The sequence below is a fragment of the Rhizobium sp. SRDI943 genome, from assembly GCF_057653695.1.
Window position 1 is genome coordinate 1,421,637 of sequence record NZ_JBYGKN010000002.1, and the last position, 87,398, is coordinate 1,509,034.

General features: G+C 60.9%; 71 protein-coding genes and 4 pseudogenes (1 of these 75 only partly in view). 40 read left to right on the top strand and 35 right to left on the bottom strand.

The window, feature by feature from the left end; all coding sequences use genetic code 11:
- Together treS and glgB are read left to right on the top strand one after the other, a co-directional pair.
- Window positions 1-1,591 carry the 3' end of a maltose alpha-D-glucosyltransferase gene (gene treS, locus AC245Y_RS30915; RefSeq protein ID WP_017996334.1) on the top strand. Its footprint begins 1,691 nt before the window's first position, so only the last 1,591 of its 3,282 coding nucleotides appear in the window; its start codon lies off the left edge, out of view; the stop codon is at window positions 1,589-1,591.
- Window positions 1,588-3,798, top strand: a complete 2,211-nt coding sequence (glgB, locus tag AC245Y_RS30920; RefSeq protein ID WP_017996333.1) for a 1,4-alpha-glucan branching protein GlgB — start codon at window positions 1,588-1,590, stop codon at window positions 3,796-3,798. Before treS ends, glgB begins: the two co-directional genes overlap by 4 nt.
- Before the next feature lie 42 nt (window positions 3,799-3,840).
- On the opposite strand, the gene AC245Y_RS30925 is transcribed toward glgB, so the two are convergent.
- From AC245Y_RS30925 to AC245Y_RS30955, 7 genes and pseudogenes are all read right to left on the bottom strand, one after another.
- Window positions 3,841-4,602, bottom strand: coding sequence for an ABC transporter ATP-binding protein (locus tag AC245Y_RS30925; RefSeq protein WP_017996332.1), 762 nt, complete (start codon window positions 4,600-4,602; stop codon window positions 3,841-3,843).
- Window positions 4,599-5,639, bottom strand: a complete 1,041-nt coding sequence (locus tag AC245Y_RS30930; RefSeq protein WP_017996331.1) for a FecCD family ABC transporter permease — start codon at window positions 5,637-5,639, stop codon at window positions 4,599-4,601. Before AC245Y_RS30930 ends, AC245Y_RS30925 begins: the two co-directional genes overlap by 4 nt.
- Window positions 5,636-6,661 (bottom strand): ABC transporter substrate-binding protein, encoded by a 1,026-nt coding sequence (locus AC245Y_RS30935; RefSeq protein ID WP_003562760.1) that lies wholly within the window; start codon window positions 6,659-6,661, stop codon window positions 5,636-5,638. Before AC245Y_RS30935 ends, AC245Y_RS30930 begins: the two co-directional genes overlap by 4 nt.
- 132 nt (window positions 6,662-6,793) lie before the next feature.
- A pseudogene (locus tag AC245Y_RS30940) lies at window positions 6,794-7,060 on the bottom strand (DNA-binding protein); the annotation flags it as partial.
- Between the two features lie 79 nt (window positions 7,061-7,139).
- On the bottom strand, window positions 7,140-8,003 hold the full coding sequence (locus AC245Y_RS30945) for an alpha/beta fold hydrolase (protein WP_017996329.1): 864 nt from the start codon (window positions 8,001-8,003) through the stop codon (window positions 7,140-7,142).
- 2 nt (window positions 8,004-8,005) lie between these two features.
- Window positions 8,006-8,287 (bottom strand): hypothetical protein, encoded by a 282-nt coding sequence (locus AC245Y_RS30950; RefSeq protein WP_003562757.1) that lies wholly within the window; start codon window positions 8,285-8,287, stop codon window positions 8,006-8,008.
- A 74-nt stretch (window positions 8,288-8,361) separates the two neighbouring features.
- Window positions 8,362-8,823: a hypothetical protein gene (locus AC245Y_RS30955; protein ID WP_017996328.1), complete on the bottom strand. Its 462-nt coding sequence runs from the start codon at window positions 8,821-8,823 to the stop codon at window positions 8,362-8,364.
- Window positions 8,824-9,032: 209 nt separating this feature from the next.
- Between AC245Y_RS30955 and AC245Y_RS30960 the strand changes: the two genes are divergently transcribed.
- A complete protein-coding gene (locus AC245Y_RS30960; RefSeq protein ID WP_003562755.1) occupies window positions 9,033-15,332 on the top strand; it encodes a HAMP domain-containing protein in 6,300 nt (2,099 codons plus the stop codon).
- 10 nt (window positions 15,333-15,342) lie between these two features.
- Window positions 15,343-17,019, top strand: coding sequence for a response regulator (locus AC245Y_RS30965; protein WP_003562753.1), 1,677 nt, complete (start codon window positions 15,343-15,345; stop codon window positions 17,017-17,019).
- Between the two features lie 2 nt (window positions 17,020-17,021).
- Here AC245Y_RS30965 and AC245Y_RS30970 read toward each other — a convergent pair.
- Window positions 17,022-17,207, bottom strand: a pseudogene (locus AC245Y_RS30970) (type II toxin-antitoxin system ParD family antitoxin); the annotation flags it as partial.
- Window positions 17,208-17,394: 187 nt separating this feature from the next.
- Here AC245Y_RS30970 and treZ point away from each other — a divergent pair.
- From treZ to AC245Y_RS30985, 3 genes are all read left to right on the top strand, one after another.
- On the top strand, window positions 17,395-19,155 hold the full coding sequence (gene treZ, locus AC245Y_RS30975) for a malto-oligosyltrehalose trehalohydrolase (RefSeq protein WP_409566627.1): 1,761 nt from the start codon (window positions 17,395-17,397) through the stop codon (window positions 19,153-19,155).
- A gap of 29 nt (window positions 19,156-19,184) precedes the next feature.
- The gene (gene malQ / locus AC245Y_RS30980) at window positions 19,185-21,050 is read left to right on the top strand and encodes a 4-alpha-glucanotransferase (RefSeq protein WP_003562749.1); all 1,866 of its coding nucleotides are present in this window, start codon (window positions 19,185-19,187) and stop codon (window positions 21,048-21,050) included.
- 182 nt (window positions 21,051-21,232) lie between these two features.
- On the top strand, window positions 21,233-21,394 hold the full coding sequence (locus AC245Y_RS30985) for a hypothetical protein (protein ID WP_017996325.1): 162 nt from the start codon (window positions 21,233-21,235) through the stop codon (window positions 21,392-21,394).
- A gap of 161 nt (window positions 21,395-21,555) precedes the next feature.
- Here the strand turns inward: AC245Y_RS30985 and AC245Y_RS30990 are convergent.
- Window positions 21,556-21,801, bottom strand: a pseudogene (locus tag AC245Y_RS30990) (hypothetical protein); the annotation flags it as partial.
- A 25-nt stretch (window positions 21,802-21,826) separates the two neighbouring features.
- Entirely contained in the window at window positions 21,827-22,207 is a 381-nt protein-coding gene (locus tag AC245Y_RS30995; protein ID WP_017996324.1) for a hypothetical protein, read from the bottom strand.
- A gap of 272 nt (window positions 22,208-22,479) precedes the next feature.
- On the opposite strand from AC245Y_RS30995, the gene AC245Y_RS31000 reads away from it, so the two are divergent.
- The 5 genes from AC245Y_RS31000 to AC245Y_RS31020 all read left to right on the top strand — a co-directional run bounded on the left by AC245Y_RS31000 (window position 22,480) and on the right by AC245Y_RS31020 (window position 24,397).
- The gene (locus AC245Y_RS31000; protein ID WP_012755474.1) at window positions 22,480-22,770 is read left to right on the top strand and encodes a hypothetical protein; all 291 of its coding nucleotides are present in this window, start codon (window positions 22,480-22,482) and stop codon (window positions 22,768-22,770) included.
- A gap of 97 nt (window positions 22,771-22,867) precedes the next feature.
- Window positions 22,868-23,275: a hypothetical protein gene (locus AC245Y_RS31005; RefSeq protein WP_026157594.1), complete on the top strand. Its 408-nt coding sequence runs from the start codon at window positions 22,868-22,870 to the stop codon at window positions 23,273-23,275.
- A 66-nt stretch (window positions 23,276-23,341) separates the two neighbouring features.
- Window positions 23,342-23,590, top strand: coding sequence for a hypothetical protein (locus AC245Y_RS31010; RefSeq protein WP_012755476.1), 249 nt, complete (start codon window positions 23,342-23,344; stop codon window positions 23,588-23,590).
- A 179-nt stretch (window positions 23,591-23,769) separates the two neighbouring features.
- Window positions 23,770-24,000, top strand: a complete 231-nt coding sequence (locus AC245Y_RS31015; protein WP_011649482.1) for a hypothetical protein — start codon at window positions 23,770-23,772, stop codon at window positions 23,998-24,000.
- Between the two features lie 133 nt (window positions 24,001-24,133).
- Window positions 24,134-24,397: a hypothetical protein gene (locus AC245Y_RS31020; protein ID WP_017996321.1), complete on the top strand. Its 264-nt coding sequence runs from the start codon at window positions 24,134-24,136 to the stop codon at window positions 24,395-24,397.
- A 145-nt stretch (window positions 24,398-24,542) separates the two neighbouring features.
- On the opposite strand, the gene AC245Y_RS31025 is transcribed toward AC245Y_RS31020, so the two are convergent.
- A complete protein-coding gene (locus AC245Y_RS31025) occupies window positions 24,543-25,646 on the bottom strand; it encodes a LuxR C-terminal-related transcriptional regulator (protein WP_017996320.1) in 1,104 nt (367 codons plus the stop codon).
- A 173-nt stretch (window positions 25,647-25,819) separates the two neighbouring features.
- Window positions 25,820-26,890, bottom strand: a complete 1,071-nt coding sequence (locus AC245Y_RS31030) for a LacI family DNA-binding transcriptional regulator (RefSeq protein ID WP_017996319.1) — start codon at window positions 26,888-26,890, stop codon at window positions 25,820-25,822.
- Window positions 26,891-27,067: 177 nt separating this feature from the next.
- Between AC245Y_RS31030 and AC245Y_RS31035 the strand changes: the two genes are divergently transcribed.
- From AC245Y_RS31035 to AC245Y_RS31050, 4 genes are all read left to right on the top strand, one after another.
- Window positions 27,068-27,895, top strand: a complete 828-nt coding sequence (locus AC245Y_RS31035; RefSeq protein WP_003562731.1) for an ABC transporter substrate-binding protein — start codon at window positions 27,068-27,070, stop codon at window positions 27,893-27,895.
- 90 nt (window positions 27,896-27,985) lie between these two features.
- Window positions 27,986-29,518, top strand: coding sequence for an amino acid ABC transporter permease/ATP-binding protein (locus AC245Y_RS31040; RefSeq protein WP_017996318.1), 1,533 nt, complete (start codon window positions 27,986-27,988; stop codon window positions 29,516-29,518).
- Between the two features lie 96 nt (window positions 29,519-29,614).
- Window positions 29,615-30,751 (top strand): NAD(P)/FAD-dependent oxidoreductase, encoded by a 1,137-nt coding sequence (locus tag AC245Y_RS31045; protein ID WP_012755481.1) that lies wholly within the window; start codon window positions 29,615-29,617, stop codon window positions 30,749-30,751.
- Between the two features lie 74 nt (window positions 30,752-30,825).
- On the top strand, window positions 30,826-31,332 hold the full coding sequence (locus AC245Y_RS31050; protein WP_017996317.1) for a hypothetical protein: 507 nt from the start codon (window positions 30,826-30,828) through the stop codon (window positions 31,330-31,332).
- Window positions 31,333-31,355: 23 nt separating this feature from the next.
- Here the strand turns inward: AC245Y_RS31050 and AC245Y_RS31055 are convergent, their stop codons facing one another.
- Complete coding sequence (locus tag AC245Y_RS31055) at window positions 31,356-32,084, bottom strand: endonuclease/exonuclease/phosphatase family protein (protein ID WP_003562723.1); 729 nt, start codon at window positions 32,082-32,084, stop codon at window positions 31,356-31,358.
- 163 nt (window positions 32,085-32,247) lie between these two features.
- Here AC245Y_RS31055 and AC245Y_RS31060 point away from each other — a divergent pair, with 163 nt between their 5' ends.
- Window positions 32,248-33,210, top strand: a complete 963-nt coding sequence (locus AC245Y_RS31060; RefSeq protein WP_017996316.1) for a lysylphosphatidylglycerol synthase domain-containing protein — start codon at window positions 32,248-32,250, stop codon at window positions 33,208-33,210.
- Here the strand turns inward: AC245Y_RS31060 and AC245Y_RS31065 are convergent.
- The gene (locus AC245Y_RS31065; protein WP_017996315.1) at window positions 33,157-34,668 is read right to left on the bottom strand and encodes a phospholipase D-like domain-containing protein; all 1,512 of its coding nucleotides are present in this window, start codon (window positions 34,666-34,668) and stop codon (window positions 33,157-33,159) included. The two genes, AC245Y_RS31060 and AC245Y_RS31065, sit on opposite strands and share 54 nt — an antisense overlap.
- Before the next feature lie 117 nt (window positions 34,669-34,785).
- On the opposite strand from AC245Y_RS31065, the gene AC245Y_RS31070 reads away from it, so the two are divergent.
- Window positions 34,786-36,030 (top strand): DUF763 domain-containing protein, encoded by a 1,245-nt coding sequence (locus AC245Y_RS31070; RefSeq protein ID WP_017996314.1) that lies wholly within the window; start codon window positions 34,786-34,788, stop codon window positions 36,028-36,030.
- Window positions 36,031-36,051: 21 nt separating this feature from the next.
- Here AC245Y_RS31070 and AC245Y_RS31075 read toward each other — a convergent pair whose 3' ends face one another.
- From AC245Y_RS31075 to AC245Y_RS31085, 3 genes are all read right to left on the bottom strand, one after another.
- Window positions 36,052-36,501 (bottom strand): pyridoxamine 5'-phosphate oxidase family protein, encoded by a 450-nt coding sequence (locus tag AC245Y_RS31075; RefSeq protein WP_017996313.1) that lies wholly within the window; start codon window positions 36,499-36,501, stop codon window positions 36,052-36,054.
- Window positions 36,502-36,691: 190 nt separating this feature from the next.
- Window positions 36,692-37,609, bottom strand: a complete 918-nt coding sequence (locus AC245Y_RS31080) for a DMT family transporter (protein WP_026157593.1) — start codon at window positions 37,607-37,609, stop codon at window positions 36,692-36,694.
- 120 nt (window positions 37,610-37,729) lie between these two features.
- Window positions 37,730-38,653 carry a LysR family transcriptional regulator gene (locus tag AC245Y_RS31085; RefSeq protein ID WP_017996311.1) on the bottom strand — a complete coding sequence of 308 codons (924 nt, stop codon included), beginning with the start codon at window positions 38,651-38,653 and terminating at the stop codon, window positions 37,730-37,732.
- 65 nt (window positions 38,654-38,718) lie between these two features.
- On the opposite strand from AC245Y_RS31085, the gene AC245Y_RS31090 reads away from it, so the two are divergent.
- The 10 genes from AC245Y_RS31090 (at window position 38,719) to AC245Y_RS31135 (ending at window position 51,703) form a co-directional block, all read left to right on the top strand.
- The gene (locus AC245Y_RS31090; RefSeq protein ID WP_017996310.1) at window positions 38,719-39,780 is read left to right on the top strand and encodes a YeiH family protein; all 1,062 of its coding nucleotides are present in this window, start codon (window positions 38,719-38,721) and stop codon (window positions 39,778-39,780) included.
- Between the two features lie 502 nt (window positions 39,781-40,282).
- Complete coding sequence (locus tag AC245Y_RS31095; protein ID WP_017996309.1) at window positions 40,283-41,311, top strand: substrate-binding domain-containing protein; 1,029 nt, start codon at window positions 40,283-40,285, stop codon at window positions 41,309-41,311.
- Between the two features lie 69 nt (window positions 41,312-41,380).
- Window positions 41,381-42,919: a sugar ABC transporter ATP-binding protein gene (locus AC245Y_RS31100; protein WP_020487087.1), complete on the top strand. Its 1,539-nt coding sequence runs from the start codon at window positions 41,381-41,383 to the stop codon at window positions 42,917-42,919.
- Between the two features lie 28 nt (window positions 42,920-42,947).
- Window positions 42,948-43,940: an ABC transporter permease gene (locus AC245Y_RS31105; protein WP_017996307.1), complete on the top strand. Its 993-nt coding sequence runs from the start codon at window positions 42,948-42,950 to the stop codon at window positions 43,938-43,940.
- 1 nt (window position 43,941) lies between these two features.
- Window positions 43,942-44,946 (top strand): sugar-binding transcriptional regulator, encoded by a 1,005-nt coding sequence (locus AC245Y_RS31110; RefSeq protein ID WP_003562674.1) that lies wholly within the window; start codon window positions 43,942-43,944, stop codon window positions 44,944-44,946.
- The gene (locus tag AC245Y_RS31115; RefSeq protein ID WP_017996306.1) at window positions 44,943-45,938 is read left to right on the top strand and encodes an aldo/keto reductase; all 996 of its coding nucleotides are present in this window, start codon (window positions 44,943-44,945) and stop codon (window positions 45,936-45,938) included. Before AC245Y_RS31110 ends, AC245Y_RS31115 begins: the two co-directional genes overlap by 4 nt.
- 12 nt (window positions 45,939-45,950) lie before the next feature.
- Window positions 45,951-47,705, top strand: coding sequence for a glycerol-3-phosphate dehydrogenase/oxidase (locus AC245Y_RS31120; protein ID WP_487762874.1), 1,755 nt, complete (start codon window positions 45,951-45,953; stop codon window positions 47,703-47,705).
- A complete protein-coding gene (locus AC245Y_RS31125) occupies window positions 47,678-48,520 on the top strand; it encodes a class I fructose-bisphosphate aldolase (protein WP_032996897.1) in 843 nt (280 codons plus the stop codon). The genes AC245Y_RS31120 and AC245Y_RS31125 overlap by 28 nt, the downstream gene beginning before the upstream one ends.
- A gap of 31 nt (window positions 48,521-48,551) precedes the next feature.
- Window positions 48,552-50,081, top strand: a complete 1,530-nt coding sequence (locus AC245Y_RS31130) for an FGGY-family carbohydrate kinase (RefSeq protein ID WP_003562666.1) — start codon at window positions 48,552-48,554, stop codon at window positions 50,079-50,081.
- Entirely contained in the window at window positions 50,078-51,703 is a 1,626-nt protein-coding gene (locus AC245Y_RS31135; RefSeq protein WP_003562665.1) for a GMC family oxidoreductase, read from the top strand. The genes AC245Y_RS31130 and AC245Y_RS31135 overlap by 4 nt, the downstream gene beginning before the upstream one ends.
- A gap of 358 nt (window positions 51,704-52,061) precedes the next feature.
- Here AC245Y_RS31135 and AC245Y_RS31140 read toward each other — a convergent pair whose 3' ends face one another.
- Both AC245Y_RS31140 and AC245Y_RS31145 read right to left on the bottom strand, forming a co-directional pair.
- A complete protein-coding gene (locus tag AC245Y_RS31140; protein ID WP_003550088.1) occupies window positions 52,062-52,265 on the bottom strand; it encodes a cold-shock protein in 204 nt (67 codons plus the stop codon).
- A 112-nt stretch (window positions 52,266-52,377) separates the two neighbouring features.
- On the bottom strand, window positions 52,378-52,998 hold the full coding sequence (locus tag AC245Y_RS31145) for a hypothetical protein (RefSeq protein ID WP_012755510.1): 621 nt from the start codon (window positions 52,996-52,998) through the stop codon (window positions 52,378-52,380).
- Between the two features lie 264 nt (window positions 52,999-53,262).
- On the opposite strand from AC245Y_RS31145, the gene AC245Y_RS31150 reads away from it, so the two are divergent.
- The 4 genes and pseudogenes from AC245Y_RS31150 to AC245Y_RS31165 all read left to right on the top strand — a co-directional run bounded on the left by AC245Y_RS31150 (window position 53,263) and on the right by AC245Y_RS31165 (window position 58,657).
- Window positions 53,263-54,375 carry a hypothetical protein gene (locus AC245Y_RS31150; protein WP_012755511.1) on the top strand — a complete coding sequence of 371 codons (1,113 nt, stop codon included), beginning with the start codon at window positions 53,263-53,265 and terminating at the stop codon, window positions 54,373-54,375.
- 410 nt (window positions 54,376-54,785) lie between these two features.
- Complete coding sequence (locus AC245Y_RS31155; RefSeq protein WP_017996304.1) at window positions 54,786-56,795, top strand: methyl-accepting chemotaxis protein; 2,010 nt, start codon at window positions 54,786-54,788, stop codon at window positions 56,793-56,795.
- Window positions 56,796-56,979: 184 nt separating this feature from the next.
- Window positions 56,980-57,369, top strand: coding sequence for a GFA family protein (locus tag AC245Y_RS31160; protein ID WP_012755513.1), 390 nt, complete (start codon window positions 56,980-56,982; stop codon window positions 57,367-57,369).
- 443 nt (window positions 57,370-57,812) lie between these two features.
- A pseudogene (locus AC245Y_RS31165) lies at window positions 57,813-58,657 on the top strand (alpha/beta fold hydrolase).
- 42 nt (window positions 58,658-58,699) lie between these two features.
- Here the strand turns inward: AC245Y_RS31165 and AC245Y_RS31170 are convergent.
- From AC245Y_RS31170 to AC245Y_RS31210, 9 genes are all read right to left on the bottom strand, one after another.
- A complete protein-coding gene (locus AC245Y_RS31170) occupies window positions 58,700-59,443 on the bottom strand; it encodes an ABC transporter ATP-binding protein (protein ID WP_003562653.1) in 744 nt (247 codons plus the stop codon).
- Complete coding sequence (locus AC245Y_RS31175) at window positions 59,440-60,297, bottom strand: ABC transporter ATP-binding protein (protein ID WP_012755515.1); 858 nt, start codon at window positions 60,295-60,297, stop codon at window positions 59,440-59,442. The genes AC245Y_RS31170 and AC245Y_RS31175 overlap by 4 nt, the downstream gene beginning before the upstream one ends.
- Window positions 60,294-61,229, bottom strand: a complete 936-nt coding sequence (locus tag AC245Y_RS31180; protein WP_003562648.1) for an ABC transporter permease — start codon at window positions 61,227-61,229, stop codon at window positions 60,294-60,296. The genes AC245Y_RS31175 and AC245Y_RS31180 overlap by 4 nt, the downstream gene beginning before the upstream one ends.
- A gap of 4 nt (window positions 61,230-61,233) precedes the next feature.
- Complete coding sequence (locus AC245Y_RS31185) at window positions 61,234-62,331, bottom strand: ABC transporter permease (RefSeq protein ID WP_017996303.1); 1,098 nt, start codon at window positions 62,329-62,331, stop codon at window positions 61,234-61,236.
- 6 nt (window positions 62,332-62,337) lie between these two features.
- Entirely contained in the window at window positions 62,338-63,924 is a 1,587-nt protein-coding gene (locus AC245Y_RS31190; RefSeq protein WP_017996302.1) for an ABC transporter substrate-binding protein, read from the bottom strand.
- 146 nt (window positions 63,925-64,070) lie between these two features.
- The gene (locus AC245Y_RS31195; RefSeq protein WP_017996301.1) at window positions 64,071-65,024 is read right to left on the bottom strand and encodes a dihydrodipicolinate synthase family protein; all 954 of its coding nucleotides are present in this window, start codon (window positions 65,022-65,024) and stop codon (window positions 64,071-64,073) included.
- Window positions 65,021-65,977 carry an SMP-30/gluconolactonase/LRE family protein gene (locus tag AC245Y_RS31200; RefSeq protein ID WP_017996300.1) on the bottom strand — a complete coding sequence of 319 codons (957 nt, stop codon included), beginning with the start codon at window positions 65,975-65,977 and terminating at the stop codon, window positions 65,021-65,023. The genes AC245Y_RS31195 and AC245Y_RS31200 overlap by 4 nt, the downstream gene beginning before the upstream one ends.
- Window positions 65,974-66,804, bottom strand: a complete 831-nt coding sequence (locus tag AC245Y_RS31205) for an NAD-dependent epimerase/dehydratase family protein (protein ID WP_003562638.1) — start codon at window positions 66,802-66,804, stop codon at window positions 65,974-65,976. The genes AC245Y_RS31200 and AC245Y_RS31205 overlap by 4 nt, the downstream gene beginning before the upstream one ends.
- A gap of 21 nt (window positions 66,805-66,825) precedes the next feature.
- Complete coding sequence (locus AC245Y_RS31210; RefSeq protein WP_026157590.1) at window positions 66,826-67,539, bottom strand: FadR/GntR family transcriptional regulator; 714 nt, start codon at window positions 67,537-67,539, stop codon at window positions 66,826-66,828.
- Between the two features lie 318 nt (window positions 67,540-67,857).
- Here AC245Y_RS31210 and AC245Y_RS31215 point away from each other — a divergent pair, with 318 nt between their 5' ends.
- The 6 genes from AC245Y_RS31215 (at window position 67,858) to AC245Y_RS31240 (ending at window position 76,173) form a co-directional block, all read left to right on the top strand.
- Complete coding sequence (locus AC245Y_RS31215; RefSeq protein WP_017996298.1) at window positions 67,858-69,795, top strand: ABC transporter substrate-binding protein; 1,938 nt, start codon at window positions 67,858-67,860, stop codon at window positions 69,793-69,795.
- 123 nt (window positions 69,796-69,918) lie between these two features.
- A complete protein-coding gene (locus AC245Y_RS31220; protein WP_003562632.1) occupies window positions 69,919-70,905 on the top strand; it encodes an ABC transporter permease in 987 nt (328 codons plus the stop codon).
- A 9-nt stretch (window positions 70,906-70,914) separates the two neighbouring features.
- A complete protein-coding gene (locus AC245Y_RS31225) occupies window positions 70,915-72,036 on the top strand; it encodes an ABC transporter permease (protein ID WP_017996297.1) in 1,122 nt (373 codons plus the stop codon).
- A 7-nt stretch (window positions 72,037-72,043) separates the two neighbouring features.
- Entirely contained in the window at window positions 72,044-73,765 is a 1,722-nt protein-coding gene (locus AC245Y_RS31230) for an ABC transporter ATP-binding protein (RefSeq protein ID WP_017996296.1), read from the top strand.
- A complete protein-coding gene (locus tag AC245Y_RS31235) occupies window positions 73,762-74,973 on the top strand; it encodes a mandelate racemase/muconate lactonizing enzyme family protein (protein ID WP_017996295.1) in 1,212 nt (403 codons plus the stop codon). The genes AC245Y_RS31230 and AC245Y_RS31235 overlap by 4 nt, the downstream gene beginning before the upstream one ends.
- 12 nt (window positions 74,974-74,985) lie before the next feature.
- Window positions 74,986-76,173 carry a galactarate dehydratase gene (locus AC245Y_RS31240; RefSeq protein WP_017996294.1) on the top strand — a complete coding sequence of 396 codons (1,188 nt, stop codon included), beginning with the start codon at window positions 74,986-74,988 and terminating at the stop codon, window positions 76,171-76,173.
- Between the two features lie 183 nt (window positions 76,174-76,356).
- Here the strand turns inward: AC245Y_RS31240 and AC245Y_RS31245 are convergent, their stop codons facing one another.
- The 7 genes from AC245Y_RS31245 to AC245Y_RS31275 all read right to left on the bottom strand — a co-directional run bounded on the left by AC245Y_RS31245 (window position 76,357) and on the right by AC245Y_RS31275 (window position 83,970).
- Window positions 76,357-76,929 carry an NADPH-dependent FMN reductase gene (locus AC245Y_RS31245; RefSeq protein ID WP_003562623.1) on the bottom strand — a complete coding sequence of 191 codons (573 nt, stop codon included), beginning with the start codon at window positions 76,927-76,929 and terminating at the stop codon, window positions 76,357-76,359.
- A gap of 84 nt (window positions 76,930-77,013) precedes the next feature.
- On the bottom strand, window positions 77,014-77,679 hold the full coding sequence (locus tag AC245Y_RS31250) for a nitroreductase (RefSeq protein WP_026157589.1): 666 nt from the start codon (window positions 77,677-77,679) through the stop codon (window positions 77,014-77,016).
- A gap of 390 nt (window positions 77,680-78,069) precedes the next feature.
- The gene (locus AC245Y_RS31255; protein ID WP_017996291.1) at window positions 78,070-78,423 is read right to left on the bottom strand and encodes an ArsR/SmtB family transcription factor; all 354 of its coding nucleotides are present in this window, start codon (window positions 78,421-78,423) and stop codon (window positions 78,070-78,072) included.
- A 199-nt stretch (window positions 78,424-78,622) separates the two neighbouring features.
- Window positions 78,623-79,315, bottom strand: coding sequence for a response regulator transcription factor (locus AC245Y_RS31260; protein ID WP_017996289.1), 693 nt, complete (start codon window positions 79,313-79,315; stop codon window positions 78,623-78,625).
- A gap of 1 nt (window position 79,316) precedes the next feature.
- On the bottom strand, window positions 79,317-79,694 hold the full coding sequence (locus AC245Y_RS31265; RefSeq protein WP_003550117.1) for a response regulator: 378 nt from the start codon (window positions 79,692-79,694) through the stop codon (window positions 79,317-79,319).
- A gap of 2 nt (window positions 79,695-79,696) precedes the next feature.
- Window positions 79,697-80,338: a response regulator transcription factor gene (locus AC245Y_RS31270; RefSeq protein ID WP_017996287.1), complete on the bottom strand. Its 642-nt coding sequence runs from the start codon at window positions 80,336-80,338 to the stop codon at window positions 79,697-79,699.
- Window positions 80,335-83,970 carry a PAS domain-containing protein gene (locus tag AC245Y_RS31275; RefSeq protein WP_017996286.1) on the bottom strand — a complete coding sequence of 1,212 codons (3,636 nt, stop codon included), beginning with the start codon at window positions 83,968-83,970 and terminating at the stop codon, window positions 80,335-80,337. Before AC245Y_RS31275 ends, AC245Y_RS31270 begins: the two co-directional genes overlap by 4 nt.
- A gap of 351 nt (window positions 83,971-84,321) precedes the next feature.
- On the opposite strand from AC245Y_RS31275, the gene AC245Y_RS31280 reads away from it, so the two are divergent.
- Both AC245Y_RS31280 and AC245Y_RS31285 read left to right on the top strand, forming a co-directional pair.
- Window positions 84,322-85,074 (top strand): SDR family oxidoreductase, encoded by a 753-nt coding sequence (locus AC245Y_RS31280; RefSeq protein ID WP_017996285.1) that lies wholly within the window; start codon window positions 84,322-84,324, stop codon window positions 85,072-85,074.
- Window positions 85,075-85,812: 738 nt separating this feature from the next.
- Window positions 85,813-87,126 (top strand): hypothetical protein, encoded by a 1,314-nt coding sequence (locus AC245Y_RS31285; protein ID WP_017996284.1) that lies wholly within the window; start codon window positions 85,813-85,815, stop codon window positions 87,124-87,126.
- Window positions 87,127-87,398: the final 272 nt, after the last annotated feature.

An 87,398-nucleotide genomic window follows, 5' to 3' on the forward strand; every position in this document is an offset into this window, starting at 1 on the left:
ACAGCTTCCTGATCTGTTGACGATGGTCATCCGGCGTAGCCTGCTCGACCTCGTGGACGAACCGGGCCATGCACGCATCCTGAGCGGCGAAATCTTGCCCGCCTATCTCTCCAGGCGGCGATGGTTCGGGGCAAAGGACCAGCCGCTTCAGGCCGCCCGACTGGTCTCCGCGACACCAATCCCATTCGCCGACGGCGTCGTCCTCGGCGAGCTGGAGGTCGTGCTGCCGAACCACAGCGAATCCTACCAACTGCCGCTCACGGTCGCCTGGGACGATGCCCACCCTTCCGCGCTTGCCCAGCAGCTTGCGCTTGGGAGGATTCGCCAAGGTAGACGCGTCGGTTTCCTCACAGATGGATTTGCCGTGGAGCCAATGGCGCGCGGCATTCTGCACGGACTTCGCGACCGCTCGCGCACCACCGGCCGGACCGGCACGCTCGAATTCCTTGGGACAGAACAGCTCGACAGTCTCGATATTTCGGACGAGCTGCCGGTGCATTGGCTATCGGCTGAACAATCCAACAGCTCGCTGCTCGTCGGCGACGTAGCGATGATCAAACTGATCAGGCACATCTTCCCGGGCATCCATCCGGAAGTGGAGATGACGCGCTATCTCACCCGCGCCGGCTATGACCACACAGCGCCCCTGCTCGGCGAGGTCGCGCATACCGATTCCAGAGGACGCCGTTCGACCTTGATCATCGTCCAGGGCGCGATCCGCAATCAGGGCGACGCCTGGAACTGGATGCTGAACAATCTGCGCCGCGGGGCCGACGAACTGGTGCTGAACGATCCGGCGGTCCAACCAGACGACGACGTTTTCCAGTCGCTGATCAGCTTCGTCGCGATGGTCGGCCTCAGGCTCGGTGAGCTGCATGTCGTGCTCGCTGCGAAGACCGGGGACGAGGCCTTCAGCCCGGTGGTATCAGGCGACAAAGAGGTCGAGGCGATGAAGAAGGCCGTTTCCGGCGAGGTAGCCTATGCCATGTCGAAGCTTGACGAACGCGAGCAGAATGCCGACCCTGCAATCGACCTGCTGGCGGCCCCGCTTCTCGAGCGCCGCTCCGAACTCGCAGAGCTCGCCGGGACGCTGGCGGAAAGCTGCCGCCATACGCTGATGACACGCACGCATGGCGACTTCCATCTTGGCCAGATCCTTGTCAGCGAGGGTGATGCCGTCATCATCGACTTCGAGGGCGAGCCTGCGAAAAATCTGACCGAGCGCCGCGCCAAGACAAACCCGCTGCGCGATGTCGCCGGGCTTTTGAGGTCGCTGAGCTACCTCGTGGCCACCGCGCAGCTCGATAATGACGCGGTCATCGAACACGACAACGAGGTCCGCCGCGAGGCGATCGCCCGCTTCGGGCGCAATGCCGAGGAGGCCTTTCTGGATGCCTACTGGCAGGCGGTCTCCGTATCGAAGGAGCTTGACATGCCACCCGATCAAAGACGCAGGGTTCTCGATGCTTTTCTTCTCGAAAAGGCCGCCTACGAGATCGCCTATGAGGCTCGCAACAGGCCGAAATGGCTGCCGATCCCGCTATCTGGCCTTACCGAAATCGTATCGCGTCTGGCGGGGGTCACGGCATGAATGTTGAGCGCTCGGAACTTCTGGCGGGCATCGGCCAGGATGCGCTATGGGCCTTGATCGACGGGCGCCATGGCGATCCTTTTTCGATCCTCGGTCCCCACCAAACCGGCGGCATGACGATCGTGCGGGCCTATCTGCCCGGAGCGGAAGCTGTCGATCTCATCGAGGCAGCGACCGGTCGGGTGGTGACGCCGTTCAGCATCGCCCATCCGTCCGGCCTGTTCGCGGCAGCAGCCGCGTCGAGGACGGGATACCGGCTGCGGATCACATGGCCGGATGCCGTGCAGATCACCGAGGATCCCTACAGTTTCGGCCTGCTGCTCGGAGAGCTCGACCTTCATCTGATATCGGAGGGCACCCATTATAGTCTGAGCCGGACGCTTGGCGCAGTTGATATGTCGATCGACGGGATATCGGGTGTTCGTTTCGCCGTCTGGGCACCGAATGCGCGCCGCGTCTCGGTGGTCGGCGACTTCAATGCCTGGGATGGGCGGCGAAATCCGATGCGGCTGAGACCGTCGGCGGGCGTCTGGGAGCTGTTTATTCCGCGCCTCGCCCCCGGCGAAAGATACAAGTTCGAGATCGTCGATGCACAAGGGACTTGCCTGCCGCAGAAGGCCGATCCGGTGGCCAGGGCGAGCGAGGCCGCCCCTTCGACCGCTTCCATTGTCGCATCGTCGACGCCGTTTCGATGGACCGATGACGGTTGGATGAAGGGACGGTCCCGGCAAGACAGACTGGAGGGCGCCTTCTCCGTCTATGAAGTGCACGTCGGCTCCTGGCTTCGCGACCAAAAGGATGGCAACAGGTCGCTCGACTGGGTGGAACTCAGCCAGCGGCTGGTTCCTTATGTCAGCGACATGGGCTTTACCCATATCGAGATGCTTCCGATCATGGAGCATCCGTTCGGCGGTTCCTGGGGATATCAGCCGCTTGGCCTGTTCGCTCCGACCGGCCGATATGGGACGCCTGAGGATTTCGCCTATTTCATCGACCGGTGCCATGGCGCCGGGCTCGGCGTCATCCTCGACTGGGTGCCGGCCCATTTTCCTACAGACGTCTGGGGGCTTGCCCGCTTTGACGGCAGCGCGCTCTACGAGCACGAAGACCCGCGCGAAGGCTTTCACCGCGACTGGAACACGCTGATCTACAATCTCGGCCGCAAAGAGGTGAAAGGATTCCTGATTGCCAGCGCGCTGGAATGGCTGGAGCGCTACCATATCGACGGTTTGCGGGTCGATGCCGTGGCTTCGATGCTTTACCGCGACTATAGCCGCAACGAGGGCGAATGGATCCCCAACCAATATGGTGGTCGCGAGAATCTGGAAGCGGTCGAATTCTTCAAACACCTGAACAGCATCATTCACGAGCGCTGCCCGCACGCGATGACGATCGCCGAGGAATCGACGGCCTGGCCCGGGGTGACAAAGCCGCCGGAGCAGGGGGGGCTGGGCTTCGACATCAAATGGAACATGGGCTGGATGCATGACAGCCTGAGCTACATCGAGAAGGATCCGATTTACCGCAGTTACGCCCATGGCACGATGACCTTCGGCATGATCTATGCCTATTCCGAACACTTCATTCTGCCGATTTCACATGACGAGGTCGTCTACGGAAAGGGCTCGCTGCTGGCGAAAATGCCGGGCGACGAATGGCAGAAGTTCGCCAATCTGCGCAGCTATCTCGCCTTCATGTGGGGTCATCCCGGCAAAAAGCTCTTGTTCATGGGGAGCGAAATCGCCCAGCCTGGCGAGTGGAACCATGATGGGTCGGTGACCTGGGATGTGCTGGACCGGCCTCAGCATGTCGGCATTCAGCGGCTGGTGAAGGATCTAAACGGCCTTTACGCGGACGAGCCGGCATTGCAGTTCGGTGACTTTCATCCCGAGGGTTTCGAATGGGCGGCAGCCGACGACGCCGTCAATTCCGTCCTCGGCATGCTGCGGTATGCGCCCGATCGCGCTTCACCGGTGCTGGTCATGTCGAATTTCACGCCGGTGCCACGTTACGGCTACAGGATCGGCGTGCCCAGCGACGGTGTCTGGATCGAGAAGATGACGACGGATGCGCGGGAATATGGCGGCTCGGGCCTGGTCAATGGCGCGGTGTCGACTGAGCCCGTACCCGCCCACGGCAGGCCCGTCTCCCTGTCGCTGACCCTGCCGCCGCTATCGACGATTTTTCTGCAGGGGCCGTCGCCTTGACGGCGCGGCCGCGGAACTGTCATTTCGGTGACGGTTTCACCGTCACCTGAGATAATGGATATGCGGGCGCGCATGATAGGGAGAGGCCTCGATGCGCGTCTCGACGGAGAAGACGTCACGCAGAAGGTCTTCGCTCAATACATCCTGCGGTGCGCCGGAGGCAACGATCCTGCCTTGTTGCATGATGATCAGTTGGTCGCAAAACATGGCGGCATGGTTGAGATCGTGAAGGGCGACGATGCTGGTGATCGGCAGGCCGGAGACGAGCCGCATCAGGCCAATCTGGTGCTGAATATCGAGATGGTTCGTCGGCTCGTCGAGGATCAGCTCCTCGGGCGATTGGGCGAGCGCCCTTGCGATATGGGCCCGCTGTTTTTCGCCGCCCGACAGGCTCTGCCAGCGATCGTCGCGCTTCTGCGCCATGCCGGCGCGCGCCAGCGCCTCTTCGACTGCTTCCTCGTCGGTCTTCGTCCAGCCCGAAAACATCGACCGGTGCGGGAACCGGCCGAGCTTGACGACGTCGACGACCTTCAGATTGGCATTTGTCGTGGCGTGCTGCTCGACGAAGGCGATGCGCCTGGCGATCGAGCGGCGGCTGATCGTGCCGATGTCGCTCCGGTCGAGCGTGACCCGGCCGGAATGCGGCCGCTTCAGGCCGGCCAGAAGCCGCAGCAATGAGGTCTTGCCCGAGCCGTTTGGCCCGAGCAGACCAAGCATCCGGCCGGGCTGCGCCTCCATGGAAACGCCATCGAGAATGGTCTTCTTGCCAATTTTCCAGATGAGGTTGTCGGCTTTGATGCTCATGATGCGCGCTGGAACCGGTAGAGGATGATAGAGAAGAAGGGGACGCCCATCAGGGCCGTGACGACGCCGATCGGCAAGATCTGATTGGGAATGAGGGCGCGCGCGGCAATGTCGGCGAGCACCATGAAGATCGCTCCTGCTATGGCGCAGGCTGGCAGCAGGCGCACATGCAGCGGCCCGACGACAAAGCGGGCGACATGCGGGACGACGAGGCCGACAAAGCCGATCGACCCCACCATGCTGACGATCGTCGCCGTCATCATCGCCGTGAGCGCGAAGAGCACCATGCGCGCGCGGCCGACATTGACGCCGAGCGAGGAAGCCGCCTCGTCGCCGAAGGTGAAGGTGTCAAGCACGCGGGCATAAAACAGGCAGCCGATGAGGCCGATGCCGACGACAATCGAGACCAGCGCGAATTCCGGCCAGCGCACACCGCCGAAGCTGCCGAGCAGCCAGAACATGACGTCGCGGGCCTGCTGCGCATTGGCCGAGGTGGTGACGATATAGGACGTGGTGGCGTTGAAAAGCTGCGAAGCGGCGACACCGGCAAGGATGGTGCGATCCGCGCCGCCGCGCGTGCCGTTCGAGAGCAGCGCCACGAAGAAGAAGGCCGCGAAGGCGCCTGCAAAGGCGCCGGCCGAAAGCGAGACCGCGCCGGCGCCGATCCCGAGAATGACAATTGCGACGGCGCCAGTCGAGGCGCCGGCGGAGATGCCGAGAACATAGGGCTCGGCAAGCGGGTTGCGCAGCAGCGACTGCATGATCGCGCCCGACAGCGCAAGGCCCGCGCCGCAGAAGGCGGAAACGAGCGCCCGGCTGAGACGATAATCCCAGATGACGGTCTCGTGGATGCGGTTCAGTTCGACCGCGGTCCATCCCAGCCGGTTGGTGACGGCCGAAAACGTGGTCGCAAGCGGGATCGGCAGGTCGCCGATCCCGACGCTGACGCCAATGGCGATAGCGATGAGGCAGAAAGAGGCGAGGAGCAGTGCGAGGACGGCTCCCAGCTGCCGGAAGATACGGCCCGCTTCCGTCACTTCAACAGACCGAGAGCCTTCAACTGGCCGGCCACCTGTTCAGCGCCGTAGACCGTGCGGACGGTCGGGTTCATCGCCTGGCCGTCCATGATCACGATCGCCTTGTTCTTGACGGCAGGGATCTGGCTGACGGCCGGATCGGTGTTCAGGAAATTGATCTTGGCCTCCGGCTTGTCGAGCTCCCAGCGGTTGCGGTCGAGACTGGCGACGACGATGATGTCGGGATCGGAGGCGATGATGCCTTCCCAGCCGAGTGTCGGCCATTCCGCTTCCGCTGATATCGCATTGTGTCCGCCGAGCAGGTCGGCGATGAAGCCGGACGCGCTGTTCTTGCCGCCGAGATAGGCATCGGCCGACGGGCTGGGGCTGGAGAACCAGAAGACGTAGGAAAGGTTCTTGCCGTCCTTCGAAACGCTGGAGCGAAGCTTGGCTTCGCGCGCCTTGAAGTCGGCGATCAGTGCCTGGCCGCGATCGGCGACGTCGAAGATCTGCGAGAGTTCATCGATTTCCTTATAGAGAAGATCCATGTTCCACAGCTCGGCGCGGCTGCCGTACTGGTCCTTGACGTCCTTGGTGCTGAGGCAGGTGCTGGGCGAGAGATAGGTCGCGACGCCCACCTTGTCGAAATCTTCGCGCTTGGCGATCTTGCTGTTCGGCCCGACCAGGCTCGGCAAGGCCACCGCCACGAAGTCGGGATTTTCGGCGAGCATCGATTCGAAGGTCGGCATCTCGACGGTCAGAAGCTTGACCTTGGCATTGGCTTCGGCGAGCTGCGGCAGGACCTTGCTCGGCCAGAAGGCCGTGCCGGCCATCTTGTCCTGAAGGCCGAGCAGCAGCAGGATTTCAGCGCTGTTCTGGCCAAGGCCGATCGCCCGTTCGGGTGCCTTCTGGAAAGTCACCTGCGCGCCGCAGTTTCCCAGGCTCAGCGGATAGGTCGTCGAACCGGCCAAAGACGGATTTGCGGCAAGGCCGATCATGGCGGAAAGGCCGCAGGCGGCCAGAAGCGATTTGAGGCTGGTCACGAAGTTTCCCCGGTGAGTGAGTACATCCGGCCGCCGTATAGCCTCAGAAACGGGCGGAAAACAAGACCACAAAAATCAACTTATCTCAAAATTGACAGCGCTTTTGCTGCCGGGCTACGTGCCATCACCCGCTAAACTGCAGCGATGCTCGTCATTGCGAGCCAGTGCCGGAACCAGCGGATCGAGATCGTTTATCGCCGCGCCCACCATGTCCGAGCGGCTGAGAAGCTGCGCCAACGATCCAGCGTCCGTCGTGGCTGAAAGCGCCTCGGCCAGCTCATTTGCCGGGACATTCGTAGAAATGCGCTCCAGCGCCGACGTCGCGCGTCGCAGAAACGCACTCCTGATGGAGTTCGGTTCTTCCTGCACAGTGAAGGGACCGGATACGTGATTGTCCACTGAGTGGCTCCTTGGTTGACAAGGTATTTTTGTGGCTCATGATCATATCAAGTCAACCATGTAACGAAGCCGGCGCTCATCAGTGAGCTCCAAAAAACTCCCTCATCGCCCGGGAGAGCGCATATGGATTTTCCTCGGCCACGTGGTGACCGCTCTCTATGCCGAAACCTCGCACATCATTCGCCCAGCTTCGCCAGATGGCGACAGGATCGCCATAGATCTTTTCCAGGTCGTCCCTGAGCGACCAAAGGCACAGCATGGGGCAGGTCACTTTCCTGCCGGCGTCGCGGTCCGCGCTGTCGTGCAGATGATCGATGCTGAGGCCGGCGCGATAATCCTCGATCATGCCATGGATCACAACGGGATCACGGATGACGTCGAGCAGGTCATCATAGGCCTCCGAACCCATCAGCCTGGGTGACAGCTTGTCGTACCAAGCTAGCGGATCGGCTGAAATTGCGCGTTCGGGTTTTTCCGGCTGGGCAAAGAAAAACCAGTGATACCAGTCTCTGGCAAAGGTCCAGTCGGCGCGCTCCAGATGCTCGATAACAGGAATGGCGTCCACGATGACGAGCTTGCGCACGCAGGCGGGATGATCCATCGCCATGCGGAACGCCGTTAAGCTTCCACGGTCGTGTCCCGCTACGAAGAAGCTTTCGTGTCCCAATCGTTTCATCAGCTCGACGAGGGCGTGAGCCTTGGCGCGCTTAGAGGAATTGCTGCTATCCGGAGCGTCGCCCGGCTGATAGGAGCGGCCGAAGCCAGGAAGATCGGGACAGACGACGTGGTAGCCCGATGACAAGAAATCTGCAGCTTTGCCCCAGGTCATATGGGTCCTTGGGTGGCCGTGGAGAAGAAGAACGGCTGGCCCCCATCCTCCGTGACGGACACGAAGCGAGCCTGCTGCGGTGTCGATCGCATCCAGGGTGAAGCCATCGAACATCTTCAGCTCAGCTTTCCCACGAGCTTGGCATAGTCCGAAAATGTCAGCCGTTCGCCTTTCCTGCCTGCCTCCTCGGCGAGCTGCAGCACACGGATGGGAAACAGGATCGCGGCGCGGTTGGCACCGGACAGTTCATGGTCGTCATCGTCTTCGATTGCCTTCTTGGCTTTCGAGAGCGCGGCATTGAGTTCTTGGCTGGTGAGCAATTCTTTCTCGACGATCGCATCACAAATCGACGCCATGGCCATGATCAGGCCCTTGAGCTGGAGGTTGGCCGTATTCATGAGAACTCCGAGGAAACGATGGATGGGACGATGGCGCTCCGGCTCATCGCCGATTGCGCCGCGGCATTGCTACGTCAGTCCGGTTGAACCGGCCGGATCGTATCGACGGCGACGGCGCCCTCGAGGATCCCGCGCGTAATATCGCGCCTGTTCCGGTCGATCTCGATCACGGTGTAAAGCTTGTCGTCCCGAAAGGCGCTGGCATTGACCGTGGTGACATCCTCGGCGGGAGCCGCATCCACTTCCATGAAGTCGAGCTCACGAGACGCGGCGACGATCCTGGCGTCACCGGGCGTTCTGGCGGCAACGACGACAGTGCCGTGTCCGGGGGAATTGTCCCATCTCGGATCGTCGGGTGCGGCGATCGGCTCCAACCGGTAGATGTTGAGCATCTCGCCGCCTATGTCGGACGACGCTTGCGCAGCATCCTCGATTTGCGCCTGGCTCTCGACCGACTTTCCGAAAGTGGTCGGGCTGGTCGCGTTATTGATTTCTTCCTTGCCTGTCCTTGAGACGTTCGACATGTCGCTCTCCATTGTCAGAACGGTAACGACAGCCGGCAGCAAAGTGTTCCGCGCACGAAAAACCACAAATTTGACTGGAGCGGTTTCGGGCGAGCATTTCCGATATTTGCAACTATCAGGCTCATTTTGGGTGGTGAATCATGTTAGGATGAACGCGGGACGGCCCATACCATTTTCTGAGTTGAGCACTAAATTACCAGTCGTCGAATAGGGGGATTTTCGTGAGCAACCAAACTAGCGAATTCGCGCGCGACAGCGTTGCGGTAGATAGCCTCAATGGGCATGACCACAAAACGATGGCGTTCGACGACGCCAGCGCGCTTCTGGAAGTCCTTGTCGCGGTTAGGCGCGGCGACTTTTCCGTACGGATGCGGTCCGACCTGACAGGTCTCACCGGCAAAGTCGCCGATGCCCTCAACGACATCATTGCCGCCAATCAGCGCATGGCCCAGCAGCTCGAGCATGTCGGGCAGGTGGTCGGTCGGGACGGGCGAACGAGCACGCGCGTACGCTTCGGCCTGTCGGACGGCTCCTGGTCTGAAATGGAGGGATCGATCAATGGTCTGATCGACGATCTCCTGTGGCCGACGACAGCTGTTACGCGCACGATTACGGCTGTCGCCAAGGGAGATCTCTTGCGGACCGTGCCGCTCGACGTCGACGGGCGGCCGCTCAAAGGTGAATTCCTGCGCTCGGCCGATATCGTCAATACGATGATCAAGCAGTTGAGCGTCTTCACCTCGGAAGTAACGCGCGTCGCGCGCGAGGTCGGCACGGACGGAAAACTCGGCGGCCAGGCGCAGGTGCCGGAGGTGACCGGCGTCTGGAAGGACCTCACCGAAAGCGTGAACTCGATGGCGTCGAACCTGACGGCGCAGGTGCGCAACATCGCCGAAGTGACGATCGCCGTTGCCAATGGCGATCTTTCCAAGAAGATTACCGTCGACGTGCGCGGCGAGATCCTGCAGCTGAAGGAGGCGATCAACACCATGGTCGACCAGCTCAGATCCTTCGCCTCGGAAGTGACGCGCGTCGCCCGCGAGGTCGGCACCGAAGGCAAGCTCGGCGGACAGGCGCTGGTGCCGGGTGTCGCCGGAACCTGGAAGGACCTGACCGACAGCGTCAATGCCATGTGCGGCAACCTGACGGCTCAGGTGCGCAACATTGCCCAGGTGACCACGGCCGTGGCGCGCGGCGACCTGTCGCGCAAGATCACCGTCGACGTCTCGGGCGAAATCCTGGAGCTGAAGGAAACCATCAACACGATGGTCGATCAGCTCAACGGCTTTGCCGGCGAGGTGACGCGTGTGGCGCGTGAAGTCGGCACAGAGGGCCGCCTCGGCGGTCAGGCGCAGGTGCCAGGCGTCGCCGGCACCTGGAAGGACTTGACCGATAACGTCAATTCCATGGCCTCGAACCTCACCGCGCAGGTGCGCAACATCGCCGAGGTCTCGACTGCGATCGCCAACGGCGACCTCTCGAAGAAGATCACCGTTACGGTGTCTGGGGAGATCCTCGAGCTGAAGGAAACGATCAACACGATGGTCGATCAGCTGAACGCCTTTGCGTCGGAAGTGACCCGCGTGGCCCGCGAAGTCGGCACCGAAGGCCGGCTCGGCGGCCAGGCCAACGTGCGCGGCGTCGCCGGCACCTGGAAGGATCTAACTGAGAACGTCAACTCGATGGGCGGCAACCTGACGGCGCAGGTGCGCAATATCGCGGAAGTCTCGACTGCCATCGCCAATGGCGATTTGTCGAAGAAGATCACCGTCGACGTGAAGGGGGAGATCCTCGAATTGAAGGAGACCATCAATACGATGGTCGATCAGCTGAACGCCTTTGCCTCGGAAGTGACCCGCGTCGCCCGCGAAGTGGGCACGGAGGGCCGGCTCGGCGGCCAGGCGAATGTGCGCGGCGTTGCCGGCACCTGGAAGGACCTGACAGACAGCGTCAATTCCATGGCTTCCAACTTGACCGGGCAGGTGCGCAACATCGCCGAAGTCGCGACCGCCGTCGCCCAGGGAGACCTGTCCAAGAAGATCACCGTGACGGTGTCGGGCGAAATCCTCGAACTGAAAGAGACCATCAACACGATGGTCGATCAGCTCAACGGCTTTGCCGGCGAGGTGACGCGTGTGGCGCGCGAGGTCGGCACGGAAGGGCGGCTCGGCGGCCAGGCGAACGTGCTCGGCGTCGCCGGCACCTGGAAGGACCTGACCGACAGCGTCAACTCAATGGCGGGCAATCTGACGGCGCAGGTGCGCAACATCGCCGAAGTCTCGACTGCGATTGCCAATGGCGACCTGTCGAAGAAGATCACGGTGTCGGTCTCGGGTGAAATCCTCGAGCTCAAGGAAACGCTGAACACCATGGTCGATCAGCTGAACCGCTTTGCTTCCGAAGTCACCCGCGTTGCCCGCGAGGTCGGCACCGAGGGCAAGCTCGGCGGCCAGGCGCAGGTGCCAGGTGTCGCCGGCACCTGGAAGGATCTTACCGAAAACGTCAACTCCATGGCCTCCAACCTGACCGGCCAGGTGCGAAACATCGCCGAAGTGACGACGGCGGTGGCCCGCGGCGACCTGTCGCGCAAGATCACCGTCGACGTGAAGGGGGAAATCCTCGAACTGAAAAACACCATCAACACGATGGTGGACCAGCTCAACGCCTTTGCCGGCGAAGTGACGCGCGTCGCCCGCGAAGTCGGCACCGAAGGCAAGCTCGGCGGCCAGGCGCAGGTCTCCGGTGTTGCCGGCACCTGGAAGGACCTGACCGACAGCGTCAACTCCATGGCCGGCAACTTGACGGCGCAGGTGCGCAACATCGCCGAGGTGGCTACCGCTATCGCCAACGGCGACCTGTCGCGCAAGATCACGGTCGACGTGCGCGGCGAAATCCTGCTCTTGAAGGATACGCTGAATACCATGGTCGATCAGCTTCGCTCCTTTGCCGGCGAAGTGACACGTGTTGCCCGCGAAGTCGGCACCGATGGCAGGCTCGGCGGTCAGGCCGTCGTTCCCGGCGTCGCCGGCACCTGGAAGGATCTAACCGATAACGTCAACCTGCTCGCCGCCAATCTGACGACCCAGGTCCGCAACATCGCCGAAGTGACGACGGCCGTGGCGCGCGGCGACTTGTCGCGCAAGATCACCGTCGACGTGAAGGGGGAAATCCTCGAACTGAAGAACACCATCAATACGATGGTGGACCAGCTCAACGCCTTCGCCGGAGAAGTGACGCGTGTTGCCCGCGAAGTCGGCACCGAAGGCAAGCTCGGCGGCCAGGCGCAGGTGCCGGGCGTTGCCGGAACCTGGAAAGACCTGACCGACACCGTCAACGTCATGGCCGCCAACCTGACCGAGCAGGTGCGCGGCATCGTCAAGGTGGTGACGGCGGTGGCGAACGGCGACCTCAAGCAAAATCTCACCGTCGCATCGAAGGGCGAGGTGGCAGCCCTTGCCGAGACCATCAACAACATGACCAACACGCTCGCGACCTTTGCCGATCAGGTGACCACGGTTGCGCGTGAGGTGGGCGTGGAAGGCCGCCTCGGCGGTCAGGCGAATGTTCCAGGTACTGCGGGAACCTGGAAGGACTTGACCGGTAACGTCAACCTGCTGGCAGCCAACCTGACGACGCAGGTGCGCGCCATCGCCGAGGTGGCGACCGCCGTCACCAAGGGTGACCTGACGCGCTCGATCAAGGTCGACGCGCGCGGCGAAGTGGCCGAGCTCAAGGACAACATCAACACGATGATCGATAACCTCAGGCTGACCACCGAGCGCAACACCGAGCAGGACTGGCTGAAGACCAACCTGGCGCGCTTCACCAACATGCTGCAGGGGCAGCGCGACCTGACGCTGGTCGGCAAGATGCTGCTGTCGGAGCTGGCGCCTCTGGTCGGTGCCCATCAGGGGGTCATCTACCAGGTGGATTCCGACGAGCGGCAGCCGATCTTGTCGCTGCTCTCTGTCTACGCGAAAGGGGGCGAGGCGGCGCACCCGGCGCGGCTCGAATTCGGCCAGGGACTTGTCGGCCAGTGCGCCAGCGACGCCCGCCGCATCCTGGTCACCGACCTTCCCGACAATGTCGTTCCGATAAGCTCCGGCGTGTTCACGACCTTGCCGAGGAGCGCCATCGTGCTGCCTGTGCATTTCGAGGGGCAGGTGAAAGCAGTGATTGAGCTGGCCTCCGTCGGCGAATTCACCGAGTTGCAGCTGTCCTTCCTCGATCAGCTGACGACATCGATCGGCATCGTCCTCAACTCGATCGAAGCGACGATGCAGACCGAAGGCCTGCTCAAGCAGTCCCAGCAGCTTGCCGCCGAGCTTCAGACGCAGCAGCGCGAGCTGCAGCAGACTAACGAGCAGCTCGGACAGAAGGCGCAGCAACTGGAGGAGCGCAACGTCGAAGTCGAGGCGAAGAACCAGGAAATCGAGCAGGCCCGGCGCGCGCTCGAGGAAAAGGCAACCGAGCTGGCGCTGACATCGAAGTACAAATCCGAATTCCTCGCCAACATGTCGCATGAGCTGCGCACGCCCTTGAATTCGATCCTCATCCTCGGCCAGCAGCTGGGAGAAAATCCGGATGGCAACCTCTCGGGCAAACAGGTCGAGTTCGCAAAGACGATTCACGGCGCGGGAACCGATTTGTTGAACCTGATCAGCGACATCCTCGACCTGTCGAAGATCGAGTCCGGAACAGTCTCGGTCGATGCCGAGGAGATTTTTGTCAGCAACCTGCTCGAGATGATGGCGCGGCCATTCCGGCACGAGGCCGAAAACCGGGACCTGTCGTTCTCGGTCGATGTCGGCGCCGATGTTGCAAAGAGCCTCATCACGGATTCGAAGCGACTGCAGCAGATCCTCAAAAACCTGCTGTCGAATGCCTTCAAGTTCACCGCGCAGGGCGGCGTGACACTTCGCGTCGCGTCGGCAACGAGCGGCTGGTCGTCCGATCATCCCTCCCTCAAGCACGCGCCTTCGGTCATTGCCTTCGAAGTCGTCGATACCGGCATCGGCATACCGCCTGAAAAACAGCGCATCATTTTCGAGGCGTTCCAGCAGGCGGACGCTTCGACGAGCCGCAAATACGGCGGCACCGGCCTCGGCTTGGCGATCAGTCGCGAACTGGCGAACCTGCTCGGCGGCGAAATCCAGCTGCGCAGCACCCCCGGTATCGGCAGCACCTTCGTCCTCTATCTGCCGCTCACCTATGTCGGCGCCGGCGCGGCTGCCCCCAAGACCGTTCCGTCGGCAAATGTCGTAGAATTCGCCGAGGCGGCAGCAAACCGCCGCGCCGAAAAGCCGATCGAACATGTTGAAGACGATCGCCATCAGATAGAGGCCGGCGACTCCGTGCTGCTCGTCGTCGAGGACGATGCGCATTACGCCCGCGTGCTGGTGGATCTCGCCCGCGACAATGGATTCAAGGTTCTGGTGGCGATGCGTGGCAGCGATGCGCTCGCACTCGCGCAGGACTACAGGCCGGCGGCGATCTCGCTCGACATCTTTCTGCCCGATATGCTCGGCTGGACGGTGCTGAGCCAGCTCAAGCAGAATCCGCAGACGCGGCATATTCCGGTCCAGATCATCAGCCTCGACGAGGATCGCCAACATGGGCTGACCCGCGGCGCCTTCGCCTTCATGAGCAAGCCGACGACACCAGAAGGCCTTGGCAAGGCACTGTCGCGATTGAAGGCCTATGCACAACCGCGCCGCAAGCATCTGCTGCTGGTGGAAGACAACGAGGCCGAGCGTCTGAGCGTCACCGCCCTTCTCGGACATGACGACATCGATATCACCAGCGTCGGCTCCGGATCGGAGGCTCTCGCAGCCCTTCGGCAGAATGCCGCCGACTGCGTGGTGCTCGACCTTTCCCTTCCCGACATGTCCGGCTTCGACGTGCTGGAGCAGATACGCGACGACGCCGAGATCGGCGAGGTGCCGGTGGTCGTCTTCACCGGCCGGGAGCTTTCCGCCGAGGAAGACGCGGCACTGCACAGCATGGCCCGCAGCGTCGTGGTCAAGGGGGTCGAGTCGCCCGAACGTCTCCTGGATGAGACGGCCTTGTTCCTGCACCGGGTGGTCGCCGACCTGCCGGCCGCAAAACAGGCGACGCTGCAGGAACTGCACAGCTCGGATGAGGATCTTGTCGGCGAGACCGTGCTGCTCGTCGACGACGATGCCCGCAACATCTTCGCGCTGAGCAGCGTCCTCGAACGCCGGGGAATGAAGGTCCTGACCGCGACGACCGGCAGCGAAGCCATCGATGTCATCAACAACGAACCCTCTGTCGCGATCGTGCTGATGGACATCATGATGCCTGGAATGGACGGCTACGAGACGATGCAGCTCATCCGTTCGGAGCCCCGGTTCCGGCGGCTGCCGATCGTGGCGCTGACGGCCAAGGCGATGAAGGGCGACCGCGAGAAATGCCTGGAAGCGGGCGCATCCGACTATCTGGCGAAGCCGGTCAATACCGAACAGCTTCTGTCGGCTCTTCGCATGTGGCTGCATCGCTGAGGACCTCGCCATGAACCCCGTCAACATCCTCCTCGTCGACGACCAACCGGCAAAGCTCCTGAGTTACGAGGTCATTCTCGAAGAGCTCGAGGAAAACCTCATCAAGGCGCAATCCGCTCGCGAAGCCTTCGAGCACCTGTTGCGCACTGAAATCGCGGTGATCCTCGTTGATGTCTGCATGCCCGAACAGGATGGGTTCGAGCTCGTCAGCATGATCCGGCAGCATCCGCGCTATCAGAACACGCCGATCATCTTTGTTTCCGCCGTGATGCTGGCGGAACCCGACCGGCTGCGCGGCTATGCTGTGGGCGCGGTCGACTACGTCTCTGTTCCGATCGTCCCCGAGGTGCTGAGAGCCAAGGTGCGGGTCTTTGCCGAGCTCTACAGGAAGACGAGGGAACTCGAACGCCTGAACGTCGAGCTGGAGGCCCGCGTTCACCAGCGCACCGCCGAGCTCGAGGCTTCTGCAGCGCAGTTGCGTGAGCTCAACGAGGAACTCGAGCACCGGATCGATCAACGGACGCGGGAGCGCGAAGAGGCGCTCGCACAGCTGTTCGAGGCGCAGAAGCTCGACACGATTGGCCACCTGACGGGTGGCGTGGCCCACGACTTCAATAACCTCCTGATGGCAGTTCTCGGCAGCCTGAATCTTCTCAAGAAGCGGCTTCCGGCCGATGAACGCAGTGAACGCCTGGTGACGAACGCGATCCAGGCGGCCGAACGCGGCACGGCGCTCACCCAGCGCCTGCTTGCTTTCGCACGCCGCCAGGAGCTTAAGCCGCAGGCGGTCGACTTCTTCAGGCTGTTCGAAAACGTCGAGGATCTTCTCGCCAAGGCGGTGGGGCCGCGCATCGAAATCCGCAAAAGCATCCCGGCGGATCTGGCACCCCTCCTGGTCGACAGCAACCAGTTGGAACTGGCGTTGCTCAACCTGTTCGTCAATGCGCGGGATGCGCTCGAAAGCGGCGGAGCCGTGACGGTTGCCGCGGCGGCAGCCGAAGAAGCCCGGCCGGCCAGCCTTGCAGGCGGAAATTACATCAGGATATCGGTGTCGGACGATGGCGAGGGGATGGACGAGGCAACGGTCTCGCGTGCCGCCGAACCGTTTTTCACCACCAAGGGGGTCGGCAAGGGCACCGGTCTCGGCCTGTCGATGGTGCATGGCCTGGCGGCGCAATCCGGTGGCTCGATCCAGATATCAAGCGTTAGGGGCAAAGGCACGACGGTTTCGCTGTGGCTGCCCGTTGCCGAAACCTTCGTCAAGGTGCAGCCGGCTGTCGAGCCTCCGGCCCCGGAGCCCTTGAAAATCGCGTCGCGGCCGCTTGCCATTCTCGTTGTCGACGACGACGCCCTTGTGAGGACGGGAACCGTGGCGATGCTGGAGGATCTCGGGCACCTGCCACAGGAAGCGTCTTCCGCTTCCCAGGCCTTGGAATTCTTTGCCCACGGGCAGGATTGCGATCTCGTCATCACCGATCATGCCATGCCGGGCATGACGGGCGCCGAGCTTGCGCGTCACCTTCGCTCCTCCTTTCCAGGCCTGCCCATCATCCTTGCCTCAGGCTATGCCGAAATTTCCGAGGACCATGGCCTCGGCCGGATGCTGCGGATGAAGAAGCCATTCACACAGGAACAGCTTCAGGCGGCGATGGATCAGGCGCTCTCGGGCAAAGTCGCGGCGGCCTGAGGGTCGAAGTGGGCCCTAATTTCTGTTCGCAGCCAATGATCGACGGCATTCTCGCGTTCCTGCAAAGCCCGCAGTCCCTCGCGTGTGACTTCGCTCTCCGAGGCGTAATCACCGTTGAACACCCGCTGTTTAACGCGCTTCGCCATTTCCACGGGCAACGTGATGCTCATTTGTTGCGTCGAACGCATCATCACACTCCTATTTTTTGCAGGTTTACAGAAATCGATAGGATGGAATCATACTCGTTGGGTCTCTTCCTGAGGGCACCTCGCGACGGAGGCCGCTTTGCGCTCTTCGTGCGTGCGAAACTTTTTGCCCTGACAAAAGTTACCCAGATCCCATCCCAATTTCATCGAAGGCTTTCCTTTGACCCAAATGACGTTCGGACCGGCATCCACTGAAGAGGGCATTCTATTCCGCCTCTGGGCTCCCTTGCATGAAAGCGTGTTGTTGAAGATCGAAGGCGCTGATCCGCGGCCAATGCAGGCGGCCGGGGACGGCTGGCACCACTCTACAGTCGCGGATGCCAGTGTCGGTACGAGCTACCGCTTCATCCTGCCGGACGGTCTCGAAATACCCGACCCCGCCTCGCGGTTTCAGCCGCAGGATGTGCACGGACCGAGCGAAGTGGTCGACTTTTCCTTCTATCGCTGGAAGACGAGCGACTGGACGGGACGGCCCTGGGAAGAGATGGTGATCTATGAGATGCATATCGGCTGCTTCACGCCGGAGGGTACTTTCAAGGCCGCGATCGAGCGGCTCGACCATCTGCGAGCTTTGGGCGTCACGGCGCTGCAGATCATGCCGCTGAGTGAATTTCCCGGCCGTTACAGCTGGGGTTATGACGGGGTGCTTCCCTATGCTCCGGACAGCAGCTACGGCCGGCCGGAAGATTTCATGGCGTTGGTGGACGCAGCGCACCAGCACGGCATCTCGGTTTTCCTGGACGTGGTCTACAATCACTTCGGGCCGGACGGCAATTACATCCCGGCCTATGCACCGCTCTTTACCGATCATCACAAGACGCCCTGGGGCAACGGTATCAATTACGACGGCGACGGGTCGGAGATGATCCGCGAATTCATCATCGAGAACGCCATCTATTGGATCACCGAGTTCAGGCTCGACGGTTTCCGCTTCGATGCCGTGCATGCCATCAAGGACGATAGCTCCGAGCATCTGCTTCACGCGCTTGCCCGCCGCGTCAGGGCCGCGGCCGGCGACCGGCATGTTCATCTGATCGTCGAAAACGAGGAGAACGACAGCGACCTATTGCAGCGTGACGAAAACGGGGAAGTGAAGCTGTTCACCGCCCAGTGGAACGACGACGTGCACCATGTGTTGCATATCACCGCCACCGGCGAAACCTTCGGCTATTATGCCGATTACGCTGGTGACGCCGGCAAGCTCGGTCGGGCGCTGGCGGAAGGTTTCGTGTTTCAGGGGGAACACATGCCTTATCGCGGCGGAAGCCGTGGCAAGCCGAGCGGCCATCTCCCGCCCACCGCTTTTATCTCCTTCATCCAGAACCATGACCAGATCGGCAACAGGGCGCTGGGGGATAGGGTTCTGGCTTCGAGCCCGGCTGATGTCGTCAAGGCGGTCGCCGCCATCTACCTGCTGGCGCCTGAGATCCCGATGCTGTTCATGGGGGAGGAATGGGGCGCCACAGAACCTTTCCCCTTCTTCTGCGATTTCGACGAGGATCTGAACGAGAAGGTCAGGAAAGGCCGTCGCGAGGAGCTTTCCCGTCTCCCGGGCTTCGACGCTGACGACCTTCTAGACCCGACGGCGCCATCGACCTTTGCCGCCGCCAAGCTGGACTGGTCGAAACTCGCCTCTTCCGAGTTAATCGGTTTTTACAGGATGCTTCTCGACCTCCGGCACCGCAGGATCGTGCCTTTGCTGAAAGGCGCTGGCGCCGGAACCGCGGTCTATCGCTCGGCGGAAAGCGCGCTCGCGGTGGATTGGACCCTGGCGCAGAACCGGCGTCTTCATCTGCAGGCCAACCTCAGCGCCGAGGCGGTGCCGCTCGTCTCGCCGCAGGACGACGGCGAGACGATCTTCGGTCTCGGCGGCAGCGACGGCGGCGATCTCGCACCCTGGACGGTGATTTGGAAAATCAGCGAGGCGTAACGGCGTGCTGACAGGAAGGCGATTAAAAGATGAAACCTGCTGAGCTCGACAAGCTCGCCCGCCGGCACGGCATCAGCCTGACCAGGCCCAGTCCGGACAATCGGGAGGTGGCGATATCAGCCAAGACCAAGCGCAAGATCCTCTCGGCACTGAAGATCGACGTGCCGGGAACGGCCGATCCCGAGACCGGCGCGCCGCGGCGGGAGCCCAAGCCGGCGGCTAAGAAGATCGCCAGGTCATTTCTGCCCGATTTCCTTTCCGGCACGCGTGTCTGGGGCGTGAGCCTGCAGCTTTACGAGCTCCGTTCGGCGCGCAACTGGGGCATAGGAGACTTCGAGGATCTGTCGGATATGGCGGATCTCGCAGGATCGTTGGGCGCCGATTTCATCGGCCTCACCCCGCTTCATGCGCCGTTTCTCGCCGATCCAGACCGTTGCAGTCCCTACGAGCCGTCGAGCCGCCAGCATCTCAACCCGCTCTATATCGCGGTCGACCGATTGCCGGGTTTTGCCTGCGGTCCCGAACTCGAACGGCATTTGGAAAGCCTTCGCCAAACCGATCTCGTCGACTACGTCGGCGTCGCACGGATCAAGCTGAGGGTCCTGCGCGATCTTTGGCCGGCCTGGCGACAGAGCAGCGTGATCGACGACGCCTATGATCCGGCCGATTTCGACGCCTTCATCACGCAAGGTGGTAACAGCCTGCGGCTGCATGCGCTTTTCGAATCCCTCTCGTTTTCCATGGTCGAGCGCGGGACAGGCGCCGGCTGGCAAAGTTGGCCGGCCGATTTCCAGCGCTTCGAAAGCGCCGCCGTTGCCGAATTCGAGCGCGAACACGCGGACGACGTCCTTTTCCACATGTGGCTGCAATGGCTCGCCCACCGGCAGCTGATGCAGGCGGCGGACCGGGCGCGGAAGGCAGGCCTGCGGATCGGGCTCTATCTCGATCTTGCCGTCGGGGAGGCGGTCGACGGTTCCGCGACGTGGAGCGAGCCGGATACCTATGTCTCGAAGGCCACCATCGGCAGCCCACCCGATCCATTCGCCGTGGACGGGCAGGACTGGCACCTTGCCGGATATCTGCCTTCCGCGATCGCGGCAGGAGAAATGTCGCCTTTCCGGCGCATGCTGAGCGCTGCCATGCGATATGCGGGCGCCATCCGCATCGACCACGCCGCAGCACTTCGCCGCCTCTTCCTCGTGCCATTGGGCAGCAGGCCGGACGGCGGAGCCTATGTCCGCTATCCCCAGGACCGGCTTCTGCAGATCCTCGCCGAAGTGTCCGCCGAGCATCGGTGCCTCGTTATCGGAGAAGACCTGGGCCTGATCCCCAAGGGATTGCAGGACGATCTGGCGGCGGCCCACATTCTCTCCTACCGCATCCTTTCCTATGAACAGGACGAGAAGGGCTTCAAGCCGGCGGACGTCTATCCCGCCATGGCTTTGGCCTGCATTTCGACGCACGACCACCAAACCCTTGCCGGCTGGTGGCGCGGCGCCGACATTCAGGCCCGGTGCGACCACGGCATCGTGCCGCCCGATCTCACCAAGAAGCACCTCGAAGACCGCAAGCGCGAGCGGAGGAACCTGAAAGCGGCGCTGAAGGCTGCCGGCCTCGAACTGCCGGCCAGGCTTTTCCAAGCGCGGGCAAGCGAGGAGACGCTAAGGGAATTGACCGTCAGCGCTTATCGCTTCATCGCCAGGACGCCCTCGCTTCTCGCCGCGGTCCGTCTCGCCGATCTCACCGACGAAAAAAGGCCAACCAACGTGCCAGGCACCAGCGACAGCTATCCGAACTGGAAGCCGAAGCTATCGGTTTTGCTCGCCGATCTGATGTCGAGCCCGCTGCTGAAGAGCGTGACGGCGGCAATGCGGGAGGAACGTCCGCGGGAGTGATCAAGGCCGGGCGAGCCGTTCGCTTCATCATTGTCGTTTGATAGGGCCTGGCGCGCATATGGAAATCGCTTCGCGCAGGGAACCAATAGGAAGCCGGTGAATTTCAACGGAATAAGGCATTGCCGAGACGAGGAGCCGTCCGCCGCGTCGAATGCGGCGACTATATTGATGGAAAAAAGACCATGACGAGCGCATTCATCCTTATCGCGTTGGCTCTGATCATCATCTACGTCGGTCCGATATTGCTGTTCATCTGCGTCGGATATGCCGATTATATGCTGGAGCGGCGAAGGCATATGGTGGCGTTGAAGCACGCCGTGAAGCGTCGCAGCGACGAATTTTAGAGCCTTTCGCGGTAAAACCGCTTCGCACTTCTCCTGGAATGGCTCGAGGTGGCGGACGCCTTTCGTCGGCTTGTTACTATGATTTCCCAGAAAAGGGATGCAGAGGCAGGTTTGCAAAACCCGCCTCCGGCAGAGGCGTTGTGAAACGCCTTTGCGAATAGCTAGTCGTTCGCCGTGACCTTGACGCCAAGCAGCGAAGAAATGGTGTTCGGTGCGCCCTTGGCCGCGCCGATGACCATCGGGACGGGAACCGGCTTTTCCGGCGGCGCTGATCGTCAGGCATTTCGGTCCGTCGAGATAAGTGTTGACGGCAGCCGCCACCTGGTTTTGCAACTCGTCATATTGAGCTGCGCCATCATCATCGGCGCGACACCTTTCAGCGATTGCGCCAGCAGGTCGCCCGTGACGGCAGCAATTCAAGGCGCGACAGCGTCATTTGCGCGTCAGAAAACACGCGCGGCACTGCAGGATTCTATTGCGCATTTCCGACACCTCTCCGCGAAACAAATAGGCGAGCGCAAAGATTACCAGGAAGGGGTAGACAAGCACGATCATCGGTAAGCCGGCAGCCAGCGCATCGTCCTGCACATAGATGTTGAGGATACCGGCTCCGAGCACAAAGGGATACAGCGGCGCAAATCTGTCGAACCACATCCTGAAAGGCCCCGCCAGGAGAAGAACGAGCGCTGGCAGAATGAAAGTGCCGAGATTTCTTGCGACATTCATGAGCTCGGGACCGAACGGTTCGGTGGAGGAATAAAGTCGGCCGATCTGGCAGGCCGCCCACAGAGCAGCGATCGCGGGCCCGGGCATACCCGGCTGGTCTTGCTAACATCGCCGTCATCATATCCGCGCATATTCTCGGATTTACCACTCGGTCTACGAAAAGTTCAACGCCAACGTGAGGGGATAGGCGACTGCATGGGCTTCGACAGAACGACGCGATGCCGCGGTCGTTCCGGTTTCGAGCGAATTCTCGCCTCCTCTGATGTATCCGGCCAAATTCTGGAACAATGTCTGTCGTCCCCTGTTACATTGACGATAAAAGCGCGTGCCGCGTGAAGACAAGGCAGCTGGAGGGATCGATGAAGCGGAGCATAGGATTTGGGCTGGTTTTTGCGGTTGTGCTGACAGGCTGTACGACCGGAGCAGGCAGTTATTCGTCGGCAGGACTGGCACCCATTCCCGGCAGCATCACGTATAATGGCCAGCCTCGTACCAAGTTGACGAAATCGCCGGTGGGCTCTTCCTTCCCCCACACCTTCACAGATCAATGGGGGCGCCAGGTCGAGGAGATCTACATCATCCGGCCCGACCGGAGCTTGCTGATCGCCGAGCGCCACTACCGGCCGGTCTTCTCGCTCGACGACGACTAGACGGGAGGATTTTAGGTCCCTTTGACCTGTATCTGAATCTTGTCTCCGAAAGCCGCTCACACTTTTCGGCATCATGTTCCAGGAAGGAGAAATGATCATGCCGCGCCGCAAGAGCACTGAGACGACGACCCTCGACACCAAGGGAGCCAAGATCGGCGAGCCCGTTCCGAAAGCCGTCATCGATACGAATACCGCATCGGTCGGCGTTCCCCGACAGTCTGATCATGACCTGGCCGAAGAGCTCGGCGCGTTGCGAAAGCAGATCGGCACGCTCCAGCAACAGGTCCTCGATGCCGCCCGATCGGTAAAGGGGAGTGCCGGGAAAGCAATGAGTCAGACGGAAGCGGCGGTGAAGCTCTACCCGGCCTCAACGCTGCTGATCGTCGCGGCGGTCGCCGGCGCACTTGCCTTGGCTGGGCGTCGCGCCGCCCTGCCGCGCCATCGGCCTCAACCCGCACTGCGGGAGTTGCGGGATCTCTACGACACGATCCGCGAGCGCATCTGACAAGATTTCAGGATTGTCAGCATCACGATTCTGGCCGACCCTTCATTATCGAAGCGAGGGGACGGCATGTTCGACATCATCATACGCAGCGCGCTGGATATCGTTGGGCGAACTGAGCGCCTTATCGAGGCAATGAGGCGAATGCTCCAGAATGACGACCTCGACGAAGTCGAGGTCTACGAGCTCGATCATGAGATCGAGCGGCTCGGGGACGTGGTTTTCAACGTGGACGAAGCCGTTCGATCGTTGGCACGCACGGTCGAATGCTGGCCGCAGGCCGCTCTCGCACACGGGATCCGACGGACATTGCATTGACGGTTGATGGCCGCTTTGGCAGCTGACGCGTCACCAATTCCGCTTTGAGTTAGCAGTGCCGATTCTGCGTGTCACGCCGATGTCACGCGACCGTCGCAGCAATATGTGCTTGATGGACACCGTTAGGCTCAGACCAGGCGCGGTGGGGCTAAAATTGCTTTTTTCGTTGGGGCATCGCAATGACCTTGAAAACCTCGGGGGAGAAATCTCAACCCCATGAATTCATCTTTCCGGTTCACACCCGGACGATCGCAGAGATCAGGTACAATAGTCTCAGCCGCATCATGACGGTGGTCTATCACGACGGCCATTCCTGCACGACTTCCGGCATACAAGGCCCCGCAATGCTGAGGATCCTCGCCCAGCGTCCGTTGGAGCGCTCTCCGTTTCTGTTGCAGACGGTCATCTGAGGGGAAAAGACGTGGCGGGCCTTTTCCGGTACGGCGCTGCTGGGCATCGGTTTGTTTAATCAGCACGGTCGTGCATCTATTTCCCCCGGGCTGCGTTCACTCCGAAGAGCCGGACCTATTGGAGAGAACGCCTATGACCTTTTCACGACCTAAAACCGAATCTCCCGCGGAGCGCTTCGAAGAGGCGACCGCAGCCGCGCGCGACGCTTTGGAAAGGCTGATTGCAGCCGCCAATGAAGCCGGATGGGGCACTGAGGAGATAACCGCAGCACTGCTTAAGGCCGCCCAGTCTTTAAGCGATGCCAACAAGAGAGATCCCGATCCGGCCGACGATCCCTCAATCAGCGACGCAGCCACCAGGCAGGACCAGATCGGCCACGGCGAACTCTATGATTAGTGGGCGTAGCACTGGTTTTTCCCCGCGATGGGACGAGGGTTGCCGGAATGTTCGAGTGTTGCATGTCTTTGCTCTCGGCACCCGTTCGCAATATGCGAAGGCTGGCTAGCCATGCGGGCGGTAGGGACGAGTTGCAAGATTATCGTCAGCGCATGAGCAGCGCGACCAAACCAACCCGGGAGTTTACCCCGAGCTTGGAATAGATGTTTCTGAGGTGGGTTCTGACCGTTTCGTAGCTGATGTGATCGGCTATGGCCACCTCTTTTGGAGAATGGCCCGAGGCTATGCTTGATGCGATCCGAATTTCCGTCGCAGTCAGTTTGTAGGCTTCCATTAGGAAGTCTCGCCGCTCATTGAGCGGCGTGGCCACCATCGGCTCGACAATGACGGCCACGGTCGGCCCCTCCAAGATCTCAGTGAATGCGTCGGACTGGAGCCGGAGGAGTGTGATGCGATAACTTGCCTTGTCCTTCCCGTTTGCAATCGCCGTATGCGGCCTTGTTTGCACACCTTTTCTGGAGGTCAGGAAATCGAGAACAGCGGTCGACCTCTCGCATTGAACTTCGAGCTTGCCGCCTGGGGCGACATGCATAGGAAAGCCAGTCGCCATTAAGGCTTCCGCGCTCTTATTCCATTGGCGTGCTCGCCCTTGCTCCGAAACGTAGATCAGTCCGACGCCGATGCTATCAAACAGGGTTTGCGTTGTCTGTCTTTCCGGGGCGAGTAAATCGCGCTTCCGGATGAAGTCGAAAGCTCTTTTCAAATGGGGAGCGAGTATCGTGTACCGCTCGGCTGCCTCCTTGTTGAAACCGGGATCCGCTGACGACGTGCAGGTCGATAGGACGAAGGTGCGGGTTTCCTCCCGAATGATGGAGACACCAATGCTCGTCTCGCATTGGGCCTGCCCCTTCAGCCAATCATTGTAGAATTCCGATTTGAGCAAGTCCTCGCGTGGAAAGATCTCGTCTCCGCAGACACCCTGACCGACGGGCACTGAGCTCAATCTCGGAATCCAGGGGTTCACTGCGGCAAAGTGGCTGCTGAACTGGTCGACCTCATTCCTCGAAAACCCCGATACGTAGGGAACATGGGCCACAGGCGAGGCCAGATCGTGGTAATGGAGGGCAGCCTTTCCATTCGGCGAGGTTTGCGCAACGCGATCTAGAAAATCCTGCCAGTTGCACTCACCGAATAGACTTCCATAGATCAAATCTATCAGCTCAGATGAAGCGTCTTTTGACTGGAGCATGATCTTTCTGAAAATCCCATAGCGAGTATTTTCGGTATTAAATAACGTTGGTCAGGTAAAGACAACAGCACCCCCATGTAATATCAAATCGGCGACCATGGACATCAGTTGCACATCGCAGTGCGGCACTGCTCGCTGCTTCAAGCGAGCGGGTATGGCCAAATCAATAGGTCTCACCGGCCGATCGTGGCGACGGAGCCGCGCAGGACGAGGCTCGTGCGGACGCGCAGACGTTCGACGGCAAGAGGGGTGCGTTCGATACGGGCGATGAGCCGCTCGCCGGCGAGCTTGCCCATCTCGTAGACGCGCTGGTCTACGATGGTGATCGGCGGAACGGTGACGCTGGTCCAGTCGGCGTCGAGAAACGAAATCATCGACACGTCCTTGGGGATCGACAGGCCGAGCGATTGTAGCGACTTGAAGATGCGCAAGCCGACGAGGCTGTCCGACGCCAGCAGCGCCGTCGGCGCGGCACTGTCGGCGAGCAGGCTTTTGATCACGCCGTCTGTCTGGCGCTGGTCCGTGGCTCCGAGCCTGACATAATGAAGAGGGTTCGGCAAACCCGCCTCGGTCAGGACGCTGACAAAACCTTCTACGCGTTCGCGCACGGCGGAATTCGAGATCCGCCCGATATCTGTAGGCCCGCCGCCCTCGGCATCCATAGCAGAGACGTAGGCGAGGCGGCGATGTCCTTGCTCGATCAGATACCGGGTCGCCGCGATGGCCGCATCCCGGTCGTCGCCGGTCACGGCGTCGACATCGAGTTCCGGGATCGCCCGGTCGAACAGGACGAGCGGCACGCCGGCGCGGCGGACGTGGTGGAGATGATCGATGCTGTCGCAGCGGGCCGGAGTGACGATCAGGCCATCGACGCGTTTGCCGATCAGGAGGTCGACGGCCGATTTTTCCGCATCGAGCTCTTCGCCCGAATTCGCGATGATGACGTTGAATCCCGCGAGGCGGGCGGCATCGCTGATGCCGCGCACCGCCAGGCTGAAGAAGGCGTTCTCGATATCGCCGACCACGACCCCGATGATACCGGATCTTCCGGTGCTCATGCTCCGGGCGAGTTCGTTCGGGCGGTATTCGAGGGCGGCGGCGGCCGCCATGACCTGATCTGTGATCTTGGCGCTGACCACGCCGTAGCCGCCGAGAACGCGGGCGGCCGTCGCCTTCGAGACCTTTGCGGCCTTCGCGACGTCGGCGACCGTGACTGCACGTTTCGGATGAGCGGAATCTTCCATGGGCCGAGGACTACAAGAGTTGTTGACGGCAGGTCAATTGACGGATATCAAATATGTATTGAGACCGGTCTCTTTATATCAGAGACCGGTATCTTGTCCACAAATCTCTGTCGCGATGCGCGGCAGCGGGGGACGACAATGCCGACAAGAGCATTCCTTTCAGAGCGGAGAACGACGATGAAGCCTTTTCTATTTTTTCCGGCCATCATGGCCCCGTTGCGGGCCGGCCTTGTCACATGCCTTCTTGCGATGGGGGCAGGTTCTGCGGCCGCAGCCGACAATCCCTATAACCTGATCGAGCCAGGGACTATCAGCGTCGGCACGATGGGCGATTCCAAGCCCTATACGTTTGCCACGGCGGACGGCCAGTTTACCGGTTTCGATATCGAGTTGTTTCTCAACGTCGTCTCCCGCCTCGGCTTTCAAAAAGACAAGGTGACGTTTACGGGCCAGGAATTTTCAGCACTCCTGCCGTCGGTCGCAAACGAAAGGTTCGACGTTGCCGTTGCGGCGATCGGAACCACCGAAGCCCGCAAGAAGACCATCGACTTTTCCGACGGCTATCTTGCCGGTTATCTCTCCGTGCTGACCCCGGATGCCGGTATCAAGGATGCCGATGGCCTCAAGGGCAAGCGTCTCGGGGTCGTGCAGGGGACCTTGCAGGAAGTCTATGCGGCCAAGAATTTCGGGGGAACCGATCTGGTGAAATTCCCCGACAACAATTCTGCCGTGGCTGCCCTCAACAACGGAACGGTCGATGCGCATTTTCTCGACTACGAGGCCGCCAAGCAATATGGCGAGCGCTATCCCGCGCTGAAGGTTGCCGTGAATATCCCCTCCTTCGATGCGCCTGCTGGCTTCGTGGTCCGAAAAGGAAATGACGCCTTTCGCACGGCGCTCAACGGCGCGCTTCACGATGCGATGCAGGACGGCACCTGGAAGACCCTTTACGAAAAGTGGTTCCCCGGCTCGCCGATGCCGGAACAGTATCTTCCCAAGAAGTGACGCCGCAAGCCGCCCGCTCATGGCGGGCGGCTTACCAAGGCTCTGCCGGACGGCGGCGTCCGCGCCGGGCAAGAATTCATGGGGATCTGAATGAACTGGCTTGAAAATCTGCGCCGCAGCTTCCTGGACTGGGACGCCATGGCGGAAGTTCTGCCGAGCATGATCAGCGTCGGCCTGAAGAATACGCTGATCCTGGCCGCTGCCTCGACCGTGCTCGGCGTCATCATCGGTATGGCGCTTGCCGTGATGGGCATCTCGCAATCCCGCTGGCTGCGGCTGCCGGCGCGCATCTACACCGATGTTTTCCGCGGGCTTCCGGCGATCGTCACGATCCTGATCATCGGCCAGGGGTTTGCCCGGATCGGGCGCGAGATCTTCGGTCCGTCTCCATTTCCGCTCGGCATCCTGGCGCTCAGCCTGATTGCCGGAGCCTATATCGGCGAAATTTTCCGGTCCGGCATTCAAAGCGTCGAGCGCGGCCAGATGGAAGCCTGCCGGGCTCTCAGCATGAGCCATGGCCAGGGCATGCGCCTGATCGTCATCCCACAAGGCATCAGGCGGGTTCTGCCGGCGCTGGTCAATCAATTCATCGGAAACGTCAAGGATTCCAGCCTTGTCTACTTCCTCGGATTGCTCGCTTCCGAGCGGGAGATCTTCCGGGTCGGCCAGGATCAGGCCGTCGTCACCGGCAATCTGTCACCGCTGCTGCTGGCGGGCGTCTTCTATCTCGTCATCACCGTTCCGCTGACCCACTTCGTCAACTATATCGATGCGAGACTGCGGCTCGGAAAACAAGGCCGCGGCTCGGGTGTTGCGAGCGGATTGGTCGAGGTAAGCGAGTTGCGGGCCGCTGACCCCCATCCCACGGGCACGGCCGAGGAGAGTACGCCGCGCTTCAAAGGCGGCGCCCTGAAAATCCGAGACCTCGCCATGGCCTACGGCGATCTCGACGTGTTGAAGGGTGTTGATCTCGACATCGCTGCCGGAACCGTCACTTGCATCATCGGCCCTTCCGGCTCGGGAAAATCGACGCTGCTGCGATGCATGAACAGGCTTGTCGAGCCGAAAGGCGGCGACATCCTGCTCGATGGCGAGAGCATCCTGGCGATGAAGCCGGAGAGGCTGCGCCGGCGTGTGGGCATGGTGTTCCAGCACTTCAACCTTTTTCCCGACCACACGGCACTCGAAAACGTCATGCTTTCGCTGACCAAGATCAAGAAGATGCCGAGGCAGGAGGCGCAGCGCATCGCCGAGGCGCGTCTGGCGGAGGTCGGTCTCGCAGAGCGTAGGGATCATCGGCCCGCCGGCCTGTCGGGTGGGCAGCAGCAGCGCGTCGCCATCGCCCGCGCGCTTGCCATGGATCCAGAGGTTATGCTCTTCGACGAAGTGACGAGTGCGCTCGATCCCGAACTGGTGAAGGGCGTGCTCGACCTGATGGCCGCTCTCGGTCGACAGGGCATGACGATGGCCGTGGTGACGCATGAGATGGGATTTGCCCGAAGGGTGGCAGACCAAGTCGTCTTCATGGATGAGGGTCGCATCGTCGAGGCCGGCTGCCCGGAGCAGATCTTCGACAATCCCAAAAGCGAGCGGCTGAAGCGCTTCCTTGCGGAAGTTCTCTGAAGCGCCTGAGGCAACGCATGGTGCCCCCGGTCGTCCTCATGCCGGGTGCGCCGGATTTCATTCGATCTAGCAAGAGCAGACAACAAGGTTATCGACATGAATGCTTCCACCAAACCTTCGAAGGTCGTCGTCATCGGCGGCGGGATCTTTGGCGTCTCGACGGCTGTCCATCTGGCACGGCTCGGGGTCCGCATCGTGCTCATCAATGACGGCCCGCTCGCCAACGGCGCCTCCGGTCGTTCGCTCGCCTGGCTCAATTCGGCGCGCAAACGCACCGATGCCTATCACCGGCTGCGGTTGGCCGGCATAGATCGCTACCGCACGCTGGCCGTCCGGTATCCCGATGCGCCGTGGCTGTGCTTCGATGGCGGCCTGACCTGGGATGCGGACGATGCCGGCAACGAGATCGCTGAGATCTTCGACTATGAGCGCGATCTCGGCTATCACGCGCAGTGGCTCGCCCCCGAACGAATTGCTGCAGCGACGCCGGGTGTCGATGCAAGTGTGGTGACGCGGCAAGGCGCGATCTTCAACCCCGGGGAGGGCTGGGTCGATCTTCCGTCCTTGATCGCCACGCTTGTGGAAGAATTCCGCACGCTGGGCGGCGAGATCATCACGGACGCGGGTCGCGCGACGGTCGATATTGAAGGCGGGCGCGCCCGTGGCGTGATCACCGCAGACGGCATGCGCCGCGACGCGGATGCCGTGCTGCTTGCTGCCGGCGGCGACGTTCCCGCAATCGTTGCCGAGGCCGGCCAGCATATCGGCGATGCAACGCCCGTCGCCCTTCTCGTCAGGACAAAGCCGATCCGCCACCCGTTGAAGGCCGTGCTCAATACGCCTCGCGTCGCCATCCGGCCGACGCCCAACGGTGGCTTCGCGCTCGATTCCGCCTGGTCCGAGGAGGAGGTGAGCGTGAAGCCCGACGGCAGCTATGAAATCAGACAATCGACGCTGGAGGGGCTGCTGCGCGAGGCCTCCAGGGTTCTCGAAGGCAATCCTGCGCTGGAGGTCGAAGATTATGGGGTCGGCCTCAAGCCTATCCCGGGCGACGGCGAGCCCGTTTTCGGCGAACTGCCGTCGATCCCGGGTTATTTCGTCGCCTTCAGCCATAGCGGCGCCACCCTCGGCCTGATTGCCGGCGAACTGCTGGCGGACGAGATCGTCACTGGACGCCGGCATCCGCTGCTGGCGGAATTTCGGCCGGAGCGTTTCAGCGCGTCGCGACGATGAAGGCCGGAGCGGAGGCCGATGCATCCTTCTGAGCCGTCGAGCGTTCTATCGCCAGGAACAACTGGAGACACATCATGCTCAAGGACGAACTCGGGGACACCGGCACAAACAAGGATATGCGCGACGCTGTGGAAACCGCCCCGGCCTCCTTCGAAGAGGCGGGCATCAACCCTGATCTTATCAGACGTGAGGGTTTCGCCAGCGAGGCCGAATATCGGGCATATATTGCGACGCTCGGTGCTCATGCTTCCGTTGGAGACACCGTCGAGGAGCCCCTCCCGATCTACGAAGGTCATGTGCTGGAAGGCCGTCTGCAAGAACTGCGAGAAGAACTCGAAAACCTCCGCGCTCGCCTTCATGTGATCCAACATCAGGCCGCGACCGTCGTGACGGAGAACGTCCGATGGGCCGATGCCAGCGCCCATGCGCAGCTCGGCAAACAGCCTTGGCTCAAGCTCGCAGGTGCAATGGCGGCGACCTTCGTCGTCACCAGGGGCATCATGCGCTTGCCTCTGGGAGCCGTGGCGACCACGGCGCTACCGTTGGTGGCGGCGGTGATGAACCGGAAGCTTGCCCGGTGAAATTCGTCATTGTCGATGACTGATCAGGCGAAGCCGATTTCCGCGAGCAGAGGCAGGTGGTCCGAGGCAATCCTTGTCAGGCGGTTTTCGAGGACCGCCGCCTGTTTGACGATGAGATCGTCAGTGACGAAGATGTGGTCGAGGCGCATCAGCGGGTAGCGCGAGGGAAAGGTGGCTCTCGGCGCGGCGCTGCCTGCGAGCTGGGCGTCCTTCAATGACCGCGCGGCAAGTCGGTAAGTCGCCGATGACGGAATGGCGTTGAAATCGCCGCAGAGGATGGTTGGAAGAGGTTCATCCGTCGTGCCGCGTAGCCAGCCGGGGTTCAGCAATGTCGTCATCTGCCGGATGCGCTCGCGGCCGCGAAGGCCGAGATGGGTGTTGACGACCAGCAGTTTTCTGTCGCCGACCAATATTTCGACTGAAATGGCGCCGCGCTGTTCGCCGATGGATGGCAATGGTCCGGCCTTGACCGCGCCGGTCGGCAGCGAAGTGATGATCGCATCGCCATACTGCTCCTCAGCGATCGACAGCGCCGGATGGAAATGAGCCTGCATCTTCAAAAGCGAGGCGATCGCATGGGCCTGGTCGACGCCGCCGGTCCTGCGGCGGAGGACATCGACCTCCTGAAGAGCGACGATATCAGCCTCAGCCTCGGCAATGACAGAAGCGATGCGGCCGGGATCGAGCTTCCGGTCGCCGCCGATACAACTGTGCACGTTATAGGTCAGGATTTTGATTGATTGATCCGGCATAGGCCCTGCTGAACTCGTTCCCCCCGGGGAAACATAGAAGTTCCCCCCGGAAAGCACATGGAAGCTCCCCTGGAAAACATAGAACTGGTTCTGCAGGGAACACAAAACTCGTTTGATCGTTCCCGATCATCGACCATCGCGCTCGCACTCCTGAGGACAATCGATGAGCTTGAAAAGCATGGTATGGAATGGACTGCTCGTTGCTGCCCTTTGTCTTGCGGTCTTTCTCCTCTATCGAATGTTCCAACAATATAGCCTCGATCAGATCGTCCAATCGGTTCGCAGCATACCCCTTTCGACCTTTTGCACTGCACTTCTCTTTGCGGCGGCGTCCTATCTGTGCCTCAGTTGCTTCGACCTCCTGGCGATCCGCTCGCTCGGCAAATCCTTGCCCTACCGGAATATCCTGCTCGCCTCGTTCATCAGCCTTTCGCTCGGGCACAATATCGGCTTCGCCGGCCTGAGCAGCGGCGCCTTTCGCTATCGTTTCTATTCACGCTGGGGGCTGACGGCGGAGGACGTGGCGAAGATCATCCTGTTTTGCGGTGTCACGGTAGGGCTCGGGCTGATCACGCTTGGCGGCATCGCCATGATCGTCAATCCCGGCGATGCCGGGCGCCTTCTGCGCATCGACCCGGCAAGTGTGCGCATCTTCGGTTTGCTGGCGCTGGTCGTGCCGGCTCTCTATGCGGGCCTGGCGTTTTTCATCCGCGGCACGTTGGGGCTGTGGCGCTGGTCGTTTCAGTTGCCGCCATTTTCGATCGCGGTCGCACAGGTTGCGGTCGGGACGATCAATTTCATGCTCGTCTCCGCCTGCCTGCACCAGATGCTTTCGGCCTTCGGCGACGTTGCCTTCTTCAGGTCGGTGACGGCTTACGTGCTTGCCAATTCGGCGATCCTCGCGACGCATGTTCCGGGCGGTCTCGGCGTGCTCGAGGCGACAGTCTCCTATGTCGTGCCGAAGGAGGCGTCGATCGGCGCGCTGATTGCGTTCCGCTGCGCCTATTTCTTTATTCCACTGGCGCTCGGCACGACGCTGCTCGTCATCAGCGAGGTCGTTTTCCGACGGAGGTCAGGCGGGGCGAATGAGGCGGCGGACGAGCGCGCCGAGGCCCAATCGGTTTAAAACTGCGAAGGGCCGAACCGGGTCGAAGATCGCCGTGCCTGAAATCGGTGAAATGCTGCCCGACAGCTCGACGGTGAATTCCCGTAAACCCCGAGGCCCGTCATTGAGAGCGTCGACCGCCTCGATCAACGTGCCGCTTTGCATCAAGGCTGCGGCGAAGGTTTCCGGGGTGGTTCCGAGATATTCCGAAAGCAGGTGATTGCGCAGATCCGCGATCGCGCCGCGGTGCGCGTCACTACCTGCCTCAAACAACATGTCGCATTCGCCATCCAGCCCTTCCGAGCGATTGTTGAGATTGGAGGAGCCGATGCGGACCAGCTCGTCATCGGCGATGATCAGCTTGGAATGGACGAGCACCTCCACCTCGCCGTTCTCTCCGGGCGTGACTGGCCCGGGTACGACGGCATAATAGACGCGCAAGCGATCGGCGCGATCGGCGCGTTTGAGGCGGCGGATGACGCGGTCGCGATTGCCGCCCATGACAAGCTTTTCGATCAGCCCATGAGAGCTGCGCGTGCAGATGATGACGACCTCGGGACCGTCCTCCTCCTGCAGCCGCGCCGCGATGGCGTCAGCGACGCGGAAGGAGGCGAGATATTGCGCCTCGATGTAAAGCTGCCGCCGCGCCCGGACGATGACGTCCAATGTCATGGCGATTCCGTCGCTGATGCCGGCGCGAAAAGCGGTCGACGGCTCCGTCAGCGCGAAGCTGACCGCGATGTCCCTCATCGAAACGGCGAGATCGTCCGGCCAGGAAAAAGCGACATCTTCGGCCAACGGCAGGTGGTTTTCACCGGTCGCGTTTTCCCAGCGCCGCCTGGCGATATCGCCGATCAACCTAGCAGCATCGCCGGTGACCATTGCCTGAACGTCGTGCAGGGGATCGTATGAAACGCCCTCGGGATCGCGCCGAAGTTTATCTTTGGCGCGATGAAGCCAGGTGTCCCATCGCCGCGATGTCAGGTCCATGCCGCCAATGAAGGAGACGGCATCGTCGATGCAGACGAGCTTCTGATGGTGGCAGCCGCGCACCGCGCGCTGAAGATCGAAGCGCAGATCGATCCGGTCATTCCTTGGGAAACTCTTCTTGCGAAGCAGCCGGAGCGACTTGTCCGAATAGATGGGACCGAGCGTCCAGACGAGGATGCGTATTTCGAGCTGCGGATTTGCGGCCGCCAGTTCATGCAGTAGGTCGGACAGGGTCTCGTCGGATTTGTCAGGTTCCATCGGGATGTCGGGGTTGAAATCCCAACCGACGATCCAGACGGTGCGCCGTGCCTGCCGCAGTGCGCGCGCCAACTCCGCAAAGTAGCTATTGCCGTTGATCAGGAAGGTCGTCTTCGCAGCGCTCCCTTGGAAACGCAAGTCGCTGCCACCCTGTTTTTGGCGGTCGCTCGGGCGTTGTGATTTTGTCTGGGGCAAGCTCGGGTTATTGAAGATGGTTTCGAATGTCGTCATGATTGCCTCGGCTCTAACTGCGAGAGCAAACGCTTGGAATATTTTTGGGTTCCCTGCGGCGCCAGATGAGGCGGTCTGGTTGGTAGGGGCCGGCGATACGAAGTGCAAGGAAACGAGATGTCACAACGAGCAGGCAGCGCCGATCTTCCCCTTCACGGGGGACGCGTGCCGTATTGGCTTGGCGACAGGATGACGCGGCTCGGAACGCTGATCACCGAGGCGATCGTCCATCATTATGGCCGCGACGAATTCCTGCGCAGGCTCGCGCATCCCTTCTGGTTCCAGTCCTTCGGCGCGGTCATGGGCATGGATTGGCATTCTTCCGGCATCACCACCAGCGTTCTCGGCGCGCTGAAGCGCGGGCTGAAGCCGCGTGCCGGCGAGCTCGGTCTGCATGTCTGCGGCGGCCGCGGCGCGCATTCGCGCAAGACGCCGCAGGAGCTCGTCTCGATCGGCGAGCGTGTCGGTCTCGACGGGGAGGGGCTCGCGACCACGAGCCGTCTTATTGCCAAGGTCGACAGCGCCGCCCTCCAGGACGGGTTCGACCTTTATCTACACGGGTTCATCGTCGCCGATGACGGCCATTGGGTGGTCGTCCAGCAAGGCATGAACGGCGATAAGCGGCAGGCCCGGCGCTATCATTGGCTATCCGAAGGGCTGGAGAGCTTCGTCGACTCGCCGCATGCGGCAATCGAGGGAAGAAGCCAGGGTGAGATCGTCAATCTTGCCGACCGGCGCGCCGAGCGCTCGCGGCGCGGTCAGCTCGATCTGCTGGCGACCCTCGGTCCCGACCGGATCATCCGCGAAGCCGCCGCACTGCTGCGTGCCGAAGCGCCGGCGCCCGAACCCGCCGAACAGCCGATGCTGCCGCACCTGATCATGCCCGCCCATCACGATGTCCGCGAGAGCGACGTCAACATGCGGCGCCTGCATGGAAATCTGGCTGCCGCCGCCGACCGCGGGCCGGCGGATTTCGAAGAGCTGCTGCTCGTTCCAGGCGTCGGCGCCCGCACGGTGAAGGCGTTGGCGATGGTGGCGGAAGTCGTCCACGGCGCGCCTTGCCGTTTTTCCGATCCGGCGCGCTTCTCGATCGCCCATGGCGGCAAGGACCGCCATCCTTTTCCGGTCCCGCTCAAGGTCTATGACGAGACGATCGCCGTGATGAAATCGGCGGTGCAGAAGGGCAGGCTCGGACGCGAGGAGGAGTTGCAGGCGCTCAAGCGCCTGGACGACCAATCCAGGCAGATGGAACGCTTTGTGACCGGTCCCGACCTCAAGGAAATCATCGCCGGCGAATTCCGCCAATCCGCCGATTTCGGCGGCCGGACCGTCTTCGGCTGGGAGGAGCCGCCCGCAGAATAGGGCACGCTTTATGCCATGATCTTAACTCGCTGAGCCAGGCAGGACGACCTCGCCGTTTTCCTCACCATCCCAGTACCGGATGGAGGACGCTGAAACCTTGATAAGAACGATCCCAGGAGTATCCACTCCTTCAGGAAACCACCGCTCGATATCGGGCACCCAATGTTCTTCGAATGCCGCCTTGTCCCGCACCAGCGAGGCGAAGCCCTCGACAGCGATGAAAATCCCCGGCTTGCCGAGGAGGCTGGGAGGCGCCGTGAACGTCAGCGAGACGGTGTCGATGCCTTCGATCTCCGTGATTTTCCTGGTATCTTCATAGGAAAAGAACCAGGAATCCCCGTCATATTCGACGTCGCCGTTATTGCTCATCGGTCGGGCCGAGATGCGGCCCGACCCGGCATTCGTCGACAGCATGCAGAAATCGATCTTCTTCAGTTGCGAGGATAGGTCTTCGAGGGTCATGGACGCCATTGCGATCTCCCGGGCTTGAATGCTCGGGAGTAGCGTGCAAGCGTCCAAATTGTTCCCTGGAAGGCCCGCGTGACTGAGCCCCCGTCCGTTTGACCTATTCCCGCACGGTCTAAGGATGGAAGTATGAAGGAATTCCAGGAGTTACAGCCGCGTCCCATGCGAAGCTGAAAGATAAGCAGCGCTGTAGCCCTCAATGGCCGTCGGGCGGGACGGCCTCAGTCGGAACCGTCTCTTTCAAATTCTTCCGGTGGAAGATGAAGAGCCCGGCAACGACGATGATTGCGGCGCCGACGATGATCTGCGCATCGGGAATATCGTTGAAGAACAGGTAGCCGAGGACGATCGCCCAGAGCAGCAGCGTATATTGCAGCGGCGCGAGCAGCGATGCCGGCGCGAGCTTCAGCGAGCGGGTGATGAGCAGATGCGCGCAGGAGGCGACGATGCCGAGCAGCAGCATGCCGGACCAGTCGATGAGCGTTGCCGGCTGCCAGTGGCCGATGCTCAAGACGATGCCGGTGACGAGCGCGGCGATCGTCTGCCATGTCACCAGCGTCGTGTCGCTGGTCGAGCGCAGATAGCGGCTCATCACCAGCGACAGCGCAAAGGCAAGGCTGCCGGCAAGACCGAAGAGCGATGGAAGCGACAGCATCGCCGTGGATGGACGCAGCGCGATGACGACGCCGGCAAAGCCGATCAGAACGGCCAGCCAACGGCGCCAGCCGATCTTCTCTCCGAGAAAGAAATGCGAGAGCGCCGCGATATAGATCGGTCCGGCCATATAGAAGGTCATCACATCTGCGAGCGGCAGATAGGCGACGGCAGCGTAGAATAGGGCGACATCGACAGTCGCCATGAAAACACGGATGAACTGCAAGCCCTTCTGCTCGACGCGGAACAAGGCCATCGGCCCTTGCCGCAGGATCATTGGCCCGAGCACGATGAAAGCGCCGACCGAGCGGATCACCAGCACCTGGCCGACGGCAAAGCTCGCGACCAACCACTTGCCCATTGCATCGTTCAGCGCAAAGAGCAGATCGCCAAGCAGCATCAGCAGGACGCCGGTCATGATCAGGTTTCCGGCGTTGGCTACGCCAGTCTTGGTTGTCATCTCTCGCATCCTCGCAAAGCAGCCGCGCATGCGTGGCCGAGTGCGGCTTCTGCCTTAACAATGCCGATGTCAAGCGCTCGATGATGCGATGAAGCTGACCACCGGCGCGATGGATCCGACCTAAAGCGCCCAATCATCCCAATTCTGGACTTCGGCCGCTTTGTCCTCGCGGCATATGGTTTCCAGCGCCAGCGAGGCACGACTGGAGTGCCTTTGTTTATGCCGCAGGATCGCAAATTGGCGGGACGGCAGAGGGAAGCGCGCCTTTACCAGCAGACCTTGCGTCAAGAGCGGCGCGGCCACGGCACCTGAGACGACCGTCGCGCAGAGGCCCTCTCTTGCCGCCGATATGACCGCCTCGTTCGACGGCAGCTCAAGCGCGACAGCCAGATCTGCGGGGGCTATGCCGAGACTGGAAATCGCCGCCTCGAAAGCCGATCGGGTTCCGGACCCCTTTTCCCGCATGACCCATTTTGCGCCCGAAACCAGCTCTGCCGGTGCAATTGGTTTGCCACGCGCCCAGGGATGGCGCGGACCGACGACGATAAGGAGTTCGTCCTCGGCAAGCGGCTGAACATTGAGCGCCGGCTCATCAACGCTGCCTTCGACGAAACCGACTTCGGCCAATCCATCGAGAACCGCTTTTGCCGCCGTGGTCGTGTTGCCAATCATCAGCTTCAGGTCAATGCCCGGGTAGCGGATCTTGAAACGCATCAGCATCGCCGGCAGCCAGTAGCTGGCGATCGTCTGGCTCGCAAAAACGACCAGTTCGCCCTTTTGCAAGCCGCCGAGATCGGACAGGACGAGCGCTGCCGCCTTTGCGCGCGCCAGCGTCGCTCTAGCCTCCCCCAGAAACACCCGTCCTTCATATGTCAGCTCTATGCGGCGTCCGACGCGGTGGAAAAGCTCGACGCCATAGGAGGTCTCGAGATTGCGGATAGCCGAGCTGACGGCCGATGGCGTGAGCCCGATCGCGAAGGCGGCTTTGGTCAGATGCTCGCGTTCTGCAACCGCGATAAAAATGGAAAGCTGTTCAAACGTCATTGATTCAATCGTTCGATTTTACCGAATGAACGATGCTATACTATTCAATGGAAGTCGACAATTGAGTGTGGGAGATTAGAGCCCTCCGCAAGGTCTTGCCGATGCTCGGTTCCACCTCACGTTCCCTGTCGCTTCCCGCCGTCCTGCCGGGGCTTGTCCTGAGTGCGGCAGTCACGCTCTCTGCGTATCTCGTTGAACAGCTGCAGACGATGGTTTTCGGCTCGCACTGGATCGAGAGCCTCGTGCTCGCCATTCTGATCGGCATTGCCGTGCGCTCCTCGATCTGCCTGCCGCAGACGTTTATTCCCGGCATCCAATTCGCCGCCAAGACATTGCTCGAGATTGCGGTCGTGTTGCTCGGCGCCTCGCTCAGCACGGCTGCCATCAGGCAGGCCGGACTGCCGCTTGTCGGCGGAATTGCCGTTCTGGTTGCTCTGTCTTTGGCCGGCAGCTTTGTTATCGGGCGGCTCTTCGGGCTGTCGGCCAGCCTGGCGACGTTGGTTGCTTGCGGCAACTCGATCTGCGGCAATTCCGCGATTGCCGCCGCGGCGCCCGTGATCGGCGCCAAACCCGACGATATCGCGGCCTCGATAGCCTTTACCGCACTACTCGGCATCGGTGCAGTGCTGACGCTGCCGCTTCTTCACCTGCTCTTTGGTCTGAGCGCCGTACAATATGGCGTTTTTGCAGGAGTGACAGCCTATGCCGTCCCGCAGGTCCTGGCGGCCACGGCCTCTGCCGGAGCCGTCAGCACCCAGGTGGGCACGCTCGTCAAACTGATCCGCGTGATGATGCTCGGACCGGTCATCCTCGTGCTCGGCGCAGTTCATGACCGCCGCCCTGGCGGTTCGCCAGTCAATCTCCGCCATGTTCTCCCATGGTTCATCCTCGGTTTTGCAGCCATGGCGACGCTTCGTTCCCTCGACGCGATCCCGGCGCCGCTGCTGCCCGGGATGGCGGCGGTCTCCGCCGCCTTCACCGTCACCGCCATGGCCGCTTTGGGCCTCTCCGTCGATGTCAGATCCGTCGCCCATACCGGCGGTCGTGTCCTCGCATCGGCGGCGCTGTCGCTGTTGGCGCTGGGGGCTCTGGGGCTTTGCCTGATCGGGCTGCTGAATATCGTCTGATCGAGGTGATACGCCCAAAATACTTGCAAAGATTCCGGGTGCCTTCCAAGCGATCGGCGGCCAGCCCGTGCATCCAAGTCAGGCGGAAGCATAGGTCGTCATGTTTCCGTGACCCCTATTGCGCGCAATCGGCTGTAGAGCAATTCCACCAAAGTGCCTCGCGGACTTGCACCCGGATTGCACAAAACCAAAAGATAAAGCGTTCCCGGTGCGCGGAAAAGCGGACGCGCTCTATTGGGGTCGTTTGCGGAACTGGGCGACATCACCAGTCGCCACGACGATCGGCATGAATTCTCGAGCGCTGGGCGGCTTACATCGACCGCCACGCGAGAGAGCGTTGTGAAATATATTTCACATGATGAATTATATTGACAGCGCTCTGCCGTTGCGATTATCTACCCATACCGGACTTCGAGGAGGAACTCCGGTCTTCAATGGATCATCGGCAGCCGCTGAGGCGCCGCCGGATATTTGGGAGGGGCTTCGGCCTCGAGGAGGAAACTTGCGCAAATTTCTAAGCACGACCGCATTGGCGGTCCTTGCATCGACGCTTTTCGCCGGCGCGGCCAATGCGGACGCGGAAAATCCATTCCGCTGCAAGCCCGGTGAAAAATACGTCATGAACGTCATGGTATCGGGCGTCGAATATTGGTTCCCGGTCTATGAAATGTTCAAGCAGGCCGGTCAGCAGCTCGGTTGCGAGACCGCCTATACCGGCACGCCGGAATATGACGTCAACAAGCAGATCGCCACTTTCGACCAGGCGCTGGCCCAGAACCCGGCCGGTATTCTCGTTCACCCGATGAACTCCGACCCGTTCATCGAGCCGATCAACCGGGCGATCGACCAGGGCACGGCGGTCGTGACATTCGCAGCCGATGCGCCGCTTTCCAAGCGCATCTCGTTCGTCACGTCGGACAATACCCGCGAAGGCACCTATGCGGCCGACGCGATTGCCGAAAAGATGGGTGGCAAGGGTGAGTATGGCGTTCTCGAAAATCCGGGCCAGGACAACCACGACAAGCGTATCGCCGCCTTCATCGCCCGTATGGAGGAAAAATATCCGGATATGAAGCTCGTCGGCCGGGCTGCGTCCAACCAGGACCCGAACAAGGCTTATCAGGGTCTGATGAGCTTGGTGCAGGCACATCCGAACATTGGCGCCGTCTTCATGCCGGAAGCGAATTCGGCCATCGGCGCTTCGCAGGCCAATAAGGAAAGCGGCGGCAAGATCCTCGTGATGTGCGCCGACGTCAACGCCAACATTCTCGACATGATCAAGGCGGGCGAAGTGTTCGGCTCGATCAACCCGAACCAGGGCATGCAGGGTTACATGGGCTTCATGCTCCTGTGGCTTGCCAAGCATCCGGAACTCATCGACCCGATGAACGACGCCAAGCGCGTCGGCTTCAATCCGATGAGCATTCCGTTCGTCGACAACGGCTTGTCGATCGTCACGGCTGCCAATGCCGACGATTTCTACTGGGACAAGTATCTGAAGCGGCGGGGCACCAAAGGCATCGAGGAGTAAGCTTTTGTGCCGGCTGTCCGGGGGCAGGAAACTCCGGACAGCCACCGCGAGCGGGAGGAGGAGACGATGATGGCGTCGGTGCCGGTTTTGGAAATCCGCAATGTCAGCAAGCACTTCGGTGCGGTGAAGGCGTTGACGGAGGTGAGCTTCAGCCTGGAGAAGGGCGAGGTTCATGCGCTTTGCGGCGAAAACGGCGCGGGCAAGTCGACGCTGATGAACATCATTGCCGGCGTGCTGCAGCCGACCGAGGGGGATGTTCTCGTCGATGGCGCGCCGGTAAAAGTGACGTCGCCGGCCGTGGCGCAATCGCTCGGGCTTGGCCTCGTGCATCAGGAAATCGCGCTCTGCCCCGATGCGACGGTGGCCGAGAACATGTTCATGGCCGCGACCAACCGCCGCCGCTCGCCTTTCATGAATTATGGGCGGCTGGAGCGGGATGCGCAGGTCGTGATGAACCGTCTGGCGCCGATCGACGTGCGCCGCAAAGTCGGCGACTTGTCGATTTCCAGCCAGCAGCTTGTCGAGATCGCCAAGGCGCTGACGCTCGATTGTCGGGTGCTGATCTTCGACGAACCGACGGCGGCTTTGACGGAATCGGAGACGCAGGTCCTGTTCGCAATCATCCGCGACCTCAAGGCGCAGGGTATTTCGATCATCTATATCAGCCACCGCATGGCCGAAATCTTCAGCCTGTGCGACCGGGTCACCGTGTTTCGCGATGGCCGTTATGTCTCGACGGAGAAGGTGGCGGACGTGACGCCGGATGATGTTGTGCGCCGCATGGTCGGGCGCGAGATCACCCAGCTCTATCCGGAAAAGCAGGCGCCGGCGGAGCGGACCGATGAGGTCATTCTGAGCGTTCGCGATCTCGGTGACGGCAGCCGCTTCACGGATGTGAACTTCGACCTGCGCAAAGGGGAAATTCTCGGCGTCGGCGGGCTGATCGGCTCGGGCCGCACCGAGATAGCCGAAGGAATTTGCGGATTGCGTCCGGTAATCGACGGCGAGGTGCAGCTGCACGGACAGCGGCTGCGGGCGCGCTCCTATGCGCAGGCAGCGCAGGCGGGCGTCGTCTATCTGTCGGAAGACCGGAAAGGCTCCGGCATATTCCTCGATCTTTCCATTGCCCAGAACATTGCCGTTCTCGATTTGAAATCGCTGACCGGGCCACTGGGACTGTTGAATTCCAAGGCCGAGGCGGATCGTGCCCACAACCTGGTCCGGCGGCTCGGCGTGCGGATGGGTGGCATCGACATGCCGGTCTCGTCGCTGTCGGGCGGAAACCAGCAGAAGGTGGCGATTGCCAAGCAACTGGCGGTCGATCCCAAGATCATCCTGATGGATGAGCCGACCCGCGGCATCGATGTCGGCGCCAAATCGGAAATCCATCGGCTGCTGCGCGATCTCGCGCGCTCCGGCATCGGCATCGTCGTCATCTCGTCGGAACTGCCGGAGCTTCTCGGTCTGTGCGATCGGGTGCTGGTCATCCACGAAGGTACGGTTGCAGGCGAGGTCGAGGGCGAGGCGATGACGGAGGAAGCGATCATGCGGCTCGCCTCGGGTATCGGCGGTCACAACAATTCAAAGGCATCAGAGCATGCCGCATAGGGAAAAAGCAGGGGCAGGAGACGGGGTCATGGCGGACGCTACATTGGCAACGGCACATCAGGCACGTGCGCCCGGCTGGAAACGGCTGGGGACGATGCGCGAGGCGGGACTGATCGCGATCATCCTAGCGCTCTGCATCGTCATGAGTTTTGCCTCGCCGCATTTTCTGACGCTCGGCAACTTCCGGGCGATGCTGATGTCGTTCTCGGTGGAAGGGATCGTCGTCGTCGGCATGACCATCCTGTTGATCGTCGGCGGCATCGACCTGTCGGTCGGCTCGGTCGTCTGCTTCTCGATGGTGCTGTCGGGCTCGCTGTTCCTGATGGGGCTCGATCCGTGGAGCGCATCTCTGATCGGCATTCTTGCCAGCGGCCTGATCGGCTGTGCCATGGGCTTCTTCGTCACGGTCGTCGGGCTCAACCACTTCATCACCTCGCTTGCGGCGATGGTCATCGTGCGTGGTATCTGCCTGATCATCACCAAGGGAACGCCGCTGTCGCTGTTCACCTTGCCGCCCTCGTTCAAGGCGGTCGGGCAGGGCACATTCTATGGCGTCCCCTATGTGATCCTGATTTTTGTTGCGGTTGTCGTGCTGTTCGATTTCCTGCTGCGCCGGGCAACCGCCTTCCGCAAGGTGTTCTACACCGGCAGCAACGAGAAGGCGGCGCTCTATTCCGGTATCAAGACCAACCAGGTGAAGTTCTGGGTGACGGTGCTCTGCGCCACACTGTCCGGTGTTGCCGGGGTCATCTACATGTCTCGCTTCGGTGCCGCGACCCCGACCTTTGGTGTCGGCATGGAACTCAACATAATCGCAGCCGCTGTGATTGGCGGTGCGTCGCTGAAGGGCGGTTCCGGCACGATCCTTGGGGCTATTCTCGGCATTGCCCTGCTGTCGGTCGTAACAAGCTCATTGATCTTGCTCGACGTGTCTGTCTATTGGCAAGACATGATCAAAGGCTGCATTCTGCTTGCCGCCGTCTCGATCGATCATTTCCTGCACAAGCGGAAGGCTGCCTGATATGCCGATAGCCAAGCTCAAACCCGCAAATGCGCCGCGCGAGGAAATCGTCATCGCCCGGCAGATGCACCAGGCTCTGGTGCTGCATTTCCTCGAAGGGCTGACGCAGGCGCAGATTGCCGATCAGCTTGGCATCTCGCACGCCACCGTCAACCGGCTGATCAAGCGCGGCCGCCAGCTCGGTCTGGTCGAGATCAAGATCAAGTCGCCGGTCGAGCCGCTGGTCGATATGGAAGAACGGCTACAAGCGCTTGGCGGTATCGGCCGCGCCGTGGTGGTGCCGACAGTGTCCGACAATCCGCAGACGGCACTTCAAGCCGTCGGCGAAGCGGCAGCAAGGTTGCTGCTGGAAGAGATCACCGACGGCGATACGATCTGCATCACCGGCGGCAAAGGGGTGAGCGCCGTCGTTGCCGGTCTGCAGCCGCCGCGTCGTTTTGATGTCGAGGTCATTCCAGCAACTGGCTGCGTGCAGGGTAAACACTATACCGACGTCAATCATGTCTCGACCTTGATGGCCGACCGGCTTGGGGGGCGTTCCTACCAGATCCATGCACCGCTCTTTGCCGATGATGCCGAGCAGCGGGCGATGCTGATCAACATGCGTTCCGTTGCAGACGTTTTCAAACGGGCGCGTGAGGCGAAGGTGGCGGTGGTCGGCATCGGCTCGATCCTCTCGGACGATTCGAGCTATTACGACCTCCATCCATCCTCGAGTACCGACCGCGCCGCGATCGAGCGGTCCGGCGCCTCCTGCGAATTGCTGGCGCATCTGCTCGATGATCATGGCCAGGTCTGCGACTACAGCCTCAACCGTTCGCTGGTGTCGCTGACGCTGGCGGAATTCGCCTCCATCCCCACCAAGATCGGTGTGGCGAGCGGGCCGAACAAGGCAGGTCCCATCCTCAGTGTTCTGCGCGGCAATCATCTCGATACGTTGGTGACCGATGAGGCGACGGGTGCCCGCGTGCTGGCACTGGCGAATGGTGAAGGAAAATGGGCATGAGCGAACAGCAACTGACACGTGAGATCGGCAGATCGGGCGTTTCCGCCTCGGCGGTGGGGCTCGGCACCTGGGCGATCGGCGGCTGGATGTGGGGTGGGACCGATGAAGCCGAATCCATCGCCGCAATCCAGGCATCGCTCGATGCCGGCGTGACGCTGATCGACACGGCGCCGGCCTATGGGCTCGGACGTTCCGAGGAGATCGTCGGCAAGGCACTGACCGGGCGCCGCGACAAGGCTGTCATCGCTACCAAATGCGGCCTTGTCTGGTATACGCAGAAGGGCCGTCGTTTCTTCGACCAGGACGGCAAGCCGGTCCACCGTTATCTCGGCCGCGACGCGATCCTGCACGAGGTCGAGGAAAGTCTTAGGCGGCTCGGAACCGACTATATCGACCTCTACATCACTCATTGGCAGGACCCGACGACCCCGATCGAGGAAACGATGCGGGCGCTGCAAGACCTGCGCTCATCGGGCAAGATCCGGGCAATCGGCGCAAGCAATGTCAGCCCCGACGACCTCAATGGCTATATCGCTGCCGGTGATCTCGATGCGATCCAGGAGCGGTTCAGCATGATCGACCGGGAAATCGAGGCGGAACTTCTGCCGCTGACAAAGGCCAACGGCATTTCGACGCTGAGCTATTCGTCGCTGGCGCTGGGGTTGCTGTCCGGGACCATCGGTCCTGACCGCGTGTTTTCCGGCGACGACCAGCGCAAGGGCAATCCGCGCTTTTCAGTCGGCAACCGCCGGAAGGCAACGGCGCTGGCCGACGCCATCCGGCCGGTCGCCGAAAAACACGGCGCCAGCATCGCCCAGATCGTGATTGCCTGGACGCTGGCACAGCCTGGCATCACTTTTGCACTTTGCGGGGCGCGCAATCCGGCACAAGCGCTCGATAGTGCGCGGGCCGGGACCATCCGGCTGAATGCGGCCGAGCTTGCGGCCATCGATACGGCCATAGCGGCGAAACTGACTGACATGGACAGGTAGCGGATCGCCATCATGAAACGGCAAGAGATATTGGACGGGCTCCGCCGGAGCCCGAAGGTGGACGTGTGTGTCATCGGCGGCGGCATCAACGGCATCAGCGTCTTTCGGGAGCTGTCGCTCCAGGGGCTGAACGTGCTGCTCGTCGAGAAACACGACTATTGCTCCGGGGCCAGTTCGGCGCTGTCGCGCATGGTGCATGGCGGGCTTCGCTATCTTGAAAACGGCGAATTCAAGCTGGTGCAGGAATCGCTGGTCGAGCGGGACCGGCTGCTGCGCAATGCGCCACACTACGTCGCGCCGCTGCCGACGACGGTGCCGGTGTTCGATATCTTTTCCGGCCTCGGCAATGGCATCGTCCGCTTCCTGGGTCTCAGCCGCCGCCCGAGCCGGCGTGGCGCTATCGCCATCAAGGCAGGCCTGAGCATCTATGATTTCCTGACCCGCAAGCGGGCATTGATGCCGCACCACCAGTTTCGCGGCCGCCGCACGACGCTTGCCAAGTGGCCGGCGCTCAATCCCGACATCAAGAGTTCCGCCACCTATTTCGACGCCTGGGTCAGCCATCCGGAGCGGCTGGGCATCGAGCTTCTACAGGACGGTCTGTCAGCAAAGTTCGGGGCAATGGCGCTGAACTATGCGGAACTGCGGCTGACAGAGGATGGTCAGTACCGTGTCGAAGACCAGATCGGCGGTGCGTCCGTTGCCGTTGAACCGGCGCTGATCATCAACGCCACCGGCGGCTGGATCGACATCGCCAATCAGACCCTGTTTTCGCCGGAAGCGCGGCCGGCTCCACTGATGGGCGGCACCAAGGGCTCGCATCTGATCGTCGACAATGCAGAGCTGCGCGACGCGCTCGCCGATCACATGATCTACTATGAGAACGAGGACGGGCGCATCTGTATCCTGTTTCCCTATCTCGGCAAGGTTCTCGTTGGTTCCACCGATATCCGTGTCGATGATCCGGAAACGGTGCGCTGCGAGGCAGACGAGCGGAATTATATCCTGCAATCGCTCGCCTTCGTGCTGCCTGATATCGTCATCCGGCCGGAACAGATCGTTTTCCAGTTTTCCGGCGTGCGGCCGCTGCCGGCCAGCACCGACAGTTTTACAGGGCGCATTCCCCGCGATCATTTCTGCACCGTGCTGGAGCCTTCCGAGGGTGGTCCACCGGTTCTGTGCATGATCGGCGGCAAGTGGACGACATTCCGGTCCTTCGGGGAACTGGCGGCGGACATGTCTTTGGAACGGCTAGGCAGGCGCCGCCGCGTTCAGACAACCGATCGGCCGATCGGCGGCGGGCGGTCATTCCCCGCCAACGCGCCCGCTTGGCTAACGCAGGTGGCAGCCAGCAAGGGCCTCTCCGGCCCACGCATGGGCGAGCTGTTTGCCCGATACGGTACGGATGCGGAGACGATTGCCGGTTTCATCGCGGCAGGCCCCGATGCCGCGCTGCCGCACGCCGGCTACTCGATGCGCGAGTTGCAGTTCCTGATCCGCTGTGAAGCGGTGGAACATCTCGACGACCTGCTTTTGCGGCGCACGACGCTGGCTGTTTCTGGCGAGCTTTCGCTCGACATGATGGATGCTGTGCTCGACCTGCTGACGCAGGAAAAGCACTGGACGCTCGCGCACCCGCATCGCACCCGTGAGCGCGACCGTTTTCTCACCCTTCTCACCGAACGCCACGGCGTCGACGAAGACATGCTTTCCGCAAGGAACGAACCAAGGAGCATAGAATGCGACACAACAGCAAAGTCCGGATGAACCGGCTGTTCGGCGGCGGCCGTTGCCTCGACGTGGCGATCGATCACGGCGTGTGCAACGAACCGTCCTTCCTCAACGGGCTGGAGGATATTCAGGCCGTCGTCAAGGCGCTGGTTTCTGCCGGGCCGGATGCCATCCAGATGAATTACGGCCAGGCAGACCTGCTGCAGGACGTGTCCGGCAAGGACAAGCCGGCTCTGGTCATGCGCATCGACATGGGCAATCCCTATAACCGGATCCGCCATCGCGACATGTGGGCGGTGCTGCAGAACGAGGCCGAGCCGCTGATCGGCGCGATCGAAATGGATGCGGCCTGCGTCGTCGTCAACCTGTTCATGCTGCCGGACGAGCCGGACCTGTTCCGCCAATGCGTGCAGAACATTTCCCGGGTGCGGGCCGATTGCGACAAGTATGGCATGCCGCTGATGATCGAGCCGCTGGTGATGCAGCCGGTCACCGAAAAGGGTGGCTACATGATAGACGGCGATGCAGACAAGATCGTTACGTTGACGCGGCTTGCCCGCGAGATGGGGGCGGACATCGTCAAGGCGGATCCGACCACCAGTGCCGAGGATTTCCATAGAGTGGTGGAAGCAGCCCGTTGCCCGGTTCTGGTGCGCGGTGGCGGCAAGGAAGATCTTCGTGCCGTCTTCGACAAATCCGCCGCCTTGATGCGACAGGGCGCAATGGGCATGGTTTATGGGCGCAACATCTATCAGCACGCCAATCCGAGTGCGGTGGTGCGTGGGCTGATGGCGATCGTGCACGAGGATGCGAGCGGCGAACAGGCCATTGCGCTCTATCAGCAGGGTTGAGCAGCGATCTCGAACCTTGGGAGGGTTCTGCATGGGAAACTATCTTTTGGGGCTCGACGCAGGAAACACCGTCATCAAGGCGGTGATTTTCGACCGGGCGGGCAAGGAGATCGCAGCTGCGTCCGAAGAAGGACACAGCCGCATGCCGAGCCCGGGGCATGTCGAGCGGGGTCTGGACGAACTCTGGACGAATGCACGGCAGGTTATCCGCGCTTGCATCGAAAAGGCAGAGATCCAGCCGGAGGAAATTGCCGCGATCGGTTGCGCCGGGCATGGCAACGGTCTCTATGCGCTTGATCGCGACGGCGCTCCGCTCATCGGCATCCAGTCGCTCGACACACGGGCGGCCGGGCTGGTCGATGAATGGCGAGAAGCCGGCGTTGGAGACCGGACCTATCCGATTGCCCGCCAGCGCCCGTGGCCATCCCAGACGCCGACATTGCTTGCCTGGCTGAAGCGTCACCGGTCGGACCTGTTCAACCGCATCGGTACGGTGTTCTTCTCCAAGGATTTCGTCGTCAACCGCCTGACTGGCCGCCGCGTCAGCGAGGTGTCCGACATGTCGGGGGCCGGTCTGCTCGATCTTGCCGCGCGCCGCTACGACAAGGCACTGATGGAGGCCTATGGGCTGGGCGATTGCATGGACCTGTTGCCGCCGCTCATCGAAAGCGCCGACATTGCCGGCACGGTAACGGAAGAGGTGGCGGCGCAAACCGGGCTCGCCGCCGGGACGCCTGTGGTCGGCGGGCTGTTCGACGTTGTCGCCTCGGCGCTCGGCTCGGGCGTTTCGCGCACCGGCAGCGCCTCGATCATCGCCGGCACCTGGAGCATCAACCAGGTCGTTATCGATAGTCCCGACCTCGACGGGCCGGTCTTCATGTCCTCGACCTTCGATCGCAGCCGCTACATGGCGATGGAAAACAGCGCCACCTCGGCGGCCAATCTCGAATGGCTGGTGCGGGAGTTCTTCGAAGGCGAGCATGCGGAAGGCGTGTCGCCCTTCGATGCCTGCTGCGCGCTGGCCGGGGCGATCGAGCCCACGGCAGACGACCCGCTCTACCATCCCTATCTCTATGGCGCCCAGCAGGACGGCCACGCACGCGCCGGCTTCTATGGCATTGCCGGTTGGCACACCAAGGGGCATCTCGTTCGCGCGCTTCTCGAAGGGGTCGCCTTCGGTCATCGCCAGCACATCGAGACGATCCGAAAGGCCGGCGCGGTGTTCAACGAAGCGGTGCTCTCCGGCGGCGGCTCGCGCAGCCTGATCTGGCCGCAGATCTTTGCCGATGTGCTCGGCGTTCCGGTCAGCGTTGCCCGCTCGCGTGAAACCGGTGCGCTGGGAGCGGCGATTGCGGCCGGAACCGGCGTCGGCATTTTCGCGGACTTCGGCGCTGGTGCTGCGGCCATGGTCCGGACCGAGAGGCTTTATCGTCCGGATGTCTCGCTTGAGGCGCATTACGCGCGGCGCTACGCTCTCTATCAGGATATCGCCGAAGCGATGGCACCGCTCTGGCGGCGTCTGACGGCGGTCCCCCCGGCGGCAGCGGGGGCAGCGGCGTGAATATTCGTGTGAATGATGCAGCCATTGATGCGGGAAGCTACGACATCATCATCGTCGGCGCGGGATCGGCGGGATGCGTTCTGGCCAACCGGCTATCGGCCGATCCGAAAACCCGCGTCCTGCTGCTCGAAGCCGGCGGCAGCGACCGGTACCATTGGGTGCATGTACCGATCGGCTATCTCTACTGCATGGGCAATCCGCGCACCGATTGGATGATGAGGACGGCGGCGGAGGCCGGACTGAACGGTCGGTCACTGCCCTATCCGCGTGGAAAAGTGCTGGGCGGCTGTTCGTCGATCAACGGCATGATCTACATGCGCGGCCAGGCGGCCGATTACGACGGCTGGCGGCAGGCGGGTAATTCCGGCTGGGGCTGGGACGACGTGCTGCCCTATTTCCTGAAATCCGAGGACAACTATCGTGGCCAGTCGCCAATGCACGGGGCAGGCGGCGAATGGCGGGTGGAAAAGCAGCGGCTGTCCTGGCCGATCCTCGATGCCTTTCGCGATGCCGCCGAAGAACTCGGCATCCCGAAGACCGACGATTTTAACGATGGCGACAATGAAGGCTCGGGCTATTTCGAGGTCAACCAGCGCGGCGGCCTGCGCTGGAACACGACCAAGGCCTTCTTGCGCCCGGCGATGAAGCGGCCCAATCTGCGTGTGCTGACCGGCGCCGAAACCGAGCGGCTGGAATTCGAGGGCAGAATGGTGACCGGCGTGCGGTTCCGGCTGAACGGACGGAGTCATCTGGCTCGCGCCGGTCGCGAGGTCATTCTGTCTGCCGGTGCGATCAATTCGCCGAAAATCCTTGAGCTTTCCGGGATCGGTCGACCGGATGTGTTGTCGGCTGCTGGGCTGGACGTCGTCCACGAACTTCCAGGTGTCGGCGAAAACCTGCAGGATCATCTGCAAATCCGCACGGTCTTCCGCATCGAGGGCGCAAAGACGCTGAACCAGCTCTATCACAACCTGTTCACCCGCGCGGGCATGGGGCTTGAATATATGCTGCGCCGGTCCGGGCCTCTGTCGATGGCGCCGAGCCAGCTCGGTATCTTTGCCAAGAGCGATCCGGCTGTTGCGACCGCCGATCTCGAATATCACGTGCAGCCCTTGAGCACCGACCGGCTCGGCGAGCCGCTGCACAAATATCCCGCCGTCACCGTCTCCGTCTGCAATCTGCGGCCGGAGAGCCGGGGGAGCGTGCATGTTAGCGGCCCGAACCTTTCGGTGGCGCCGGAAATACGCCCGAATTATCTTTCGACCGTCGGCGACCGGATGGTTGCGACGAAATCGATCCGGCACGCCCGCCGGCTCATGGAGGCCGGTGCCATCGCCAAGTACCGGCCGCAGGAGATGTTGCCGGGCACGGAATACCGGACCGACGAGGACCTGATCCGTCGTGTCGGCGATATCGCCACGACGATCTTCCATCCGGTCGGCACCTGCAAGATGGGCAGCGACACGATGGCGGTTGTTGATTCGCAATTGCGGGTGCATGGGCTGGCGAAACTGCGGGTGGTCGATGCCTCGATCATGCCGACAATCGTGTCGGGCAATACCAACTCGCCGGTGATCATGATTGCCGAGAAGGCCGCGGAAAGCATTCTATCAGGGGTGTGATGGGCTCTTCGCCGTGATGAACTCCTCGCATTGTCTAAAGCGAATGCGTGGAACATCCTTTTCTCAGAGACAAAATGCTCAGTTTGCCGCGACTGCGCTGGCGTGAGGGTCGTCACTATTCGGAATTTCCAAGGTGCTGGCGTTAAACGACACGCCCAGACCTCGATTGGCGGCGTTTCGGCTTAAAGCATACCGCGCAACTGTGCAGCGGTTTTCCGACAACGACATGCGCACAAAAACCTAAAGCGCGAAGAGCGAATATGAAAAATCGCGCCGCGCTGTAGAGTACGAAGGCATTCGCGCCTGCGGCTCGTAATGATGAGCCCAACCCGCTCAATGCAGGTTGGGCCATTTTTGATCAGAGAGTCGAGACGTTCTCAGCCTTCGATTTTCCGGTCTTGCGATCTTGTCCAACTTCGAAGCTGACCTTGTCGCCTTCGCGGAGCGACCCGCCGCTCTGCAGCGCAGACACGTGAACAAAAACGTCCTGCCCGCCACCCTCAGGGGTGATGAAGCCGAAGCCCTTGTCGTCATTGAAGAATTTAACGGTACCTGTCGGCATGAGATAACTATTTCCTTGTGTCGTTCAGCGATTTGCGAAGGCGAAACTATAGCTTCGGGGCTTCTCTATCAACCCTTTAGCACGCCGACGGCTCTTTGAATGTAAAAAGATATCAGCTCCGACGAAGGTCAATGCGGCTCGTAACAACCGATCGACCTGTAGCGGGGTCGGTATCGACGGTTGTTAGGCGCATGCCCGATGCCCCGGTTTTTTCGATCGTCATCTGCGCACGGCGGTCGCCATTGACCTCTTTTGCCCATTTGATCGCGAGGCTTATGGCATTACCAGCGCGCTTTCCGCCTAGACCCGCGGTGCCGGTGCCCGCGCCCACGTAGGAGCCGGTGTAGCTGTCACCGCTGGCCTTGAGGTTAGCGCTGATGACACGGGAAAAAACGACGAGACTGGTGCAGCGTCCATTGAGTGCGAGGGAACTTGCATTCGCGTCCGACTTGAAGCGGCAAGTGACTTTAATGGTGGGTGCGTTTGTTCGCACTTTCACCGTACCGTTACCGCTCCAATTTCCCGCCAGTGTTTTGAGGAAGGCGGATTCGTCGGCGTGGGCGGCGCCGGCCGTGAGCATTGACGCCGTCGCAGCGGCGATTGCGCAGGCAAGGATCTTAAACATCTGGCTAACTTTCGGGCCGCATAACATCCGCATCATGACGCTCGGCTCTTCGAGGAGGAGGGTGTCATATAACCGCTCGACGATGATTTGGTTCCGTATGGGCGGCATTCGATCGCGTTCCCAACACGGCGCGCACGTTTTCAACAAGATCAACGGGCCAATGATGCCCACGCACGCTGAAAGGGATTGCCGATCTACCGCCTGAAGCTTTAGATCGGTCTTGCACAATGAGATTGTGCGAGCCGGCTGGGATGGCTTCAGTTCCGCTACAGCGCCGCGCGTCTTGAGATGCGCAAAGGAGGTTGTTGCGTTTTGAACTGCTGCATAGGGGGCCGCCGACAGAAACTTTGCCAGCCCACGGGGCTGTCACATATGAGGGGGCCGACGCCTTTGATTTCGCTTGTTCTTCCTGGTCGCCCGCTCTCGTTGGCGCGCAACGTCATCTCCACGCCGAATGCTTACTTTTGGTCAACGCCCATTATCCTGGCACTGGCTGGCTTTCTATTCGTCTCGGAAGCACCAGGTGTGATCCGCGATTTCCAGATCAGCCAGAACCCTTTGACGCTCGAAAATGGCGACGTGCAAAATGGGCGATGCACGACACGCAAGGCAGTCTTTACCGATTGCGAGGCACGCCTGGTCTACAGCTACGGTGGACGAGACTACGATACCGAAGTCGAGGTCATGTTCGTCGATTTCCATACCGGCGACTATGAAACGGGTCTGGTGATATCAGCCGATCATCCGGAACTTGCGACGATGAGCCTGGGTCTGGACATGCTCTGGAACCGGATCATCACGCTTACTGTGTTTGCCGTCCTGCTTGGCGGCATGGGCCTGGGGATGATTTTTCTCGCCATCCGCATTTGGCGGGTCAAGGGCCAGTTGCTTCGGCCTGCCATGCTGACCCCTGTCCCGGTCGAGATCACCGCATTCGACCGCAAACGCGGCGTCCTTTCCATCACCTACAACGACAAGATTGCCGATGACAAAACAGGGCGATCGGCTTACACGCGCATGAAGGATGGAGAGGAGCCTCTGATCGTCGGTGAAGCCAATGGCAAGGCGATCGGATTGGCCGTGAGGCACGGCAATACTGCCCTGCCGGTGCTTCTCGACGATCGGCTGCAGCGTGTGGAGCTTACGGATAAAGAACGCACCGCAGCTCTTGCACCTTTCGCGTATCAGCAAGAACGCGATCAGAGCGTTCCGGTGTTGATCGAAGACACCAAAAGGACGGTATCGATCTGGAAGCGGGTGAAGTTTTTCTTCGGTGTGTTGCTTCTGATGGTCGTCGGTGTGGTCGGCTTCTGGCTCTGGTACATCACGACTTCCCCGACAGCATTCCAATCGCCTGGCATGGACATCAACAATCTCATGCCAGCGCCGTTGAACGAGTGGGGATGCGAGCAACTGAAGAAGCGGTTTGGTCAGGGTCGCGCGCCGTTTGGTTGCGTCGCCGACGATTATACGAGCTGGAAATAAAAAGATGGCGCCCGCTGTTTGACCGGGCGCCCTCATCATCGGTAGGGGCAATCGGCTGCGCGCGTGGAAGCGGCCGGCCAAAGCGGCACAATTCTGCACGGTTGTAGGTGCCCCGTTCGGTTGCGCGCACCGTAACCCACTCTCGCGGCTCAATCGGTAGCAACTGGCGATCGACCGATTTTTGCATGCCTCGATGATCCGCGAAAAACCCACCACAGACCGTCGCCCACAGCCTCAACAGAAACTTAAGCTCATTACTATAATTCTAAATAACCACCCACAGCGTCGTTGCGTGTGGGAGTTGGTGTTGGGAACCCGAATGCAAAGTGCAGCTGGAGCACGTTTGTCCAGCTTGTTGACCAATCGCAGCAGCCGGGAGCCGGTCGTCCCGTGCGCCAAGGAGCATCGAAATGCCGCCCAAACTTTTTACCCGTATAGGTGCCAAGTTAACCGCCATGTCCGCAGCCGCCATTCTCATGGTTGCGATCTTGCTGGTGGCGGTCTGGGTCGGGGGCACCTCGGTCGGCAAGAGCTCCGATTTCGGCCGGATGCAATTGGTCATTTCCCGTGACCTGGTTGATGCGAAAGCGTCGCTACGCGGCATGATGATGGGAATGATGGAATTGCGCCTCGCGGAAAGCTCGGCCGAAGCGACGAAGGCGCGCGAGTATGTCGCCAAGCGCCATGAGTCGGTCATCAAATACCTGACAAGCGCGAGCGCCAGTATAACGCTCCAGACCAATAAGGATCGAGTGTCAAAGGTCTCCGAATTGACAAGTCAGTGGATGACCGAGTTCGGGGGGCTTTCAACCGCTATCGACGCGAAGTTGGACAACTCAGCCGACGGCTCCAAGGCTGCCAGCGCGGAAAGGTCCGCTCAAGTCAAGCTGCTGACTATTGCCGATGAAATCGGATCGTTGCTCGACGAGTGTGTAACAGCGGCCAAAGGGAAAGCGGACGAAGCAGGTCAGCAGATGGCAACAGCATCTAGCTTGGCGATGCAGGTTAGTCTCGGAGCGGGATGTCTAGTGGTGATGACCCTCATCGGGTCAGCTATTTTTGGTTCCAGGGCGATCGCTCGCCCAATCGGGAAGTTGACCACCAGTATGAAACAACTGGCCGACGGCGACCTTGAGACAATCATACCGTTCGCCAGCCGACCTGACGAGATCGGCGCTATGGCGGGTGCGGTGGAAGTGTTCAAGCAGAACGGCATTAGGATGCGCCATCTCAACGCCCAGGAAACTGCGCTGCACGCTAAGAGCGCGGACCTCTCATCAAATATTTCGAAGGTGGTTGCGGCGGCGGTGGCGGGAGATTTCACCAAAAGAATTGAGACGACTTATGATAGTCCGGACCTCAATCGTTTCGCGGGAAGCGTCAATGAGCTCGTGACGTCTGTTCATCGGGGCGTCAGTGAGACCCAACGTGTGATCGCGGCGCTGGCGGAGGGAAATCTCACCGAGGAGATGGAAGGCGAATTTCAGGGGGCCTTCGGGGAGCTAAAGCGCAATGTGAATGCGACGATGGAGGGTCTTCGAACGGTTATAGCGGAAGTCGGTACCGCGATCGACACAATCAATTCTGGGACCGGTGAACTTAGCGATGCGGCCGGCGATTTGTCCAAACGAACGGAACAGCAGGCTGCTTCATTGGAGGAAACCGCTGCAGCGCTTGAGGAGATCACATCGGCGGTTAAGAATTCTACGGATCGAGCATCGGAAGCCAGTCAAATGGTTGGCGAAGCGCGTCGAAGCACAGATCAATCGAGTGCGGTGGTCAGTGATGCTGTTGCCGCCATGGGTCTTATTGAACAGGCCTCCGGCGAGATTGGTCAGATCATCAGTGTCATAGACGAGATCGCCTTTCAAACGAACTTGCTTGCATTGAATGCAGGCGTCGAAGCGGCCCGCGCGGGTGAGGCCGGCAAGGGCTTCGCCGTTGTCGCGCAAGAGGTTCGCGAGCTTGCTCAGCGTTCTGCTCGCGCCGCAAAGGACATCAAGGAACTGATCACCCGTTCAAGCGGAGAGGTACGCACCGGCGTTAGCTTGGTGACCGCTACAGGAGACGCCTTGAGCCTGATCCAAACACAGGTCACCAAAATCAACGATCACGTCCACTCAATTGCGACCGCGGCAAGGGAGCAGGCAACCGGTCTCGCCGAAGTCAACACTGCCGTCAATCAGATGGACCAGGTCACGCAACAGAATGCCGCGATGGTTGAAGAGGCCACCGCAAGTACCAGCAGACTTGCGGAAGAAGTCGTCACGCTATCCAGACTGATCTCCCGCTTTAACGTAGGAGCGCGTAACATCCGCAATCCTGCTGCAGCCAGCGTCACCCATCATCACGCTCTTTCACCCTCGCCGCATCAGACGCTGGCAACTGCGGTCCGTGCAAGACACGCCCGAGCAAGTTGAGATTACGTGGGTACTGACACGGCGTCAGAAATGCTGATGTGGCGTCGGAATGTTCCGACGCCACTATGTTTCGAACCTCTTCCGTCCGTGCAGACATCGTTTATCCGCGCGGGTGGCCGAAATAGCCGCCATTAGCTCTGTCGCTGCGAACGGCGCCAAGGCTTCAAACAGAGTGGGGTCCTACGTGGAAAGAAGAGCTTCATGCTCGTGTGGTGCACTTTCCATCATCGCACGTGGAAACCCCCTAAAAATTTCCGTCTGCCATTGCGCCGCTTGTCAACGCCGGACAGGATCAAGCTTTGGGGTAGGGGTCTTTTTTGCATCGGAAACAACCGAGGAAACTGGGTTGTCTTCGACCTTCAGGAGATCGGGTGATAGCGGGAAGCTGATCGAATTCCATTTTTGTCCCACATGCGGTTCGACCGTTTTTTGGAAACCGGAGTTCAGGCCGGGTTTAACAGCAGTCGCACTTGGCTGTTTCGACGAGAAGCGAGACTTGGAGCCATCGCAGGCGGTTTACGATGAGAACCGCCACGCATGGGTATCAATAGACATCCCTCAGCAAAAGATCTGACGCCTGCTGATTTCGCTCCCTCGGCGTGCATGTCATTTGATCGATCGACATCAAGGCACGTTGCAAGACGTGTGCATCACTCTGGTCTGCGAGCATAAAACGTGTGCCATCCATCGCCGTCGCGGCTGACCCTGAAACCTGAAGTTCGAGATTAGCAGAGATGAAGACATAGTCATCCCGACCTAGCAGAGCAGCGATGTGGAGATCCCACGTGCCGGCGATATTCCGTCCCCGGAACCCTGACCTGAATCCGCTTGGACCACCTTATGCCGCGAAAATGGTTTTTGGGGACCGTCATACTCAATATGCCCGATGCGGCACCACTCACCTTAGCCACAGGATAGGGAACATGCAGACGTCGAGTGGCGTTCGCGTGGAAGCCTGCAGATACGAAGGCCTGCGATTTTCGCTGCCTCATCCAAGCCAATAAAGGATGCCGCCAAGTGACTGAACGTATGATCAAGTTTGACGACGTCGAGATTGCCACTCAGGCTTTCGGCAATCCGGCGCATGAGCCGATCCTGCTCATCATGGGCGCCATGGCTTCCATGTTGTGGTGGCCGGACGGATTCTGCCAAAAGCTTGCTGATCACGAGTTCTATGTCCTCCGCTACGATAATCGAGACACCGGCCGCTCAACGATCTACCCGCCGGGGGAGCCGCCCTATGCGATGGACGACATGGCCGAGGACGCCACAAGGGTACTTGATGGCTACGGCATAGATCGCGCCAATCTGATTGGAATGTCGTTGGGCGGCACGATCGCCCAGATCGCGGCACTGTCAAATCCGAAGCGCGTCAAGACGCTAACACTGATCTCCACCACGCCGGTGGGCGTTGATACCAGTGCTCTACCCCACACTACCGACGCCTACATGGAGCACGCAGCGACGGGTGAGAACGTCGATTGGACAGACAATGCCCAGGTGATCGAATTCCTCGTCAAGGATACCCAGATGATCGCCGGTTCGGCGCACCCTTACGATGAACGGCAGGCGCGCGCCTTTGTTGAACGTGACGTCAAACGGGCCCAAAACTTCGTCAGCGCTACCAATCATTTCATGGTGAAGGGCGGCCAGACCTTAAGGAGCAAACTGGCTGAACTTGCCGCGCGCTCCTTGTCATACACGGAACGGCTGATCCGATTTATCCCGTTGAGCACGGCGAATTGCTGGCACGAACCGTCAAGGGAGCAAAGCTCATTCGGCTCGAAGGCGGTGGCCACGAAATTCATCTCCAGGATTGGCAGGAGATCACTTCTGCTATCGAAGCCCATTGCGGTCGGTAGCTTGTGGCATCAAGAAGCAGGCAGGGGCCCACCGACCAACAGCTACGCCCTTCCGTACATCCGGCTCGCGCGCAGCAGGCGTTGCGAATAGGGGTGTTCGACCGCACCTCTTCGGAGGGCGCCGACATCGACCTGTTCGACGATTTCGCCCGCTTCCATGATGGCGACGCGGCTGCACATATGCGAGACGACGGCGAGGTCGTGGCTGACGAGCAGATAGGTCAGACCGCGATTGACGCGCAAATCCTGGAGGAGATTGAGGATCTCGGCCTGAACTGACACGTCGAGCGCCGATGTCGGTTCGTCGAGAAGCAGAACGTCCGGATTCAGCATCAGCGCGCGGGCGATGGCCACGCGCTGGCGCTGGCCGCCGGAGAGCTGGTGCGGAAATCGGTAGCTCAGCGCCGGATCGAGGCCGACCGATCTCAGGACGGCGTTGACGTCGACGGAATTCGTATCGAGGCCCTGGTTGCGCAGCGGTTCTTTCAGCTGCGAGCGGATGGTCTTGCGGGGATGGAGGGATCCGTAGGGGTCCTGGAACACCATCTGCACCCGGCGGAAGAATGGCCGACTGCGCCGTTGACTTAACGGCTCGCCGTGGAGCTCGATCCGGCCGTCATAGTTGGCGTTGAGGCCGGAAAGCGCCCTCAAGACAGTGGACTTCCCGCAGCCGGACTCGCCGACCAGACCGAAAGCAGTTCCCTTTTCGATGGCGAAGCTTACGTCTCGAACGACAGGCCGCTGCCCGGGTCCGAAACGGACCGTAAGATTGTCGATTTTAATCACCGCGGCGGCTCCAATGCGAATTCTTCAAGCCAGGCCGGATCTCGTTTAAGGATCGGCAGCCGGGCAGGGGGATCTTCGATCGTCGGCAGGGATGCCAGCAATCCTTGCGTATAAGGATGTCGGGCCTTGTCGAGATCGCGCGCTTCGAGCACTTCCACGACCCGCCCCGCATACATGATGAGGACGCGATCGCAGAAATTCCGGATGAGATTGAGGTCGTGGCTGATGAAGATCAGACCGAGATTGCGGCGCAAGACGAGCTCGTCGAGCAGTGCCAGGATCTCGAGCCTCACCGTCACGTCGAGCGCTGACGTCGGCTCGTCTGCGATCAGCACTTCGGGTTCGGCAATCAGCATCATGGCGATCATCGCCCGCTGACCCATGCCACCCGAGATTTCGTGCGGGTAAAGGCGGGCAACACGCTCGGGATCACGGATCTGGACGGCTTCGAGCATATCGAGCGCTTGCCTGTAGGTCTTGCTCTTGCTCACCCTCGGATGATGGAAGCGGTAGGTCTCGGCGATCTGTTCGCCGATCCGCATGACGGGATTGAGCGAATATTTCGGGTCCTGCAGGATCAGGCCGATCCGCCGGCCCCTGATCGTCATCATCGTTTTTTCGTTCGCCTTGAGCAGATCGACGTCGCGAAACCGCATCCGCTCGGCATTGACGATGGCCGTCGGTGGCAGCAGCTTCATGATGGCGCGGCCGACGGTCGACTTTCCCGATCCGGATTCACCGACGATCCCGAGCTTTTCCTGTCCAAGCGAAAAGCTCACGCCGCGCACGGCCCGCACCTGTCCGCCGCCAAATGCGATTTCGAGATTTTGAATATCGATCAAGGGCTCTGTCATTCTGAACCTCGGGGATCGAGAACATCGCGAAGCGCATCGCCGACGAGGTTGAAGGCGAGGCTGACGAGCGCAATGGCAATGCCGGGTGCTGCGATGACCCAGGGGCTGTCGAGCATGAATTCACGTCCGCTGGCGGCCATCGACCCCCATTCCGGCCATGGCGGCTGCGCGCCGAGGCCGAGGAAGCCGAGACCGGCGGCAGTGATGATGATGCCGGCCATATTGAGGGTGACGCGGACGATCACTGAGGGAATGCACATCGGCAGGATGTGACGAGTGATGATCGCGAGTGATGTCGCGCCTTGCAGGCGCACGGCGGCGATGTAATCCGCCTTGCGCAGGCTGAGCGTCTCGGCGCGCGCAAGACGCGCGATCGGTGGCCAGGCCGTCAGTGAAATCGCGATGATTGCATTGGTGATGCCCGGACCGAGCGCTGCGGCAAAACCCAGCGCCAGCACGAGACCGGGGAAGGAGAGAAAAATATCGGTGACGCGCATCAGGATTTCGTCGACGAGGCCGCCGAAATAACCTGAGACGGTGCCGATCAGCAGGCCGAGCGGGGCGACGATGACCGTGACGAGCATGATGATGTAGAGCGTCGTGCGGGCGCCATAGATCACCCGGGAAAAGACGTCGCGGCCGAAATTGTCGGTGCCGAGCCAATGGCTCGCCGATGGCGCGGCAAGCCGCCCGGCCATGTCCTGAACGATCGGATCGTAGCTCGTCAGCAGGGGTGCGGCCAGCGCCACGGCGATCAGCAGCAGGATAATGGCCAGTCCCGCCAGACCAAGCGGGTGCAGGCTGAATTTCCGCCAGCCTTGATGAATCTGCTGCGCCGATGACTGGAACCAGCCTCGAGGCTCCGGTGCGAGCAGCCAGTTGCGGAGGCCGCCGGTGTTGACGCTGTCTGCGTGCTCAGAGGAGATCGTCATGGCGTCACCGTGTCCTCGGATCAAGAATGCGATAAAGGAAGTCCGACAGGATGTTGATCGTCAGGAAGACGGCGCCGATCGTCAGCACCGAACCCATGACCACGTTCATGTCGTTCATCTGCAGCCCCCGCGTCAGGTACTGGCCGAGCCCCGGCCACCCGAAGACGGTCTCGATCAGCACCGCGCCTTCGAGCAGCCCGCCGAAGGTCAGCGCCATGATCGTCAGGAGCTGTACGCGGATGTTCTTGAATGCATGGCGCCAGACCACCTTGCGGGTGCCAAGCCCCTTGGCCCGGGCGGTGATGATGTATTCCTGGCTCAGTTGCTCCAGCATGAAGCTTCGCGACATGCGGCTGATATAGGCGACGGAATAGTAGCCGAGGATGGCGGCCGGCAGGATGATGTGGCCAAGGGCGTTGTAAAACACGTCCCATTGGCCCTGAATCGCTGCGTCGATCAGGAGAAAGCCCGTCATCGGCGTGACGAGGCCTTCATAGAAGACATCGATCCGGCCCGAGGCGCCGACGAGCTTCAGCTTCGCATAAAAGACGAAGAGTGCCATCAGCCCGGTCCAGAAGATCGGGATGGAGTGGCCGGCAAGGGCGACGATCCGCGCAATGTGGTCGATAACGGTTCCCCGCCTGACCGCGGCGGTGATCCCTAAGGGAATGCCGACGATCGCCCCGATGATCATGGCGATGATCGCAAGTTCGATCGTTGCGGGAAAGATTGTCAGGAGATCGGTGAGGATCGGCTGGCCCGTCGTCGCCGACATGCCGAGATCGCCTGTGGCGATCTTGCCGACGTAGGAGAGGAACTGCATCCAGATCGGCTGCCCGAGACCCAGCTCGTTATAGACGCGATCGTAAACATCCTTGCTGACCTCCGCCCCGGTGATGGCGAGCACCGGGTCGGCGGGCAGCAGGCGGCCCATCGAGAAGGTCAGGAAGAGCAGGCCAAGCAGCGTCGTCACGACTGCCACGACGCGTCCCGCCAGGCGCCGCAGCAGGCTCAGCGCCGGGTGCGGGGCCGCCTCGGCGAACCCGCCCTTCGTGGAACCACGGCTGCTCTCAGACTTCGATGTCAGATCGGCGCTCGCCACGGCGTTCTACTCCTTGGTCACGTCATGCCAGCGCGTCGACCATGTCGTATGCCCGTGATAGCCCTTGACGTTGGCGCGCATGACATAGGGGTCGGTTCGCTGGAAGAAGATGACCAGCGGCGAAGCCATGCCGGCATAGATGCCATCCATCTTCTTGAAGATGTCTGTGCGCTTTTCCGTGTCGCGCTCCTTCATCGATTGGTCGATGAGCGTGTTGAGCTCGTCCACCTTCATGCCCGTGCGCCAGAGGTAATAGCTGCCGAGGCGTGCCTCGTCGCTATTGTCGGGGTTGAAGGCATATTGCGTGGCGACCGCGAAGGGATCGGGCAGGCGGGCGCCGGAATTGCCGAGCAGCACTTCGAATTTGCGCTCGCGGAAGGCGGGCGTGAACTCGCCGGGCACGAGATCGAGATCAAGGCCGGCGGCGCGCGCACTCGCCTGCAGCGCTTCGGCGAAGGGCAGGGTCGCGGCTCCCGACGGATTGAGCACCTTCTTCAGGCCATTGGGATATCCGGCTTCCGCCAGCAACTGCTTGGCCTTGGCGGGATCGTAATCGTAGCGGACCGCCGCCTCACCGGGAGCGCCGATCATGCCGCGCGGGATCATCGACTGCCAGGGAAAGCCCGTATAGCGCATGATGTTGCCGGAGATCGCTTTCCAGTCGAAGGCATGCTGGAAGGCCTCGCGAACCTTTGGCTTCTGCAGATCCGGGTCTTTCTGATTGAGGGCGATATAGTAGAAGCCGAGACCCGGGACATTCTCGATGACCATGTCCTTCTTGGTGGCGAGCGCACCGAGGTCGCCGCTTGAAACATATTGGCCGACATCGACGTCGCCGGCTTCGAGCTGAAGCCGGAGATTGCCGGATTCCGGGATGTGACGGGCAACGACACGGGCCATGGCCGGCTTGCCGCCCCAATATTTCGGCTGGGCATTGAAGATCGCGACATCGTTCGGCCGCCACTGCGCCAGGCTGAATGGGCCGCTGCCGGCGGAATTGGCGGAAAGCCAGGCGCCGCCAAAATCGCTGTTTGCCTCGTGCGACAGTACCGTCTTCTTGTCGACGATGCCGATCGACGAGCCCGCCAGCGAATAGAGCACCAGATCGGTATTGACCGCCTGCGGCAGCTCGATCTCGAGCGTGTGTTCGTCTTTTGCGCGAACGAGCTTTTCGACGTTTTCAGGCGTGAAACCCCAGAGCGCGATGTCGGTGGAGCCGACCTGACCCATCTTGATGACGCGCTGGATCGACCAGGCCGCATCCTCGGCGGTGACCTTGTTGCCGCTCTGGAAGACCGCGTCGTCGCGTAATGTCAGTGTGATGATCTTGCCATCCGCCGAGACACTCCATTGCTTCGCGAGCATCGGCTTCAGCGTTTTAAGGTCGTCCGGCGACAGCTGCACGAGGTTGTCGTAAATATTCGAGATCAGTTCGGAAACCGTGCGGGCATTGTTCTGCGCCGGATCGAGCGTCCTTATGCCGGTGAGATTGGTGCCGATCACCAGCATATTGGGCGGCGACGCCGCGAAGCTGGGCTGCGCCGTCATCATGGCGCCGGTAATTGCGATCGTTGTTAGTACTTGTCTCAGCATCTCAAGACCTCCCAATCCTGTTGTTGGCGGAAATAGAGCAATTCCAGAAAATGTGTGAAGCGGTTTTCCGTCCGGAATTACGTAAAAACAAAGGGTTAGAGCGGCTCTGCGCTTCCATGAAAAGTTGAGCCGCTCTCGTGTTGAACTCAGCCGGCCGCCTTTGCGGAATCCTGCTGGTGTGGACGGATCTGGTTGTTGCCGGCGGCATCCCAGCCCCGAAGCAGCCGATGGAGTTCCTCGCGATCATGCCGATCGAGCAGCGGCAATCCCGGCACGCGCACGGGGCCGACATCGAGGCCGGAATAGGTGACGGCCTCCTTGACGACAGTCACGTTCGCGCCATTGCGGAATTTTGTCCGCATCCTCTCGAATGGTTCAAGCTGGTTGACGATAGCCCTGGCCGCGCCGAAGTCTCCTCTTTCGAGCGCATTGTGAACGGCAAGCGACAGATGCGGCGCAACATTGACGAGGCCGGATGTGAAGCCGCGCGCACCCGCAGCCGTAAATGTCGGCGCCCAGCTCTCCGCCAGGCCGCAGACGAACAGTGCGCCGGCCGGATCGGCCGCAGCGATCGCTCTGGACAACAGCATCAGATCGGTCGTGGCAAATTTGATGCCGGCAATATTGCCGTGGTTTGCGAGACGAATGATATCGTCGACGCCGAAACCCTCTGCCCTGACATAGGCGACGAGCGGCAGGGTGGAAGCATCCGCAAGATTGCAGAAATAGTCGATCTGGGCCGCAGGTGCTGCGAAAGGATCGACGGGCTGATGAGACATGACGGCGGATGCGCCGATCGTCGCCGCATCTTTCGCCATGCCGATCGCCTCGCGCAGCGACCGGCCGATTGCCGCCGTCACCGGCGCCTTGCCGTTGACGCCTGAAACCGCCGCCTCATGGACGATCCGGATTTCCTGCGGCGTCAGAGCATAGAATTCCCCGGTATTGCCGGCAGCGACGATGTTGTGAATGCCGGCTGCCGCCACCCGCTCATAGACTTTCGCCGTGATCCGTGGTTCGACTTCACCTTTGCCGTCATAGGCGGTGACGGGAACACCCGATACGCCTGTAAGCGCCTTGCGCATGGTTGCGATGCTCATCTTTCTTCCCCGTTATCTTTCATCAATCCGCCGTCACCCGAAGGGTGATCGGCCGCTGCCATCCCGGAGGGATGATTGGCCCCGAAGCGAAACGGCGGCAGGCCCTCTGCATCCACATCGAAGGCGATGACCTTCCCCGCCTCGAAACGTCCGGTGCGGTCTGTCGACAGGCTCGTGACGTAGAGGGTGCGCAGATTCGGCCCCCCGAAACACGGCATCGTCGGTGCAGCGACCGGCAGAATGTAGATTTCGACGATGTCGCCTTCAGGCGAAATACGGTTGAGGTGACCGGCGGAAACCCCGGCGCTCCAGTAGAACCCGTCACGATCGGTTGTCGCTCCATCCGGCCGACCCTCGTCTTCCGTGAAGCTGCGAAGCCGGCGCCCATCGCCGAGGTCGCCCGTATCAGGATCGAAATCGAATGCCTGCAGGAAGCATTGCCGGCTGTCGGAATGATACATCCGCCGGCCGTCCGGCGACCAGGCAAGGCCATTGGAGCTCGTCAGTTTCGTGGCCACGGTCCGCGTGCTGCCGTCGGCGCCCACGCGGAAAAGTGCGGCCTCATCGATCTGTGGCTTGGATTCGCTGATCGAGCCGATCCAGAAGTGCCCGTCGGGACCGACCTTTCCATCGTTGAGGCGGCAATTGATGTCGCGTCCGACCGGATCGGACACAAACTCGAAATCTCCGGAGACGGGATCGAAGAGATGGACGCCTGTCTGGAGCGCCACGACGATCCTTTGATCGCGGCAAAGCCCGAGCGCGCCGATGGCGGCCGGCATCTCAAAGCGGTCGTTCTTTCCTGAAGCCGAGAGCCGAACGAGTGCTGGCGCCAGAATATCGACGAACCACAAAGTGCCGGTCTCGTCGTCCCATACCGGCGATTCACCGACCGTCAGCGGCTGTTCGCTCACGGAGCGGACGTCCGGGCGGATGATCCGAGGCGCCGTCATTCAACCGTCTCCAGGCTCTTGGCCAGACCCTCGGCGTCGCGCATGCGGATGGTGCCGTCGTGATTGATCTCACAGAACCCGCCTCCCTGGAACGCCAGCGCGACCGGCCCTTCGGATCCCTCTTCGATGCGGGCGTGATCACGCGGCCGGTCCTGTGGTTGGTAGCCCAATCGTGCCGCCAGACCGTTGTCCCACCACATCTCTTCGGTGTCCGAAACGCCGTAGACCACTGTTGCTGCGATCAACGGGTGCGACAGGCCGATCCTGACCAATTGCGCCAGGTCTCGCGCGCTGATCCAGATCGCAACCGATCGTTCGCTATTGGGATAGGTGCCCGCATTGCCGATGCGGATGGAAAGAGAGCGAATGCCTGACGTGTCGTAATAAAGTCCCGCCACAAGTTCGCCCCAGCATTTGGAAAGTCCATAGGGGCTATCGGGGCGCATCGGGTCGAGCGGCGACACCAGCTGGCCGCGCGGATAAAAGCCCGTGGCATGATTGCTCGATGCATAGACGACCCGCTGGACCTTGTTGATCCGCGCCGCTTCGTAGAGATTGTATGTCCCAAGCACGTTCGCATGCAGAATGGCGTTCATGTCGATGCCGCTTGCGATACCTGCCAAATGGACGACGCCGTCGATATCCTTCAGCGCAGCCGTCGCCTCGTCGAGCTTTGTAAAGTCGGCCCTGACGAAAGTCTCGTTTTCGCCAAGCCCGTCAGGCTCCTGCAAATCGATCAGGCTGAGGTGCTCGAAATGCGACCGAAGAAGCGGGCGCAGCAGCGTCCCCACACGTCCGGCAGCACCCGTCACAGCGACCCGTTTCATCGTCTCTCCTCCCATTATCGCTCAAACGCCCTGGAACATCCGGGCGCGAGCATTCAGTATGTGTGTCTTCATCGCATCATGCGCTTCGGTTTCCCGGTGCGCGAAGATCGCCTCGACGATCACCGCATGCTCATCCTGGACGCTGCGGATCTGTTCCGGCGTCCGCTTCAAGCTCAAGCTTCGCGTAACGGAATGCCCGATGGCGAAATGCGGCTTGAACCACTCGCGCAAGGTGATGTGGAACTGGTTACCGGTCGCCATGGCAATTGCATCATGCAGAGCCTGATCCTCTTCGGCACCAAGCTCCCCGTCGCGCAAACATTGCTCGATCGAAAGAAGCGCTGCCATTATCCGCTCCCTGTCGTCCGGCTGCCAGTTTCGCGCCGCAAGCTCCGCCGCCTCGGCTTCGAGACCGGCGCGAAATTCGAAGAACCGCTGGACATCGGCCAAGGAGCCGACCGGTACCATTTTCAGCATCGACGAATCCGGCCTTTGCCTGACATAGGAACCGGAACCCTTGCGCGAAACGACCAGCCCATCGGCTCTCAAGCGTTCGAGCGCTTCGCGCACGACGGGTCTCGATGCGCCGAAATCAGCGGCGAGCTTCGTCTCCGGCGGCAGTCGTTCGTTCACCGGAAAGTTGCCGTCGGCGATCATCCCCACGATCTTCTCGTAGATGATGTCGCTGAAGCGCGTTGCGCCCCTGTTCGAAACGGCATCGACCGCGAATGTCACCATGGTCCTTTTCTCTCAACGCCGCGTGCGCCGGGTCAGCGGCCGCACCTTAGCTGTTGCCGGCCATGATGTTCAGGGCGGCGCACAGCATCTGACAGATTCAACGTTTTTCGTCCTGTAGACCGCATTTCGGCGGCACAAAGTCGCATTTCAATGCAGCATGGCTACAAAATTTGTAATTATCTGTCAACTCTTGTAATCATTTGAGAACGTGTCTATGGTTTCGCTCGTCGCGCCGAGGAGGGCGTCAGCGTCGGGTCGGGAGCCCGACGCATCAGCCGGTGCAAAGGCTGCGCCGGCGCAAAAGGGAGGAATTCGATGGCCAAAGAAATACTGTCGCGTGGCGTCACCCGCCGCGCCGTGCTTGGTGGCATGGCTGGTGTCGCGGCGCTGTCTATCGCCGGTCGCGTGTCTGCCGCAGGCGGTGAAGCGCCGGCACTTGCGCAACTCGCCAAGGACGGAAAGCTGCCGCCGCTCGCCGAGCGCCTGCCGAAAAAGCCGATGGTCGTGACGCCGTTCGAGAAAGTCGGCACCTATGGCGGTTCGCTGCGCCGCGGCCTTCGCGGTTCATCCGACCATAACGGCATCCTGCGTATGGTCGGCAACCAGAGCCTTGTGCGCTGGAACCTCGACTTTACCGCCGTGCAGCCGAACCTTGCCGAACGCTGGGAAGTCAGCGACGACGCAACACAATTCACGTTCCATCTGATCGAAGGCGTGCGCTGGTCGGACGGTCATCCCTTTACGGCCGATGACGTCGTTTTCGCGATCGAAGACTGCGTCAAGAACACCGAGCTCTACAGCTCGACACCGGCGCAGCTTGCCGTCGCCGGCAAGCCGGTGACCGTCGAGAAGATCGACGATTACACGGTGAAGTTCACCTTTGCCGCGGCCAATGCGCTTTATCTGGAGAACCTCGCCACGCCGCTTGGTCAGCATCCGACGCTGTTCCCGAAGCATTACTGCAGCCAGTTCCTGCCGAAATATAATCCCAATATCGAGGCCGATGCGAAGAAGGCCGGCGTCACCAGCTGGACGGAGCTGTTCCGCAGCCGTTGCGGCGACATCGAGATCCCGTCGCGATGGGGCAATGTCGACAAGCCGACGCTCGATCCATGGGTGGTCAAGGAGCCCTATGCCGGCGGTGCGACGCGTGTCGTCATGACCCGCAATCCCTATTTCTGGCAGGTCGATACCGAGGGCAACCAGCTTCCCTACATCGATGAAATCAACTTCGGCATCTCACAGGACGTCGAATCGCTGATGCTGAAAGTCATCTCTGGAAAGATCGACATACAGGAACGCCACATCAGCGTGCTCGCCAACAAGCCGACGCTGTCCAAGAACATGGAAAAGGGCGATTATCGGCTGCTGACGCTCGTGCCTTCGGCCTCGCAACAGTGCCAGATCTATTTCAACATCACCCACAAAGATCCTGCCATGCGCAAGATGTTTGCCGACAAGGCGTTCCGGCAAGCGCTTTCGATCGGCATCAATCGCCAGGAGCTCATCGACATCGTCTATTTCGGACAGAGCGAGCCCTACCAGGCAGGGCCGCGTCCGACCCATCCGTGGTATAACGAAAAATACGCGCGCCAATTCACCGAATTCGACGCCGACAAGGCAGGCGCGATGCTCGATGAGGCCGGCTACAAGAAAGGCGGCGACGGTTTCCGCCTCCGGCCCGACGGCCAGAAGGTGTTCTTCTCGATCGACGTCATTCCGACGCTTTATCCCGACCTCGTCGATGCCCTGGAACTGGTCAAGGCGCATTGGGCTCAGATCGGTGTCGACATGAAGGTCAACACGATCGAGCGGGCGCTCTACTACACCCGCGGCGACGACAACGCCCATGACGCGGCGGTGTGGCCGGGTCCTGGCGGTCTCGATCCAATGCTCGATCCGCGCGATTTCTTCGCCTTCCATCCGCAGGGTTCGCGTTACGCCATTCCGTGGACGCTTTGGTACACCTCCAACGGCGCACGCGGCGAAGAACCGCCAGAAAGCCAGAAGAAGCGCATGAAGCTCTTCGACGAAGCGCGTTCGACGGCCGATCTCGACAAGCGCGGCGCGATCATGAAGCAGATCTTCGACATCGCGGCCGAGGAGTTCGAGACCGTCGGCCTTTGCCTTGCCGTCGGCGGTTTCGGCATCATCCGCAACAATCTGCGCAATGTTCCCGAGAAGGAGCCGGATAGCTGGTCCTGGCCCAATCCCGGTCCGGCAATGCCGCAGCAATTCACCTTCACGAGCTGATTTTCGTCTTGAGCGCCGTACCATCAGGTGCGGCGCGTTCTTTCAGTTCGCCCTCCGAGATGCCTTGCCGGCCCTGACGGCCGACAAGGCCCGGAAGGCGGCGTTCAATGCAAGAGGCGCCCCATGCTGGTCTTCATCGCCAAACGCTTCCTATGGATGATTCCATCGCTGTTTGCCGTCAGCTTCCTGGCCTTCGTGCTGATCCAGCTGCCGCCGGGCGATTATGTCACGACCTATATTGCGACGCTGGCAGCCTCCAACGAGATCGTCGATCAGAACACGGCGGCGCAATTGCGCGAGCGCTTCGGCCTCGGCGACCCGATGCTCGTCCAATATTTCAAATGGATATGGGGCATTCTCACACGCGGCGATTTCGGCATTTCCTTCGAATGGCAGCAGCCGGTCTCTGACCTGATCTGGGAGCGCATGGCGCTGACGCTCGTTCTGGCTCTGTCGACATTGATCGCCACTTGGGCGATCGCGCTGCCGATCGGCGTCTATTCTGCCGTGCGCAAATATTCGATCGGCGACTATTTCTTCACCGCCTTCACCTTTTTCGGCCTAGCCGTTCCGTCCTTCCTGCTGGCGCTGGTGCTGATGTATGTCGCGGCGGTCGAATTCGGCCAGGATGTCGGCGGGCTCTTTTCGCCGGAATACGAGAACGCGTCCTGGAGCTTCGCCAAAATGGTCGACCTCTTCTCGCATCTCTGGCTTCCCGTCATCATCCTTGCCGTCTCCTCGACGGCGAGCCTCATCCGCGTCATGCGCGCCAACATGCTCGATGAATTGCCGAAGCCATACGTCACCACGGCACGGGCAAAAGGTCTCTCAGAGTTCCGGCTGCTGATGAAATATCCGCTGATGATCGCCCTCAATCCGTTCATCTCGACGATTGCCTGGCTGCTGCCCAACCTCATCTCCGGCTCGGTCGTCGTCGCCATCGTCCTCAATCTGCCGACGGCCGCACCTTTGCTGCTGCAGGCGCTGATGGCTCAGGACATGTATCTCGCAGGCGCCTTCGTCCTGCTGATCTGCGCGCTGACGCTGATAGGCTCTCTGATCAGCGACATCCTGCTTGCGCTGGTCGATCCCCGCATTCGGTTGGAATAGGAGCCCCACGTGGCCGACATCACCGTTACAAACATTCCCCCGGATCGCGCCGCCGTTGCATCGCAGTGGCAGCTCATCTGGTGGGCTTTCCGCCGGCACCGGCTGGCCATGGTGGCGCTTGTCGTCACTGTGCTGATGTATATCGTTGCCCTGCTTCCCGGCTTCTTCGCCATCAACGACCCGTACCTGCAAAATGCGCGGGCGACCTTTCACCCGCCGCAGAAATTGCGTCTGATCGATACTGAGAACGGGTTCTCGTTCGGCCTGCATTATTATCCGATGAAGCTGGCCCGCGATCCGGAAACGCTGGCCGCCATCTACAAGGAAGACACGACAAAACGTGTCGACGTCCAGTTTTTCGGGCGCGGCTATGAATATTCGGTGTTCGGCCTGTTCAGGACCAACATCCATTTGATCGCCTCGCCCGACAAGACGACGCCGCTGCTTCTGTTCGGCGCCGACAGGCTTGGGCGGGATGTTTTCAGCCGAACGGTGCAGGGTTCGCAGATCTCGTTGTCGATCGGCCTCGTCGGCGTCTTCTTCTCGTTGATGCTCGGCATCGTGCTCGGCGGCATCTCGGGATATTACGGCGGCCGCATCGATTTCTTCCTGCAGCGGGTGATCGATTTCGTGCTGTCGCTGCCGACGATCCCGATCTGGCTGGCGATGGCCGCAGCCCTGCCGCAGGACTGGCCTGCGACGCTACAATATATGATGATCACGATCATCCTGTCGCTGACCGGCTGGGCGCAGCTCGCCCGCGTCGTGCGCGGCCGCTTCCTGTCCTTGCGCACCGAGGAATTTGTCGCCGCCGCCAGGCTCGACGGCGTTCGCGAAAGACGCATCATCTTTCGCCACATGCTGCCAAGCTTTGCCAGCCATATCATCGCGTCGATCACGCTTGCGGTGCCGGCAATGATTCTTGCCGAAACCTCTCTCTCCTTCCTGGGGCTCGGTCTGCAGCCGCCGACCATCTCCTGGGGCGTGCTTCTGCGCGAGGCCCAGAACATTCGCTCGATCGCCACCGCGCCATGGCTCTTCATGCCGGGCTGTGCCGTCGTGGTCGCCGTGATGGCGCTCAACCTTCTCGGCGACGGCCTGCGCGATGCGGCCGACCCCTACAACAAATGAGGCCGGCATGACCGATACCCCTCCTATTGCCGGCAGGCCGCTGCTCCAGGTGAAAAATCTGACGGTCGAGTTCCCTCTGCGCACCGGCGTCTTTCGCGCCGTCAGCGATCTGTGTTTCTCGATCGAGCCGGGCAAGACGCTCTGTGTCGTCGGCGAAAGCGGATCCGGCAAATCGGTGACGGCGCGTTCGATCCTGCAGATCGTCGATGCGCCTGGCCGCATATCCGGCGGATCGATCATATTGAACGATCAGAACGGCGGCTCGATCGATCTGACCAGCCTCAATCCGCGCGGGCGTCAGATCCGGGCGATCCGCGGCCGCGACATCGCCATGATCTTCCAGGAGCCGATGTCGTCGCTGTCGCCGATCCACACGGTCGGCAACCAGATCGTCGAGGCGCTTCGCCTTCACACCCGGATGAGCAAGGCAGAGGCGCGCGCTGAAGCCATATCGCTGCTCAGCCAGGTCGAAATTCCCTCGCCGGAAAAAGCGCTGGACCGATATGCCTTTCAATATTCCGGCGGCATGCGCCAGCGCGCGATGATTGCCATGGCGCTCGCCTGCAAACCGCAGCTGCTGATCGCCGACGAGCCGACCACGGCCCTCGACGTGACGACGCAGGCCGAGATTCTCGACCTGATCGCCCGGCTGCAAAAGGCCAAGGGCATGGCCGTTCTTTTCATCACGCATGACATGGGCGTCGTGGCGCAGATCGCCGATGATGTGCTCGTCATGCACAACGGCGTCGCCAAGGAATATGCGCCGGTCGAGCAGATCTTTCATGCACCGAAAGACGACTATACGCGCATGCTGATCGGCTCGGTGCTGAAGCTGGAAGCGAAGGCCGAAATCCGGCTGGCGCGCCCGCCGCTCGACACGACGGCGCCACCGATCCTCGAGCTCCGCAATGTATCGATGGATTTCGGCGAGGTGAAAGCGCTGGACGATGTGTCCATTTCGCTTCTGCCCGGCGAAACGCTGGGCATCGTCGGCGAGAGCGGATCCGGCAAGACGACGATGGGTCGCTCGATCATGCGGCTGATCGATCCGACTTCAGGCGAAATCCTCTATCGCCGTGCCGACGGCGACATCATCGATCTGGCAACGGCAAAAGGTCAGACGCTTGCCGCGGCACGGCGGGAATTGCGAATGGTGTTTCAAGATCCTTTCGGCTCTCTCAACCCGCGCATGACCGTCTCGCAAATCATCGGCGAGCCGCTGCTCGTCAATGGCGTCGCAAAGGGGCGGGCGCTGGAGGAGCGCGTTTGCCATCTGATGGAGCAGGTTGGCCTCGACCCGAGGGCGCGCGAACGCTACCCGCACGCCTTCTCCGGCGGCCAGCGCCAGCGCATCGGCATTGCCCGCGCCATCACCCTTAATCCGCGCGTCATCGTTGCCGATGAGGCTACCTCGGCGCTCGACGTCTCGGTGCGCTCGCAGGTGCTCGATCTATTGATGCGCCTGCAGGACGAACTCGGGCTCGCCTATATCTTCATCAGTCATGACATCGGCGTTATCCGCTACATGTGCGACCGTGTCGGCGTCATGTACAAAGGCCAGCTCGTCGAAATCGGCGACGCGGAGAAGGTCTGCCGCACGCCCGAGCACGCCTATACGCAGGCGCTCATATCAGCGATCCCGCGCCCTGATCCGCGTGATCGCGACCATTCCAGGCGTTTCCGCTACGTCGCGCCGGAGATTTTGAAGAATGGAAGTTTGCAGCGATGAAAATCACCGGAATCCGCACTTTTCTCATGCATGTCGGTCAGCCTGATCCCGCGAACTGGCCTTCCGACCAACGGTCCAGCAGTGGCGCCTCGAAACAGTTCGGCGGCACCAGAAACTGGCTCTTTCTGAAGATCGATACCGACGAGGGCATCACCGGCATCGGTGAATGCTCAGGGTGGCCGCGCGTCGTCGAGACAGCGATCCATGATCTCGCCCCACTCCTTATCGGCGAAGATCCGGCCCATACCGAACGGCTATGGCAGAAGATGCATATCGCCATGATGGGACATGGCATGCTCGGGACGGTCGGAGGTGGTGCGATGACCGGCATCGACATGGCGTTATGGGACATCAAAGGCAAGGCGCTCGGTGTGCCTGTCTGGATGCTGCTCGGCGGCAAGATGCGCGACCGGATTCCGATCTACTCGCATGCGAATACTCCCGAGCGCGCGCTTGCCATCAAGGAACGCGGCATAAAGGCGATCAAGTGCGGCGGTGTCGCCGATCCGGTCCGCAAGGTCGCCGCGCTGCGTGACGCCGTCGGCGACGACATGGATATTGCTATCGATCTGCACGGACCGCCATGGCTGACACCGGCGGATGCCTGCCGGCTGGTGCGGGCGCTCGAACCCTATGAATTGATGTGGGTGGAAGATCCGATCGCGCCGGAGAATATCGACGGCTACCGGCGCATCCGCGACGCAGCACATGTGCCGCTTGCCGCCGGCGAGCGCTCGGCGACCATCTTCGGCGAGCGTGAGCTTATCGAGAAGGAACTGGTCGACGTCATCCAGCCGGACACCGGCCGGGCCGGCGGTATCACCCAGATGAAGAAGATCGCGGCCATGGCCGAAGCCCATCATATCCAGATGGCGCCGCATTCGGGTTCGCTCGGACCGGTGGCGGAATATGCGGCTCTGCATCTGCTCGCCGCGATCCCCAACGCGCTCATCCTCGAGCGCCTCGACGACGACTGGGATGGCCGCCGCCAGACGATCGTGCCGCATCCGCAACAGGTCGACGGCTTGATCGCCGTTCCTGATGGCCCGGGACTTGGCTGCGATATCGACGAGGCCTTCGTGGCGCGCTTCCCCAGCAACGGCAATGTCTCGGTGCCGCAAAGTGCCGGTGCCTACAATACCGGAACCGACAACGAGCATCTCTACGTGCAGACGCGCCAGTCGCGCCGCACCTATTTCAATCGCTAGAAGGACAGAAGGATGAAGATCGACCGCATGCGGGTTTTCATGACCCGCGACAAGGACCGTCCGCGCGTGATCGTCGCGCTCGACACCGATGACGGGTTGACGGGTTGGGGCGAATGCTACAATCACGGCCCCGACAAGGCGCTGCCGCCGCTGCTCGATTATCTCTATGGATTTGTCTCCGGCCAGGACCCGACACGCGTGGAGTATCTTGTCAATCTGCTGATCCAGCAGAGCCGGTTTCCGCCGGGGGCGCTCGGTCTTGCCGCGATCTCCGCGCTCGATCACTGCCTGTGGGACCTTGCGGCCAAGGCGGTGAATGTCCCGGTCTACAAGCTACTCGGCGGCGAAGTGCGCGACCGCATCAAGGTCTATGCCGGGGTCTATACCGCGCCGGATGCGCCGGCGGCCCGCGACGAGTTCGATCGTCTGAAGGAGGGGTGGGGTTTCACCGCCTTCAAGCTCAGCCCCTGGCGTATCGACATGCACTCCAATCGCTGGGGCAATGTCGTCAAAGCCTCGGCGGATTATTTCCGCTCGCTTCGCGAAACGGTCGATGACGAATATGAGATCGCCTTCGATGCCCATGCCAAGATTTTCGAGCCGATCGCCGCTCGCCAGCTCGGCAATGCGCTGGCGCCCTACGACCCTCTGTTTTTCGAGGAGCCGCTGCGTCCTGAAAATATCGAGGCCTGGGGCGATCTGAAACAGGGGCTCAACTGCACACTTGCGACCGGCGAGTCGCTCTACAACAGAAACGAGTTCCTGCGGCTGCTGCAGGTCAAGGGCGCCGACCTCATCCAGCCTGACATCTGCGTCGTTGGCGGCATCAGCGAAATGCGCCGCATCGCCACGCTTGCCGAAGCCTTCTTCGTCGGTGTGGCCCCGCACAACCCGATGGGTCCGCTTGCGACGGCGGTCAACGTTCATTTTTCGGCGGCGGCACAGAATTTCCGCATCCTCGAATACCGGCTGCCGAAGGGACAGGCCTACGTCTATGGCGGCCTCGATATCGAGAAGCGGGAGGGGGAAACCCGTTACGTCGTCGATCCCTATCTGCCGAAGGACGGCTATCTGGAGCTGCGTCCCGACCGGCCTGGCTGGGGCGTCGAAATGGACGAGAAGGCGATGGAAGAGGAAGGCTACATTCATTGGCAGCGGCGCGTACCGAAGCGGCCCGACGGCTCCTACGCCTTCGCCTGAGGGCATTGCCCGCTTTAAAAACGGGAGCTGGCCGCCCGGATGGCCCGGCCAGCTCCCGCAGGGCGACGCTTCTAGAGCATGATGCCGAAAAGTGTGAGCGGTTTTCGGGTGACATCATGCTCTAACTCTTTAATTTAGAACAGGATTCAGATTTTAGGCCGACGGGCCTAAAATCATCCAGTTCTAGGCATCTTTCGGCAGCACTGAGCGAACCCTTGCGATGAAGACATGGAAGTCCTGCATGAACGTGCGAAGGAAATCCGCGGTTTTGTCGTTCGTGACCTCGCCGTCATCGGTGATCAGCCCCGGTGTGAACTGGATGTAGGCTTCCGGGGCATTCATCTGGGGAGAGTTGCAGAAACTGAGCACACTGCGCAAATTCTGCTGGGCGACCGCTGTGCCTATCGCGCCCGGCGACGTGCCGATCACCGCTGACGGCTTGCGTGTGAACGAGTTGGTGCCGTAGGGGCGGCTAGCCCAGTCGATGGCGTTTTTCAGCCCGCCAGGTATGGATCGATTGTATTCGGGCGTGACGAACAGCACGGCGTCGACGGCTGCGATTGCCGCCTTGAATGCCTTGCCAGCCGGAGGGTAGTCGGCGTCATAGTCGTAGCTGTAGAGTGGCAGGTCCTTGAAGGATATCTCCGACATTTCAAGTTCCGGCGGGGCGAACCGCACCAACGCCTTGGCGAGTTTGCGGTTGATCGAGCCCTTGGCAAGGCTGCCGATGAGATAGCCTACTTTATGCGTGGTCATGGCGTTCTCCAATATCTCGCATGATAAGGGACGTATCATACGCTAGGATCACAGAAGGGGTTCCTGTCCTTTGATCGCAAGTCACTAATCGCCGAGGAACGTGACCGTCTCGTCGAGCGGGGCGCGGCCTGTACGGGCGTAACTAACCGTGGGGTCCTCGTACCCGATCGACATGCCGCAGAAGAGGATGAGCCCGTCCGGGGGCGACAGGACCTCCGCGACCGTCTCGCGAACCTGCGACCACGCCATCTGCGGGCAACTGTGCAGACCTTCGGCGCGGAGCAGCAGCATGATGGTCTGCAGATACATGCCGACGTCGGCCCATTGGGGTAGGCCGAGGTCACGGTCGATGTAGCAGAATAGGGCGGCGGGCGCGCCGAAACAGTTCCAGTTGGCGATTGCTGCCCGCTGGCGCGCCTCCCAGTCCTCGCGCGCAATGCCGAGCGCGCTGTAGCGCTCCTTGCCGAAGGCGGACCGGCGCTCCCCATAGGGGGGCTTCAGCTCGTGCGGGTACATCTCGTACTGCCGCTTGTCCCAGGGGTCACCATGGGCCACGCGCTCGACGGCGGACGTCTTGAGCTCTGCCAGCGATGCGCCGGTCATCACATAGGTATTCCACGGCTGGATGTTCGATCCTGACGGCGACCAAGCTGCGGCGGACAGCACACGCTCAAGCACCTCCCTGTCCACAGGCTCGTCTTTGAACCCTCGCACCGACCGTCGACTTTTGACTGCCTCATATACGTCCATGATCGCCTCCATGGCGCTGGCCGTTCGTTACGTCCATAGTCATGGCCGCTTCCTCCTGACTGTTCCGTTCCTGATGTGATTCATTATCTCCATTCGCAATGGAGGCGTAATCACACCGTGGTCTAGGAGGCGTACATCAAACGTACATCAGGGATCGATGCGTTGCGGGGGGGCATGTGGGCGAAGCATCGCTGGACTCCCGCGCCACCGCATCCCGGCCTGGAAGGACGCCCCTGAAGGGCCTCAGCTTGGCGCTTGCGCTCAAGCCGCAGTTGTCTTTTTCGCCGACTTCGCCATTGCGCTGCTCTTCGTTGCCGCTGCGCCGATCCCGAGTTGCCTACAAGATCATGCTCCAATCATGAGCCGCAAGAGCAACGCTTCGTCATTTCGTCAGGTGCCTACGGCTTGGACGCGTTCCACTGGAGAGCGAGGATGCCATCCGAAGATGTCGGCGAGCGTATCGAGCATCGCCGTGGCTGCGGCGGATTGAAGTGAATAGTAGATCGTCTGGGCAGCCCTTCGGGTCTGCACGAGTTCCTGTTCTCGAAGAATTGCCAAATGCTGGGAAGTCGAAGATTGGCTCAATCCCACCTCGTCGGCCAGGACGCTCACGGACATTTCTCCTTCGGCCAACAGATGCAGAATGTGAAGCCGTTTGGCATTCCCCATGGCTGACAGGAAGTTTGCTTCGTTGTCGAAGGCGTTGGTTTCAGGGGAAGGCGCAACTGACGATTGATTGTTCAAGGCGAGATCTCCTTTAGGGAACCAAAGCCGGGCAACAGGTCATATCCCCGAGCTTTAATTTAGAGATAACGCATGGGTGCGGAGCCGAAACCCATTATCGGCGCTCTATCGTCTTTTTTGGCGCGAATCGGATACGGCGCGCATCAAATGGACAGCGGCGGCAGGCTCGTCTTCGAGCCCGGCATCCTTCGCCTATAAGCTAGCGCGCACCGACTTGGCGCATTTGCGCGGGCAGCGTTTCCCAGGCCCGGATCAATTCGCCGATGGAGGCGGCCTCCATCTTGTGCATGACATTGCTGCGATGCAGCTTCACCGTCACTTCACTGATGCCGAGATCAAAGGCGATCTGCTTGTTGAGGCGGCCGCGAGCCACTTCATGCAGAACTTCGCGCTCGCGCTGCGTCAGCGTCTCCAGGCGCTTGATGTTGCGCTCGGCGATCGCGGCTTCCGCCCGTCGCTCGGCATCCATCGCAATGCCGGCAGTCACGGCGTCGAGCAGCGTCTGGTCCCGCACCGGCTTGGTGAGAAAATCCACGGCGCCGGCCTTCATCGCCTGGACTGTCATCGGGATATCGCCATGTCCGGTCAGGAAGATGATCGGCTTGGAAATGCCGTTTTCGGCCAGATGACGCTGCAGATGGAGGCCGCTTGCGCCCGGCATGCGCACATCGAGGATCAGGCAGCCGGGGCTATCCAAAATATCGGCGTCAAGCAATTCACGGGTCGAAGCAAAACTGGTCGACTGGAAACCCGCCGACAGGATCAATTCCGACAGCGCCTCGCGAACCGATGCGTCGTCATCGACGATAATGACAAGCGGCTGGCTCTCATCATAACTGCACTGCAATGATAACGGCGCCGATCTCCGCAGCAACGGCTGGTCAACTCTCATGTCACCCTCCATCTGTCGATTTATGCAAAGCGTTGGCAATGGCCGCCAGCAGGGCCTGGGCGTCGAAGGGCTTGCGGAAAAATCCGCTCGCGCCTTGAGCGCGCCCCTGATCCGCTATCTCGTGGCGGCCCGTGATCATGAATACCGGCAGCTCCGGACGTGACTTCCTCACGAGGTCACGAAGTTCGAAGCCGTCGATGCCAGGCATTCCTATATCGGTGATAAGCAGGTCGAGGTCCGACAGCCCGTTGACGAGCAGTGAGCCCGCCGACGAGAAGCTGCGGGCCACATAGCCCGCGGATTCAAGAAGGTCGCCCATCGATTCAAGCAACCTTGGGTCGTCATCGACAATTGCCACGACGTGTCTTGTCTTGTTCATGTTCAATTCCCTCCCACTCGGCGCGAGTGGGTTATCGGTATTTCCAATCTCTCCGCGATCCGCACCAGATCGGCGAGTGATGCCGCGGCCATTTTCTGCATCACATTTCTTCTGTGGATTTGCAGCGTCACTTCGCTGATCCCCAATTCGGCTGCTGCCTGCTTGTTGAGAAGACCGCTGACGACAAGCGGCAGCACCTCGCGCTCTCGTGGCGTCAGGTCGAGATAGTGTCGTTTGAGCGTATCGAGTTCGGCGCGTTGCGATCTCTTTTCCCGATCCTCAGCGAGCGCCGCGTGGATTGCTGCCATCAGGTCCGCATCGCTGAAGGGTTTGGTCAGGAAATCCACCGCGCCGTGCTTGATCGCACGCACCGAGGAGGGAATGTCGCCGTGACCTGTGATGAAGACGATCGGCGGATGATCCCTGTCGGCGATCTGTTTCTGCAGATCGAGGCCGTTGATGTCAGGCAGCTCGATATCGAGGATGAGGCAGGAGGGCACATCCGGCTTGTCCGCTTTCACGTAGTCGCCGGCCGATTCGAAGGTGATGGCGCGCATGCCGTGCGAGTCCAGCAGTTCGCTGAGCGCTTCCCGAACACGTTCATCGTCATCGACGACGAAGACGATATGGTCATCACCCGTCATGACGCCGCCTTCGTTTCTATGGGCAAGGTGAATAGCAACGTCGCTCCATGCGGATTGTTCTTCTCGGCCCACAATCGTCCGCCATGCAGCTCGACGATCGAGCGGCAGATGGCCAGCCCCATGCCCATGCCGTTTTCCTTGGTCGTAAAGAACGGCTCAAACATCTTTTCGGGAAAGTCGATGCCCTGTCCGCGATCGCTGATCTCAGTCTGGAGGATATTCCCAATCTGGCGCACGCGGATTTCGACGACCCTGTCGCCTGTCGTGGCGTCCATTGCTTCGATGCCGTTGCGGATGAGATTGATCAGAACCTGCTGGATCTGGACGCGGTCGATTGCGATCGGCGGAAGGGTGGGGTCGACCTCCACCTCCATCCGAACGTGACGACGCCAGGCCTCGTCGGCCATGAGGTTGCGCGCTTCGTTGACGATACCGGAGAGCGTCGATGAGATCCTCCTGTCTACGGATTGTTTGAACAGGGCGCGGATCCGGCTGACGACATCCGCCGCCGAGTTGGCATCCCGGATGATGCGCTCGACCGTCCTCTGTGCCCGCTCCATATTCGGCGGCTCGGCCATGAGCCAGCGCTGGCAGGCATGTGAGTTCGCCACGACGGCCGCAAGCGGCTGGTTCACCTCGTGGGCGATGGAGGCTGAAAGCTCGGCGAGGCTCGCCACTTGGCTCGCCCGTGCAAGGCCCTCTCGCACTCGACGCAGATCTTCCTCCGCGTGAACCTCACCGTCGATATCAAGGCAGATGACATTCCACTGGACGATGACGCCTTCGGCATTGCGCATCGGTGCCGCACGCGTCTCGACCCAGCGATATTCACCATCATGGCGCCGCAGACGGTGCCTACGCGCATAGGGCTCGCCAGTGGACAATGAATGGGCATAGTTTTCTTTGACCCCTGCCACATCGTCGGGATGAACACCGGCATCGAGTGTGCCGTCCAGCCGGGTTTTGCCCGTTCCATCCAACTCATCGAGATTATAACCGAGGAAGTCGCGCAGTTGCTGGCTGCGATAGATCGGTTCTCCATCAGGTGCTGCGCAATCGATCATTGCCGGCAGCGTTTCAACGAGCTGCCAGAGCGATCGTTCTCTCTCCCGCAGTGCCTCTTCGACGCGCAGTTGATCGTCGATGTCATGCGACAGACCATACCATTGGACGATCCGGTCGCTCTCGTCCCGCAGCGGCTCGGCACTGCCTTTCACCCAGCGATAGACGCCATCGGCACGCCGCAGGCGATATTGGCTGGAGAAGCGCTCGCCGGTGGCGAAGGAATGGTTAAGCGCTTCTTCAAGGATCGCCGCATCGTCGGGATGGACTGCGGCCTCGATGAGTGCCGCCAGCCGGCTCATGCCCGGCCTGTCCATATCCGCCATCTCAAGACCGAGAAAATCGATCAGGCGCTTGTTGAAGAAGGTCGGAGCGCCTTCCGGATTGAGCCGCCAGAGCAGGCTGGGAACCATATCGACGAGTTGCGAAAGCTCCCGCTCCCGGTCGCGTAGCGCTTCCTGCGCGCGCATCTCATCGTCAATGTCGACTGAGATCACATACCATTGCATGATTGCGCCGCTTTGATCCCGCAGCGGTTCCGCGCGACCGTCGACCCAGCGATAGGCACCGTCGACGCGACGCATGCGATATTTTATCGAGAAAGGTTCGCCGCTGGCGAGGGAATGGTGGATCGTCTCCAGCACCATTGGGGCGTCGTCGGGATGGATGAGGGTACCAATGACCGCCGCCAACCGGCTCATGCCCGGCCTGTCCATATCCCCTACGTCGAGACCGAAGAAGTCGATCAGTCGCTTGTTGAAAAAGACCGGCTCGCCCTCCGGCGTCAGACGCCTGATCTGAACCGGGACCATGTCGACGAGCTGCGAGAGTTCGCGCTCCCGATTGCGCAACGCCTCCAGCGCGCGTACCTCTTCATCGATGTCGAGAGAAACGCCATACCATTCCGCGACCGTTCCGTCATCGTCGCGCCGGGGCTCCACCCGGCATTCCGCCCAACGGTAGACGTCATCCTTTTCGCGCCAGCGAAATCGCATCGCAGAGCCGTCGCCGGTCTCGAAACAGTTCCTGAGCGTACGCTGGACATCGGGAGCGTCTTCGGGATGAACCAGCTGCTGCAGAAGATCGTCGATACGCGGTTCACCGAGAGCGTCAAAATTGGCGATTACGGAGCGGAAATGATCCTGATATCGCTTATTGAAATAGAACGAGCCGCCGGTGGGCTCCACACTCCAGATGCGGACCGGCACGGCGTCTATGATCTGCTGGAGCTGTTGTTGGCTCCGCCGCACAACGTCCTCGGCATGGACCTGATCGTCGATGTCGTGACAAAGGCCGTACCACTGGACGATGCGCCCCGACTGATCCCGCATTGGTTCGGCACGGCTCGACATCCAGCGATAGAGGCCGTCGGCACGGCGCAGGCGATAGCGCATGGCAAAGCTGCCGCCGCTGACGAGACAATGACGAAGGGTGTCTCCGAACCCCGCCGCATCCTCGGGGTGGATGGTGGCCTCTAGAACCGCCTCCAGCCGGCTCATGCCGGGCTTGTCGAAATCCACCACATCGAGACCGAGGAAATCGACCATCCGTTTGTTGAAAAAGCTCGGCTCGCCTTCAGGCGTCAGGCGCCAGACGTGGCTCGGAACCATATCCACGAGGTGTGAGAGTTCCCGTTCCCGTTCGCGTAATGTCTCCACGCTTTGGCGCAAAGTGAGCACCGCCTGCTGATGCTGTCGGGATATGGCGGCGACAATCAGCGCCGAAAATGCCGAGATGGCCAGAAACAGCTGCAGCATGATCTGATTGTGTTTCTGGGATTCGGGATCGCCGGCAAATTGGCTGGCGCCTGTTATCGTGAACACCGCCGTGATCAGAGCAAGCAGAGCGAGCGATACGGCGGCGCCCTTGAACTCGAAGCGGACCGCGGCCCAAAGAAGAGGCGGCATGATGATATAGGCGAAGGGAAGGTAGCCGCTCAGTGAAAGAGCCGCCACACCGAGAAAGATCAGCGCCAGGACGCAGGCTTCCACCCATTGCGCGGCAGAGAACTGCGTCTTGCTGCGCCAGCTGTGAAAGAGGACCAACGCCAGCGGTGCGACGATGAGAATACCGGTTGCGTCTCCGATCCACCATAGCGGCCAGGCCGTCGCGAAGGATTGCGATTGGATCGCGAACCCGGCAAGCGTGGCACTTCCCACGGTCGCGCTCACGATCGGTGCAATTCCGGCAGCCAGGATGACGAATGTGAGAACTTCCCGCAGAGTTTCCAGCTGAACGGGATGCTTCAAGGTTCGATTCACCAGCCATGCCGCGACCATTGCTCCAAGAGCGTTGCCGACATAGATCAGGAAGGCCGCAGGCACCGGGCTGTAGAACCACAGGAAATTGCTGAACATCTCTGCCAGGCAGCCCGCCAGGATCCACCATGACCAGCTGCGCCTGGAAGCGAGGATGAGGGTCGCGACGAAGAGCCCGCCCGGAGGCCAGATGGAAATACCCGTTCCCGGCACGATTGCCAGCGACTGTGCGAAGCCGCAGGCGAGTACATAGGCGAGGAAGAAAAGCCCCAGGTGCAGGAGCCGGGGACGGTGCGACCAGACGCTCAGCATCAACTGCTCCTGCCGGACAGAGAGAACCGGGGGATCGTCAGCATTTCCTGCAGCAGTCATTCTCGATTTCGGGGCTGGCGAGCTCATGTTACGAACCGTAATCCCGCTGCACCACAACCGCAACTCATGGAAACCCATGCATTGCGCGGGAATGTAGCCGGAATTTTCGGGCAAACGACGGATCGGAAGAATGCTCGGTTTTCCCGATGGCGCATCCTAGGCTTCGGGCTGGTTCCGCTATGCCCTACGGCTAGGGCGCCAGACCTCAGGCACGATGGAAGGCGTCCGGCTTTCCGGTCATTGTTGATCCGCGTGAGGCATTGCAGACGAGATGCAACAGAGGATTCCGATATGAAATTCACCGTGGTGGGAGCAAGCGGTCTGATCGGAACGCGGCTCAGCGAGAAGCTGCGCTGGTCGGGCCACGACGTCGCGGCCGCATCTTTGTCGCTTGGCGTCGACACGGTTACCGGCAAGGGTCTGGACGTGGTTATGGCGGGAACCGAGGTCGTTGTGGACGTGACCAATGCCGCATCGTTCGGTGACAGTTCGGCGCTCGATTTCTTCAAGGCGTCGACGAAGAACTTGCTCGCAGCTGCGGCGCAAGCCGGCATCCGGCACTATCTCGCACTCTCCGTCGTTGGCACGCCGGGCCTCGTGGAGAGCGATTATTTTCGCGCGAAAATGGTGCAGGAAAATCTCATCCGGGCTGCAGGTCGACCCTATACGATCCTCCGCTCGACGCAATTTTACGAGTTCATAAACGGATTGATCGACATCGGTGCGGAAGGCAATATCTTTCGATTGCCGTCGGCCTTGATGAGGCCGGTCGCAGCCGGGGATGTCGCTGCGTTCCTGGCGAAACTGGCAGCTGGTGCTCCCTTGGGCGATGTCGTCGAAATCGGCGGCCCGGAGCAGTTCGGCATCGATGAAATCGCCCGGATCTATCTCGCCGCGAATGAAGACGAACGGCAGGTGATAACCGATCGATCCACGTCGTATTTCGGTGTCGAACTGACCGACGACGCCCTGATTCCTAGCGCCGGTGCGCGCATGGCGCGCCAGACGCTTTCCGACTGGCTCTACCAATCGATGGGGGAGTAGGCCGCGCGGCTTTTCTTCCGGCCGGTAGGAGACTTAAAATCGACCCGCCACAGAACGTTCATCTGGCTGCGATTAGAACCCTCAAAGGCTCACCGCAATCTTTAAATCGAGATGAACGAGGGGGGCAAGGCTTGCCTCCTGAAAGATTGGCGGCGGGTACAATAATGAGCGAGCATATTCCGTGTCGGTTGAGCAGCGTTTAACCCAGCCGCCTAGATCAGTGCTTCGGGGATGCCCCAAGGTTGACAAAAAGACATCCATTGCCGATCTCTATTTGGGTCAGAAGGTCGGCCCTTACCTCTTCGCCAACAACCGCTTTTATGTGCCGCCACTTTTGGCTCTTCGGATGTGCGGGCACCGGTACGCCTTCTCGTAAGAACAGCGTCACTTCAGGAGCTTCATCTGATTTGTAGATGCAAATTCTCAACGGCTCACATCCCTGTTAACAGCAAATATTGTGCACTGCAAAACGAGGGATGGCAAACATTCATTTGCCGGCTACGTCAACGTTGGCCGGTTTAGACCCGTGATCTGAGGCGCACCCTGCCGCCCGATGCTGAGGACGGCGTCCGTCGGAAGGTCGAGGGGCGCGACTCTGGAGGTTCGGGTGTTTTCACCCAAGTCGCCGGGGTTCATCACCTCGAAGCATTCAAGAAACCTGTATGAAGCTCAGGGTTGAACTCGTCGCACCCCGCTCCAAATCCCGTCGGCAGCAGTCGAAAAGGAGGGCAGGCGCACATGGGCAACGCACAGATCGATCGGGTCGGTCGAGTGAGACCAGGCTTGGGTTTCATTCTCGTCCTCGTTTCCCTACTGTCCAGCCCTCAATCCTTCGCCGCACCCGCCGATATCGGCGGCCTGACGGTGACCCTGCCCGATGCTGCTTCCGGCTGGAGGAAAGCCGGAAAGGGCAATCTCTTCATGCTCCAGAAGGAATTTCTGGAAACGGAGGACGACAAGCGCGGCAATGCTCTGATTCAGATCACCAAGCCGCTCGCGGCAGCGCGCAATTCCCTGCAGGCCGGCATGAAGACCTTCGTTGCGACGCTGCCCGACATGGCCAAGGAAGATATCCTGATCAAGCATTACGGGGTCTCGGTAAACGGCTATGACATCCGCGCGGAAGAACGCTGCTGCGTCCAACAGAAGAACGTCAGCATCAGCCAGATCGTCGTCGGCATCGCCGGCGACAAGCGGCAGGCCTTTCTGCAGCTCGTGCTGCTGAATGTCAGCGGTGACAGAAGCAGTGGCGCCGAGGCCGATTTCGCTGCCCTGGTCCGCTCGGTGAAGCTTGATCCTTCCGACAAGGATTTCGACCTCGTGCCGACGAGCGGCGATGGCGGGCTGGACGGCGTCTTCACCCATCTCGATACCGGAATCCGGCCGAATGTCTTCGGCGGCATGGATTTTTATTCGGACAGCACGATCACCATCTTCGACCCGAAGGGTCTGTTCAGCACAGAGCTCCCGAAGGGCGGCCGGAGCATCACCGAACATTGTAAGGAGACCCCGACCGATTGCGGCCTCTACAAGCTTGTCGGCGGCGGTTTCTTCTCCTCCGCCGGGTCGATCGAAACGCGCAGCGTCACCTCTGCCTACGGCACGATCGAGACAGAGACGAAGACATTCTCGAAAAAGGGCGAAGACCTGGTGATTGCCGAGGCAGACTATCGCGCCGTGCCGCCATTTGATGAGAGCACGACACTTGACGGCGAATGGGTATCCACCTTCGCCTCGAGCGGCATGACCGCGACCTCGTCGGGATCGGTGGCGTCCAGCCATACGCTGAGGCTTCATCGAAACGGTACTTTCGAACGCACAGGCTGGTCGGGCGCCTCGACGACGAACGAAGTCGGCGGATCGAAATCGGGCGTCACCACGTCAAGCAACCGGCCGGGCGCCAGCGGACGCTACAAACTTTCCGGCTATCGCCTCGATCTGACCGACGCCAGCGGCAAGACCGAGACCATGAGCATATTCGAACCGGACAAAGGTTCCGACGGGCTTCTGGTGATCAACGGCAACAACTACCTGAAGGACGACGGAAAATAGAGAGGCAGCGTCCAGGCTATTGATAAATTGGATTTATCCGGGGATTTCTTGAATTTCCGGCTGGCTTGAAAGTCACCCGTGTTGTCAACCATTGCGAACCATTGGCATGGCTCGCACCGCCTCAAATCTTCCCGACGTCGCCGGTCGTCTCGGCGGGCGGAAACGGGCGGTTTGGTTAAGCATTTGTAAATTGGTAACGAATCGAGGCATATAGTAACTGCGCAACTGAAGCGCTTTCGTTCAAAATTGCGCAGTTACTTGGGAAAAAGATC

Coding starts and splice junctions, on each gene's coding strand:
- AC245Y_RS31145 (WP_012755510.1), bottom strand. CDS start 52,998: ATGCCGCCCATACGGAACCAAATCATCGTCGAGCGGTTATATGACACC.
- AC245Y_RS30995 (WP_017996324.1), bottom strand. CDS start 22,207: ATGCCCGGGCCCGCGATCGCTGCTCTGTGGGCGGCCTGCCAGATCGGC.
- AC245Y_RS31005 (WP_026157594.1), top strand. CDS start 22,868: ATGCCGCGCCGCAAGAGCACTGAGACGACGACCCTCGACACCAAGGGA.
- AC245Y_RS31180 (WP_003562648.1), bottom strand. CDS start 61,229: ATGACGATCTCCTCTGAGCACGCAGACAGCGTCAACACCGGCGGCCTC.
- AC245Y_RS31250 (WP_026157589.1), bottom strand. CDS start 77,679: ATGGACGTATATGAGGCAGTCAAAAGTCGACGGTCGGTGCGAGGGTTC.
- AC245Y_RS31285 (WP_017996284.1), top strand. CDS start 85,813: ATGGGCAACGCACAGATCGATCGGGTCGGTCGAGTGAGACCAGGCTTG.
- AC245Y_RS31115 (WP_017996306.1), top strand. CDS start 44,943: ATGAGCGAACAGCAACTGACACGTGAGATCGGCAGATCGGGCGTTTCC.
- AC245Y_RS31275 (WP_017996286.1), bottom strand. CDS start 83,970: ATGCTGAGCGTCTGGTCGCACCGTCCCCGGCTCCTGCACCTGGGGCTT.
- AC245Y_RS31025 (WP_017996320.1), bottom strand. CDS start 25,646: ATGCTCCAGTCAAAAGACGCTTCATCTGAGCTGATAGATTTGATCTAT.
- AC245Y_RS31230 (WP_017996296.1), top strand. CDS start 72,044: ATGACCGATACCCCTCCTATTGCCGGCAGGCCGCTGCTCCAGGTGAAA.
- AC245Y_RS31030 (WP_017996319.1), bottom strand. CDS start 26,890: ATGGAAGATTCCGCTCATCCGAAACGTGCAGTCACGGTCGCCGACGTC.
- AC245Y_RS31150 (WP_012755511.1), top strand. CDS start 53,263: ATGAGGGGGCCGACGCCTTTGATTTCGCTTGTTCTTCCTGGTCGCCCG.
- AC245Y_RS31195 (WP_017996301.1), bottom strand. CDS start 65,024: ATGAGCATCGCAACCATGCGCAAGGCGCTTACAGGCGTATCGGGTGTT.
- AC245Y_RS31040 (WP_017996318.1), top strand. CDS start 27,986: ATGAACTGGCTTGAAAATCTGCGCCGCAGCTTCCTGGACTGGGACGCC.
- AC245Y_RS31120 (WP_487762874.1), top strand. CDS start 45,951: ATGAAACGGCAAGAGATATTGGACGGGCTCCGCCGGAGCCCGAAGGTG.
- AC245Y_RS31130 (WP_003562666.1), top strand. CDS start 48,552: ATGGGAAACTATCTTTTGGGGCTCGACGCAGGAAACACCGTCATCAAG.
- AC245Y_RS31215 (WP_017996298.1), top strand. CDS start 67,858: ATGGCCAAAGAAATACTGTCGCGTGGCGTCACCCGCCGCGCCGTGCTT.
- AC245Y_RS31035 (WP_003562731.1), top strand. CDS start 27,068: ATGAAGCCTTTTCTATTTTTTCCGGCCATCATGGCCCCGTTGCGGGCC.
- AC245Y_RS31280 (WP_017996285.1), top strand. CDS start 84,322: ATGAAATTCACCGTGGTGGGAGCAAGCGGTCTGATCGGAACGCGGCTC.
- AC245Y_RS31270 (WP_017996287.1), bottom strand. CDS start 80,338: ATGACGGGTGATGACCATATCGTCTTCGTCGTCGATGACGATGAACGT.
- AC245Y_RS31265 (WP_003550117.1), bottom strand. CDS start 79,694: ATGAACAAGACAAGACACGTCGTGGCAATTGTCGATGACGACCCAAGG.
- AC245Y_RS30945 (WP_017996329.1), bottom strand. CDS start 8,003: ATGTTCGATGGCTTCACCCTGGATGCGATCGACACCGCAGCAGGCTCG.
- AC245Y_RS31200 (WP_017996300.1), bottom strand. CDS start 65,977: ATGACGGCGCCTCGGATCATCCGCCCGGACGTCCGCTCCGTGAGCGAA.
- AC245Y_RS31140 (WP_003550088.1), bottom strand. CDS start 52,265: ATGCCGACAGGTACCGTTAAATTCTTCAATGACGACAAGGGCTTCGGC.
- AC245Y_RS31105 (WP_017996307.1), top strand. CDS start 42,948: ATGGCGGACGCTACATTGGCAACGGCACATCAGGCACGTGCGCCCGGC.
- AC245Y_RS31015 (WP_011649482.1), top strand. CDS start 23,770: ATGACCTTGAAAACCTCGGGGGAGAAATCTCAACCCCATGAATTCATC.
- AC245Y_RS31000 (WP_012755474.1), top strand. CDS start 22,480: ATGAAGCGGAGCATAGGATTTGGGCTGGTTTTTGCGGTTGTGCTGACA.
- AC245Y_RS31235 (WP_017996295.1), top strand. CDS start 73,762: ATGAAAATCACCGGAATCCGCACTTTTCTCATGCATGTCGGTCAGCCT.
- AC245Y_RS31100 (WP_020487087.1), top strand. CDS start 41,381: ATGGCGTCGGTGCCGGTTTTGGAAATCCGCAATGTCAGCAAGCACTTC.
- AC245Y_RS31205 (WP_003562638.1), bottom strand. CDS start 66,804: ATGAAACGGGTCGCTGTGACGGGTGCTGCCGGACGTGTGGGGACGCTG.
- AC245Y_RS31110 (WP_003562674.1), top strand. CDS start 43,942: ATGCCGATAGCCAAGCTCAAACCCGCAAATGCGCCGCGCGAGGAAATC.
- AC245Y_RS31175 (WP_012755515.1), bottom strand. CDS start 60,297: ATGACAGAGCCCTTGATCGATATTCAAAATCTCGAAATCGCATTTGGC.
- AC245Y_RS31190 (WP_017996302.1), bottom strand. CDS start 63,924: ATGCTGAGACAAGTACTAACAACGATCGCAATTACCGGCGCCATGATG.
- AC245Y_RS31065 (WP_017996315.1), bottom strand. CDS start 34,668: ATGACGACATTCGAAACCATCTTCAATAACCCGAGCTTGCCCCAGACA.
- AC245Y_RS30925 (WP_017996332.1), bottom strand. CDS start 4,602: ATGAGCATCAAAGCCGACAACCTCATCTGGAAAATTGGCAAGAAGACC.
- AC245Y_RS30950 (WP_003562757.1), bottom strand. CDS start 8,287: ATGAATACGGCCAACCTCCAGCTCAAGGGCCTGATCATGGCCATGGCG.
- AC245Y_RS31045 (WP_012755481.1), top strand. CDS start 29,615: ATGAATGCTTCCACCAAACCTTCGAAGGTCGTCGTCATCGGCGGCGGG.
- AC245Y_RS30965 (WP_003562753.1), top strand. CDS start 15,343: ATGAACCCCGTCAACATCCTCCTCGTCGACGACCAACCGGCAAAGCTC.
- AC245Y_RS31125 (WP_032996897.1), top strand. CDS start 47,678: ATGCGACACAACAGCAAAGTCCGGATGAACCGGCTGTTCGGCGGCGGC.
- AC245Y_RS31245 (WP_003562623.1), bottom strand. CDS start 76,929: ATGACCACGCATAAAGTAGGCTATCTCATCGGCAGCCTTGCCAAGGGC.
- AC245Y_RS31085 (WP_017996311.1), bottom strand. CDS start 38,653: ATGACGTTTGAACAGCTTTCCATTTTTATCGCGGTTGCAGAACGCGAG.
- AC245Y_RS31080 (WP_026157593.1), bottom strand. CDS start 37,609: ATGACAACCAAGACTGGCGTAGCCAACGCCGGAAACCTGATCATGACC.
- AC245Y_RS31075 (WP_017996313.1), bottom strand. CDS start 36,501: ATGGCGTCCATGACCCTCGAAGACCTATCCTCGCAACTGAAGAAGATC.
- AC245Y_RS31020 (WP_017996321.1), top strand. CDS start 24,134: ATGACCTTTTCACGACCTAAAACCGAATCTCCCGCGGAGCGCTTCGAA.
- AC245Y_RS30955 (WP_017996328.1), bottom strand. CDS start 8,823: ATGGAGAGCGACATGTCGAACGTCTCAAGGACAGGCAAGGAAGAAATC.
- malQ (WP_003562749.1), top strand. CDS start 19,185: ATGAAACCTGCTGAGCTCGACAAGCTCGCCCGCCGGCACGGCATCAGC.
- AC245Y_RS31050 (WP_017996317.1), top strand. CDS start 30,826: ATGCTCAAGGACGAACTCGGGGACACCGGCACAAACAAGGATATGCGC.
- treZ (WP_409566627.1), top strand. CDS start 17,395: ATGACGTTCGGACCGGCATCCACTGAAGAGGGCATTCTATTCCGCCTC.
- AC245Y_RS31055 (WP_003562723.1), bottom strand. CDS start 32,084: ATGCCGGATCAATCAATCAAAATCCTGACCTATAACGTGCACAGTTGT.
- AC245Y_RS31260 (WP_017996289.1), bottom strand. CDS start 79,315: ATGAGAGTTGACCAGCCGTTGCTGCGGAGATCGGCGCCGTTATCATTG.
- AC245Y_RS31240 (WP_017996294.1), top strand. CDS start 74,986: ATGAAGATCGACCGCATGCGGGTTTTCATGACCCGCGACAAGGACCGT.
- AC245Y_RS31155 (WP_017996304.1), top strand. CDS start 54,786: ATGCCGCCCAAACTTTTTACCCGTATAGGTGCCAAGTTAACCGCCATG.
- AC245Y_RS31070 (WP_017996314.1), top strand. CDS start 34,786: ATGTCACAACGAGCAGGCAGCGCCGATCTTCCCCTTCACGGGGGACGC.
- AC245Y_RS31010 (WP_012755476.1), top strand. CDS start 23,342: ATGTTCGACATCATCATACGCAGCGCGCTGGATATCGTTGGGCGAACT.
- AC245Y_RS31060 (WP_017996316.1), top strand. CDS start 32,248: ATGAGCTTGAAAAGCATGGTATGGAATGGACTGCTCGTTGCTGCCCTT.
- AC245Y_RS31220 (WP_003562632.1), top strand. CDS start 69,919: ATGCTGGTCTTCATCGCCAAACGCTTCCTATGGATGATTCCATCGCTG.
- glgB (WP_017996333.1), top strand. CDS start 1,588: ATGAATGTTGAGCGCTCGGAACTTCTGGCGGGCATCGGCCAGGATGCG.
- AC245Y_RS30985 (WP_017996325.1), top strand. CDS start 21,233: ATGACGAGCGCATTCATCCTTATCGCGTTGGCTCTGATCATCATCTAC.